The 112,929-nt window shown below is 64.3% G+C and carries 109 protein-coding genes, 2 pseudogenes and 1 riboswitch; of the genes and pseudogenes, 57 read left to right on the forward strand and 54 right to left on the reverse strand.

From position 1 onward, the window contains the following. Positions 1–238 precede the first annotated feature (238 nt). Both rarD and P9273_RS23335 read left to right on the forward strand, forming a co-directional pair. Complete coding sequence (gene rarD / locus P9273_RS23330; protein WP_278050869.1) at positions 239–1,168, forward strand: EamA family transporter RarD; 930 nt, start codon at positions 239–241, stop codon at positions 1,166–1,168. A 56-nt stretch (positions 1,169–1,224) separates the two neighbouring features. Further along, positions 1,225–1,911, forward strand: coding sequence for a glutathione S-transferase (locus P9273_RS23335; protein ID WP_278050870.1), 687 nt, complete (start codon positions 1,225–1,227; stop codon positions 1,909–1,911). A 3-nt stretch (positions 1,912–1,914) separates the two neighbouring features. On the opposite strand, the gene P9273_RS23340 is transcribed toward P9273_RS23335, so the two are convergent. Continuing rightward, the gene (locus P9273_RS23340; RefSeq protein ID WP_278050871.1) at positions 1,915–2,910 is read right to left on the reverse strand and encodes a transporter; all 996 of its coding nucleotides are present in this window, start codon (positions 2,908–2,910) and stop codon (positions 1,915–1,917) included. Positions 2,911–3,046: 136 nt separating this feature from the next. After that, on the reverse strand, positions 3,047–5,680 hold the full coding sequence (locus P9273_RS23345; protein WP_442920252.1) for a bifunctional diguanylate cyclase/phosphodiesterase: 2,634 nt from the start codon (positions 5,678–5,680) through the stop codon (positions 3,047–3,049). 338 nt (positions 5,681–6,018) lie between these two features. Here P9273_RS23345 and P9273_RS23350 point away from each other — a divergent pair, with 338 nt between their 5' ends. The 3 genes from P9273_RS23350 to P9273_RS23360 all read left to right on the forward strand — a co-directional run bounded on the left by P9273_RS23350 (position 6,019) and on the right by P9273_RS23360 (position 8,175). Beyond that, a complete protein-coding gene (locus tag P9273_RS23350) occupies positions 6,019–6,990 on the forward strand; it encodes an MBL fold metallo-hydrolase (protein ID WP_278050872.1) in 972 nt (323 codons plus the stop codon). A gap of 37 nt (positions 6,991–7,027) precedes the next feature. Further along, positions 7,028–7,489 carry a tetratricopeptide repeat protein gene (locus tag P9273_RS23355; protein WP_278050873.1) on the forward strand — a complete coding sequence of 154 codons (462 nt, stop codon included), beginning with the start codon at positions 7,028–7,030 and terminating at the stop codon, positions 7,487–7,489. Positions 7,490–7,692: 203 nt separating this feature from the next. Then, complete coding sequence (locus tag P9273_RS23360) at positions 7,693–8,175, forward strand: DoxX family protein (protein ID WP_278050874.1); 483 nt, start codon at positions 7,693–7,695, stop codon at positions 8,173–8,175. Positions 8,176–8,203: 28 nt separating this feature from the next. Here P9273_RS23360 and P9273_RS23365 read toward each other — a convergent pair whose 3' ends face one another. From P9273_RS23365 to P9273_RS23375, 3 genes are all read right to left on the reverse strand, one after another. Then, entirely contained in the window at positions 8,204–8,986 is a 783-nt protein-coding gene (locus P9273_RS23365) for a glucose 1-dehydrogenase (protein WP_278050875.1), read from the reverse strand. A gap of 185 nt (positions 8,987–9,171) precedes the next feature. Continuing rightward, positions 9,172–10,200 (reverse strand): isopenicillin N synthase family dioxygenase, encoded by a 1,029-nt coding sequence (locus tag P9273_RS23370; protein ID WP_278050876.1) that lies wholly within the window; start codon positions 10,198–10,200, stop codon positions 9,172–9,174. A 115-nt stretch (positions 10,201–10,315) separates the two neighbouring features. Beyond that, a complete protein-coding gene (locus P9273_RS23375) occupies positions 10,316–11,662 on the reverse strand; it encodes a hypothetical protein (protein WP_278050877.1) in 1,347 nt (448 codons plus the stop codon). A gap of 483 nt (positions 11,663–12,145) precedes the next feature. Here P9273_RS23375 and P9273_RS23380 point away from each other — a divergent pair, with 483 nt between their 5' ends. From P9273_RS23380 to P9273_RS23390, 3 genes are read left to right on the forward strand one after another with little or no spacing between them, the layout of a single operon-like run. Further along, on the forward strand, positions 12,146–13,726 hold the full coding sequence (locus P9273_RS23380) for an efflux RND transporter periplasmic adaptor subunit (RefSeq protein ID WP_278050878.1): 1,581 nt from the start codon (positions 12,146–12,148) through the stop codon (positions 13,724–13,726). A 29-nt stretch (positions 13,727–13,755) separates the two neighbouring features. Beyond that, entirely contained in the window at positions 13,756–16,857 is a 3,102-nt protein-coding gene (locus P9273_RS23385) for a multidrug efflux RND transporter permease subunit (RefSeq protein WP_278051018.1), read from the forward strand. Continuing rightward, positions 16,854–20,072, forward strand: coding sequence for an efflux RND transporter permease subunit (locus P9273_RS23390; protein WP_278050879.1), 3,219 nt, complete (start codon positions 16,854–16,856; stop codon positions 20,070–20,072). Before P9273_RS23385 ends, P9273_RS23390 begins: the two co-directional genes overlap by 4 nt. A 1-nt stretch (position 20,073) precedes the next feature. Here the strand turns inward: P9273_RS23390 and P9273_RS23395 are convergent, their stop codons facing one another. Then, positions 20,074–20,844, reverse strand: coding sequence for a pyrroline-5-carboxylate reductase (locus P9273_RS23395; protein WP_278050880.1), 771 nt, complete (start codon positions 20,842–20,844; stop codon positions 20,074–20,076). 137 nt (positions 20,845–20,981) lie between these two features. Then, positions 20,982–21,272 carry a hypothetical protein gene (locus P9273_RS23400; protein ID WP_278050881.1) on the reverse strand — a complete coding sequence of 97 codons (291 nt, stop codon included), beginning with the start codon at positions 21,270–21,272 and terminating at the stop codon, positions 20,982–20,984. A gap of 111 nt (positions 21,273–21,383) precedes the next feature. Between P9273_RS23400 and P9273_RS23405 the strand changes: the two genes are divergently transcribed. Beyond that, positions 21,384–22,274, forward strand: a complete 891-nt coding sequence (locus P9273_RS23405; protein ID WP_278050882.1) for a LysR substrate-binding domain-containing protein — start codon at positions 21,384–21,386, stop codon at positions 22,272–22,274. Between the two features lie 82 nt (positions 22,275–22,356). On the opposite strand, the gene P9273_RS23410 is transcribed toward P9273_RS23405, so the two are convergent. Beyond that, a complete protein-coding gene (locus P9273_RS23410; protein WP_278050883.1) occupies positions 22,357–22,968 on the reverse strand; it encodes a TIGR00730 family Rossman fold protein in 612 nt (203 codons plus the stop codon). Positions 22,969–23,088: 120 nt separating this feature from the next. Here P9273_RS23410 and P9273_RS23415 point away from each other — a divergent pair, with 120 nt between their 5' ends. From P9273_RS23415 to P9273_RS23430, 4 genes are all read left to right on the forward strand, one after another. Next, positions 23,089–24,579, forward strand: a complete 1,491-nt coding sequence (locus P9273_RS23415; protein ID WP_278050884.1) for a LysM peptidoglycan-binding domain-containing protein — start codon at positions 23,089–23,091, stop codon at positions 24,577–24,579. Between the two features lie 101 nt (positions 24,580–24,680). Further along, the gene (locus P9273_RS23420; RefSeq protein WP_278050885.1) at positions 24,681–25,016 is read left to right on the forward strand and encodes an ArsR/SmtB family transcription factor; all 336 of its coding nucleotides are present in this window, start codon (positions 24,681–24,683) and stop codon (positions 25,014–25,016) included. After that, a complete protein-coding gene (locus tag P9273_RS23425) occupies positions 25,016–26,899 on the forward strand; it encodes an ABCB family ABC transporter ATP-binding protein/permease (RefSeq protein WP_278050886.1) in 1,884 nt (627 codons plus the stop codon). Before P9273_RS23420 ends, P9273_RS23425 begins: the two co-directional genes overlap by 1 nt. Positions 26,900–27,030: 131 nt before the next feature. Next, a complete protein-coding gene (locus P9273_RS23430) occupies positions 27,031–27,372 on the forward strand; it encodes an antibiotic biosynthesis monooxygenase (protein WP_278050887.1) in 342 nt (113 codons plus the stop codon). Here P9273_RS23430 and P9273_RS23435 read toward each other — a convergent pair. Next, the gene (locus tag P9273_RS23435; RefSeq protein WP_278050888.1) at positions 27,348–28,241 is read right to left on the reverse strand and encodes an SMP-30/gluconolactonase/LRE family protein; all 894 of its coding nucleotides are present in this window, start codon (positions 28,239–28,241) and stop codon (positions 27,348–27,350) included. The genes P9273_RS23430 and P9273_RS23435 overlap by 25 nt on opposite strands. Positions 28,242–28,425: 184 nt before the next feature. On the opposite strand from P9273_RS23435, the pseudogene P9273_RS23440 reads away from it, so the two are divergent. Together P9273_RS23440 and P9273_RS23445 are read left to right on the forward strand one after the other, a co-directional pair. Further along, positions 28,426–29,127 (forward strand): annotated as a pseudogene (locus P9273_RS23440) (phosphatidylserine decarboxylase); the annotation flags it as partial. Positions 29,128–29,130: 3 nt separating this feature from the next. Continuing rightward, positions 29,131–29,946, forward strand: coding sequence for a CDP-alcohol phosphatidyltransferase family protein (locus P9273_RS23445; RefSeq protein WP_041001984.1), 816 nt, complete (start codon positions 29,131–29,133; stop codon positions 29,944–29,946). 13 nt (positions 29,947–29,959) lie between these two features. On the opposite strand, the gene P9273_RS23450 is transcribed toward P9273_RS23445, so the two are convergent. Together P9273_RS23450 and P9273_RS23455 are read right to left on the reverse strand one after the other, a co-directional pair. Then, positions 29,960–32,182, reverse strand: a complete 2,223-nt coding sequence (locus P9273_RS23450; RefSeq protein WP_278050889.1) for an AMP-binding protein — start codon at positions 32,180–32,182, stop codon at positions 29,960–29,962. A 177-nt stretch (positions 32,183–32,359) separates the two neighbouring features. Further along, the gene (locus P9273_RS23455) at positions 32,360–32,767 is read right to left on the reverse strand and encodes a tautomerase family protein (protein ID WP_278050890.1); all 408 of its coding nucleotides are present in this window, start codon (positions 32,765–32,767) and stop codon (positions 32,360–32,362) included. Positions 32,768–32,879: 112 nt separating this feature from the next. Between P9273_RS23455 and P9273_RS23460 the strand changes: the two genes are divergently transcribed. After that, positions 32,880–33,734, forward strand: a complete 855-nt coding sequence (locus tag P9273_RS23460) for a LysR substrate-binding domain-containing protein (protein ID WP_278051020.1) — start codon at positions 32,880–32,882, stop codon at positions 33,732–33,734. A 181-nt stretch (positions 33,735–33,915) separates the two neighbouring features. On the opposite strand, the gene P9273_RS23465 is transcribed toward P9273_RS23460, so the two are convergent. The 3 genes from P9273_RS23465 to P9273_RS23475 form a co-directional block, all read right to left on the reverse strand. Then, positions 33,916–34,833, reverse strand: a complete 918-nt coding sequence (locus P9273_RS23465) for a DMT family transporter (RefSeq protein WP_278050891.1) — start codon at positions 34,831–34,833, stop codon at positions 33,916–33,918. Positions 34,834–34,870: 37 nt separating this feature from the next. Then, entirely contained in the window at positions 34,871–35,767 is an 897-nt protein-coding gene (locus P9273_RS23470) for a DMT family transporter (RefSeq protein ID WP_278050892.1), read from the reverse strand. A gap of 140 nt (positions 35,768–35,907) precedes the next feature. Further along, complete coding sequence (locus tag P9273_RS23475; protein WP_278050893.1) at positions 35,908–37,404, reverse strand: S10 family peptidase; 1,497 nt, start codon at positions 37,402–37,404, stop codon at positions 35,908–35,910. A gap of 246 nt (positions 37,405–37,650) precedes the next feature. Between P9273_RS23475 and P9273_RS23480 the strand changes: the two genes are divergently transcribed. Then, positions 37,651–38,154, forward strand: coding sequence for an OsmC family protein (locus P9273_RS23480; protein ID WP_278050894.1), 504 nt, complete (start codon positions 37,651–37,653; stop codon positions 38,152–38,154). A 29-nt stretch (positions 38,155–38,183) separates the two neighbouring features. Here the strand turns inward: P9273_RS23480 and P9273_RS23485 are convergent, their stop codons facing one another. From P9273_RS23485 to rpsF, 14 genes are all read right to left on the reverse strand, one after another. Next, positions 38,184–38,408 (reverse strand): hypothetical protein, encoded by a 225-nt coding sequence (locus P9273_RS23485; protein WP_041001972.1) that lies wholly within the window; start codon positions 38,406–38,408, stop codon positions 38,184–38,186. A gap of 137 nt (positions 38,409–38,545) precedes the next feature. Next, positions 38,546–39,187 (reverse strand): hypothetical protein, encoded by a 642-nt coding sequence (locus tag P9273_RS23490; RefSeq protein WP_278050895.1) that lies wholly within the window; start codon positions 39,185–39,187, stop codon positions 38,546–38,548. Between the two features lie 76 nt (positions 39,188–39,263). After that, positions 39,264–40,007 (reverse strand): SDR family NAD(P)-dependent oxidoreductase, encoded by a 744-nt coding sequence (locus tag P9273_RS23495; RefSeq protein WP_278050896.1) that lies wholly within the window; start codon positions 40,005–40,007, stop codon positions 39,264–39,266. An 86-nt stretch (positions 40,008–40,093) separates the two neighbouring features. Beyond that, entirely contained in the window at positions 40,094–41,575 is a 1,482-nt protein-coding gene (gene purF / locus P9273_RS23500) for an amidophosphoribosyltransferase (protein WP_278050897.1), read from the reverse strand. 114 nt (positions 41,576–41,689) lie between these two features. After that, a complete protein-coding gene (locus P9273_RS23505) occupies positions 41,690–42,367 on the reverse strand; it encodes a CvpA family protein (protein ID WP_278050898.1) in 678 nt (225 codons plus the stop codon). Positions 42,368–42,409: 42 nt separating this feature from the next. Next, entirely contained in the window at positions 42,410–43,813 is a 1,404-nt protein-coding gene (gene radA, locus P9273_RS23510) for a DNA repair protein RadA (protein WP_278050899.1), read from the reverse strand. Further along, a complete protein-coding gene (locus P9273_RS23515) occupies positions 43,813–44,418 on the reverse strand; it encodes a hypothetical protein (protein WP_278050900.1) in 606 nt (201 codons plus the stop codon). Before P9273_RS23515 ends, radA begins: the two co-directional genes overlap by 1 nt. A gap of 23 nt (positions 44,419–44,441) precedes the next feature. Next, a complete protein-coding gene (locus P9273_RS23520; RefSeq protein ID WP_041001960.1) occupies positions 44,442–45,932 on the reverse strand; it encodes a replicative DNA helicase in 1,491 nt (496 codons plus the stop codon). Positions 45,933–46,129: 197 nt separating this feature from the next. Next, on the reverse strand, positions 46,130–47,095 hold the full coding sequence (locus P9273_RS23525) for a small ribosomal subunit Rsm22 family protein (protein WP_278050901.1): 966 nt from the start codon (positions 47,093–47,095) through the stop codon (positions 46,130–46,132). Positions 47,096–47,164: 69 nt separating this feature from the next. Continuing rightward, complete coding sequence (locus tag P9273_RS23530) at positions 47,165–47,485, reverse strand: YnfA family protein (RefSeq protein ID WP_041001955.1); 321 nt, start codon at positions 47,483–47,485, stop codon at positions 47,165–47,167. A gap of 67 nt (positions 47,486–47,552) precedes the next feature. Further along, positions 47,553–48,842, reverse strand: coding sequence for an SAM-dependent methyltransferase (locus P9273_RS23535; protein ID WP_278050902.1), 1,290 nt, complete (start codon positions 48,840–48,842; stop codon positions 47,553–47,555). Between the two features lie 269 nt (positions 48,843–49,111). Beyond that, complete coding sequence (gene rplI / locus P9273_RS23540) at positions 49,112–49,696, reverse strand: 50S ribosomal protein L9 (RefSeq protein WP_041001951.1); 585 nt, start codon at positions 49,694–49,696, stop codon at positions 49,112–49,114. A gap of 221 nt (positions 49,697–49,917) precedes the next feature. Next, on the reverse strand, positions 49,918–50,166 hold the full coding sequence (rpsR, locus tag P9273_RS23545) for a 30S ribosomal protein S18 (protein WP_006203718.1): 249 nt from the start codon (positions 50,164–50,166) through the stop codon (positions 49,918–49,920). Next, positions 50,166–50,660 carry a 30S ribosomal protein S6 gene (gene rpsF / locus P9273_RS23550; protein ID WP_041001949.1) on the reverse strand — a complete coding sequence of 165 codons (495 nt, stop codon included), beginning with the start codon at positions 50,658–50,660 and terminating at the stop codon, positions 50,166–50,168. Before rpsF ends, rpsR begins: the two co-directional genes overlap by 1 nt. 476 nt (positions 50,661–51,136) lie before the next feature. On the opposite strand from rpsF, the gene P9273_RS23555 reads away from it, so the two are divergent. Beyond that, entirely contained in the window at positions 51,137–51,895 is a 759-nt protein-coding gene (locus P9273_RS23555) for a TadE/TadG family type IV pilus assembly protein (RefSeq protein ID WP_278050903.1), read from the forward strand. Next, entirely contained in the window at positions 51,808–52,764 is a 957-nt protein-coding gene (locus tag P9273_RS23560) for a hypothetical protein (RefSeq protein WP_278050904.1), read from the forward strand. Before P9273_RS23555 ends, P9273_RS23560 begins: the two co-directional genes overlap by 88 nt. A 101-nt stretch (positions 52,765–52,865) precedes the next feature. Here the strand turns inward: P9273_RS23560 and P9273_RS23565 are convergent, their stop codons facing one another. From P9273_RS23565 to P9273_RS23585, 5 genes and pseudogenes are all read right to left on the reverse strand, one after another. Next, positions 52,866–53,318: a response regulator gene (locus P9273_RS23565; RefSeq protein ID WP_278050905.1), complete on the reverse strand. Its 453-nt coding sequence runs from the start codon at positions 53,316–53,318 to the stop codon at positions 52,866–52,868. Next, entirely contained in the window at positions 53,315–56,032 is a 2,718-nt protein-coding gene (locus P9273_RS23570; protein WP_278050906.1) for a PAS domain S-box protein, read from the reverse strand. Before P9273_RS23570 ends, P9273_RS23565 begins: the two co-directional genes overlap by 4 nt. Further along, positions 56,033–56,269, reverse strand: coding sequence for a hypothetical protein (locus P9273_RS23575; protein ID WP_278050907.1), 237 nt, complete (start codon positions 56,267–56,269; stop codon positions 56,033–56,035). It abuts the gene before it with no gap. A gap of 257 nt (positions 56,270–56,526) precedes the next feature. Beyond that, positions 56,527–59,643: an efflux RND transporter permease subunit gene (locus tag P9273_RS23580; protein WP_278050908.1), complete on the reverse strand. Its 3,117-nt coding sequence runs from the start codon at positions 59,641–59,643 to the stop codon at positions 56,527–56,529. Between the two features lie 2 nt (positions 59,644–59,645). After that, positions 59,646–60,772, reverse strand: a pseudogene (locus P9273_RS23585) (efflux RND transporter periplasmic adaptor subunit). Between the two features lie 85 nt (positions 60,773–60,857). On the opposite strand from P9273_RS23585, the gene P9273_RS23590 reads away from it, so the two are divergent. The 4 genes from P9273_RS23590 to P9273_RS23605 all read left to right on the forward strand — a co-directional run bounded on the left by P9273_RS23590 (position 60,858) and on the right by P9273_RS23605 (position 64,216). Next, positions 60,858–61,463, forward strand: coding sequence for a TetR/AcrR family transcriptional regulator (locus P9273_RS23590; protein WP_278050909.1), 606 nt, complete (start codon positions 60,858–60,860; stop codon positions 61,461–61,463). Next, complete coding sequence (locus P9273_RS23595) at positions 61,460–61,951, forward strand: PaaI family thioesterase (RefSeq protein ID WP_278050910.1); 492 nt, start codon at positions 61,460–61,462, stop codon at positions 61,949–61,951. Before P9273_RS23590 ends, P9273_RS23595 begins: the two co-directional genes overlap by 4 nt. A gap of 106 nt (positions 61,952–62,057) precedes the next feature. Continuing rightward, positions 62,058–63,356 carry a beta-ketoacyl-ACP synthase II gene (fabF, locus tag P9273_RS23600; protein ID WP_278050911.1) on the forward strand — a complete coding sequence of 433 codons (1,299 nt, stop codon included), beginning with the start codon at positions 62,058–62,060 and terminating at the stop codon, positions 63,354–63,356. A gap of 44 nt (positions 63,357–63,400) precedes the next feature. Continuing rightward, on the forward strand, positions 63,401–64,216 hold the full coding sequence (locus tag P9273_RS23605; protein WP_278050912.1) for an oxidoreductase: 816 nt from the start codon (positions 63,401–63,403) through the stop codon (positions 64,214–64,216). Between the two features lie 228 nt (positions 64,217–64,444). On the opposite strand, the gene P9273_RS23610 is transcribed toward P9273_RS23605, so the two are convergent. Then, a complete protein-coding gene (locus P9273_RS23610; RefSeq protein WP_278050913.1) occupies positions 64,445–66,373 on the reverse strand; it encodes an LTA synthase family protein in 1,929 nt (642 codons plus the stop codon). Between the two features lie 277 nt (positions 66,374–66,650). On the opposite strand from P9273_RS23610, the gene fabD reads away from it, so the two are divergent. The 7 genes from fabD (at position 66,651) to gmk (ending at position 73,437) form a co-directional block, all read left to right on the forward strand. Beyond that, positions 66,651–67,592: an ACP S-malonyltransferase gene (gene fabD, locus P9273_RS23615; RefSeq protein WP_278050914.1), complete on the forward strand. Its 942-nt coding sequence runs from the start codon at positions 66,651–66,653 to the stop codon at positions 67,590–67,592. 136 nt (positions 67,593–67,728) lie between these two features. Continuing rightward, positions 67,729–68,466, forward strand: a complete 738-nt coding sequence (fabG, locus tag P9273_RS23620) for a 3-oxoacyl-[acyl-carrier-protein] reductase (protein ID WP_278050915.1) — start codon at positions 67,729–67,731, stop codon at positions 68,464–68,466. Between the two features lie 221 nt (positions 68,467–68,687). Further along, positions 68,688–68,924, forward strand: a complete 237-nt coding sequence (locus P9273_RS23625) for an acyl carrier protein (protein ID WP_006203723.1) — start codon at positions 68,688–68,690, stop codon at positions 68,922–68,924. Positions 68,925–68,958: 34 nt separating this feature from the next. Beyond that, on the forward strand, positions 68,959–70,221 hold the full coding sequence (fabF, locus tag P9273_RS23630; protein WP_278050916.1) for a beta-ketoacyl-ACP synthase II: 1,263 nt from the start codon (positions 68,959–68,961) through the stop codon (positions 70,219–70,221). Between the two features lie 156 nt (positions 70,222–70,377). Beyond that, positions 70,378–71,622: an endolytic transglycosylase MltG gene (mltG, locus tag P9273_RS23635; RefSeq protein WP_278050917.1), complete on the forward strand. Its 1,245-nt coding sequence runs from the start codon at positions 70,378–70,380 to the stop codon at positions 71,620–71,622. 244 nt (positions 71,623–71,866) lie between these two features. After that, complete coding sequence (locus P9273_RS23640; RefSeq protein ID WP_278050918.1) at positions 71,867–72,757, forward strand: YicC/YloC family endoribonuclease; 891 nt, start codon at positions 71,867–71,869, stop codon at positions 72,755–72,757. Positions 72,758–72,762: 5 nt separating this feature from the next. Then, a complete protein-coding gene (gmk, locus tag P9273_RS23645; RefSeq protein WP_278050919.1) occupies positions 72,763–73,437 on the forward strand; it encodes a guanylate kinase in 675 nt (224 codons plus the stop codon). A gap of 160 nt (positions 73,438–73,597) precedes the next feature. Here the strand turns inward: gmk and rsmA are convergent, their stop codons facing one another. The 6 genes from rsmA to lptF all read right to left on the reverse strand — a co-directional run bounded on the left by rsmA (position 73,598) and on the right by lptF (position 81,380). Further along, complete coding sequence (rsmA, locus tag P9273_RS23650) at positions 73,598–74,443, reverse strand: 16S rRNA (adenine(1518)-N(6)/adenine(1519)-N(6))-dimethyltransferase RsmA (RefSeq protein WP_278050921.1); 846 nt, start codon at positions 74,441–74,443, stop codon at positions 73,598–73,600. 7 nt (positions 74,444–74,450) lie between these two features. Beyond that, the gene (pdxA, locus tag P9273_RS23655) at positions 74,451–75,479 is read right to left on the reverse strand and encodes a 4-hydroxythreonine-4-phosphate dehydrogenase PdxA (RefSeq protein WP_278051021.1); all 1,029 of its coding nucleotides are present in this window, start codon (positions 75,477–75,479) and stop codon (positions 74,451–74,453) included. A 75-nt stretch (positions 75,480–75,554) separates the two neighbouring features. Further along, entirely contained in the window at positions 75,555–76,478 is a 924-nt protein-coding gene (locus P9273_RS23660; RefSeq protein ID WP_278050922.1) for a peptidylprolyl isomerase, read from the reverse strand. 209 nt (positions 76,479–76,687) lie between these two features. Beyond that, a complete protein-coding gene (locus P9273_RS23665) occupies positions 76,688–79,099 on the reverse strand; it encodes an LPS-assembly protein LptD (protein ID WP_278050923.1) in 2,412 nt (803 codons plus the stop codon). Beyond that, the gene (gene lptG, locus P9273_RS23670) at positions 79,099–80,181 is read right to left on the reverse strand and encodes an LPS export ABC transporter permease LptG (RefSeq protein ID WP_041001921.1); all 1,083 of its coding nucleotides are present in this window, start codon (positions 80,179–80,181) and stop codon (positions 79,099–79,101) included. Before lptG ends, P9273_RS23665 begins: the two co-directional genes overlap by 1 nt. A 2-nt stretch (positions 80,182–80,183) precedes the next feature. Continuing rightward, complete coding sequence (gene lptF / locus P9273_RS23675; RefSeq protein ID WP_278050924.1) at positions 80,184–81,380, reverse strand: LPS export ABC transporter permease LptF; 1,197 nt, start codon at positions 81,378–81,380, stop codon at positions 80,184–80,186. A gap of 355 nt (positions 81,381–81,735) precedes the next feature. On the opposite strand from lptF, the gene P9273_RS23680 reads away from it, so the two are divergent. Next, positions 81,736–83,262 carry a leucyl aminopeptidase gene (locus P9273_RS23680; RefSeq protein ID WP_278050925.1) on the forward strand — a complete coding sequence of 509 codons (1,527 nt, stop codon included), beginning with the start codon at positions 81,736–81,738 and terminating at the stop codon, positions 83,260–83,262. Between the two features lie 3 nt (positions 83,263–83,265). Beyond that, positions 83,266–83,715 (forward strand): DNA polymerase III subunit chi, encoded by a 450-nt coding sequence (locus P9273_RS23685; protein WP_041008379.1) that lies wholly within the window; start codon positions 83,266–83,268, stop codon positions 83,713–83,715. Between the two features lie 68 nt (positions 83,716–83,783). Here P9273_RS23685 and P9273_RS23690 read toward each other — a convergent pair whose 3' ends face one another. Then, a complete protein-coding gene (locus P9273_RS23690; protein WP_278050926.1) occupies positions 83,784–84,374 on the reverse strand; it encodes a YybH family protein in 591 nt (196 codons plus the stop codon). Positions 84,375–84,485: 111 nt separating this feature from the next. On the opposite strand from P9273_RS23690, the gene P9273_RS23695 reads away from it, so the two are divergent. Next, positions 84,486–85,457, forward strand: coding sequence for a LysR family transcriptional regulator (locus tag P9273_RS23695; RefSeq protein ID WP_278050927.1), 972 nt, complete (start codon positions 84,486–84,488; stop codon positions 85,455–85,457). Positions 85,458–85,622: 165 nt separating this feature from the next. Here P9273_RS23695 and P9273_RS23700 read toward each other — a convergent pair whose 3' ends face one another. From P9273_RS23700 to P9273_RS23710, 3 genes are all read right to left on the reverse strand, one after another. Further along, positions 85,623–86,699, reverse strand: coding sequence for a glycosyltransferase family 2 protein (locus tag P9273_RS23700; RefSeq protein ID WP_278050928.1), 1,077 nt, complete (start codon positions 86,697–86,699; stop codon positions 85,623–85,625). A 5-nt stretch (positions 86,700–86,704) separates the two neighbouring features. Beyond that, on the reverse strand, positions 86,705–87,622 hold the full coding sequence (locus P9273_RS23705; RefSeq protein ID WP_278050929.1) for a lysylphosphatidylglycerol synthase domain-containing protein: 918 nt from the start codon (positions 87,620–87,622) through the stop codon (positions 86,705–86,707). Between the two features lie 342 nt (positions 87,623–87,964). Then, positions 87,965–88,438 (reverse strand): carboxymuconolactone decarboxylase family protein, encoded by a 474-nt coding sequence (locus tag P9273_RS23710; RefSeq protein WP_278050930.1) that lies wholly within the window; start codon positions 88,436–88,438, stop codon positions 87,965–87,967. Positions 88,439–88,570: 132 nt separating this feature from the next. On the opposite strand from P9273_RS23710, the gene P9273_RS23715 reads away from it, so the two are divergent. From P9273_RS23715 to P9273_RS23725, 3 genes are read left to right on the forward strand one after another with little or no spacing between them, the layout of a single operon-like run. Beyond that, positions 88,571–89,185: a TetR/AcrR family transcriptional regulator gene (locus P9273_RS23715; protein WP_278050931.1), complete on the forward strand. Its 615-nt coding sequence runs from the start codon at positions 88,571–88,573 to the stop codon at positions 89,183–89,185. A 39-nt stretch (positions 89,186–89,224) separates the two neighbouring features. Beyond that, complete coding sequence (locus tag P9273_RS23720) at positions 89,225–89,854, forward strand: hypothetical protein (protein WP_278050932.1); 630 nt, start codon at positions 89,225–89,227, stop codon at positions 89,852–89,854. A 58-nt stretch (positions 89,855–89,912) separates the two neighbouring features. Next, on the forward strand, positions 89,913–90,761 hold the full coding sequence (locus P9273_RS23725) for a 23S rRNA (adenine(2030)-N(6))-methyltransferase RlmJ (RefSeq protein ID WP_278050933.1): 849 nt from the start codon (positions 89,913–89,915) through the stop codon (positions 90,759–90,761). Between the two features lie 15 nt (positions 90,762–90,776). On the opposite strand, the gene P9273_RS23730 is transcribed toward P9273_RS23725, so the two are convergent. Further along, positions 90,777–91,532, reverse strand: coding sequence for an AraC family transcriptional regulator (locus P9273_RS23730; RefSeq protein WP_278050934.1), 756 nt, complete (start codon positions 91,530–91,532; stop codon positions 90,777–90,779). Between the two features lie 182 nt (positions 91,533–91,714). Between P9273_RS23730 and P9273_RS23735 the strand changes: the two genes are divergently transcribed. The 3 genes from P9273_RS23735 to P9273_RS23745 all read left to right on the forward strand — a co-directional run bounded on the left by P9273_RS23735 (position 91,715) and on the right by P9273_RS23745 (position 93,152). Then, positions 91,715–92,137 carry a VOC family protein gene (locus P9273_RS23735; protein WP_278050935.1) on the forward strand — a complete coding sequence of 141 codons (423 nt, stop codon included), beginning with the start codon at positions 91,715–91,717 and terminating at the stop codon, positions 92,135–92,137. 34 nt (positions 92,138–92,171) lie between these two features. Further along, positions 92,172–92,534: a DoxX family protein gene (locus P9273_RS23740; RefSeq protein WP_278050936.1), complete on the forward strand. Its 363-nt coding sequence runs from the start codon at positions 92,172–92,174 to the stop codon at positions 92,532–92,534. Between the two features lie 165 nt (positions 92,535–92,699). Next, positions 92,700–93,152, forward strand: a complete 453-nt coding sequence (locus tag P9273_RS23745; RefSeq protein ID WP_278050938.1) for a hypothetical protein — start codon at positions 92,700–92,702, stop codon at positions 93,150–93,152. A gap of 198 nt (positions 93,153–93,350) precedes the next feature. Here the strand turns inward: P9273_RS23745 and P9273_RS23750 are convergent, their stop codons facing one another. Next, the gene (locus tag P9273_RS23750) at positions 93,351–93,941 is read right to left on the reverse strand and encodes a TetR/AcrR family transcriptional regulator (protein WP_278051022.1); all 591 of its coding nucleotides are present in this window, start codon (positions 93,939–93,941) and stop codon (positions 93,351–93,353) included. A gap of 103 nt (positions 93,942–94,044) precedes the next feature. Here P9273_RS23750 and P9273_RS23755 point away from each other — a divergent pair, with 103 nt between their 5' ends. The 4 genes from P9273_RS23755 to P9273_RS23770 all read left to right on the forward strand — a co-directional run bounded on the left by P9273_RS23755 (position 94,045) and on the right by P9273_RS23770 (position 96,833). Next, positions 94,045–94,560, forward strand: a complete 516-nt coding sequence (locus P9273_RS23755) for a DinB family protein (protein WP_278050939.1) — start codon at positions 94,045–94,047, stop codon at positions 94,558–94,560. Positions 94,561–94,976: 416 nt separating this feature from the next. Continuing rightward, the gene (locus tag P9273_RS23760) at positions 94,977–95,330 is read left to right on the forward strand and encodes a hypothetical protein (protein WP_201414473.1); all 354 of its coding nucleotides are present in this window, start codon (positions 94,977–94,979) and stop codon (positions 95,328–95,330) included. A 268-nt stretch (positions 95,331–95,598) separates the two neighbouring features. Next, a complete protein-coding gene (locus tag P9273_RS23765) occupies positions 95,599–96,195 on the forward strand; it encodes a glutathione S-transferase (protein WP_278050940.1) in 597 nt (198 codons plus the stop codon). Positions 96,196–96,458: 263 nt separating this feature from the next. Next, positions 96,459–96,833: a TfoX/Sxy family protein gene (locus tag P9273_RS23770; RefSeq protein WP_278050941.1), complete on the forward strand. Its 375-nt coding sequence runs from the start codon at positions 96,459–96,461 to the stop codon at positions 96,831–96,833. A 95-nt stretch (positions 96,834–96,928) separates the two neighbouring features. Here P9273_RS23770 and P9273_RS23775 read toward each other — a convergent pair whose 3' ends face one another. Then, positions 96,929–97,582, reverse strand: a complete 654-nt coding sequence (locus P9273_RS23775; RefSeq protein ID WP_041001885.1) for an outer membrane protein — start codon at positions 97,580–97,582, stop codon at positions 96,929–96,931. Between the two features lie 411 nt (positions 97,583–97,993). Here P9273_RS23775 and P9273_RS23780 point away from each other — a divergent pair, with 411 nt between their 5' ends. From P9273_RS23780 to P9273_RS23825, 10 genes are all read left to right on the forward strand, one after another. Continuing rightward, the gene (locus P9273_RS23780) at positions 97,994–98,758 is read left to right on the forward strand and encodes an SDR family oxidoreductase (protein WP_278050942.1); all 765 of its coding nucleotides are present in this window, start codon (positions 97,994–97,996) and stop codon (positions 98,756–98,758) included. Further along, positions 98,755–100,836, forward strand: coding sequence for an excinuclease ABC subunit UvrC (gene uvrC, locus P9273_RS23785; RefSeq protein WP_278050943.1), 2,082 nt, complete (start codon positions 98,755–98,757; stop codon positions 100,834–100,836). The genes P9273_RS23780 and uvrC overlap by 4 nt, the downstream gene beginning before the upstream one ends. 164 nt (positions 100,837–101,000) lie before the next feature. Then, positions 101,001–101,597, forward strand: a complete 597-nt coding sequence (pgsA, locus tag P9273_RS23790; RefSeq protein WP_041001879.1) for a CDP-diacylglycerol--glycerol-3-phosphate 3-phosphatidyltransferase — start codon at positions 101,001–101,003, stop codon at positions 101,595–101,597. Between the two features lie 5 nt (positions 101,598–101,602). Continuing rightward, a complete protein-coding gene (gene moaD, locus P9273_RS23795; protein ID WP_041001878.1) occupies positions 101,603–101,860 on the forward strand; it encodes a molybdopterin converting factor subunit 1 in 258 nt (85 codons plus the stop codon). A gap of 1 nt (position 101,861) precedes the next feature. Then, positions 101,862–102,341 carry a molybdenum cofactor biosynthesis protein MoaE gene (locus tag P9273_RS23800; RefSeq protein WP_278050946.1) on the forward strand — a complete coding sequence of 160 codons (480 nt, stop codon included), beginning with the start codon at positions 101,862–101,864 and terminating at the stop codon, positions 102,339–102,341. Between the two features lie 128 nt (positions 102,342–102,469). Then, a complete protein-coding gene (locus P9273_RS23805) occupies positions 102,470–102,883 on the forward strand; it encodes a YbaY family lipoprotein (protein WP_278050947.1) in 414 nt (137 codons plus the stop codon). 178 nt (positions 102,884–103,061) lie between these two features. Continuing rightward, positions 103,062–103,331, forward strand: a complete 270-nt coding sequence (locus P9273_RS23810) for a hypothetical protein (protein ID WP_278050948.1) — start codon at positions 103,062–103,064, stop codon at positions 103,329–103,331. A 191-nt stretch (positions 103,332–103,522) separates the two neighbouring features. After that, positions 103,523–103,584, forward strand: a riboswitch (Fluoride riboswitch). A 96-nt stretch (positions 103,585–103,680) separates the two neighbouring features. After that, positions 103,681–104,115 carry a fluoride efflux transporter CrcB gene (gene crcB, locus P9273_RS23815; RefSeq protein WP_052458904.1) on the forward strand — a complete coding sequence of 145 codons (435 nt, stop codon included), beginning with the start codon at positions 103,681–103,683 and terminating at the stop codon, positions 104,113–104,115. Positions 104,116–104,118: 3 nt separating this feature from the next. Next, the gene (crcB, locus tag P9273_RS23820) at positions 104,119–104,541 is read left to right on the forward strand and encodes a fluoride efflux transporter CrcB (protein WP_041001872.1); all 423 of its coding nucleotides are present in this window, start codon (positions 104,119–104,121) and stop codon (positions 104,539–104,541) included. Between the two features lie 14 nt (positions 104,542–104,555). Next, a complete protein-coding gene (locus tag P9273_RS23825) occupies positions 104,556–104,900 on the forward strand; it encodes a DUF190 domain-containing protein (RefSeq protein WP_278050949.1) in 345 nt (114 codons plus the stop codon). An 18-nt stretch (positions 104,901–104,918) separates the two neighbouring features. On the opposite strand, the gene P9273_RS23830 is transcribed toward P9273_RS23825, so the two are convergent. Then, positions 104,919–105,125: a hypothetical protein gene (locus P9273_RS23830; RefSeq protein ID WP_278050950.1), complete on the reverse strand. Its 207-nt coding sequence runs from the start codon at positions 105,123–105,125 to the stop codon at positions 104,919–104,921. A gap of 186 nt (positions 105,126–105,311) precedes the next feature. Beyond that, positions 105,312–105,734 (reverse strand): nucleoside-diphosphate kinase, encoded by a 423-nt coding sequence (gene ndk / locus P9273_RS23835; protein WP_278050951.1) that lies wholly within the window; start codon positions 105,732–105,734, stop codon positions 105,312–105,314. A gap of 178 nt (positions 105,735–105,912) precedes the next feature. On the opposite strand from ndk, the gene P9273_RS23840 reads away from it, so the two are divergent. Next, positions 105,913–106,143, forward strand: coding sequence for a hypothetical protein (locus P9273_RS23840; protein ID WP_041001864.1), 231 nt, complete (start codon positions 105,913–105,915; stop codon positions 106,141–106,143). A 3-nt stretch (positions 106,144–106,146) separates the two neighbouring features. On the opposite strand, the gene P9273_RS23845 is transcribed toward P9273_RS23840, so the two are convergent. Next, complete coding sequence (locus tag P9273_RS23845) at positions 106,147–106,437, reverse strand: DUF1905 domain-containing protein (RefSeq protein WP_278050952.1); 291 nt, start codon at positions 106,435–106,437, stop codon at positions 106,147–106,149. A gap of 21 nt (positions 106,438–106,458) precedes the next feature. Then, complete coding sequence (locus P9273_RS23850; RefSeq protein ID WP_278050953.1) at positions 106,459–107,151, reverse strand: glutathione S-transferase family protein; 693 nt, start codon at positions 107,149–107,151, stop codon at positions 106,459–106,461. A 54-nt stretch (positions 107,152–107,205) separates the two neighbouring features. Between P9273_RS23850 and P9273_RS23855 the strand changes: the two genes are divergently transcribed. Both P9273_RS23855 and P9273_RS23860 read left to right on the forward strand, forming a co-directional pair. Next, the gene (locus P9273_RS23855) at positions 107,206–107,715 is read left to right on the forward strand and encodes a DinB family protein (RefSeq protein WP_278050954.1); all 510 of its coding nucleotides are present in this window, start codon (positions 107,206–107,208) and stop codon (positions 107,713–107,715) included. 193 nt (positions 107,716–107,908) lie between these two features. Continuing rightward, complete coding sequence (locus P9273_RS23860; RefSeq protein WP_278050955.1) at positions 107,909–108,694, forward strand: GGDEF domain-containing protein; 786 nt, start codon at positions 107,909–107,911, stop codon at positions 108,692–108,694. Between the two features lie 37 nt (positions 108,695–108,731). Here the strand turns inward: P9273_RS23860 and P9273_RS23865 are convergent, their stop codons facing one another. Then, positions 108,732–109,151 (reverse strand): hypothetical protein, encoded by a 420-nt coding sequence (locus P9273_RS23865; protein ID WP_278050956.1) that lies wholly within the window; start codon positions 109,149–109,151, stop codon positions 108,732–108,734. A 243-nt stretch (positions 109,152–109,394) separates the two neighbouring features. Here P9273_RS23865 and P9273_RS23870 point away from each other — a divergent pair, with 243 nt between their 5' ends. Next, positions 109,395–110,210: a sterol desaturase family protein gene (locus P9273_RS23870; RefSeq protein WP_278050957.1), complete on the forward strand. Its 816-nt coding sequence runs from the start codon at positions 109,395–109,397 to the stop codon at positions 110,208–110,210. A gap of 7 nt (positions 110,211–110,217) precedes the next feature. Here P9273_RS23870 and P9273_RS23875 read toward each other — a convergent pair whose 3' ends face one another. Together P9273_RS23875 and P9273_RS23880 are read right to left on the reverse strand one after the other, a co-directional pair. Further along, complete coding sequence (locus P9273_RS23875) at positions 110,218–110,520, reverse strand: DUF982 domain-containing protein (protein ID WP_278050958.1); 303 nt, start codon at positions 110,518–110,520, stop codon at positions 110,218–110,220. A gap of 153 nt (positions 110,521–110,673) precedes the next feature. Then, on the reverse strand, positions 110,674–112,755 hold the full coding sequence (locus P9273_RS23880; RefSeq protein WP_278050959.1) for an ATP-dependent helicase: 2,082 nt from the start codon (positions 112,753–112,755) through the stop codon (positions 110,674–110,676). Positions 112,756–112,929: the final 174 nt, after the last annotated feature.

Genomic DNA, 112,929 nt, shown 5'->3' on the forward strand with positions numbered 1-112,929 from the left:
TTCCTTTCCCTCCGGAGGGGGGAAAGGTGGCGCTGCGAAGCAGCGACGGATTGGGGGAACCACGTGGCAATCAAGCCGAGGCTCGATCAGTCGCGCCAGCCACAGAAGATCTGTGCATAGCGTGGCCCACTGCGTGGGGCGAGGAGGCAGCGCCCGCTTGAACCATCATCAAAAGTCCGTTGATCCATCATAATTTTGTGATGGTTTTGGACGGTCCGCTGGGCCATAGCGTTAGGCCATGGTCACCGCTACAGCCGATCTCGATCAGGATGCCAGGGCCCGGCGCGGCTTCCTCCTGGCGCTTGGCGCCTATTTCCTTTGGGGATTGCTGCCCTTCTACATGAAGGCGGTGGCGCATCTACCGCTTGCAGAGGTGATCGCCAACCGCGTCGTCTGGTCGGTGCCGATCGCGGCGGCAGTGCTCATCTGGGCCGGCCGCACCGCCGACTTCAAGGCGGCGATCCGCTCGCCCAAAAGCCTTGCCATGGCCGCGCTCACGGCGGTGCTGATCTCGATCAACTGGGGCATCTATGTCTGGGCGATCTCGGTCGGCCGCACGGTCGAGACGGCGCTCGGCTATTACATCAATCCGCTGGTGGTCATCGTCGTCGGGGCAGTGCTGCTCGGCGAGCGGCTCGACCGCTTGCAGATCGTCGCGGTGGCGCTGGCCGCGATCGCGGTGACGGTGCTCACCGTCGAGGCGGGCAAGCTGCCTTGGGTGTCGCTGGCGCTGGCCTTCTCCTTCGCCGCCTATGGCTTTTTCCGCAAGACGCTGCCGATCGGCCCGAGCCAGGGTTTCCTGCTCGAAGTGCTTTTGCTTTCAGTGCCGGCGCTTTGCTACATTGTCTACCTGATCGCCACCGGCCAGGATCATTTCATCTCCAGCACCGGTGCCGACACGGCGCTGCTGACCGGCTGTGGCCCGATCACCGCGGTGCCGCTGCTACTGTTTGCTTTCGGCGCCAGGCTGCTGCGCCTGTCCACCATCGGCATCATGCAATATATCGCGCCGACCATGGTGTTCCTGATCGCGGTGCTCGTCTTCGACGAACCGTTCGGCGCTACGCAGGCGATCGCTTTCGCGCTGATCTGGACGGCCCTGGCGATGTATAGCTGGTCGATGTTCAGGGGCCGTGAGGTTCGCCCGCCGGCGCCCGCAACAAGATAGAGATGCGCGCAACGCTTTTGCGTCTGGAATTGCGTTGAACAGGAAAGAGGCGCCCGATGTACGTTCTGCATATCGGCAACAAGAACTATTCGTCCTGGTCGTTGCGGCCATGGCTGCTGATGCGCGTCCTCGACATTCCTTTCGAGGAGCGGCTGACGCCGTTTCCGAGCGGACCGAGTTTCGACCTCTACCGGTCGTTCTCGCCGAATGGCCGCGTCCCGTGCCTTGTGGATGACGGCTGGGCGGTGTGGGATTCGCTCTCGATCGTCGAATATCTGGCCGAGCGCCACGAGGGCGTGTGGCCGTCGGACGGCAAGGCGCGCGCCTGGGCGCGGTCGGCCGCCGCCGAGATGCATTCGAGCTTCACCGCGATGCGCAATCTCTGCCCGATGAGCTGCGGCGTGCGGGTCGAGCCGTTGCCGATGTGCGGTGCGCTGAAGCACGACATCTTCCGCATGGGGGACTTGTGGAACGATGGCCTTGCGCGTTTCGGCGGACCGTTCCTGGCCGGCGACCGTTTTGGTGCCGTCGATGCCTTCTTCGCCCCTATCGCATTCAGGGCGCAATCCTATGGCCTGACGTTCGAAGGCGAAGCGGCTGCCTATCCGCGGCGGCTGCTCGACCTGCAGGCCATGCGCGAGTGGTACGCGGCCGGACTTGCCGAGACGTGGCGCGAACCGGGCCACGAAGCCGAAGTCCAGGCCGCCGGCACGATCGTCAAGGATCTGCGGGCAACCGGGTAGGCCTCAGACCCGCCCCAGCCGTCGCACGACCATATAGACGATGGCGGCGATGACGACCGAGATCGCCGTCACCACCCAGAATCCGGACGGCATGTCGACCAGCGGCACTCCGCCGACATTCATGCCGAACAGGCCGGAGATGATCGTCATCGGCAACAGCACCGCCGTCATGACGGAGAGAATATAGAGCAGCTGGTTCGACTGCTCGGTGAGCTTCGCCATCAGCTCGTCCTGCAGCAGCCTTGTTCGGGCCTGCAATTGCTCGCCGTCGTGATGCAGCGTGTGGGCCCGGTGCGAAAGCCTCGTCGCCATGTCGTTGATCGGGTCCGGAAGCTCGTTGCGATGCGAATGGTCGAGGTGGCGGAAAAGATTGGTGAGCGTCGCCATCTGCCGGTGGATGAGCACCAGCTGCCGGCGCGCGTCGACCAGCGCCTGGCGCTCATTGTGCCATGCATCGCACACGATACGATCCTCGATGCCGTCGAGCGTGTCGCCCATCTTGTCGAGCTCGGCCGCCATGCCGTCGAGCGACTGGCCCATCACCGCCTCGATCAGCTCGGCCGGCGTGCGGAATTTCCGCGTGCCGCTCTCCACCAGCTTGCGGATCTTGTCGACCGACTCCAGCGGCTGCTTGCGGGCGCCGACCAGCATCCTGTCGTTAAAGGCGAAGCGGAAATGAGTGAGACCGCGTGCCTCGGCGAAATCGTGCCTGAGGTCGGGCAGGTCGCCATAGAGGAAGTCGTCCTCGAAATCGATCTGGCAGCCATGGCTGGGCGATAGGAAGGCATCGCGCACCGGCGTTGGCAGGGCCTGCTCGGCGCCGATCTCCTGGCGGGCGCGCATGTCGGTGATCTGGTAGCTGCGCCAGCTCCAATGCGCCTCGGCGGGGTCCTCGGTGCGGGAGCCGTCGGCCTTGAAATGGTAGATGAAGAACAGCCCGTGTTCGTCCGGCAAATAGGGCGAGAGGTCGGTGCCTTCGGCAGGGAGGGCGATGTTCATGGCGGGTTCGCCGGCTCTTGGGGCGCTCGGGGGCAAGCCATATTTCTAGCACGCGCCACCCGTTTGAGTGTGACAGTTCGATGACGTCGATCGCAGCGTTTCTTTGCGGCAGCAGCAGCTTGGAACGAGTCTTGCGTCAGCCCGCCGCCAGCCATTTGCGGGATTGGGCGAAGGCTCTGAAGGCCTCGCTATCCATCGGACGGCCGAAAGCGAAGCCCTGCAGTATGTCGCAACCGAGTTCCCTGAGGATGCGCGCATGCTCCATCGTTTCGACGCCTTCGGCCACAACCTCGATACCGAGCGACTTGCCGATCTCGATGATCGACGACACGAGCCGGCGCTGAGCCCTCGAGGCCGTGATAGGCGTGATGAGCTGGCGATCGATCTTAAGGCGGCGCGGCTGCAGCTTGAGCAGGCTGACGACCGACGCATGGCCTGTGCCGAAATCGTCGATCTCGATGTCGATGCCAAGTTCCTTGATCTGTTCGATGTTCCAGGAAACCAGGTCGTCGTTCTCGTCGAGGAAAATCGATTCCACCAGCTCGAACGACACGGTTCCTTCCTTGATAGCGAGCTGGCGCAGGCTATCGATCAGGTCCTTGTCCTCCAGGCGTCTTGCCGAGACGTTGACCGACACACGGGGAATATTGAGACCGTCGAGCGACCAGCGCCGGAAATTCTCCAGCGCCTGCCCGAGGACCGCCCGGTCGATAAGCGAGACGACGTTCAGTTCCTCCGCCACCCTTAGAAAGAGGTCTGGGGTGAGGGTGCCGCGTCGTGGATGCAGCCAGCGTGACAGAGCCTCGACGCCGACGATCTCCAGCGTGTTGGCGTCGAACTGCGGCTGATAAAAGGCAACGAACTCGTTGGCTTCGAGCCCGCTGAGGATCTCGTCGGCTGTCTGCTTGGTCTTCACGATCTCGCTTTGCAGCTCTTCGTTGAAGAACTCGTAGCGATTGCGGCCGCGGCTCTTTGCCCGGTAGAGGGCAAGGTCCGCATTGACCAGCAGCTGCCTTGCATCGACGCCCTTATTGGCCGCGATGCCGATGCTCACGCCGAACCGGCACTGGTGGCCCTGATAGTCGACCGGCTGGCGCATTTCCTCGATGATGCGATCGGCGAGCGAGGCGAGCTTCTCTTCGCCGCGCCCATGGCTCACCACAACGAATTCATCGCCGCCGATGCGCGCGACGAAATCGGATGCCCCGGCATTGGCTTTGATGACCTTCGAAGCATGCATTAGCATGGCGTCGCCCGCCGCGTGGCCCAGCGTGTCGTTGATGTGCTTGAAGCGGTCGAGGTCCAGATGCAATAGCGCGGCGTTGCCGTCGAGCGGGCTGCTTTCGGCCAGCATCTGGTCGAGATAGCGGCGGTTCGGCAAGCCGGTCAGCGAATCGTGCAGCGCCACGTGCTCGATCCGAGCATTGGCCATTTCCAGCTCGGCGTTCTTCGACTCGGAAAGCTGGCGTTCCCGCACCAGGGTTTCGTTGAGCAGCACGTCGCTGGTCACGTCCCATTCTGCGCCGATCATCTTCGGCGTGCCGTCGCTGTCCTGAAAATAGCTTGCACGCGCGCGGACGTGGCGCACGGTGCCGTCCGGGCGAAGTAGCCGGTACTGCGAGGAGTAGGGACCCTTTGCGGCCACGGCAAGGTCGAACTCGCGCTGCGCCCGTGCGATATCCTCGGGGTGGACCGCCAGTGCCCAGTCGTCGTAGCCGCGCGCTTTTCCGTCGGCAGGCTTGCTGTAGATCTCGTGGACGCGATCGTCCCACAGCAGCTCGTCAGTGACGAGGTCTTGCTCCCATACGCCGATGCCCGAAGCCTCCAGCGCCAGTTCCAGCCTTCCGGACAGGCGCCTCAGTTCCGCGTAGTTTTTCTGCCTTTCGCCGAACAGCCGCCCGGCCACCAGAATGGGCAGCACTACCAGCGCAGCGGCGAGCCCCATGAGAGCCTGCAAGACCCGCTCGTTCTTCGGCACGGTCGGCCAACCGCCCTTCGGGATTGCCGATATCTGCCAGGAACCGAACGGCAGCTGCACTTCTGCCTTCACCGGATTGTTCTTGACGATATCGGCGCCACCGAAGAAGCGCTGGCCGTCACCGCCAAGCGCATCCTTTCCGGTAAGTGCCACATCTATGTCGAGATCGGGATCGCTGAGGCCGCTTGCGGCGTAGAGCCGGTCGATATCGATAGCCGCGGAGACAAGGCCCCAGAAGCGATCGCCGCCGCCCGCTGTCGGCACGAAAACAGGGATCCGGCCGATGAAGGCGCGCCCGCCCTGTCTGAGGTCGACGGGGCCCGCAAGCACGGATATGCGTTGGTCACGCGCCCTAAGCGCCGCCACGCGTTGCGCCTCGTTCTTTCGGTAGTCGAGCCCGATCGCCTTCTCGTTGCCCTCCATCGGATACATCAGCGAAATGACAAGGTCGGGCGCGCCGCCAATGTTGCGCAGCTGCGATTTTTGCTTGAAGAGATTGGCGGCGAGGGAGGCAAACCTCTGCTGCCCCATATAGGGCTCGGTGACGATGGCCGAGACAAGGCCCTGAACCAGCTGGAGATTGCCGTTGATGTTGCCTTCCAGCTTGGCGCGGATGATGTTGACCTTGTAGAGGACGTCGGCGCGCGTGAGTTGGTCCGAGACCCTTTTGTTCTGCTGATCGACGAAGATCGCGCAGATCAGGAGCACGACGAAAGCAATCACCGCCGGCAAATTGGCGGAAGAAAAAACGGCCTCTCTGACGCGACCGAGACTGAAACCCGCTCTGATCAATTCGACCCGAATGCCTTTCCTGGACGGCGATCCATCGGCCGAACCTAGTAGAAAGTGCTTAAATCAACACTTCCGCGGCTGCCGAAAGTCTCAGCATCGCGGCCTCCATCCCGCATTCGATCCACAAATTGAAGCCATGCTTAACGCCGCCTAACTGACGGTTTCATTCTTCCGAACTTTTTCGCCGGCCCGGGAATAAAGGGCCAACCTTCCCGGTCTTGCTGTGTAGCGAGGCCGGCATCCCAGCCACGCGCGCCCGGAAGGAATGCTGCGATGACCAGGATCTCCCGGGAAAACAGGAAAATTGCCGTCCGCAAGCCATGAAGAGGAGACTTCCGATGTTCAATATGACACGCCGAATGGTGCTCGGTTCCGCCGCCGCCGCTGCCGCCTTCGGCATTGCCGGCAAGCTGGAATTCGTGCCCGCCGCTTACGCTGAAACCCCGGTCGAGCCGCTGGTTGGCTTTTACAAATACAAGGTCGGCTCGCTCGAGGTCACCGCCATCTATGACGGCATCTGGCGCAAGCCCCACGACCCGGCCTTCATCAAGGACGTGTCGGTCGACGACACCAAGGCGGCGCTCGCAAAAGCGGGGCTGATCACCGAGTTCATGCCGATCCCGCTCACCGTCGTGGTGCTTAAGATGAACGGCCGCACCATCATGATGGACGCCGGCTCCGGCGTCGGCCAGTGGCAGGCCAACGCCACGCATCTGCCGGCCAACATGAAAGCCGCCGGCATCGACTACAAGGCGATAGACACTATTCTGATCTCGCATTTCCATCCGGACCATGTCTGGGGCCTGATGGAGAAGGGCACCAACGCGCCGGTGTTCCCGAATGCCGAGTTGATCGTCAACGCCACCGAATATAATTGGTGGACCGATCCCGGCCGGCTCGCCAAGCTGCCCGAGGGCCGCAAGCCGGCGGGCAAACGCATCGCCGAGAACTTCCCAAAATGGAAGAACTGGAAGCTGGTCGAGGACGGCGCGGAAGTGGTGCCCGGCATCCGCATCATGGCGGCGCCCGGGCACACGCCTGGACACTCCGTCTATCATGTCGATGCCGGCTCCGAGCAGTTCCTCGTCTCGGCCGACACCATGTATGTCCCGGCGCTGCTCGCCCCACATCCCGACTGGCAGGGCAGCTACGACCAGGACGGGCCGATGGCGATCACCACGCGCCACAAGGTCATCGACCAGGTGATCGCCGACAAGGTTCGCATCTGCGGCTCGCACTTCCCGTTCCCCGGCACAGGCAGCTTCATCAAGGACGGCAACGCCTACGCCTTCACCCCAACTGAGATCTGATCTCAAATCGGATCCTGAACAGAAAGCGACAGCTCTCATGAAACACGCACTTTTTGCGGTGCTCGGCGCCATTGCCGTGCTGACCGCGGCCCCCATCGCCATCGCCATTCCGGCCTATGCCGTGGACGACATCGAAGGCGCCGACGCGCCGGACCTGACGGCCGTGGAGGCCAAGATCGAGGCCAAGGACTATAAGGGCGCGCTGGCCGACCTGCGCGACCTCGCGCAGGACACCCAGCAGGCCGACGTCTACAATCTGCTCGGCTTCACGCTGCGCAAGACCGGCGACTACCAGACCTCGCTCACCTACTACACCAAGGCGTTGGAGCTTAAGCCCGACCACAAGGCCGCGCATGAATATCTGGGCGAGCTTTATGTCGAGACCGGCGACATGGCAAAGGCGAACGAGCAGCTCGCCTCGCTGCAAAAACTCTGCCCGTCGGGATGCGAGGAGCTTTCCGACCTCAAGCAGGCCATCGATACGAAGGTGACGAAGTAAGGCGTCTATTTCCTCGCCCCGCAAAGGGGGGAGCGGTGGACGCGAAGCGGCCGGAGAGGGGGCCCGGCACTGACCTTGCCCCTACGAGTGAGCCGGCGTTCCTCTCCCTCGCGCCGGCTCTGACCTTTTCAACCCGAGCACGTGCGGCAGCGCGTCCATCAGCCTGGCGCGCGCACGCATCTTTGCAAAGATTGGAGCGGACGATGACACCGACCGAACTAGCCCAAAAGCTTCACGCCAGGGACGTGGTCCTGCTTGCCGGCCGTCTGCTTCTATCGCTAATCTTCGTGCATGAGGGTCTGCAGCTGGCGACGCATTTCGAGGGCGCCGAGAAGGCGATGGCCGCGCTCGGCGTCGGCACGCCGCTGCTTTTGGCCACCATTGCGCTGCAGCTCGGCGCGGGCCTTTCGGTCGCGCTCGGCATTCTGGCGCGATTGGGCGCGATTGGGCTCGGCCTGTTCTGCCTGATGACGGCCGGCCTCTTCCACACCAATTTCGCCAGCCAGAACGAATTGCTGCATTTCGAGAAGGATCTGGCGATTACCGGCGGCATGTTCATCTTGGCGCTCGCCGGTTCCGGCAGGCTGTCGGTGGACAGGGTGCTGGCTGGGTTCGCGAAAGGGCCCAAGATCGATCCGCCTGTCGAGCAGCATCTGTCGGCGGGGGAGAGGAGCCTGCCGGTCTGAAGCTGGGTCTGTGCGAGGTGAGGGACCTCTACAGCACGCTCGTGATCCCGCCATCCACCAGCAGCGTCTGTCCCGTCACAAAACTTGCCGCATCCGACGCCAGGAACACCGCCGCGCCCGCCAGCTCCTCGACGTCGCCCCAGCGCCGCATCGGCGTGCGGCCGGTGAGCCAGGTCGAGAATTTCTCGTCAGCGACTAAGGCGGCGTTGAGCTCCGTCTTGAAGTAACCGGGCGCAATCGCGTTGACACGCACGCCGTGCTGGCCCCATTCGCCGGCCATCGATTTGGTCAGCATGGTAATCGCGCCTTTGCTCGCCGCGTAGGGCGCGATCGAGGGGCGGGCGAGCGCGCTCTGCACCGAGGAGACGTTGATAATGACGCCCTTGCGGCGCGCGATCATGCCTTTGACCGCGGCGCGGCTCACCTTGAACACGCCATCGAGATTGGTCGCCATCAGCGCGTCCCAGTCGGCGTCGGAAAAAGTCTCGAGCGGCGCGCGGCGCTGGATGCCGGCATTGTTGACCAGAATGTCGATCGGCCCGGTGCCGCTTTCGCTTGCCGCGATCGCCGCGTCGACCGACTGCGTGTCGGTAACGTCGATTATCGCTTCCGCCACCGAATAGCCATCGGCGCGCAGACGGTCGCCGGCAGTCTTGAGTTCGTCTGCCTTGCGGCCGCCGATGGTGACGCGCGCCCCGGCAGCTGCAAGCGCTTGGGCGAAGGCAAGACCCAGCCCGCGGCTGGCACCGGTGATGAAGGCATGCCTGCCTTCGAGGCCGAAGAGACGGCCGAGATAATCAGTCGAACGCAATTTTGCACCTTCATCGATCTGTCGCCGGCAAGCCCGCCGGCTGGCACCAGCGTGCCGCGCAGTTTGATGAAGCGCAAGGCGGGAGCCATTGTTGCTTTGGAGGCAGTCTCGAAGTTGAGATCCTTCGCAGCGTATCCGGTGATCGTCTTTCCCACCGTGTCGCCGTCCGATGTGCGCGGAGGTCTCTAGGCGGCGGCCGGCCGCCTTGGCTTGCGCAGAGTCTTCACACCGGCCATCTCGACGAAATTGGTCGCCGACTCCCAGAGGTAGTCGCCATAGAGGAAGGGCGCGAAGTCGCCAGCGCCCTTGATCGGCAGCGGCGCGATCTCGGCGTCGGCGCGCGGCTCGTAGAAGAAGGGGATCGAATAGCGCACCGCCTTCGGCGCGATCACGCGGTGGCGTGTCGCCTGAACCACGCCGCCCGTCCAGCGTTCCAGCAACTGGCCGAAATTGACCGCCAGCGTGCCGTCGGCAGGCGGCACATCGATCCATTCGCCGGCATGGTTCCTGGCCTGCAGACCTTCCACGCCGTCCTGCGCCAAAAGCGTCACGAAGCCGGAATCGGCATGCTCGCGGCCGATCACCAGCCGCCGCTCGCCCTTGTGCACGACCGAATATTCAGGTTTCGATAGGTCGACCGCGCCGTCCTCGGTGCGCAGCGGATAGCGGATCAGCCTGAGCGTCGAGATGCCGTCCCGGAAATGGCCGTCGAAAATGTCGTCCTCGAGCCCGAGGCTGCGCGCGATCGAGGCCATCAGCGCCGCACCGACCTTTTCCATCGAGCGGTAGTAATGCGCGACTGCCGCCTTCCATCCTGGAACGTCGCCCTCGGCGGGCAGCGGCGTGCGCTCCAGCAGCGGATCGTCGGCGGCGAATTCGGCGTCGGTATGGGCGATATCCGGCCCCATGTCGATCCCTTCCTTGTAGGACACCGCGGTCGGCTGCAACGGGAACCAGCCGCGATAATAGTTCGATTTCGAAGGGTCGAAATTCCAGCGCAGCAGCTTCCGCTTTTCCGCGTCAGGCAGCTCGAAGATCTTCAGCAGTTCGCCGCGCCGTTCGCGCGTCAGAAGCTCCGCGCCGGGAAAACCGCGCGCGGTCATGAAGCCGATGCCGGAGGCGGTGGCGAAGATCCGGCGGTCTGCCTCGCCGCGAGCCCGCGAGGGCGGGCCGAAGAGCGGTGCGATGTCGATGGCGGGGATGGTGTCACTCATTTCTCGATCCTTGCGATCCTTGGATCCGGCGTGCCGCAATCGTGAAGAAGCGCATGCGCGATGACAACCCGTGACGCAGGAAGGGCTAGCAACCCGCCTGTCGCGCGGGTGACCGCTATCCGTGCCTCGCTACTGCCGCCTGGATGGCGGCCATCCCCGGATCGCGGCCTTTGAGCAGATCGTCGACCGACCACGGCGCCGCTATGTCGGGATCGAGCGTCTTCACAGAGATCGGCTTGCGGCTCTTGCCTTGGTCGATTGCCGCCGCGGTCGCTGACGGCGTTCCGGTAGCGGAGCCCGGCTGGGCGATACCGACGAAACAATCGCCATAGGTCCGGCAACCGTCCTGAAGATCGTAGCGCTGCGTTGCGTATTGCAGCGTCACGCCCGAATGCGGCAGCGATACCTGTTGCTGGTCGGCGAAGAACGTCAGCCGGTCGCCGGGCGTGTCACCGACCAGCGTCACGCGGTCGCCGCCGGCCTGCTTGACATAGGCGACATCGACCATTCCGGCCGAGAAAGTGAACGGACTTTCGAGCACGAACACGCGCCCTTGCGTCCCGATGCGTGCCGGCCAGGCGGTGAGAAAATCCCGCGTCAGCATGAAATTGCCGCCGGTGTTGAAGCGCATGTCGAGGACGAGATTCTTGCGGCCGAGGCGAGACCGGTCGGCCTCGACCTTGGCGAGGAAGTCGCCGATCCTGCCGGTCTTGTCGTCGAGGTTCCGTCTGATCTCGACGACGATCGCGTCGAGCTCCGGCGCGTCCCGCCAGCGGAATGCCCGTTGCTGATCCTGCAGCGGCCAGGGCACGCGGTCCTTGGGAAGCAGCTTCACCCAGTCTTTGCGCTGCGGCTCCGGCGCAAGCTTGCGCTCGATTACATGGCCGTCGCCGGCCTGGAAGCGATAGGTCGCATCGCCTGTGGCGCGGGCAAGTCCGAGTGCATGCAAAAGGTCCGGCCGCGCCAGCGCGTCCATCGCCTCGATGTCGCGCCAGGCCGCGACGCCGCCATGCAGGCTGCGCAGCGCCGAACCGACGGCCGCAGCCGGATGACCGTCGACTGCGATCAGCCTGCTGCCCAGAAGATCGCTGTTCCTGGGGCTCGCCGTAATGACGTAGAAGGCGCCGCCCACCGGCAGGAAAGACACCGGCGCCCCATCGGCATGTGGCAGTTTGCAGGTGGTGTGGCCATTGTCGGCCAGCGCCGCGATCTGGCAGAGATCGACGGCGAATGCCGCTGCCTCGGTCGAGCCGGCTTTCGCCTCCAAGGTCTGCAGCCGATGCTCGGCCTCCCTGCGGGCCGCGTCCGAATAGGACCGATCGGCGTCCAGAAAATCTCGCCGGAAGATATTCAGGTCCTCGGTCTGAGCCTCGCGCGATATGGCGCCGTCCGGCGCGGCGGCGCGGCCAAGCGCAGCCAGCAGGCAAAAGAATGTCAGGGCAAGCAACCGGCCAAACATCATCGGTTCCTCATCTTCGATGCCCGGCCCCATCGCCACAGGCCAGAACAATGAGGCAGCCCGGCGTTCGGGCGCGTTCACATCTTCGCGAGCGGGCCTTGCCCGCAGGCGGTCGTCGGCGACGCATCGCGTCGGCCGCTTTCGGCAACGCGCAAGGGTCGCTCCACGGCCGCTCATGGATTGGCGTAAGGCCTTGTCGACATTCGTCTAAAGATGGCGATCCGCTTTCGAACCGGCAGGCAGATTTTGCTGCGAATCCGGGTCGCCTCAGGCTGCGATCCGAATGTGAATGCCGGCCTAACTTGTTCAATTCCTTACAAGAATTTAATGTGCTCCGCAATTGCGTGTCAAAATCCGCACTCCTATGCTTCCGCTCAAGATCGCGGCCTTTGTACCTGCTTCGGCATGTCCGCCGGCGCGATCGGCGGCGGTTCGACGGCCTTGCCACGAACGTCATGGATGCGGCTCGAAGGACAGGTGGGAGACGTGGACGACGAAGTCGTCAGCCGGCGCAAGCCACGCAGCGAGCGCGTGCCCTCCAGCGAGCCTGTGCCCCCGAGCGAGCCCGTGACCCGCAGCGAGTCCTTGACCGAGGTCCGGCCGGTGGCCGTGCGTCGGTCGCGGCGCGGCTGGATCATTGCGCTGCTCCTCGTCCTGGCTGCGGCAGGCGCCGCGTTCTGGCTGCATCCCGTTCAACTCCAGCAGCAGGGCGGCCACCGTGGCGGCGGCCGTTTCCGCGGCGTCGGCGATCTCGCGCAGCCGGTTGCCGTGGCGCCGGTGACGCAGGCCGACATCCCGATCGTGCTCGAGGCGCTGGGCACCGTGACGCCGCTGTCGACCGTCACGGTGCGCGCGCAGGTCAGCGGCCAGATCACTCAGATCGGCTTCACCGAGGGCCAGAACGTGAAGAAGGGCGATTTCCTCGCCCAGATCGACGACCGCGCGCTGAACGCCTCGCTGCATCAATGGCAGGGACAACTGGAGCACGACCAGGCGCTGCTCGCCGATGCCAAGCTCGACCTCGACCGCGACCTGAAGCTTACCTCAAACGCGGTCACCCAGCAGGCGATCGACCTGCAGCGCGCGACGGTGCAGTCCGACGAAGGCACGGTGATGTCCGACCAGGCACAGATCGAGGCCGTGCAGGTCAACATCGCCAACAGCCATATCACCGCGCCCGCCGATGGCCGCATTGGCCTGCGTCTTGTCGACCAGGGCAACTATGTGACGCCCGGCGACAGCACCGGCATTGCAGTGATCGCCGAAATGCAGCCGATCTCGGTGCTGTTCTCGCTGCCCGAAGACAGCCTGGCGCAAGTGCTGGAACAGACGCATGGCAATGCCGGGCTCAAGGCGACCCTGTTTGACCGCAACGATACCAAAGAGATCGCCGAAGGCACGCTGCAGACGATCGACAACCAGATCGATCCGACCACCGGCACGGTGAAACTGCGCGCCGTTTTCCCCAACACCGACGGCGCGCTCTATCCCAACCAGTTCGTCAACGTGCATCTGCTTGTGCGCACGTTGGCCGGGGTCAACGTGCTGCCCAACGCCGCCATCCAGCACGGCGCGCCGGGCACCTTCGTCTACCAGCTCAATGATGACAACACCGTCTCGGTGAAGACCGTGTCGCTCGGGCCGGGCAACGCCACTGTCACGCAGCTCCTCTCCGGTCTCTCGCCCGGCGCAAAGGTCGTGGTCGACGGCGTCGACCGGCTGAAGGACGGCGCCAAGGTCACCGTGCCTGACAGTGGCGCCGTGCCGGCCTCTGGCGGAAATGGCGCCGCAACACAGTCGCAAGCTGCCGGCGGTGAGGTCAGCGGAACTCCAGCCGCCGGCACCGGCAACAATAAGCCGGCCGTCAATTCCGCCGGCGCACCGGCAATGTCGAATGGCGAGAGCAACGGCGCGGCAGGCAATGGTTCGGCAGGCGGGAGCGCGACTGCGGCGAGCGATGCGTCCGGCCGCAAGCAGGGTCATCACCGTCACCATGATGGCAACGGCCATCGCCGCGATGGCAGTGCCGGCGCCAATAATGGCGGCGACAGCGGCCAAGGCCAATGAACGCGCCCAGCGGTCTCGTTGCCGGCTGGCTGAACCCGTCGCGGCCTTTCATCCTGCGGCCGGTGGCGACCACGCTGATCATGGCCACCATCCTGATCGTCGGCTTGATCGCCTATCTGTTCCTGCCGCTCTCGGCTTTGCCCGAAGTCGACTATCCGACGATCCAGGTTCAGACCTTCTATCCCGGCGCCAGTCCCGAGGTGATGACGACGTCGGTGACCGCGCCGCTCGAGCGCCAGTTCGGCCAGATGCCGGGGCTGGAGCAGATGTCGTCCGGCTCCTCGGCCGGCGCCTCGGCCATCACGCTGCGCTTCAGCCTCGATCTCAGCCTCGACATAGCCGAGCAGGAAGTGCAGGCGGCGATCAACGCATCGGGCAATCTCCTGCCCGCCGACCTGCCGGCGCCGCCGATCTACGCCAAGGTCAATCCCGCCGACGCGCCGATTCTGACCTTGGCGGTCACCTCCAAGACGCTGCCGTTGACGCAGGTCGAGAACTATGCCGAGACGCGGCTGGCGCAGAAGATCTCGCAGCTTCCCGGCGTCGGCCTGGTCTCGATCTCCGGCGGCGAGCGCCCGGCCGTGCGCGTGCAGGTCAAGCTCAAGGCGCTAGCCGCCATGGGCCTCAACATCGACGACCTGCGCACCACCATCGGCACGCTCAACGTCAACACGCCGAAGGGCAGCTTCGACGGCCCGGCGCGCTCCTACACCATCAACGCCAACGATCAGGTCGCCGATCCCAAGACCTATGCCGACATGGTGATCGCCTATCGCAACGGCGCGCCGGTGCGGCTGGGCGAGGTGGCCGACATCATCGAAGGGCCGGAAAACTCCAGGCTGGGCGCTTGGGAAAACCGCACGCCGGCGATCATCCTCAACATCCAGCGCCAGCCGGGCGCCAACGTCATCCGCGTTGTCGACGGCGTGAAGGCGCTGTTGCCGCAACTGCGCGCCGGCCTGCCGGCGGCGCTCAGCGTCGAGCCGCTCACCGACCGCACCACGACGATCCGCGCCTCGGTCGACGACGTCGAGTTCGAGCTGGCGATGGCGGCGCTCCTGGTCGTGCTCGTCACCTTCCTGTTCCTGCGCAACATCCCGGCGACGATCATCCCGAGTCTGTCGGTGCCGCTCTCCCTGGTCGGCACGTTCGCGGTCATGTATCTGTGGGGCTTCAGTCTCGACAACCTGTCGCTAATGGCGCTGACGATCGCTTCCGGTTTCGTCATCGACGACGCCATCGTCATGATCGAGAACATATCGCGCTTCATCGAGCATGGCGATGATCCGGTGACCGCCGCGCTCGAAGGCTCGGCCCAGATCGGCTTCACCATCATCTCGCTCACCGTTTCGCTGATCGCGGTGCTGATCCCGCTTCTGTTCATGGGCGATGTCGTCGGCCGCCTGTTCCACGAATTCGCCGTCACTCTGGCCATCGCCATCGTCATCTCGGCCATCGTCTCGCTGACTTTGGTGCCGATGCTGTGCGCCAGGCTGTTGAAGCCGCCGGCCGCGCGCAGGCCGGGCGCGCTGGCGCCCTGGAGCGAAGGCGCCTTCGAGGCGATCGCGCACGGCTATGCCGCGGCGCTGCGCTGGGTGCTCGACCGCCAGGCGCTGACCTTGCTGGTGGCGCTCGCGACCCTGGCGCTTACCATCTACTTCTACGACGTCATCCCGAAGGGTTTCTTCCCGGTGCAGGACACCGGCGCCATCTCGGCCATCACCGAGGCCGCGGGCTCGGCGTCCTATGCCGACATGGCGGCGCATCAGCAGGCGCTGGCCGACGCGATCCTGAAGGATCCCGACGTCTCCAGCCTGTCGTCCTTCATCGGCGTCGACGGCCAGAACATGACCGCCAACAGCGGCCACATGCTGATCAATCTGAAGCCGCGTGACCAACGCCAGGCGGACGCCAGCGCCATCATCAGGCGGCTGACGCAGGAGACGTCCGGGGTCACCGGCATAGCCCTGCACATGCAGCCGGTGCAGGACCTGACGGTCGATTCCACCATCAGCGCTTCGCAATACCAATATGTGCTGCAGGATTCCGATCCAGTCGAGCTTGCGGCATGGACGACCAAGCTCACCGACAGGCTCTCGGCGCTGCCCGAGCTTGCCGATGTCGCGAGCGACAGCCAGCAGAGCGGCCTTGCCGTCGACGTAACCATCGACCGCGCTACCGCCGCGCGCTTCGGCATCACGCCGGCCACCGTCGACAACGCGCTTTACGACGCCTTTGGCCAGCGCATCATCTCGACCATCTTAACCCAGTCCAACGAATACCGCGTTATCCTCGAGGCCGATCCGTCGGTCGGCCAGACGCCGGCCTCGCTGGGCTCGATCTATCTGCCGTCCTCCGGCTCCGGCCAGGTGCCGCTGTCGGCGATCGCCAGCATCAATATCCGCCAGGCGCCGTTGCTGGTGAACCACCTCGCGCAGTTTCCGGCCGCGACCATTTCCTTCAACCTTGCTTCCGGCGTCTCGCTCGGGGATGCCACCGCGGCAGTCACCGCCGCCAAGCGGGACATGCAGCCGCCCGCCGGCCTGACGACCGGCTTCCAGGGCGCCGCCCTTGCGCTGCAGAGCTCGCTCTCCAACGAGTTGCTGCTGGTGCTGGCGGCCGTCGCCACCGTCTATGTCGTGCTCGGCGTTCTCTACGAGAGCTTCATCCACCCGCTGACCATCCTGTCGACGCTGCCCTCGGCAACCGTCGGCGCATTGGTCGCGCTGATGCTCGCGGGTCATGACCTCGATGTCATCGGCATCATCGGCATCGTGCTCTTGGTCGGCATCGTCAAGAAGAACGCCATCATGATGATCGACTTCGCGCTGCAGGCCGAGCGGCTGCAGGGGCTCGACCCGCGCGAGGCGATCTACGAGGCGTGCCTGCTCAGGCTCCGCCCGATCCTGATGACCACTTTTGCGGCACTCTTCGGCGCGCTGCCGCTTCTGGTCGGCGGCCTGGCCGGCTCCGAGCTGCACCAGCCGCTCGGCATCACCATCGTCGGCGGGCTGATCGTCAGCCAGGTGCTGACGCTGTTCACCACGCCGGTCATCTATCTTGCCTTCGACCGGCTGACGCGGCGCGGCTCCGGCATTGCCGAAGCTCCTGCTGGCGGGTCCTCGCCGTGAACCTCTCTGCGCCGTTCATCGCTCGGCCGGTCGCCACCACGCTGCTCGCGATCGGCTTGGCCGCTGCCGGCCTGATCGCCTATTTCAATTTGCCGGTGGCGCCGCTGCCCAAGGTCGATTTCCCCACCATCTCGGTGCAGGCCTCGATGGCGGGCGCCAGCCCGGACACGATGGCGACCGATGTCGCAGCACCGCTGGAGCGCCACCTCGGCCAGATCGCCGGCGTCTCCGAGATGACCTCGCGTTCGGGCACCGGCTCGACCAATGTCGTGCTGCAATTCGGCCTCGACCGCGACATCAACGGCGCGGCGCGTGACGTTCAGGCCGCGATCAACGCCGCGCGCGCCGACCTGCCGTCGGATCTGCACAGCAATCCGACCTATCGCAAATACAACCCCGCCGATTCGCCGGTGATGATCCTGGCGCTGACCTCGCGCACGCTCACCCCCGGCCAGCTCTACGACGCGGCCGCGACCGTGCTGCAGCAGCGCCTGTCACAGGTCGAGGGCGTCGGCAATGTCGACCTCGGCGGCTCGTCGCTGCCGGCGGTGCGCGTCGAGCTCAATCCCGGCGCGCTATTCCATTACGGCATCGGCCTGGAGGATGTGCGCGCGGCCCTTGCTTCCGCCAACGCGCGCAGTCCGAAAGGTTTCGAGGAAGACGGCGCGTTGCGCTACCAGCTCTACACCAACGACCAGGCGAGCCACGCCGCCGACTTTCGCGATCTGGTCATCGCCTGGCGCAACAACGCGGCGGTCAGACTTCGCGACATCGCCGATGTCGAGGATTCCGTCGAGGATGTGCGCAATCTCGGCCTCGCCAATGGCGAGCCGGCGGTGCTTCTGGTGCTCTACCGCGAGCCCAACGCCAACATCATCGAGACCGTCGACCGCGTCCGCGCGCTGATCCCGACACTGCAGGCCTCGGTGCCGGCCGATGCGCGGCTCAGCATCGCGACCGACGGTTCGACCACGATACGCGGCTCGCTGCACGACACCGAACTCACGCTGGTGCTGGCGGTGCTGCTCGTCATCCTCGTCGTGTTCTCATTCTTGCGCGACTGGCGCGCGGCACTGATCCCGAGCGTCGCGCTGGTCGTCTCGATCCTCGGCACCTTCGGTGCGATGTATCTGCTCGGCTTTACGCTCGACAATCTATCGCTGATGGCGCTCACCATCGCCACCGGCTTCGTGGTCGACGATGCCATCGTGGTGCTCGAAAACATCACGCGCCACATCGAGGACGGCATGCCGCGCGGCAAGGCGGCGCTCGTCGGCGCCGGGGAAGTCGGCTTCACCGTGCTGTCGATGAGCGCCTCGCTGGTCGCCGTCTTTCTGCCGATCCTCTTGATGGGCGGCATACTTGGCCGCCTGTTCCAGGAATTTGCCCTGACGCTCTCGCTGTCGATCGCCATTTCGCTGGTGCTGTCGCTGACGGTGACGCCGATGATGTGCGCGCATTTCCCGCGCCCGGCTGCGAGCTCATCAGTCAGGCGCTCGTTCCTGGCGCGCTTCGGCGAAGGCGTGTTCGAACGCGTCCGCGCCGGTTACGGACGTTCGCTCGCCTGGTCGCTCGACAATGCGGAAATCATGCTGGTGGTGCTTCTCGCGGCCATCGTCTTCAACGTCTATCTCTACACGGCGGTGCCGAAAGGCTTCTTCCCGCAGCAGGACACCGGTGAGTTGATGGGCGGTCTGCGCGCCGACCAGGCCATTTCCTTCCAGCTGATGCGGCAGAAATTCGAGCAGCTGGAGCAGATCCTCAAAAGCGACTCGGCGGTCGAGAATGTGGTCGGCTATATCGGCGGCCGGCAGACCAATTCCGGCTTCGTCCAGGTCGCCCTGAAACCGAAGGGCGAGCGGGCGCCGCTGCAAGTCGTGCTGGCGCGGCTGCGCACGCAGCTCGGACAATTGCCCGGCGCGCAGCTCTTCCTCAATCCGCGCCAGGAGATCAGGGTCGGCGGCCGCCAAAGCCTGGCGACCTATCAGTACACACTGCAGGCCGACACCACCGCCGACCTCGACGAGTGGACGCCGAAGCTGGTCGATCTCCTGAAAAAGGCGCCTGAGCTCACCGACGTCAATTCCGACCGCGACGAAGCCGGGCTCGAAACCAACATCACTGTCGATCGCGAGAGCGCTGCCAGACTCGGCCTGACACCTCAAAGCATCGACGCCACGCTTTACGACGCCTTCGGCCAACGTCAGGTGTCGACGATCTTCAACGCCCGCAACCAGTATCATGTCGTCATGGAGGTGGCGCCGCACTATTTGCAGGACCCAAGCGCATTGAACGGCATCTATGTCAGCACCTCAGGCGCTGCGGCGAGCGGCACGCAGCAGACCAATGCGCTGGCCGGCAGCTTGACGGGCTCGCTGCGCAACCAGGCGACCAACGCCATCGCCGTCACCGGCCATGGCAGCGCCTCGAGTGGTGCTGCGGTCAGCACTTCGGCCGAGAAGATGGTGCCCTTGGCCGCCTTCAGCACCTACGGTCCGGCGACCATGCCGCTCTCGGTCAACCACCAGGGCCATTTCGTCGCCACGACCATTTCCTTCAACCTTGCCGATGGCGCGACGCTTGGCGATGCTTCGGCAGCGATCGACCGCGCCATGGCCGAGCTCAAAATGCCGGTCACGATCCATGGCTCCTTGGCCGGCACAGCGCTCGCCTTCCGCGCCAACCTGCTCAACGAACTGCTTTTGATCGCCGCAGCACTTGCCACGATCTATGTCGTGCTCGGCGTGCTTTACGAAAGCTATGTGCACCCGATCACCATCCTGTCGACGCTACCCTCGGCGGGCATCGGCGCGCTGCTCGCGCTCATCGTCACCGGCATGGAGTTCGATGTGATCTCGCTGATCGGCATCATCCTGCTGATCGGCATCGTCAAGAAGAACGCCATCATGATGATCGACATGGCTTTGCAGGCCGAACGCCAGGAAGGGCTCTCGTCCCGCGCGGCGATCCACAAGGCGAGCGTCCAGCGCTTCCGGCCGATCATGATGACGACCTTTGCCGCGCTGCTCGGTGCGCTGCCGCTGGCGATCGAGACCGGCACAGGCGCGGAACTGCGCCAGCCGCTCGGCGCGGCGATCGTCGGCGGCCTCATCGTCTCGCAGCTCCTGACGCTCTACACCACGCCGGTCGTCTATCTCTATCTCGATAGGCTGAGCGCGCGCAGACGCTCAGCGCGGCTTGCGCCGGCCGAGTGAGCTATTTGCCGGCAATGCGCCGGTGCACGCGGTCAAGACTCTCGGCGAAGGCCTCGAACGTGCCCCGTTCCGTCAGCTCGCGCAGCACTTGCTCGTTGATGCCGCCGCGCGTCGCATAATCCTGCGCAAGATGCATGAAATCTTCGTCCGGCGCCGTATCCGGCGCGTTGGCCAGCGCCTTGTAGATGCTGGTGATGTAGTCGCGGGCCTTGTCGCCCGGAACGCCTTGGCCGCGCACCCAGGCGTGGATCGTGTCGAGATATTTGAAATAGCTGGCATAGGTCGCGGTGACGACGCTGAGCGCATCGAACTCGCCCTGATCCTCGACCTCGATCACCCGGCCAAGCTTGCCGAAGAACGCCGCGACGATCGGGTCCGGCGGGCAGATGAGTGTCGCGCCCTGCAGGCGGGCGATCATCGGCATGGGCAGGGCCTTGCCGACATGCGCGGCCGGCGCCACGAGGCCGGCGATCTCCTCGCGCGATATCGTCGCGATCAGGCTGACGACGTGATGGTCCTTGCGGAACCGCAGCTCCTTCAGCACCTCGTGCGCGATCTGCGGCCGCACCGCCAGCATCACCGTGTCGCACTGGTCGAGCACGGCCTGGTTGTCGGCGGCGATGCGAACATCCGCAAAGCGCTGGGCAAGCGCCGCGGCGATCGCCTCGTTGCGCGGCGAGACCACGACCGGCGTCGTCTCGCCCGGCAGCGATTTCAGCCCGGTGACGATGGCCGAGCTCAAGGCGCCCGTGCCGACAAAGCCAAGTTTCATGGATATTCCGCCCTGTTTCGGATCGCGGCCGACAATAGCGCCGGCTTCGTCTGCGGCAAGGGGAGCGGGTGGCCGCGGTTACGGCCCCGAGGCGGTGAGGGTGCTGCGCGGGATAACAGCCTCACCTGAAGCCTCACTCAGCGCTTCGGCCCGAAACCGGGATAAGGGTCCAGCGGCACGATCGCCGCGATGTCCATCATTCCGGCTTCGATCAGCGGCAGCGTGGCGAGGTGGCCGCGCACTTCCTTCTCGTTGGCCGCCTCGAACATTATGCCGGTGCCGGGAACGTCGCCGCGGTTCCAGATCTGGCGCACCGCGCCTTGCACGTAGAGCGTCTTGCGCTGCTCGGATTCAGGCGGGAGCAGGGGAGCGAAATCGGCGTCGCTGAACTTCTGGGTGTTGCGGGTAAGCAGGGCAAAGAACTGCATGGCGGTCTCCTTCGTGGCTGGTTAATGCGGGAGATATTGCGCCGGCTGGTCAGACTGTCCAAGACTGATTAGGTTATGGTTGAGACATTTGAGGACTGAGTTGGAGGCAAAATGCTCGACCTGCGCCAGATCAGATATTTCGTCGCCGTCGCCGAGGCCGGCAATGTCGGCCGCGCCGCCGAGCAGTTGCACATTTCGCAATCGCCTCTGAGCCGGCAGATCATCCAGCTCGAGGAGCAGCTCGGCGTCCCCTTGTTCGAGCGCGTGAAGCAGCGCGTCCATCTCAATGCCGAGGGCAAGGCCTTCCTTGCCGAAGCCCGCGCGCTGCTCGCCAATGCGGCGCGGCTGGAAGAACTCGGGCGCAATCTCGCCAGCGGCGCCGCCGGCAGCCTGGCCATCGGCTATGTCGAGGGCGCCGTGCATTCCGGGCTGGTTGCCGCGATGCTGAAGGACTTTCGCCGGGCGCGGCCGGATTTCCACCTGCAACTCAGGAGCCGGCGAACCGCGGCGCAGTTCGACGATCTAAGGCAGCGGATCCTTGACCTCGGTTTCGTCTATTCTCCGGCGCCCGAGGGCGATCCCGATCTTGAAAGCATGCTGGTGCGGCGCGAGCCGCTGGTGCTGGCAATGCCGGAAAGCGATCCGCTCGCCAGTGTCGCCGACATCGCACCCGGCCATCTCGATGGCCGGGTCTGGATCACCGTCGTGCGCCAGCCCGGCGACACCAACCGCGCGCAGTTCCTGGCGGCCTGCGTCGAATCCGGCTTCATGCCCGATATCGCCTATGAGACGAACGACCCCTTGACCTCGCTCGGCCTGGTCAGCGCCGGCCTCGGCCTCGCCACGGTCCAGGAAAGCCTGCGAAGCGCCGCACCGCCTGGCGTGATCTTCCGCGACCTGCCCTGGTTCAAGCGCAGCGTGTCGATCCATCTGGCATGGCGCAGGAATGATCGGCGGGCGGTGATTGGGGATTTGAGGAGGGCGGTAGGGGTTAGGCAGTAAGCAGTAGGCAGTAGGCAGTAGGCAGTAGGCAGTAGGCAGTAGGGCCTGTCTTCCCTATTGCCTACTGCCTAATCCCCACTGCCTACATTTTGTCTATCACCGACTGCACCCCTTCCGTCGGGGCGTCGACCGACGAGCCCGCCACCATGATGGCGGCGACGATCGCTTCCGGGTCGTTGACCACCAGCGGCTTCACCCTATGCGCGGTGTGGATGAAGCCCTCCTCCGACATGTGCTCGATCAGCGCCAGCATCGGGTCCCAGAAACCCTTGACGTTGGCGAAGACGATGGGCTTGCGGTGATGGCCGAGCTGCGCCCAGGTCATGATCTCGACGATCTCCTCCACCGTGCCGATGCCGCCCGGTAGCGCCACAAAGGCGTCGGATTTTTCGAACATGCTATGCTTGCGCTCATGCATATTGTCGGTGATCAAGAGTTCATCGAGCTTGTCGAGCGCACTTTCGGTCGCTTCCTTGTTGATCAGGAAGCGTGGGATGATGCCGGTGACTTTGCCGCCGGCCTTGAGAGCGCCATCGGCGACGGCGCCCATGATTCCCTTGGTGCCGCCGCCATAGATCAGGCGCAACCCGGATTTGGCAAGCGAGCGGCCGAGCGTGTGGCCGGCCTTGATATAGGCCTCGTCGCGGCCCGGAGACGAGCCGCAATAGACGCAGACGGATCGAATCGTGTTCATGGCGATGATTGGTGATGGGGACGGTTGGCCGGGTCAAGCCCGCCGACGGGCTTTTTCTTGTGAGCGTGGAGAAAACACGCTAGACCGGGCGTTAGGTGGCTAAGGGGGCACTAAGGAATTATGGCTATCAATCCTTCCAAGGCGTTTTTGTTTGCGGCGGGCGGCGTTGTCGCCGTCGCGGCGGTCGCCTACGGCTCGGGCGCGCTCGACCCTTATATCAACAACCAGAAGCCGGCGCAGGTCGCGGCGCTGCCGCAGGGCGATGCGAAACCCGCTGAATCCTCGAGCACGGGCACGGAGGCGCGCGTGCCCCAGGCTCCTTCAAACACAATGGCTCCGGCGAATACGATGGCGCCTGCCAATAAGATGGCGCCGGCCACCACAACGCCCGCCCAGGCGCCAGCCGCCGCTACAGGCCCGACTCTGCCGACCTTCGATGTCGTGCGCGTCGAAGGCAATGGCTCGGTCGTCGTCGCCGGCAGCGCCGCGCCCAACGCCAAGGTCGAGATCCTGAGTGGCGGCACCGTGCTCGGCTCGACCGATTCCGGCCCGGACGGCGCCTTCGCCATCGTGCTGGACGATCCGCTGAAGCCGGGCGACTATACGATCACGCTGCGCCAGACGGTCGGCGGCACTACCGTCGCCTCGGCCCAGACCGCCGTCGTCTCGGTGCCGCAGAGCCCGACGGGTCAGGTGCTGGCCATGGTCGAGGAGCCGGGCAAGGCCTCGCAACTGATCACCGTGCCGCAGGCCAAGACCAAGCAGGCGGCGCCGGGCGCAACCGGTGAGGCGGCGGCGCCTGCGGCCCAGGCTCCGGCTGCGACCGCGCCGACTGCATCCGACACGGCCTCGGCGCCGGCTGCGACCGCGCCGGCCGCCACCGACCAGGCGACCGCGCCGGCTGCGGGTGCCGCGGCGGAGCCCAAGATCGCCGTCGAAGCGGTCGAGATCGACGGCGGCAAGATCTTCGTCGCCGGCACGGCCGATCCCGGCCGCAAGGTGCGTGCCTATGCCGGGGACATGCTGCTCGGCGATGCAAAGACTTCGCCCGACGGCCATTTCCTGATCGAGGCGAAGCGGGACATCCCGGTCGGCAGCTACACCATACATGTCGACGGGCTGGATGATGACGGCGTCAAGGTCGTCGCCCGCGCCGCCGTACCGTTCGAGCGCGAGCCCGGCGAGTCGATGGCCGCCGTCGCCCCCAGCGAGATGAAGACGGGCGAGGCCAAGCAGGCCAAGGCGCCCGCGACCGCTGAAACCAAGCCGGCCGCAACGGCCGAAGCGGCCAAGCCCGCCGAGGCTCCAGCCAAAGTCGCTGAAGCGACGCCCACGACCGATGTGCCCGAGACGGTCGCGCCCAAGCTCGAACATGCCGACAGCGCGGTCATCATCCGCCGCAACGACACGCTCTGGCGCATCTCGCGCCGCGTCTACGGCCATGGCACTCGCTTCTCGACCATCTATCTGGCCAACCAGGACCAGATCCGCGATCCCGATCGCATCTGGCCGGGCCAGGTGTTCAAGGTGCCATCCAAGTCGAAGGAAGGCGAGGATGCCGACATGAAGGCTTTGGGCGAGCAGATGACCACTCCGACGAAGACGGAGTGAAGGTGGCGATTGGCTGATCTCCCCCACGAGCGGGGAGATTAGCTCTCTATCCATCCGCCTAGCTTGCCCTCCCATCCTTCATCGTCTATCGCCGATGGACGATGACCGAATCCCCCGAAATCCGCTGCAGCGACAGTCACGCCATGGCGCTCCGCCTGGCGGCGCTTTCGCATCCGGCACGCATCGAGATCCTGAAGCGCCTCTCGGCCAGCTCCTGCTGCTCCTGCCGTGAGGTGGTCGATCATCTCGACCTCGCCCAGTCGACCGTCTCGCAGCATCTGAAGGTGCTGGTCGAGGCGGGGCTGGTCCGCTTCGAGGCCGACCGGCAGCGCTCGCGCTATGCCGTCGACCACGCCGCGCTGGCCGGTGTGTCGGCCTCGCTCACCGAGCTCGTCAACTCCTGCTGCCCCAGCCTCTCACCCAAAAGGCAAGACTAGTGGCCGAAAAAACCGTATCCGCCGAAGCCGGCACCCTCACGACCCTGCGCAACCTCTGGCCCTATATGTGGCCGGCCGAACGCGCCGATCTTAGAGCCCGCGTCACCTGGGCGACGCTGCTTCTGGTCGTCGCCAAGGTCACCTTGGTCGCCGGCCCGTATTTCTTCAAATGGGCGACCGATGCTCTGGCTCACGCCTCGAAGGCGCCGCCGCCGCTGCCAGCTTTCCTGCTCGCGCCGATTATGCTGGTCATCGCCTACAACCTGTTGCGCCTGGTCCAGCTCGGCTTCAACCAGCTGCGCGACGCGCTGTTTGCCCGGGTCGGCCAGTATGCGGTGCGCCAGCTCGCCTACCGCACCTTCGTCCACATGCACCAGCTGTCGCTGCGCTTCCATCTTGAGCGCCGCACCGGCGGCCTGTCGCGCATCATCGAGCGCGGTACCAAGGGCATCGAGACGATCGTGCGCTTCATCATGCTGAATACGGCGCCGACCATCCTCGAATTCGCGCTGACGGCCGGCATTTTCGCCTTCACCTATGGCTGGAAATACGTCGTCGTGGTCGCCGTGACCGTCTGGCTCTATGTCTGGTTCACGGTCAAGGCGAGCGACTGGCGCATCTCGATCCGCCGCGACATGAACGACAGCGACACCGACGCCAACACCAAGGCGATCGACTCTTTGCTCAACTTCGAGACGGTCAAATATTTCACCAACGAGCGCATGGAGGCCGAGCGCTTCGACCGCTCGATGGCGCGCTACGAGATCGCCGCGACCAAGACCTGGACCTCGCTGGGCTGGCTGAACTTCGGCCAGGGCCTCATCTTCGGCCTGGGCACCGTCATCGTCATGTGCATGTCGGCGCTGGAGGTGCAGGCCGGCACGCAGAGCGTCGGCGACTTCGTCTTCATCAACGCCATGCTGATCCAGCTCTCGGTACCGCTCAATTTCATCGGCTTCATCTACCGCGAGATCCGGCAGGGCCTGACCGACATCGAGCATATGTTCGACCTGCTCGACGTGCCCCAGGAGATCGTCGACAAGCCGGATGCCAAGCCTTTGAAGGTCGGTCCCGGCAAGGTCGAATTCCGCGACGTGCATTTCTCCTATGATCCTAACCGCAAGATCCTGAAGGGGGTCTCCTTCGAGGTGCCGGCCGGCAAGACGGTGGCGATCGTCGGACCGTCCGGCGCCGGCAAGTCGACCATTTCCAGGCTTCTGTTCCGCTTTTACGACGTGCAGCGCGGCCAGGTGCTGATCGACGGCCAGGACATCCGCGATGTCACGCAGGAGAGCCTGCGCGCGGTTCTCGGCATGGTGCCGCAGGACACGGTGCTCTTCAACGACACCATCGCCTATAACATCCGCTACGGCCGCGTCAGCGCCAGCGAGGAGGAGGTGCGCAAGGCCGCCGAGCTGGCCCAGATCGGGCCGTTCATCGACAAGCTGCCGGAGGGTTACAAGTCGATGGTCGGCGAGCGCGGGCTGAAACTGTCGGGCGGCGAGAAGCAGCGCGTGGCGATCGCCCGCACCATCCTCAAGGCGCCGCCGATTCTGATGCTGGACGAGGCGACCTCGGCGCTCGACACCCAGACCGAGCAGGAAATCCAGGCCGCGCTCGACCTCGTCAGCAAGGGCCGCACCACCATCGTGATCGCGCACCGCTTGTCGACGGTGATCTCGGCCGACGAGATCATCGTGCTCAAGGACGGCCAGATCGCCGAACGCGGCACGCATGCGGCGTTGCTCGCCAAACACGGCCTCTACGCCTCGATGTGGGACCGCCAGCGCGAAGCGACCGAAGCCGAGGAGCGCCTGCGCATCGCCCGCGAGAGCGACGAGCTGGGGGTTGTTGTGCGGCGCAGGACGTCGGAGGTGAGCTAGCGCCGACTTCACCTTCTTCCCAAGGGGAGAAGGGAAGGGCGAAATCCCCCTTGACCTCAACTTAACTTGAGCTTGCAAACCGTCTCCGAGCCCCTGCGAAGCAACTCGTCCAAGAACGGAGACAGATCGAAATGAGCATCAAGAACCACCGCACCGGCAGCGTGTTCCGGGTCGATAAATTCGTCGTGCCGGCGCAAGCGCGCGACGAAATCCTCGGCAAGGTCATCATGACGCACGAATTGCTGCGCCAGCAGGAAGGCTTCGTGCAGGATTTCCTGCTGGAACAGTTCTCCGGCCCGGGCGAGTTCAACATCGTCACCCTGGTCGAATGGGAAAGCCAGGACGCCGTCGACAAGGTGGTGCCGATCGTCAAGGCAGCGCATGAGCGCATCGCCTTCAGCGCGCAGGAAACCATCGCGCGCCTCGGCGTCAAGGCCGACATCGCCAACTACCAGCGCGTGCCGGAGGTGTAGGAGGGCCATCCGGCGCCAGGCGCGGTTACGGTGATGCTCAGCACCTGACCGGTGCGAGAGTCGCTCACCATGTTTTCGAAGCCGCGCCATTCGGCGGCGAGGATGAAAAGCGTCTTGCCGTCGGCTCCGCCCAGCACGCAGGCAAAGCAGCCGCGATCGACCTCGACCTTGTCGACTTTCTCGCCGCCCTCGCGCACCCTGACGCAGTGCCGGTTCGGTACATCGGCATACCAGACACAGCCTTCGGCATCGATGCAGATGCCGTCGGGATAGTCGTTGCCGAGGTCAGCCCAGACGCGCCGCTTGGAAAGGCTGCCGTCTTCGCCAATATCGAAGGCGGTCAGCCGCCTGGCGTGAGATTCGGCGACGATCAGCGTCCGGTTGTCCGGTGTCACCGCCATGCCGTTGGCGAAGGCGATATCCTCGGCAACCTGTCGCAGCGTGCCGTCCGGCGCGACCAGCACGATGGTGCCCGGCCCGAAATGCTCGCCCGGTGCCGGTGCTGGTCCGCCGCCATTGACGTAGACGTGGTTGCGGCCATCGACGACAATTTCGTTCCACGAGTTCTTCGACAGTCCCGTGAGGTCGGCATGTGCGACGAGCCCGCCATTTGCCTCCTGCCGGAGCAGAAGGCCATCCCGACCCGAAACGACGAGCAGTCGTCCATCAGACAGCCAGTCGATCGAATAGGGCAGGACAGCCGGCACGGTCAGCATGACCTCGCTCTTGCCCTCTTCGTCCACGGCGACAATCTTGCCGGTGCCCCAGTTGCAAAGCCAGAGCCGCCCCTCATGCCAGCGCGGAGATTCGCCGAAGGCGAGGCCTTCCATGATGATATTGGCTTTCCTGACGCTGCTCGATGACGACATTGGCCGGCTCCCTGGGCGCGTTGTCCAGCCTAGGACGGATGAGATGGCCGGGTTCCTACAGTCGTGTTGAAAGTCGCGGCTATCATCGCCGTACCCGCCGCTCACTCTTTCCCATTGTTGCGTTGCGGGGAGGGGGGCTTTCGGCTATTGAGGCGCAACCTGAAACAGGGACCGCCCCCAAAGTCCTATGACGCTTCTCGACTCCGTCAAGAACACGTTCGTCCCGATCCATCGCGAAGGCTATCCCTTCATCGCCGCCTTCGCCGCGGCAACGCTGTTTCTCGGCTATTTCTCCTCGATCCTGTTCTGGATCGGGCTGATCCTCACCGCATGGTGCATCTATTTCTACCGCGATCCCGAGCGCGTCACGCCGGTCGACGACCGGCTGGTGGTGAGCCCGGCCGACGGCGTGATCTCGGCGGTCGGGCCTGCCGTGCCGCCGAGCGAGCTTGGCCTGGGCTCGGGCGAGATGACCCGGATATCGGTGTTCATGAACGTGTTTTCCTGCCACATCAACCGCGCGCCGGTGCGCGGCCGGATCACGCGCATCGAGCACAAGCCCGGCAAATTCCTCAATGCCGAGCTCGACAAGGCGAGCGCCGAGAACGAGCGCAACGGCCTGGTCATCGACAGCCCGAACGGCACGATCGCCGCCGTGCAGATCGCCGGGCTGGTGGCGCGCCGCATCGTCTGCTGGGCCGAGGCCGGCGGTACGATCGCCATCGGCGAGCGTTTCGGCCTGATCCGCTTCGGCTCGCGCGTCGATGTTTTCCTGCCCTCGGGCGCCGTGCCGCGCGTCGCGGTCGGCCAGACGGCGGTCGGCGGCGAGACGGTGCTTGCCGAATTTGGCGGCACGGCGGTCACGCCCTTGGTCAGGATTTCCTGAGCATTGGGCGCGCCGTTCAAGAAATTCGAGGCCCACGCCAGCGGCGGACCGCGCATCCGCGAGATCCCGATGCGCATGGTGCTGCCCAACCTGGTCACGGTGCTTGCCATCTGCGCCGGCCTTTCGGGCATCCGCTTCGCCTTCGAGAACCGCTTCGAGATCGCAGTGGTCATGGTGCTGCTCGCCGCCTTCCTGGACGGCATCGACGGGCGGCTGGCGCGCATGCTGAAGGCCACCTCGAAATTCGGCGCGCAGATGGATTCGCTGGCCGACATCGTCAATTTCGGCGTTGCGCCGGCCCTGGTGCTCTACGCCTTCCTGCTCGATCGCGCCGGCTCGCCGGGCTGGATCGCGGCACTTCTCTTCACCATCGCCTGCGGCATGCGGCTTGCCCGCTTCAACGTGCTGGCCGACGACACCGACCAGCCGGCATGGCAGACCGAATATTTCGTCGGCGTGCCGGCTCCGGCCGGCGCCGTTCTGGTCATGCTGCCGCTCTATCTCTATTTCCTGCGGCTCGGGCTCGAGCCCAGCCGGCCGGCCGCCTTCATCGCCACCGGCTTCACCGTGCTCATCGCCTTCCTTCTTGTCAGCCGTCTGCCGGTCTATTCGGGCAAGAGCGTCAAGGTTCCGGGCGACAGGGTGCTGCCGGTCATCCTCGGCGTGGTGCTCTACATCCTCTTGCTGATGACCTATCCCTGGTACACGCTGACCGCTTCGGTCGCAGGGTATCTGCTGTTCCTGCCGCTCTCCGTGCGCGCCTATTCGAAGCGGGCCATGCGCGAAGGCGAAAAGGTGCCGCCCTCGGATATCGGTTAAAGCCGGCGCCTATCTAAGCCGCCGCGCTCAGCCCCAGCCGGTCGATCGCCAGTTTGCGCGCCGAGATGTAATCCGTCTTGCCCGAACCCAGCACCGGAATCTCGTCGACCTTGATGATGTCGTTGGGCACCATCAATTCGGCGGCACCCGCCTTCTTGCCGAACTGGCGCAGTTCCTCGGCATTGGCGTCGTCGGCGGTAGTGACCAGCACGATGCGCTCGCCGCGCCTCTTGTCGGGCACGGCCACCGCCGCGTGGCGCTCTTCCGGCCACAGCGACTGCACCAGCATCTCGACGGCGCCCAGCGACACCATCTCGCCGGCAATCTTGGCGAAGCGTTTGGCCCGGCCGCGTATGGTGATGAAACCCTCGCGGTCGATCGAGACGATGTCGCCGGTGTCGTGCCAGCCTTCCAGTAGCTGCAATTCACCGGGACGGTCGGCGGTCATATAGCCCATCATCATGTTCGGCCCGTCGAGCCACAGCCGGCCGCCCTCGGCGATACCCTCGACCGGCTCCAGCTTCATGCGGATGGCCGGCAGCGGCCGCCCGACCGTGCCGTCGCGGCCATGGATGGCGGTGTTCACCGCCACGACGGGCGCGGCTTCGGTCAGCCCGAAGCCTTCGACGATCGAGGCCTGGAAGCGGTCGCGATAGGTGCGCCGTGTTTCCGGCTTCACCGCTTCCGCGCCGGCCACGACGAAGCGCAGGCTGGAGAAGTCGCCGTCCTTGGCGGTGCGGGCATAATTGGCAAGGAAGGTGTCGGTGCCGAACATCACCGTCGGCTTCACCTTGCGGGCGATCTCGGGGATGATCTTGTAGTGCAGCGGCGAGGGGTAAAGGAACAGCTTTATGCCGAGCACCAGCGGCAGGACGGTGCCGCCGGTCAGGCCGAAGGAATGGAACACCGGCAGCACATTGAGCAGGATGTCCGCCGGCGAGACGGAGACGCGCGCTTCCGCCTGCATCACATTGGCGAGCAGGTTACGGCTCGACAGCACCACCGCCTTCGGCGTGCCTTCAGAGCCCGAGGTGAACAGGATGACGGCTGGCTTCGAGGCTTGCTGGCGCTGCAAAGGCAGGCGCCACAAAAGCGCGGCCGCGACTTTGTCGAGGGTCGTCACGCTGGCCCGCACATCCTCCAGCCAGAGCATCTTCGCGCCGCCCGCCTCAACCGCGGCGACGATGTCGTCGATGCCGGCTTTTTCGATGAAGGTGCGGGACGAGATCACGGTGCGGATCACGGCGGTGCGGACCGCCGCGGTCACGCTCGCCGGGCCGGCGGTGTAGTTGACCATTGCGGCGACGCGGCCCGCCGAGATCAGGCCGACGAAGGTGAGCACCACGCCATTGGCGTTGGGCAAGAGCACGCCGACCGCTTCGCCGGGCGCCGTCACCGCCTCGAAATGGCGGCCGAGCACGCGAGCGCCGATGAACAGCTTGCGGTAGCTGAGCGAACCGGAAATCACATCCTCGATGATCGGGCGCGAAGGGCCAACGCGATCGGCGGCGTCGCGCATGGCGAGGAACAGCCCTCGGTCGAGATTGGTGCCGTAGAGCCGCGCTTCGGCGAAACGGTCGAACAGCGCGTTGGTGTTGGAGGCCATGTCGGGATTGCGCGCCGTAAGCTCGGCGATGGTCATCGGCTCCAGCGCGCTCACCGACAGCCGCGGGAACCAATGGCGTGGCGCTTTCTCCTTCGGCGTCAGCGACACCGGCAGGTCGCGCGTGCCGGCAACGAAGATCGGCACAATGCGGGCGTCGGCCTGCATGGCCATGCGGGTGATGGCGCGAAACAGCCGGAAGGATTTGACATCCGGCTCGACATTATCCGGCAGGTAGACGGCAAGCCGCCCCTTGCCCTTCAGCACGCGCACCAGCCGTCGGCTGACGAAGACATGCTCGGCGTTGAAGGCGATGGTGCGGGCAAGCTCGCGCCACGGCTCCAGCCAGGGCGAGCGCGCCGAGGCGTCGTCCAGGATATGCAGCGTATCGTCGGGAAGCAGCGACAGCATCAGCGCCGGCTCGAAGCGCGACTGGTGCGAGACGACATAGATCACCGGCGTCTTGGCGCTGCGGGCAATGCGGATGCGGTTGTCCACGATGCGATAGGCGAGCTTGAACGGCACATAGAGCAGCGCCTGGGTGAAGCGCAGGTCGAGCCGGAACCGTTCGATCACCGCGATCAGCAGCCAGGCAAGAACAAGGCCCGCCAGCAGCGCTAGGGTCAGGATCATGCCGCTCTCTCCCAGTCTCCTCCAGCGCGGCTCTTGAGCGGCCGCTTCGGCGGCAGAAGGTAGCGGAAGTGGGGGCAAGGTCAATGTGGGGGGAAGGCCGGGCTCCCCCTTCTCCCCTTGTGGGCCTGTTCTCGCTGACTGCGCAACAGGCCCACAAGGGGAGAAGGGGACAGGCGCCTACGCCGTCTTCAGCCTTCCGCTGATGAAGCGGAACTCCTGGCTCTTGCCGCCAAAGCCGTAGGCCGCGGCCGGCACCTCGTGCACCAAAGCATAGCTTTCCTCATGCACCCCTTGGAGCAGCCGGCCGAAAGCCTCGAAGATCGCCTTGAGATAGGCTTCGAGCTCAAGCTTGGTGTTGGTGCCGTCGACGACCTTGATGTCCAGCCAGAACGTGTTGGTCCCGAGCTCGGCCAGCGACTTGCCGCCGGCGAACCAGTGCTGCGGATCGATATAGTTTACTGCCACGGCGGTGACCGTCGGATCCTTGCGTAACTCCCTTGCGGTGATCTCAGTGATCTCCCTGGCAATCGCGGCGGACAGCTTGGCGTCGGGCCTGCCGGTGACGCTGACATTGATGATCGGCATTTTTCTCTCCTTCGGTTCGAGGTCTTGTGCCTTCGAATGGAAGGAGCGTGCCATCATCATACCATCAAAAAAATCGAATTGTTTTTGATAAATGCTTCGATATCGTCGAAGTGTGGAAACGCTCGATCCCGATCTGCTGAAAACCTTTCTCGCCTTCGTCGACGGCGGCTCGCTCGCCAAGGCCGCGTCCGCCGTCGGCCGCACGCCGTCGGCGGTGACCGCGCAGATGCAGCGGCTGGAAGAGATCGTCGGCGAGCCGCTACTCACCCCGCAGGGCAGGGGACGCGGGTTGACGCCGGCAGGCGAAGACCTTGTCGGCCATGCACGGCGAATTCTTGCCGTCCACACCGAAGCCTGGCTGGCGCTGAAAGGCGCGCGCGCCGGCGGCCGCATAGCCATCGGCACGACGCAGGATTTCGCCGACCACGGCCTGCCGGACCTGTTGCGCGCCTTCGCGATCAGCCATCCGCGCGTCAGGATCGAGCTGCGCGTCGGCCGTTCCATGGAACTCGGGTCGGCGCTGCAGGCGGGCCAGCTCGACCTCGCGATCACCATGCGCCATTCCCCATCGCCGGATGAAGCCGCTGTGATCAGCGAGTCGATGCTGTGGCTGTGCTCGGAAAAAGGGCTGGCGGCGCGGCAGGAGGTGGTGCCGCTGGCGCTGCTCGATCCCTATTGCGGCTTCCGCGAGGCCGCGCTCAACGCGCTGGACGCTGCCGGCCGCCGCTACCGTATCGCCGCCGGAAGCGCCAGCCTTGCCGGTCTGCGCAGCGCGGTCAATGCCGGCATCGCACTGACGCCGCGCACCCGGCGTTTTGCCCATTCCGGCATCGTCGAGGCATCTGCCGATTTCAACCTGCCGCCGCTGCCGATGGCCGATTTCGCCATCCGGCTCGGCCGCGAAGCGGCCCGCCCGGCGCGGGATCTTGCGGAGCTTCTCGGCGGCGGGCTGGCCTTGTCGTCCTGATAAAAATCGCGGTGCGACATCCCGCGAATTCCCGAACAAACAATTCCCAAAGAAAAAGCCGACCTTTTTGCGGGTCGGCTTCTAGTCGGACGGGTCGAGGGGTTTGGGGGGACTTGGGGGGTGACCCGTCGATCTAACAATGCCTGAGCCGGATGATGGTTCCGTGAGTGGCGAAATATTTTTACGCCGTCGCGGACTTCGCCTTCAGCCAGTCGCGCCCGGCATGGGCAAAGACCGCGCAAAGCACGATGGCGCCGCCGATGACGCTGGCCATCGGCGGAACCTCGCCGAGGAACAGCAGGGCAAACAGGATGGCGAAGGGCACCTCGGCCGAGCCGAGCAGCCCGGCTTCGGCCGACGGGATCAGCCGCGAGCCTTCCGTCCACAGGATCGAGGCCAGCGCGAAGGAGCAGCCGAAGGTGGCAAGCAGCACCACGTCGCGCGTCGAGACGGCCAGCGGATCGGTGACGAACCAGCCGAGCACGAAAAGCAGGAAGGCCGAGACGGCGCCCGCCCATACGACCGGCGAGTCGCGGAAAGCGCGCACCATGATCATGTAGAGCGCGCTGCCGGTGGTCATCAAAAGCGCCAGCCCGTCGCCGAACAGGTGTCCGCTGCCGAGGCCGGCACCCACCATGATGGCGACGCCGCACAGCGATACGGCGGCCGCGACCATGGTCTGCAGCCGGAACTTTTCCCGCACCAGCAGGAAGGCAAGCAGCGCCGCGATGAAGGGCGAGGTCGCGTAAATGACGGCAACATTAGCGACATAGGTGAATTTGAAGGCAGAGATGAAGGCGATACTGGCGGCAGCACCTTCAATCGCGAGCAGCCAGCCCCGCCAGCCCAATCTCAGGCTCTCGCGTCCGCCCGAGCGGCGCCGGCGCCACAGCACATAGAGCGTGATCAGGATCGAGCCGAAAAAGCCGCGCCAGCAGGTGATGGTCAGCGGGTCCGCATGGATCGACTTGGTCAGCACGCCGGTGAGCGCGAAGGCGACAGCCGATGCCGACACCAGGATGATGCCGAGCGTGCGCTCGGCCGCCACGTCGGCGGCGGCAGGCGCAAGCTTTTCGGGCATGTCAAGCGTCTCCGTCATGGCGCCAGCCTAACCAGTTGCTCCTGACAGCCTTCTGTCATGAGGCGTGTTCCCGTCTGCGGAAATGCTCGTTGCCGACGATGAGCAGGCCGGCGCCAATGATCAGCGCCGCGCCCATGAACACTTCCGTGCGCGGCACGTCGCCCCAGATGGCGTAGCCCAGCGCGAAGGCCCAGACCAGCGAAGTGTATTCGAACGGCGCGATAATCGACACCGGCGCGCGCTTCATGCCTTCGAACAGTACATATTGAGCCACCCCGCCGAGCGCCCCGACGCTGACCAGCAAAAGAAGCTGCCGCCAATCGGGCATGCGCCACCAGAGCAGCGCCGGCACGGCCGAGAAGAGCAGGAAATAGAAATTGTTGAGCACCAACTGGATCGTCGTGCGCTCCTGCAGCGCCGTCTTGCGCAAGAGCACCACGGCGATGCCCCACAAAACCGCGGCGGCCAGCACCAGAAGCACCGGCACGGAGAGGCCGAGCCGGGTCGGATCGCAGGCGATGAAGACGCCGACGAAGCCGATGACCACTGCGATCCAGCGCAGCAGCGGCACCGTCTCGCTCAAGATCAGCACCGACAGCACGGTGACGATGATCGGCGCGGCGTAGTAGATGGTGGTGAGCTCGGCAAGCTGCAGCGAGCGGGCGGCATTGTAGTAGCAAAGCCAGGCGGCGAGCGTGAAAGCGCTGCGCACCAGCATCGGCCTGACGATCGGTGAAGCGATCGTGTCGGCAAACAGCCGCTTCCCTCCGATCGCGCCGCAGGCGAGGAGCACGGTGATCGAGCGCACGAACATGATCTGCCAGACCGTCATGCCGGCGACCAGAAGCTTGATCGAGGCATCCTGCGCCGAAAACAGGAAATAGGCGGCGGCCGTGAACAGGATGCCGGCCAGCACCCTTTCGCGGCTTTCGAGGATGACGACATCGGCCATGCGGTTTCAGCGTGCTTGCGTGAAGCGGTTCCGCCCCAGTCGGGACCGTTGCTCCAGCTATACGGGCGAAAGCTTGCACGGCGCTGCTCCACCGCGGCGCTTGCGTTGGCGCAGGCCTTTTGCCGCGTGCCTGCCGGAGCCTATTGCGTCGCCTGGTAGAGTTCCGATGCCGCATCCTTCAGCGCGCGCCGCCCGTCCGGCCGCAGATACATCATATGGCCGCCATCGACGACGTCGAGGCGGATCGGCTTGGTGTCGCCGAGAGAGGGAAGCTGGTTCACCAGATAGCGCGAGGCGAGATAGGGCGTGACGAGGTCGGTATAGCCGTTGACGATAACGACGCCGAGGGCAGGGTTGAGCGAACGCGCCCGCTGCAGGTCGTTCATCACGCCGGCATAGCCTTGGCCCGATGTGCCGTAATCCCAGTTGCGGCTGACCTCGCCATTGAGCAGCCGGTAGCTGACATCGGTGCGGTAGTTGAGCTCGTCGCGGGCATAGGCGACGAAGGCGGAGGTAAGCACTGGAACGCTGCGGTCGAGCACCGGATCGGGTCCGGTGTCACGCGCGCTTTGCGGCGCGATGTCGGCAGTGCCGATGGTGGCGTCATAGGGACTGAGAACCTTGCCCGTGGCGCGCTGGAATTCCTTGGCGAAAAGTCCGATGGGGATGCGGGCGAAATTGCGTTGGACAAGCTCGAGCGGCAGGCCGGTGATCTCCGACACGCGCCCGCTGGCGAGCTTTCCGCCTTGCTCCAGCCCGCTGTTCAGCGCCGTCAGGTAATCGCCGAGCGCGTAACGCTCGACCTCTGCCAGCCTGTCGCGCAACGCGTCGCCGCTCACGCCGTCGCCCTTGAGCCGCGTCGCCGCCAGCGAAGGCAGCTCCAGCGCCCAGTGCAATTGGTCGAACTGGTCGGGCCGCACCAGCATAAACTCCAGCGCCGGCGAGATCAGCACGATGCCGCTGGGGCTCAGGCCCACATCTTCCTGCAGCGTACGGGCAAGCAGCGCGGCGCGGAAGCCGCCATAGCTTTCGCCGGCGAGGAACAGCGGCGATCCCGTGCGGCCGTTCTGCGCCAGATAGAGGCGGATGAAGGCGCTGACCGAGCTGGCGTCCGCGTCCACGCTCCAGAATTCTTTCGGCTCATGCCCCGGCGCTTCGCGGCTGTAGCCGGTGCCGACAGGATCGACGAAGACGAGATCGCTCATGTCGAGCCAGCTGTCGGGATTGTCGATGAGCTTTTGCGGCGGCCGCCGGAACTCGCCGTCGGCGGCGGTCTCGACGATGCGCGGTCCGATGGCGCCGAGATGCAGGTAAGCCGAAGCAGCACCGGGTCCGCCGTTGAAGACGAAGGTGATCGGCCGATCCTTGGCCGGGACGGGCGACTGCTGCGTGTAGGCGACATAGAATATCTCGGCCGTGACCTCACCCTTGCCGGACAAGAGCGACAGCGTGCCGGCCTTGGCCTGGTAATCCAGCTTGCGCCCGCCAAGCGTGATCGAATGCTCGGTCACCTGCGGCACCGGCAACAGCGACAGCACGCCGCCGGTCGGGGCCGGCCGTTGCGGTGTTTCTGCGAAGCTTGGCTGGGCGAAGGCGGCGAGCGCCAGGAAGGCGAGGGGGACGAGCTTGAATCGCATGGGAGCTCCGCTTGGATGGCATCCGCAAAAGTATGGCCGGGGCGAGGGAAGTCAAAGGGGCCGTCTCAAGACTTGGGTTCCTCGCCCCCGAGAGGTGTCCGCGAACCGGACGGAAAGGGGGCCTTCGTAGCGCGCTCCCTCTCCGTCTCGGCTTCGCCGAGCCACCTCTCTCCATTTCATGGGGCGAGGAACCCAAGCTCGAATTATGTGCTATCTACCGTCAAAGACGCATCGGAAGGACACCAAATGGATGCAACCGCACTCAAAGCCATGCAAGCTCCGCTGAAGGACGCTTATCGCGAGGACGCCGCCAAGGCGCTGATCACGTTGAGAGCCCGCGGCACGCTCGACGACCAGTCGATCGCCTGCAAGGTGGAGACGGGCAGGGCGCTTGCGGTTGCCGGGCTTCATCCGGCCACCGGCGGTTCGGGCCTGGAGCTCTGCTCGGGCGACATGCTGCTGGAAGCCCTGGTCGCTTGCGCCGGCGTGACGTTGAAAGCTGTGGCGACGGCGCTGGAGTTCAAGCTCGGCAATGCCACCGTCGAGGCCGAGGGCGACCTCGATTTTCGCGGCACGCTCGGCGTCGCCCGGGATGCGCCGGTCGGCTTTCGCGAGATAAGGCTGAAATTTGACCTCGACACCCACGAACCGCAAGAGCGCATCGATTCGCTCATGAAGCTCACCGAGCGCTACTGCGTGGTCTTCCAGACGATCAACAACAAGCCGGCGTTGAGTGTGAGCGCCAACTGATCTCCCCCTCAAGGAGGGAGACAGTGGCGCTACTGCGCAGAGGGCTCCTCAGCATCTCCTTCGTCGGTGAAGGGCGAGGCGCTCGGCACGCACTGCACGGCCCAGCCCTGCGGCGTCGGCTGCTTCTGATATTCGGTGATGGCGTTGGTGCACTGCTCGCGGGTGTCGAAGGTGCTGGGCAGCACCACCATGCCGCCTTGCGGGCCGGCGATCACCAGATACCAGACCAACGCTACGCTGGGAGAGGCGGCCATGGGAATTCCTCGCTTTGCTCGAATGTCGGAGTCGGATCGATCCTAGCAACTCCCTGGGGATCGCGAAAGCAGGGCGGCGGCACACGCTTTCGCCGCCCCGTTCACAGACCCGTGAATGGACCGATGGGGCTTCGGGCTCACTCGACCGCGAAGCAGTAGAACAGGCCGTCGCCGCCGGTGCCCTTGAGCGCCTCCTGGCTGCAGCCGCCGCGCGACGCATGCGAGGAATTCCAGGACTTCGCCGCTGCCGAATCGTCGAGCCCGGTGCGGTCGTGATGGCCCATCATGGCGGCACCTTCGGCGCCGCTCATCGTCCAGTCGCCGCAGGTCTGGTCGGCGATCCTGGTGCCGTCGGGCTTGGAGCCGGTCAGCACATCGTGCCGGTTCGGCGTATCGCCGCGGCCGTTGATCATCTCGCCCTTTTCGGTCAGCGCCGTCTGCTTGGTGATGCCGTTCGCATCGCTGTGCAGCGAGGCGACGTCGTCCGCGATCTTCTCGCCTTTGGCGTTGAACCAGGGACCCTTGCCGATGCGGTCGCGCGCATCTTCGGCGCTGGAGGAAAGATAGGCATGCCAGGTCTTGCCGGTGACGCCGGCCGCTTCCGCGAGCGACGCGCAGTGGGCATCGGCGCCTTTCAGGCCGCCAAGATCGGCGCCCTTGCCGGAGCCGACGCTGGTGACGAAGAAGCTCATGGTCTTGTCTTGCGAGAGGGCTACGCCAGCAGACGCGGCGAGTGCCGCGGCAATGGCGGTGGCGGCAACGAGAAGAAGTCTACGCATGTCGGTCCTCCAGTTTCGAATGCCTTGCATTCGAAGAACGTTGCCGGAGCCCGGTTTAATCCGGTCTGAGCTTCTTTTATTCCGGTTGCCGGTAGGCGACGAAGCGGTTGTGCTTGGCCTGGAAGATCAGGCCCGTCTCCTTCAACTCCGGGCTCGCCAGCGGCACGATGCGCCTGGCGATCTCGGAGGGATGCGGCAGCGTCTCCGGATCCTCGCCGGGCATTGCCTGCGCGCGCAGCGCGGTCCGAGTAGCGCCGGGGTCGGCGGCGTTCACCCTCAGCGGCAGGCTCTCGGTCTCATGCGCCCAGGACCGCATCATTGTTTCGACCGCCGCCTTGGAAGCGGCATAAGGCGCCCAGAAGGCGCGCGCCGAATGCGCCGCGTTGGAGGAGAGTATGATGGCGCGGCCGGCGTCGGAGAGCCTGAGCAGCGGGTCGACCGAACGGATCAGCCGCCAGGTCGAGGTGACGTTGACGGTCATCACCTTCTCGAAGGTCTTGGCCTCGACATGGCCTATCGGCGAGATAACGCCCAGCACGCCGGCATTGGCAACCAGGATATCAAGCTTGCCCCAGCGCTCATGGATTGCGCCGCCCAGCCGATCGATGCCGGCCATGTCGGTCAGGTCGAGCGGCACCAGCGTCGCCTGGCCGCGGCCATCGGCCTTGATCTGATCGTCGAGCTCCTCCAGCCCGCCCACCGTGCGCGCCACCGCGATGACATGCGCGCCGGCTGCCGCCAGTTCCCTGGCGATGAAATAGCCGATGCCGCGCGAGGCGCCGGTGACGACCGCCACGCGGCCGGAGAGGTCGAGGGTCATGCGAGAATGTCCGTGAGCTGGAGCAATTCGAGGAAAAGTGTCTAGCGGTTTTCCGTCCGGAATTGCGTCAAAACAAATATTGCGGCTTACGACCCGCCGCTCGCCAGCAGCGACAGCGTGCGGACGTTGTCGTGGCCTTCGAAGTCGAGCAAGCGGGTGGGGTACTGTCCGGTGAAGCAGGCGTCGCAGAATTGCGGCTGGTCGTTGTCGCGGCGCGCTTCGCCGACGGCGCGGTAGAGTCCGTCGATCGAGAGAAAACCGAGCGAATCGACGCGGATGAATTCCGCCATCTCCTCCACCGACATGCGCGAGGCCAGGAGCTTCGACTTCTCCGGCGTGTCGACGCCGTAGAAGCAGGACGCGCTGGTCGGCGGCGATGCGATGCGCATATGCACTTCCTTCGCGCCGGCGTCGCGCACCATCTGCACGATCTTCTGGCTGGTGGTGCCGCGCACGATCGAATCGTCGACCAGCACCACGCGCTTGCCCTCGATCATGCGACGGTTGGCGTTGTGCTTCAGCTTGACGCCCATGTGGCGAATGGAATCGCCCGGCTGGATGAAGGTGCGGCCGACATAGTGGTTGCGGATGATGCCGAGCTCGAAGGGAATGCCGGCGGCCTGTGAGAAGCCGATCGCGGCCGGCGTGCCGGAATCCGGCACCGGCACGACGATGTCGGCCTCGACCGGATTTTCCTGTGCGAGCTCGGCGCCGATACGCTTCCTCACATCATAGACATTGCGGCCTTCGACCGACGAATCCGGTCGCGCGAAATAGACATATTCGAAGATGCAGAAACGCGTCTTCTGCGGCTCGAACGGAAAGATGCTCTCGATGCCCTTGGAGGTGATCACCACCATTTCGCCGGGCTTGATGTCGCGCACGAAGCGGGCGCCGATGATGTCGAGCGCGCAGGTCTCGGAGGCGAGAATCCAGGCGCCGTCGAGATCGCCCAGCACCAGCGGTCGGATGCCGAGCGGATCGCGGCAGCCAATCATCTTCTTGGCCGTCATCGCCACCAGCGAGAAGGCGCCCTCCACCTGGCGCATCGCGTCGATGAAACGCGAATTCAAATCGCGCTCCTTGCTGGTCGCGACCAGGTGCAGCAGCGTCTCGGTGTCGGAGGTCGAGGAGAAGATAGAGCCCTGCTTCTGCAGCGTGCGCTGCACGGTGAGCGCGTTGGTGAGGTTGCCGTTATGGGCCACCGCCAGACCGCCCTCGGCGAGCTCGGCGAAGAAGGGCTGGATGTTGCGGATGCCGGCGCCGCCGGTGGTTGCATAGCGCGTATGGCCGATGGCGCGGTTGCCCGGCAAGCGGTCCAGCACGTGCTGCTTGGTGAAGGTGTCGCCGATCAGGCCGACATGGCGCTCGACATGGAACTGCGTGCCGTCATAGGAGACGATGCCGGCCGCTTCCTGGCCGCGATGCTGCAAGGCGTGAAGACCGAGTGTGACGATGGCCGCCGCGTCCTGCCGGCCGAAAATGCCGAACACACCGCATTCGTCATGGAAATGGTCGTCGGCCTCGGCGGAAAGGACTTTGCCTTCGTCTGCCGTTGAGTCTGCCATCTGGTGCTCAAGCTCCGCTAAAGCCGCCATATAAGGCGATCTCTCGCGGAACGCAACGCGCCTCGTCGGGCATTCACAAAATGCCTCAGGCCAGCGCTATGGCTGGCCTGGATTTCAATTTGCCGGCGCCGGAGCGGGAGCCGGGGCTGGCGCCGGAGCCGGCTCGTTGTCGGCAGGCGCCTCGCCCTCGCTGTCGTCGGGTGCCGGCGCGTTGTCGTCACCGGCGGCCGGCGGCTCGGCCGCGGGCTGATCGGTGGTGGCCGGCGCGCCGGCCTGCGGCCTGCCCTTATGCGTGTATTTGTTGACCAGTTCCTCGGTGTTTTCGGGCAGCACGCTTTCGAGCTTGGCGCCGATCGTCTCCAGCAGCGGCCGCGACTTGGCATTGGCGACCCAGGCGGGCGCCTTGGCACCGGCCAGCCAGTTGAAGAACAAAAGCGCCACCGCGACCACCAGGATGCCGCGCGCCGCGCCATAGAGGAAGCCGAGCGTCCGGTCGAGCGCGCCGATGCGCGAATCGATGATCCAGTCGGCGAGCTTCATGGTGATGACGGAGACGACGATCAGCGCGATGAGGAAGACGATGCCGGCGGAGGCCGCCATCGCGATCTTGTCGTTGTCGATATAGGGCTGAACGTAGGGCAGGACCGGCTTGTAGAAGAAGAACGCCGCCGCCGCCGCTGCTGCCCAGGAAACCACCGACAGCACTTCGCGGGAGAAGCCGCGCACCATGGCGAGCATCGCTGAGACCAGGGTGAAGCCGACGAGGATTCCGTCAAGCAGCGTAATCGGCATGGTTCTCGCCCCACTTCCTGTCTTACGGCTTGATGAGCCGCGTCACTCCTCGTCGTCGGCACGGCCGCGCCGTGAGCCGGCTATGCGCGCCACAAGGTCGGCAAGCTCGGTGGGCTGGAACGCGCCGGCCCCGATCCCCCCGGCAACTTCCTCGCTGCCGAGCGGCAGCACCGCACTTCCAAAACCCAGCTTTTCGGCTTCCTTGAGGCGCTGCTGCGCATGCGCGACCGGCCTCACGGCGCCCGATAGGCTGATTTCGCCGAAATAGACGCAATCGGCGGGAAGGGCAAGACCGGTGAGCGACGAAACCAGCGCCGCGGCGACCGCGACATCGGCCGCCGGCTCCGAGATGCGGTAGCCGCCGGCGACGTTGAGATAGACGTCATGCTGGCCGAAGCGCACGCCGCAATGCGCCTCGAGCACGGCGAGCACCATCGACAGCCGCGCGCCGTCCCAGCCGACCACGGCGCGCCGCGGCGTGCCGAGCGAGGAGGGCGCCACCAGCGCCTGGATCTCGACCAGCACCGGCCTTGTGCCTTCCATGCCCGCGAAAACCGCGGCGCCGGGCGATTTCGCGTGGCGTTCGCCGAGGAACAGTTCGGATGGATTGGAGACCTCGCGCAGGCCCTTGTCCGACATTTCGAAGACGCCGATCTCGTCGGTCGGGCCGAACCGGTTCTTCACCGTGCGCAGGATGCGGAAGTGATGGTTGCCTTCGCCCTCGAAATAGAGCACGCCGTCGACCATGTGCTCGACGACGCGGGGGCCCGCGATCTGGCCCTCCTTGGTGACATGGCCGACGAGCACGATCGCGGCGCCTGTGGATTTCGCGTAGCGGATCATCGCCTGGGCGGCGGCGCGCACCTGGGTGACGGTGCCCGGCGCCGAATCGGCAAGATCGGTCCACAGCGTCTGGATGGAATCGAGGATGACGAGGTCCGGCCGCCTGCCGTCGGCGATGGTGGCGAGGATGTCCTCGACATTGGTTTCGGCGGCAAGCTCGACCGGCGTCGAGGCGACGCCGAGGCGCTGCGCCCTCAGCCTGATCTGCGCGACAGCTTCCTCGCCCGAGACATAGACGATGCGGTGGCCTTTCGAGGCGAGCGCCGCGGCGGCTTGCGTCAACAGCGTCGACTTGCCGATGCCGGGATCGCCACCGACGAGAAGCGCGGAGCCGCGCACGAAACCGCCGCCGGTAGCGCGGTCGAGCTCGCCGATGCCCGAAACGATGCGCGGCGCGTCCTCGATGTCGCCGGCGAGACTGGTGAGCACCACGGCGCGGCCCTTGCGGGCGTTGCGCGTGTTGGCCGGCCCCGAGCCGATGCCGCCGGACGTGCCTTCCTCGACCAGCGTGTTCCACTCGCCGCAGGCATCGCACTTGCCGGCCCAGCGCTGATGCACCGAGCCGCAATTCTGGCAGATGAACTGAACGCGGGACTTGGCCATCAGTTTATTGGTTCCAAGAAATATCTCTGGCGATCCCAATAGATCGACAACGCCTCTTCAATCGTATCGAAATGGATGCGGCGCTGCAGGTTGCTTTGGGCCCAATTATCATACGCGGACCAACAGGCATGAATGAAGAGGCCGACTGCTAATTCGTTATCTTGTCTAAGTTCTTCATGCAGCGTCTCCAACAACTGCCTGAGTGCCAGCGAGAGACGACGGTCCTGAAGGCGATGCATGAGAAGGAATGCGCATCCGATCGCGGAAATAGAGGTGGAGTACCGAGAATCCTCTGGCCAAAGTGCTACAAGACCGAGCAGATTGTCGATATCGGAGGTCGTTCCCAGCTTCCAAATCCGATAAAGACCAGTCACCGCTGCGCTTCGTGTGTAGTCCTCAACATGTTTGGCAAGGAATTTCCTGACTAACTCTATGTTCTCGGACGCCGGCTCGCTCGAATAGCAGAAGACTAGCAAGCCGGCGTGGGATTTCGCGGTAGAAATTGACCCAGGAGATCTCAAATAACTGGTCAGTTGCGCTCGTTCGTCCTCGGAGATTTCATATGCTTCGAACTTCATCCGTTGATAGATGTCGCTGAAATCCAATCAGCTACTCCCAAAGCAAGCGCCTACTCAAACCTCTCCGGCAGATGATGCTCCTCGGCCAGGTCCGAGAACCGCGTGAACTCGCCGTGGAAGGCAAGGCTCACCGTGCCGGTCGGTCCGTGGCGCTGCTTGGCCACGATCACCTCGGCCTTGCCGCGCGCCTCGTTCATCTCGTTTTCCCACTTGACGTATTCCTCGGTGCCGAGCTTCGGCTCGCGGTTCTTGAGGTAATATTCCTCGCGATAGACGAACAGCACCACGTCGGCGTCCTGCTCGATGGAGCCGGATTCGCGAAGGTCCGAGAGCTGCGGGCGCTTGTCGTCGCGGCTTTCGACCTGGCGCGACAGCTGCGACAGCGCGATGATCGGCACGCCGAGCTCCTTGGCCAAGGCCTTGAGGCCTGTGGTGATCTCGGTGATTTCCTGCACGCGGTTCTGCGAGGCGCGCGCGGAGGAGCCCTGCATGAGCTGGATATAATCGATGACGATCAGGTCGAGGCCGCGCTGCCGCTTCAGACGTCGCGCGCGGGCGGAGAGCTGCGCGATCGAGATGCCGCCGGTCTGGTCGATGAACAGCGGGATCTTCTGCATCGTCTGCGAGCAGGCGACGAGTTTTTCGAAATCCATCTCGGTGATTTCGCCGCGGCGGATTTTCGACGACGAAATCTCGGTCTGCTCGGAGATGATGCGGGTGGCGAGCTGTTCCGACGACATTTCGAGCGAGAAGAAGCCGACGACACCGCCATTGGCGGCCTTGAACGTGCCGTCGGCCTGCTGCGCCGGCACATAGGCCTCGGCGATGTTGAAGGCGATGTTGGTGGCCAAAGAAGTCTTGCCCATGCCGGGGCGCCCGGCGAGCACGATCAGGTCGGAAGGCTGCAAGCCGCCCATACGACGGTCGAGGTCGCGCAGGCCGGTCGAGATGCCGGACAGGTGGCCATCGCGCATATAGGCTGCGTTGGCCATGTCGACGGCGGTCTTGACCGCATCGTTGAAGCTCTCGAAGCCGCCGTCGTAGCGGCCCGTTTCGGCGAGCTCGAACAGCCGCCGCTCGGCATCCTCGATCTGGTCGGCGGGCGACATGTCGACCGGCGCGTCATAGGCGATGTTGACCATGTCCTCACCGACGGTAATCAGCGCGCGGCGCGTGGCGAGGTCGTATATGGCACGGCCATAGTCGGTCGCATTGACGACGGTGACGGCTTCGACGGCAAGCCGCACCACATATTGCGCCACCGTCATGTCGCCGACCTTCTCGTCGGCCGGCAGGAAGGTCTTAAGCGTGATCGGCGTCGCGATCTTGCCCATGCGGATGAGCTCGGAAGCGACCTCGAAGATGCGGCGGTGCAGCGGCTCGTAGAAATGCGCCGGCTTGAGGAAATCCGAGACGCGATAGAAGGCGTCGTTGTTGACGAGGATGGCGCCGAGCAACGCCTGCTCGGCCTCGATGTTGTTCGGGGCCTCGCGATAAAGCGGCGTCTCCGCCGCGCCGAATTTCAGTGCCGCCTCTGCCATGATGTCCCCGATTTCGATCCCGCCTCCTCGATATCAGAACGAGACAAATGGGTGCTGACCTTTCTGCAACAGTAAGATTCTGACTGACTTTGATACTCGCGATTCACAGCAAAATTTTCTCGTGGAAAGAATCGTCATTGACTCGAATCGAAGAGACCGAAGATAGCGCTTCGAACCAGAACAAAACAAGAAAATTCCTATCCCAGCGTATCGCCCCAATCGGCCCGTCGTGCGACCTTGAAGACATTCCCGTCGCGCTTGCTGAGCAACTGCTCGCCGGCGCTGCCGTCCGGCTGGCAGAGTTTCAGCACCACATTGCCGGAACCGCCTTTCGGCGGCGCGAGCACCCGTGCCGGGCGAACCGGCGCCGGCTGCCGGGACGCGGCCAGATAGATGAATTTCTCGTCCTCCCACGGCACGTCGGCTTCCTTGACGAGACGATGCAGGCGCGAGCGGGCGACGCGGCGCGAAAAATGGCACCAGTCCTGCGGCTTGAGCGGGCAGGGCGCCTGGTGCGGGCAGGGCGCCAGGATATGTGCGCCGGCTTCGATCAGTTGCTGCCGTGCGGCAAGGATGCGTTGCCAGCCGGCGGGCGTGCCGGGCTCGGCAATAAGCAGCGTGTCGGCGGTCAGTTGCCAGAGGTGGTGGACGAGCTTCGGCAGCGAGGCCGGTGCGACCTCATCGAGCACATAGGCGATGCTGACGAGATCGGCGGGCTTGAGTCCGTCGAGATCAATGGTGGCGTCGCCGGCGATCCATTCGGCGCGGGCCGCGATCGTGCCCGACGCAAGCGCCTGCCCGACCTTGCGCACCGCGGCGCTTGCTTCGACCAGGATCGCCTGCTCCAGCTCCGGCCAGGCATCCACCGTGGCCCAAAGCATGGTGCCAGGCCCGGCGCCGATGTCGAGCAAGGTCTTCGGATGGAAATCCGGTCGCGCATCGGCCAGCGCAATGAGGCTGGCGCGGACCGCGGCATAGGTGGCGGGCAGCCGCGTCGCCAGATAGGCCTTGACCGCCATGTCCTCGCCCATATGCAGGCGGCCGTCGCGCAGCTCCGCGCGATAGCGCTCCGAGAGTGTCCTGGCGGCCTGCTTCAGCACCGGCAGCGTCACTTTCTCAAGCAGGCTGTCGACGCCTTGCCGGAGTGGGGCGGGCAATTCCACCTCAGGCTCCCTTAGGATTGAAGAGATAGAGCATGATGTTGTCCGAAAACCGCTTCACACTTTTCGGCATCATGCTCTAGGCGCCAGCAGAATGACGGAGGCGCCGGCAATGCAGAGCGCGGCGCCGGCCAGATCCCAGCGGTCGGGGCGCGTGCCCTCGACCAGCCACAGCCAACCGAGCGAGGCTGCGATGTAGATGCCGCCATAGGCGGCATAGGCGCGGCCCGCCGCGTCCGTTTCGACCAGCGACAAAAGCAAGGCGAACAGCGCCAGCGAGGCGAGGCCGGGCAGAAGCCAGAGCGGTGACTTATCCAGCCGCCACCATGCCCAGAAGGAAAAGCAGCCGGCGATCTCGGCAAGGGCGGCTGCGGTATAGATGAGATAGGTCATGAAAAAGGTCTCGCGAACGAGACCTTTTTCGGGGCGTCAGGCCGCGATGGCAAGCGGCAATGCGCGTCTATTCCACCGCCTTGCGGCGACGCGTCGGCTTGGCTGGCGCAGGCGCCGCCGGCTCCTTGTGGCCGATATCGCGCAGCTCCAGCGCCTTCTCGCATTTGGCCATATAGTCGCGCGTCATTGGCAGCGTGTCGTTCTTCTTGGTGATCTGGAACTGGAAGATCACCAGGTCCTGCCAGCGGAAGGCGGCCTCCGAGGCGGCGAGATAGAACTCCCACATCCTGCAGAAGCGCTCGTCATAGATCGCTTTCGCCTTGTCGCGGTTGACGGCGAAGCGCGCGCCCCAATGCTTGAGCGTGTCGGCGTAGTGCAGCCGCAGGATCTCGATGTCGGTGACGATCAGGCCCGACTTCTCGATCGCCGGCAGCACTTCCGACATCGCCGGGATGTAGCCGCCGGGGAAGATGTATTTGCGGATGAAGGCGCTGGTCGCCCACGGCACGCCGGAGCGGCCGATGGTGTGGAGCAGCATTACGCCGTCCGGCTTCAGAAGCGTCGCGGCCTTGTCGAAGAAGGTGCGGTAATGGTTGACGCCGACATGCTCGAACATGCCGACCGAGACGATGCGGTCGAAGCGCTCGTTGATATGACGGTAATCCTTGAGGTCGAAATGCACCCGGTCCTGCAAGCCTTGCGCATGCGCGCGGTCGGTGGAGACGCCGTGCTGCTCCGTCGACAGCGTCACGCCCTGCACGTCGACGTCGAAGGCCTTGGCGAGATAGAGGCCCAGCCCACCCCAGCCGGAGCCGATGTCGAGCACGGTCTGGCCGGCCTTGAGCCTCAGCTTCGCGGCGATGTGGCGCTTCTTGGCAAGCTGCGCTTCGTCCAGTGTCATATCGGGCTGTTCGAAATAGGCGCAGGAATATTGCATGTCCTCGTCGAGGAAGAGCTTGTAGAGCTCGCCGGACAGGTCGTAGTGCCGCTCGACGTTGCGGCGCGAGCGTGAGGCGGTGTTGATCTGCTGCAGCCGGCGGAAGGCGTGGCGCAGGCCCTCGATCGCCTTCGACCAGGTGACGTCGATGCCGCTCGAGCCCATGTTTTGAAATGCGATGCGCATCAGCCCGAGAACGCCGCCCTCGAGCACGTCCAATTCTCCGTCCATATAGGCTTCGGGCACCGCCAGCATCGGGTCGAAGGTGATGGCGCGTTCGGCATGCGAGGTCTTGATATGGATATGCACCGGCTCGCCGCTGCCGTCGCCGAACTTGTGCGTGGTGCCCTTCGGGCCGGTCACCTTGAGGTCGCCGACGCGCACCAGGCGTTCGAGAACGTGTTTCAACAGGATGTTCATGACCAAATGTCCCCTCAGTCGGATCACCCGGTAATCGGACTGGAATATGCCGGATCAAAAGTGCAGCGCGTCACCCCGCGTCCAATCGACGCGCCACGCTGTAATGTGCACAAGATATAGGGTGTCGAAAAGTTCCATTTGGCACAAAAAAGCCCGGGTCTGAGACCCGGGCGTTGGTCCAGAAATCCTGGACGTGTGCGAGCCGAAGCGATGCCTCGGAAACTGTGCCGGTCAGGCCCGGCGATTAGGCCCAGAGATCGGACCTGAGATCAGGCGTTCTCTTCGCCGCCTTCGAATTCGGCGTTCGGGTCGAAGAAATTCTCCGGCCGGGCATTGTCGTTGATGTCCTCGCCATAGATGGCCTCTGCGGTGGTCAGCGTCTCGCCCTTGGCCTGGCGCTCCGCCTCGTCGGCCGAACGGGCGACGTTGAGCGTCACGGTGACCTCGACTTCCGGATGCAGCGCGATCGCCACATTGGAGAGGCCGATGGTCTTGATCGGCTGGTTGAGCTCGATCTGGTTGCGGCTGACGGTGAAGCCTTCGGCGGTGAGCAGCTCGGCGATGTCGCGGGTCGACACCGAGCCGTAGAGCTGGCCGGTCTCGCCGGCCGAGCGCACGACGATGAAGCTCTTGCCGTCGAGCGTCTCGGCGATCTTGGAGGCTTCCGACTTGCGCTCCAGGTTGCGGGCTTCGAGCTGTGCGCGCTGGCCTTCGAACTTCTTCTTGTTGGCTTCGTTGGCGCGCAGCGCCTTGCCCTGCGGCAGCAGGAAATTGCGGGCGAAGCCGTCCTTGACCTTGACGGTGTCGCCCATCTGGCCAAGGCGGGAAATGCGCTCGAGGAGAATGACTTCCATGGTTTCGTTCCTTCGTCTGTGCGCCGACCGTTCGATCGGCGCTGAATGAATTGGAACAGGTCAGGAAGCTTGGCGCGGCCTCGCCGCTCTTGTCGCTGTCCTGCCTGTCTGGGCAGTTAGAGGCTATCGGCCCCAACTCGGGATTTGACCTTCAAACCTTCGTGGCGCCCGCCGCCGGAGATGGAAGCGGGCGGCCAGCCGCCCGCTTCGGATTCCAGAGCTTAGCGGACCACGTAGGGCAGCAGGCCGAGGAAGCGGGCGCGCTTGATCGCCTTGGCGAGCTCGCGCTGCTTCTTCTGGCTAACGGCGGTGATGCGCGAGGGCACGATCTTGCCGCGCTCGGAAATATAGCGCTGCAGGAGACGCACGTCCTTGTAGTCGATCTTCGGCGCGTTGGCGCCGGAGAACGGGCAGGTCTTGCGGCGGCGGTGGAACGGACGCCGGGTCGGGATCTGGTTGATGTCGACCATTATTCTGCACCCCCTTCAAAGCCTTCGCGCGGACGGCGCGGGCCACGGTCGCCGCCTTCGCGGTCGCCGAACGAACGCGGACCACGGTCGCCGCGGTCGCGGTCGCCGAAGGAACGCGGGCCACGATCGCCACGCTCGCGGTCGCCGAAGCCGCCGCGCTCGGAGCGCTCTTCGCGCTTCTGCATCATCGCCGAAGGACCTTCCTCATGCGCTTCGACCTTGACGGTGAGGAAGCGAAGGACGTCTTCCGACAGGCCCATCTGGCGCTCCATTTCGTTGAGCGCGGCCGGCGGGCAGGTGATGTCCATCAGCGTGTAGTAAGCCTTCCGGTTCTTCTTGACCCGGTAGGTGAGGGACTTCAGTCCCCAGTTCTCGATCCGGCCGACCGAGCCGCCATTCGCCGTGATGACGCCCTTGTACTGTTCGACAAGCGCGTCAACCTGCTGCTGCGACAGGTCCTGCCGGGCAAGAAACACATGTTCGTAAAGAGCCATTATGTTTTTCTGCCTTTCTTCGTTTCTCTCACCGGCCCTCGCGGCTAAGCCTCTGCAACTTGTCTGACCCGGTCGCCAAGGCGCGGGGAAGAAAGGAGCATCACGAGACGGTCGAGAGCGGAGACACGGGAGGCGGGAAGCGCTTCTGGCTTCGTGTCGCGGCTTCGAAAAGCCACGGCCCTCCGTTCAGCCCCCAGCAAGGACCGGCAGATTGAGCGCGTCTATATAGCAATTCGCCAGGAAGGCAAGGCCGGCAAGGCGCCGGGCGAGTCCCCAATGTGTCGCAGCTTCAAAAAAAACGCCAAGCGCCAGCCGATGCTCGACCTATCGATTTTCCGGTAATTGGCCTTTAACCACCATATAAGGTTGCATCTGGTTGTAACCACCTGTTTATCATGAAAGGCGCATGAGAGGCACGCGGGCCGCAAGGCGGCGAAGATCGGGCAATCCCATCGAGCAATTCCAGGGGGTAGGGAATGCTTCTCAGGCGGTTCTGGCGCTCAAGGCGAGGCAATTTCTCGTTGATGCTGGCGGTGGGCGTGCCTGCCATGCTGGGCGCAGTGGCGTTTGCGACCGACGTCTCGACGTTGATGCGGGCCAAAAGCGATCTGCAGAACGCGTTGGACGCGGCGAACCTCGCTTCCTCGCATCTGGGCGACGCCGAGACGACGCGCACCGGCGCCTTCAACAGTTATTTCCAGGCCAATATCGCCGGCCATGGTGAACTTTCCAACGCCAAGGCCACGCTGACGGTCGACAGGGGCGTCAACTTCGTCAAGACCAGGGCCACCGCCTCGGCGGACGTCAATCTCAATTTCGCGTTCCTGTTTGGCGCCGAAAAGCACATCAGCGTCAACGCTTCCGCGGTCGAATCCAACAATCAGCTCGAAGTGGTGCTGGTGCTGGACAACACCGGCTCGATGGCTGGCGCGCGCATCAGCGCGCTCCGGACCGCGACCAAGTCGCTGCTCGACTATCTCGAAGCGGTCAAGTCGCCGACCCGTCCCGTGCGCGCCTCGCTGGTGCCCTTCGTCACGGCCGTCAACGTCAACGGCCCCGAGTTCGACCCGTCCTGGATCGACATGGACGGCAAGTCGTCCACCAACGGCGTCAATTTCCGATCGTCGGCGGCAAGCGGCCGAACCATATGGCGCTGTTCAGGCAGCTTGGCCAGAAGGGCGGATGGAACAACACGGGCTGGAAGGGCTGCGTCGAGGCCCGGCCGGGCGCTTTGAACATCTCCGATACGCCGCCGGATCCGTCCAAGCCCGATACGCTGTTCGTGCCCTATTTCGCACCGGATGATCCTGACATCGCCAAGAAGCCGTCGGCCTCCTACGGCAATTCCTCGACCGGCTACAACAATTCCTATCTCGACGACACGATCGACAACAGCAAGCTCAACCAGAATATTCTGGGCATAGACCTCAGCGGCCTGGCTTCCGGCCTCGTCAATGCGCTGCTCAGCGCCGATCTGAAGATCATCGGAAAATATGTCGCCTCGACCACCAGGCTGATTACCGAAACAGGCAGCACGATCACCATCGGCCCCAACCGCGCCTGCCCGACGCCGATCATTCCCCTGACCGATGACTTCGACAAGCTGCGCCTGGCGGCAAGCCAGATGAGCGAATGGAACGGCTCAGGCACCAACGTGTCGGAAGGGCTCGCCTGGGGCCAGCGGGTGCTGTCGCCGCAGCCGCCCTACACCGATGCATCCCCTTACAAGACGGCAGGCGTCACCAAGGTTGTGATGCTTTTGACCGACGGCGAAAACGTCGTCTACGGCGCCAGCAACACGCCGCAGAAATCGGACTACACCTCTTACGGCTACCTCGCCAGCGGTCGTTTCGGCTCAAGCAATCAGACGACGGCCGCGCGCAACGTCGACGGCTGGACCAAGGATGTCTGCGCCCAGCTGAAGAACCAGGGTGTCCAGATCTATACCATGGTGCTGCAGTCCGACACGGCGGCCAACCGCTCGCTCTACAGCGCCTGCGCGTCCGATCCGACCGACTACTACGCCGTCGAGGACCCGGCCAAGCTCCCCAACGTGTTCCAGACGATCGCCAACAAGTTCTCCAGGCTGCAGCTCACCAACTGACGGGGAGTTAGGAGTGGTGGTGGCGGAATGGAACCGCCACGGCCCTTTGGAGATTGCAATCCGCGCCTCGGGACCAATCATCCTCACCCGCTGGGTTCGGTTCAATTGCCGTTGCCTCTTAGCGCGGCTTGGACGGCCGCCAGCAACGAAGCCGGAGAGTAAGGTTTAACCAGCCATCCCACGGGTTCCGCAGCCGCTGCGCGAGTGCGCACATGCTGGTCCGAATGAGCGGTAGCAAAGACCGAACGCAACCCGTAAGTCTTGAACAACTCAGTGGCGGCCTCCACGCCGTCCATCGCGCCGGCAAGCCGCATGTCCATAATGACCAAGTCCAGCCGGTCCGCCGCTGCAACGTTTAAGGCTTCCTCGCCCGAACCGACGACCACCACCTCGAAGCCGGCGCCGGCCAGGGTGCTTTCTATCTCGAGCGAGATGAGGAAATCGTCCTCGACCACCAATATACGGGGTGACGGAGCTGCACCGATCGGCTCGGCCGCGCGAACGGGGTTCGGGGGCGCCGGTGGGCGATTGGACGAGGTGGCAAATTCAGTCATCGAACATTATCCGGCAGCTTTGAGGGATGTCGACGCGGTGAAAAACGGACGCTGCACCGTGTCTTTGGTCTCGCAGTGACGGTGAACTCACCATGCAATTGCCGCGCTAGGCCTTGCACCAACTTCAAGCCCGACGAACGGTCGCGAACCGCTGCGATGTCGAAGCCCGGGCCGCCATCTTCTACAAAGGCTTCGAAGCCCTCGCCATCGCGCCTCAGGCCGGCCAGAATCAGGCCGGATCCATCCTGGTTCCCGTATTTGATTGCATTGGTCAGAAGCTCGTTGAGGATGAGCGCCAAGGGCATGGCGACGTCATTGGAAAGTTCCGCGTCGTCGGTCTCGTACTCGATGCGGACTTGGTTGGGAGATGTCTGTCGTATCGTGTCGCAAACGGCGCGGAAGAAATCCCGCGCGTTGAACTCGGTGGAATTGACCGTGCCGTATAGCACCTGTTGGGCGGCTGCCATTGCTGCCACCTTGGTGCTCGCCTCGCGAAGGATCTGCCGCGCTTCGACGTTGGCGGTCCTGTTGCCGGCCAGGTTAAGCAGCGATTGCAGCATGTGCATGTTGTTCTTCACGCGATGGTTCAGCTCGTTGAACAGCAGGCGCTGCTGGGTCTCAGCCTGCTTTCGTTCGCTGACATCGACGAGCATATTGATGCCGCCGACAACTTTGCCAGCCTCGTCGCGGAGCGGCGTCGGATATGGGATGAAAGGAACGCGCACGCCGTCTGGACGCTCGGCGACGGCCTCCACGTTCCGAATCTCGCGCCCCTCCTTCAGAGCTATCGCCATCGGACATTGATCATGCGGCAGAGGCGTGCCGTCTGGCCAAAACAACTTCCAGGTGACGCACCATTTGTCCTTGCCGATCTGCGGAACGCGCCCGGACAGTTCGACGGCAGCCTCGTTGAAGAAGGTTATCGTGCCCTCGGCATCCGTCGTGTAGATCGCCGCCGGAATGGCCGCCAGCAGATCCCTCAACTGCCGTTCGCTGGCACGCAGTTTGGCTTCGGCCGCCTTGCGGTCGGTGATATCGCGGGCGATTTTAGAAGCGCCAATTATCCTGCCTTGACTGTCACGTATCGGAGAAATGGTCAGCGAGATGTCGATAAGGCTACCATCCTTGCGGCGACGCAGGGTTTCGAAATGATCGACAAGCTCGCCACGGCGGATGCGGCCGATAATCTCCGGTTCTTCGCCAAGTCGGTCGTCCGGAATGATCATCGTTATATGCCTGCCGATCGCCTCTTCGGCGGTGTAGCCGAACAGGCGCTCCGCACTGGCGTTCCACGATTTGATGATGCCGTTCAGATCCTTGCTGACGATGGCGTCGTGGGAGGACTCCACGATGGCAACCAACTGGCTCGCGGCGCGCTCGGTCCTCTGCCGGGCAGTTTCGAGCCGGACCCGATCGACCGCGAAACCGAGCTGGCGCGCGACCGTCAGCCCGAACTGGATCTCGGAGTCCGAAAACGCGTGCGGGCGGTCGTAGTAGGTCATGAATTTGCCGAGCAACCGCATTCGCGCCGTGATGGGCATGAACGCAAGCGCCGCAATGCCTTCATTTTGCACGGTGGCCTTGAGAGTGGACGGTAATTCGCTTTGTGCGACATCCTCTATAGCGATCGGCTCAGGGTCCAACGCGTCTTGAGACCAGGGAGAATGTCCTTCCACCGCCTGCTTATAGGCGTCCGACAAACCCCGCGAGGCGGCAAATTTGATGACGCCGTGCTCATCGAAGAGAAGTATGGAGGCGCGATCGGCGTGCAGTGCCTGCACAATCGTGCTAAGCGCTATATCGTACACTTCCTCCAGATCCGCCGCTCGTTGGAGCCTGTCGGTGAACTCGTAGAGCGCTGCCTGCTGCTCCAAGTGCCGCACCAGGGCTGCCTCGGCTTCCTTCCGCGCCGTGATGTCTTGCTGCACCCGCACCGCATGCAGGAAGCGGCCGTTTGCGTCTCTCACACTCGATGACGTGACCGCGACCCAGATTCTTGCCCCATCCTTGCAGATGAAATGCTTCTCATGACGGTAGTTGTCGATCTCGCCTCGCACCTGGCGCTCGAATTGTCGCCGATCGGCATCGACATTTTCCGCCAGGGCCGGATCGAAAATCGATCTGCCGATCAGCTCGTCGGCTGAATAGCCGAGAAGACCGGCCAGATAGCCATTGACGCGCGCCAGTTCGCCTTTTTCATTGACTTCGGCGATGCCAATTCCGGCATGCTGATACGTAGCGGCGAGCCGCTGCTCTTGTTGTTTCATGATGTCGTCGGCTCGACGCCTGTCCGTGACGTCGTGAAAACAATTGATCGCCCCAACGACCCGCCCGTCATCGTCTTCAACCGGCTCGATGTGAACCATCGCCCAGATCGTCGAGCCGTCGGGCCGTTCCACTTCAGCTTCCACGCCTCTGATGGGAATGCCGGTTCGCAACACCGTAGCCATCGGGGTTTCATCGCGGCCGATCTCGCGACCGTCGAAATAGAGCTTGTGGGATCCGCAATAGAGTTCGCTATCAGACCCGACCAAGGGCGTCCTGCCCCACAGGTCAACAGCGCGCTTGTTGAACCACAAGACACGCCCCCGCGCGTCGCAAGCGTAAATCGCGATCGGCAGCTTTTCGATGATATCAGGAGCCGATTGAAGAACTGAGACCTCGTGCGGCAGAGGAATGAACCTCTCGGGGCCTCCGAAATTTCCGATACGCATTCACCCTTCCCGCTCAGCAGACCATCGGCCGCAACGCAGCCGAGCGTAGTTGGTTCCCAAGCGAGTTCGATTAAACATGCGATGCTCATTTTGCGGCGTCGGGCGATCGATCGAGCGAGAGCGATTGATTTCGCTTGCATGGATGGTCAGCCGAATAGTTAACGCGCGAAGCGGCGTCAGACCCGTGACCGATCCGTAGGACGTGGCCGGCTCATCCGTCTTCCAGACGATCGCCAACAAGTTCTCCAGGCTGCAGCTCACCAACTGACAGGGACGCGACGTCTTATGGTAGCCGATGCGGCGAAAGCGCTCCTCCGCCACCTCCAGAATGCGCGTGCGCACTTCATCGAGATCAGCTCGCGTTCCGATCTCTCCGCTGATCAGCCGGACATGCGGGCTTGGGGCCGGCGATCATCTGTGACGGGTAACACCGTCCCGCCCGCAAGACAGATCCTGCGGGCGGGAACCTGACCGTCTTCTTCGGCAACCGAGCGCTATTCCGCGGCCATTGCCAGTCGCAGTTCCCGTTTCGGCTCATGCGTCAAATCCTCAGGCGTCTCATCCGCCGTTGGCTTGATCCGGAACCAAGCGGTATAGAGAGCGGGGAGGAAGAGCAGGATCAGCACCGTGCCGACCGCCGTGCCGCCGATCAGCGTATAGGCCATCGATCCCCAGAAGACGGAGTGCGTGAGGGGGATGAAGGCCAGCACCGCGGCGAGCGCGGTCAGGATCACGGGCCTCGCGCGCTGCACGGTAGCCTCGATGACGGCGTGATAGTCATCCAGGCCGGCTGCCTGGTTTTCCTTGATCTGTTCGGTCAGGATCAGCGTGTTGCGCATCAGGATGCCGGCCAGTCCTATCAGGCCCAGAATGGCGTTGAAGCCAAAGGGCTGGTTGAAGGCAAGCAGCATGGGCACGACGCCGACGAGGCCAAGCGGCGCCGTCAGCACGACCATGAACATCGTCGAGAAGGATCGCACCTGCAGCATGATGACGATCAGCATGGCGGCGATCATGGCCGGGAAGATCTTGCCCAACGCGGTGTTGGCCTTCTCGGCCTCCTCGATCGATCCGCCCATTTCGATGCGATAGCCGGCGGGAAGGGATGCGATCAGCGGCTGAAGGGCTTTCATGACCTGTTTGGAGACCTCCGGCGGCTGAGTCGCTTCGTTGATGTCTGAGCGGATCGTGATGACGGGCGTCCGGTCACGCCGCTTCAGGATCGGCTCTTCCAGGCGGATTTCGGAATGGCCGATCTGGTCGAGCGGAATCTGCCGGCCGTCCCGGCTCATCAGCGAAAAATCCGCCAGGCGCGATGGATCCAGCCTTTCGCCGCCGGCGCTGCGCGCCACGATGGGGACATTGCGGATATCCTCGCGAACTTGCGTGACCGGAATACCGGTGAGGAGGAATTGCAACTGCTGGGCCGCCTCGGCCGACGACAGGCCGATGAGGTTCAGGCGATCCTGGTCCGCGACGAAGCGAAGCATGGGCGTGCGATTGCCCCAGTCGCGGTTGGCCTGCCGCACGTCCGGGACGCCCCGCATGATGTCGAGGGCCTTCTCGGAGATGCTGTAGAGCTGCGCGGGGTCGGGCCCCATGATCCGGAACTCGACCGGGAACGGTGTGTAGGGGCCGAACACGAGCTGCGTGACGCGGACATTGGCTTGCGGCGCGAGTCCCTGTGCCACCGCCTGCCGCAACCGATGCTTCAGCGCCTCGCGCGCCTCGGCGTTCGGGGTCAGCACGACGATCTTGGCGAAGGCCGGATCCGGCAACTCAGGCGCCATCGCGAAGAAGAAGCGCGGAGCGCCCTGACCGACATAGCTCGTGACGATCTTGGCTTCGGGCTGGCTGTCCAGCCAGCCCTCGAGCTTCTCGACCGTGGCGGTCGTCGTCTCGATGCTGGTGCCTTCCGGCAGGCGAAGCTCGACAAGCACTTCCGGGCGGTCGGATGTCGGGAAGAACTGCTGTTTGACGGCGCCCATGCCAACAACGGAAAGCGCGAAGGCGATGGCAACGATACCGGAGGTCACGAACTTGTGGCGCACGGCAAAGCTGATGAGCCGCCGCAGGCGCCGATAGTTCGGCGTGTCGTAGATCGCGTGGTGACCACCCTCGATTGGTTTGATCTCGGGCAGCATCTTGACGCCGAGATAGGGCGTGAAGACCACGGCGACGATCCAGGAGACGATGAGCGCGAATCCCACGACCCAGAAGATGTTGCCGGCATATTCGCCTGCCGTCGAGCGCGCGAAGCCTACCGGCAGGAAGCCGGCGATCGTCACCAGCGTTCCCGACAGCATCGGCGCCGCGGTGTGGCTCCAGGCATAGGCCGCCGCCCTGATGCGGTCCATGCCCTCTTCCATCTTCACCACCATCACCTCGATGGCGATGATGGCGTCGTCAACCAGAAGACCGAGCGCCAGGATGAGGGCGCCGAGCGTGATGCGGTCGAAGAACCGGCCGGTCTCCAGCATGATGAGAAACACGACGGCAAGCGTCAGGGGGACGGCGGCGGCCACGACGATGCCGACGCGCCAACCGAGGCTGACGAGGCTCACCAGCAGCACGACGCCCAGCGCCATCGCGAACTTCATCATGAACTCGTCGACTGCCGAGGTGATGTTGACGGCTTGGTCCGTCACCTTCTCGAGCGTCATCCCGAGCGGCAGCGTCTTTGCAATAGCCGCCGTCCTGTCCTCCAGCGCCTTGCCCAGCGCGAGACCATTCCAGCCCTCCTGCATAACGGCAGCGAGCATGATGGTGGGCTCGCTCTGGCGTCGGATGAGATAGGTGGGAGGATCCTCATAGCCGCGGCGGACCTCGGCGACATCGGAAAGCTTCAGCGTCCGCCCCGCGGCGGCGATCGGCGTATCGGCGATCGCCTGGACACTGTCATACGCACCATTGATCCTGACGAAAACCTGCGGCCCCTCAGTATCGATCGAGCCCGCCGGCGTGACGGTGTTTTGCCGCTGCAACGCTCCAACGATATCGCGTGCCGACACGCCGAGCGTTGCCAGCTTGGCGTAGGAGAACTCGACGAAAATCTGTTCTGGACGTTCGCCGAGTATGTTGATCTTCTTGACGCCGGGCACATGCAGGAGGTCCTGGCGGATCGCCTCGGCCTGCCTGGCCAGCTCGCGCATCGGCATGCCCTTGGCCTTGAGCGCATAGAGGGCGAAGCTCACATCCGAATATTCGTCGTTGACGAAGGGGCCGTAGACGCCGGACGGCAGGTTGCGCGCTTCATCCCCGAGCTTCTTGCGGGCTTGGTAGAACTCTTCCTGCACGGCGGATGGCGGCGTGCTGTCCTTCAGCGTGACCGTCATATACGCATAGCCCGGCCGCGTGGTCGTCTCCACCCGGTCGTACCAGGTCAGTTCCTGAAGGCGCTTCTCCAAGGGTTCAGCGACGAGGTCCTGCATCTCACGCGCCGTCGCGCCGGGCCAAGCCGTCGTGACCGTCAGGGTCTTGATGGTGAAGTTGGGGTCCTCAGCCCGTCCGAGCATGACGAAGGCGTAGGCGCCGGCGGCCACCAGCAGGAGGATGAAGAACAGGGTGACGGCGCGTTCGCGGACCGCGATCGCGGAAAGATTGAGGGTCATGGTCAGTTGTTCCCGCTCTCGGACGCAGTCCTGACCCGAGCGCCCTCCTGCAGGAGATGGGCGCCGAGCGAGACAACCCGATCGCTGGAGCTCAATCCGGAGATGACAGCGGATTCGCCGGTCACACGAACCAGCTTGACCGGTTGGAAATGCACGGTCGACGTGGCGTTGTCGAAGACCCAAACGCCGGTCTTCTTGCCGTCGTCGAGCACCGCTCCCAACGGCACCTGGACTTCCGGCTCGTTCGCCTGCGTTGTCAGCCGAATGGTTACCGTCGCGCCAAGCGGCGCTGCTGCCGCCTCGCCGTCAAGCACATAACGGGCCTCATAGGTGCGGGTCTGGGCATCGGCGGAGTCGGACAATTGCCGCAGATGTGCCGCATGGATCTGCTCATCACCCCCATATACGCTGGCGTCGGCCACCGAGCCGATCGCCGGCCGGATCGTTTCGGGAAGCGCGACCACCGCTTCGCGAGGGCCGGCCTGAGCGATCCGGACCACGGTCTGGCCGGCGGAGACCACCTGGCCCGGCTCGCCAAGCGTATCGACCACCGTTCCATCGGCGTCCGCCAGCAGGACGGCGTATGCCGCCTCATTCTCCGCGACCTTAGCTTCCGCCTCGGCGGCGGCGAGCTGGGCCGTGGCGGTGTCCAGCGCAGCCTTTGCCTGCTCGTAGCGCTGCCGGGGGACCCACCCATCTTTCAACAGATTGGCGTATCGCCGTTCATCCGGTTCCGTCTGAGCGACGATCGCACGCGCTGCAACGACGGATTGTGCTTTGCCGTGAGCGCGAGGCGAAGGTCGGTGTCGTCGATCCGCATCAGCGGCTGACCGGCTTTTACCTGCTGGCCGACATTGACAAGCCGTTCGAGGATCTTGCCGGGGACGCGGAAGCCGAGATTGCTCTCCACTCTGGCCCCTGTGATGCCCGTGAAGCTGCGTTCGGAACCGTTCACCCGCGCTGCCGTCGCTAGCCGGACGACGGGCTGTTCCTGCCTCGGGTCGCTTGCGGCGGAGGCCTCCTGCGCGGGATTGGCGAATGTGGCGAATGCCGTCACCCCTGACACCGCGATCGCCCCCGACCCTGCGATCAGGATCGCACCGACTATAATAACCGGTCTCTTTTTCATGCCCATCGCCTCACGTAAAAATAGATTGCGTTCGAACGCTATATCGGATATAGATTACGAATGCAATCTAAAAAAGGAGATAATGATGCGCGTGAGTCGCATTCAGGCCGCGGAGAACCGCGAAACGGTGATCAACGTGGCAAGCCGCCTTTTTCGAGAGCGCGGCTTCGACGGCATTGGCCTGAAGGATCTGATGCAGGGCGCCGGGCTGACCCAGGGCGCCTTTTATAAGCAATTCGCGTCGAAGGAGGATTTGGAGGCGCAGGCATCCAGGCGGGCGCTGGAGCACGCGTCCCGCCGGTGGTCGGCCGCGGCCGCGGCGAATCCCGAGGACCCGCTAGGCGCAGTGATCGACTTCTATCTCAGCACCGGACATCGCGAAGAACGGATGGACGGCTGCCCGGTCGTGGCGCTCGGCTCGGATGCCGCCAGGCAAGGCAGCGACGTCAAAGCGGCATTCGAAGCCGGGATCCGGCAATACCTCGAGCTGCTTGGCGGTTGGCTTGGCGATGCCCACGGCAAAGATGCGGGCGACAAGGCCATGGCCATTCTCTCGACCATGGTCGGCGCGGTCGTCCTTTCGCGCGCCGTCAATGACGAGCGGCTGTCGGAGCAGTTCCTGCAAGCGGCCGCCGAGACCGTGCGGATGGCATCGCGTACCGTGGATGTCCAGCCGGGGCCTCACCAATGACGCAGGTTTCTGTGACGGGCGCGCCAGGCGCGGCCGGTTCGATCGCCGAATTGGCGGGCTGGTCCGGGCTCGAACTCGTCGCGGGACTGGCGGACGGGAGCATCCGCCGGCCGCCGATGGCGGAGACGCTGCCTTTCACCTTGCTTGCCCCAGAGGAGGGCAAGGTCGAGCTTCTGGCCACGCCCGAACCGCGCTTTTGCAACCTGACGAATACCGTCCACGGCGGCTGGATCATGACGATGCTCGACACCGTTATGGCGCTTGCCGCCCAGACGACGCTTTCGCCGGGCGAAACCTGTCCCTCACATGAAACCACGGCCAAGTTCGTGCGTCCGATCTTCGTCGATTCCGGCGAAATGCGCGTCATCGGGCACGTCGTTTCGCGCGGCCGGACCATCATCACGTTAGAAGGCAGAATCGAGGACGCACAAGGCAAGCTCGACGCCCATGGGACGTCCACATGCTTGATCGTGCGTAGGCAGCCATAGGGCCGGCCCCCTCAGCGCGAACGGGCGAGCGGACATCCAATGTCCGTCCATGACCATGCAGCGCTTGGGGTCACCTCGCGGCAAAAGCAATTCGATAGGAGACTAAATGCGACGCATAGTCGTTACAGGCATGGGCGCGATCACGCCTCTGGCCGCAAATGTCGAAACATCGTGGTCGCGGCTTCTGGCCGGCCGCTCCGGCATCCGCAGGCTCACCGACGACGTGGTGGGAGATTTGCCCGCGAAGGTCGGCGGCGTGGTTCCTTCCCTGGAGGAAGACCCCGAAGCCGGCCTCGATGCGAATGCCTTCGTGGCCCCGAAGGATCAGCGCAGGATCGACCGCTTCATTCTCTTCGCGCTGGCCGCGGCAGAGGAGGCGCTCGCCCAGGCGCGATGGAAGCCTGCTTCGGAAAACGATCGGACCCGTACCGCGACGGTCATTGCCTCAGGCGTCGGCGGGTTCCCTGCCATCACCGAGGCGGTGCGAACCGTCGACCAGCGTGGCGTCCGGCGTCTTTCGCCGTTCACGGTGCCGTCTTTCCTGGTGAACCTCGCGGCCGGCCACATCTCGATCCGCTACGGCTTCAAGGGCCACATCGGCGCGCCGGTGACGGCGTGCGCCGCCGGCATCCAGGCGATCGGCGATGCGGCACGCATCATCCGCGCCGATGAAGCCGACATCGCCGTGTGCGGCGGCACTGAAGCCTGCATGAACACCGTCAGCCTGGGCGGCTTTGCGGCCGCACGCTCGCTTTCAACCTCCTTCAATCACCGGCCCGACCAGGCCTCGCGTCCGTTCGACGTCTCGCGCGACGGCTTCGTCATGGGCGAAGGCGCCGGCATCCTGGTCGTCGAGGAATTGACCCACGCGCTTCAGCGCGGCGCCAAACCGCTCGCCGAGATCGTCGGCTACGGCACGACGGCGGATGCGCATCATGTCACCTCCGGTCCCGAGGACGGAGATGGCGCTCGCCGCGCGATGGAGATCGCGATCGCCCAGGCCGGCATCTCACCACGCGAGATCCGCCATCTCAACGCCCACGCGACCTCCACGCCGGTGGGCGATCTGGGAGAAATCGAGGCGATCAAGACGGTCTTCGGCACGGATTTCTCGATCGCCGTCAGCGGAACGAAGTCGGCGACCGGACACCTGCTCGGCGCCGCCGGCGGGCTTGGCGCGATCTTCACGATCCTGGCGCTCAGGGATCAGGTGGCGCCGCCGACCCTTAATCTCAGCGCCCCCGATCCGGCAGGTGACGGGATCGACTTCGTGGCGAACCGGGCCCGACCCATGGAGATGGATTATGCGATCTGCAACGGCTTCGGCTTCGGAGGCGTCAACGCCAGCGCGCTGTTCCGGCGCTGGGACGGGCGCGGCACGAACGGTCGAGCCGCTGGTGACTAGCGCATCTCCTGCCTTTCCAATCCAACCCAAAGAAAGTGACCTCCATGAATAAGACCAGTCCTGGCGTCGCCATCGTCACAGGGGCATCCTCGGGTATCGGCTATGTGACAGCCAAGGCCCTGCAGAAGGCGGGCTTTCGCGTGTTCGGAACCAGCCGTCGCGCAGTCTCCAAGAAAACCGACGGCATCACCATGCTGACTTGCGACGTGACCGACGAGGCGTCCGTGGCGAAGCTGGTCGACCAAGTGCTGGCCGACGCCGGGCGCATCGACCTGCTCGTCAACAATGCCGGCATGGGCTTGCTCGGCGGCGCGGAGGAATCCTCGATTGAGCAGGCCCAGGCTCTGTTCGACGTGAACGTCTTCGGTGTCATCCGGATGGTCAATGCAGTGCTGCCGACGATGCGCCGTCAAGGAAAGGGCAGGATCGTGAATCTGAGCTCGGTGCAGGGGTTCATCCCGGCTCCCTATTTCGCGCTTTATTCGGCGACCAAACATGCCGTTGAAGGCTATTCGGAATCGCTCGACCACGAATTGCGACCGTTCGGAATTCGCGTCGCATTGGTCGAGCCGGCCTATACCCGCACATCGTTCGAAGACAATCTCGCCAGGCCGGACCAGTTGCTCGATATTTATGACGCGGCGCGCGCCGGCATGACCATAGCCGTGCGGAAGGCGATGGAAAAAGGCGATACGCCTGAAGTGGTGGCCAACACCGTTCTGGCGGCCGCCACCGATCCGAACCCGAAGCGGCGCTACGCGGCGGGAAAGATGGCGCGCCAGGTCAGCTTCCTGCGCCGTTTCGTGCCCGCATCCGCATTCGACAAGAGCCTGCGACAGCAACTCGGCCTGCCGGTCTGAAGTCGAAATCAAAGGCATCCCGAGACCGGCGGCAAGTCGCACACGACGAAATCGACTCCGGCAACTGGACGGTCACTGCTACATCGAGCCTGATTTAGGTCCGATCTGTGAGGATACGCGTTCCGAAGCTGCAATTCCCGGCTACGGACCAAATATCTATTCCGCCGCCATGGCCGCTTTTCGATCAATTCGGCGCGACGTCGACACGCGGCTTCAACCACCGCCCGCTCAACTCGTATGCGCAACGAGCTTGTTCACCGTCTCGGGGAAGAAGTCCGGCGCCGAGTGGCGCTTGCCGAACATCATGTCGAACTGGATGAAGCGGAAATCGTTGATCTTCGGATCGATCTGCTTCTGCCTCGCCCAGTCCGGCGTCGCTTCGCCCGCGGGCGACAGGAGCAGGTTGCGGTCGACCACCCGGTAATGCTCGCGCAGCGCGCCGAGGAAACCGGTGTAGTAGGGGTGGGTGATGCCGGCCGTGGTCAGTATATGGTAGGGCAGGAAGGCTGGGCTAACCGAGCCCAGGTTCTTCACCGGGCCGGACCGGTTCGACCAGATGATCAGCGGCGTGTCGTGATGCTCGATCGCTGCGTCGGCGCTCGGTTCCTTGCGCGGCGCGACATTGTCCTTGAGGAATCCGGTCTCGACATAGACGGGACCGAGCGGGGGCAGATGATCGCCGAAGAAGGCGATGACCGTCGGCCGCTGGCGCGCCTTAGCCCAGTCGATCAGCCGCTGCAGGCCGCGGTCGGCGTCGGCCGAGCCCTCGGCGTAGGAAAGCAGCGATTCCCGCGCCCAGGAACTGATCGGCGCGTCAACCGAATGCGTCGGGTTGGAGTAGCGGTAGGGCTCGTAAGGGCCGTGGTTCTGCAGGCTGACGGCGAACAGGAAAACCGGATCGTCGCTGGCGTCCGCCTCGCGGATGATCTCGTCGGTCATCGCCGCGTCGGAAGCCAGCGGCCCGCGCTTCTCCATCGGCGGCAGCGTCTCTTCCGAGCGGAAGTCGTTGAAGCCGAAATCGGCATAGACGGCGCCCCGGTTCCAGAACCAGTTGGTGCCGGGATGGATGGCGCGCGCCCGGTAGCCCTCGCTCTTCAGGAAGGTCGCCAGCGAGGGCGTCGGGGTGCGCACATATTGCTGGTAGGGAATCGAGCCGGCCGGCAGGAAGGCGTTGGAAAAGCCGGTCAGCGCCTCGAATTCGATATTGGCGGTCATGCCGCCGAATTCGGGCGAGAACATCGAGCCCGAGCGCAAGGCGCGCACTGTCGGGATCGGATCGGGCTTGATGCTGACGCCGGGCAGCTGCGTCGGATCCCAGAAGGATTCGCTCATCACCACGACGATATCCGGCTTCTCGTCCGGCACGGAAACGGCGACGTCGGGCCGCTGGATCGCGGCCATCGCCTTTTGCGAATAGCCGGGCGGCGCCGAGACATGCGCCATCGGTACGTTCATAGCGAAGGCCAGCGCAAAGCCGTTGGAGGCGTAGTTCTCCTTCTGGTCCCACATGATCGGGATGATCTGCAGCCGGTCGCGCGTCCACGAGAAGGTGGCGTAGTCCATGATCGAGACGAAGAAGGCGAGCAGCGGTACGGCAAGCGCCAACCGCGCCAGGCGACCCTTGCGGCTGAGGATCGGCACACGCCGGCGCCAGGTCCGCCAGCAATAGACGAGCAGCGTCAGGCCGCCGATGATGGCCGCGGCGAGCATGACGGCCGTCCACGGCCGCTCGCGCACCAGAAGCGGCATCAGCGCCACGATCTGGCGCGCAAACAGGAAATCCGTCGGATAGAGCGGGTCGCCGAGATAATGCGACTTCTGGTGGCCGACAAAGGCAAGCGCCAGCGTTAGCGGCGCCACGATCATCAGGCTTTGATGGCTGCGGCCCAGTATGGCATCGAGCCCGACCAGCACCAGCGCGAAGACGATGATGGTGGTCCAGCCCGGCTTGAAAGGCTGCAGGAAGAAATCGACGGTGCCGAAGAAATCGCCGCGCACGATCCATTCGATCGCGAATACCAGCAGGGCGGAGGCAAGAAGCGTCGCCAGGCCGTAACGTACGGTCGGCCAGGTTCGTCCGGGCAGATAGCCCGTGGACGGATCGTCTTCCAAAAAACCTGGCACGGGCTTGGCCGCGCCTTTTCTGATCCTTGCCACTCTGTTTCCCCCAGGCCCCACGCAACACGCCTTCCACGCCGTCACGCTTCTGTCATCGAAATGTCACGCAAAGCTAGCGCCTGTGCCGGAAATAAGAAGAGCCAGCAACCCAAACGTGAGCGGTTTTCATCAGGTGTGATCGCCAAAAGGCCTTTCGGAACAGGGAGTCAGCTGCCTTTTCCGGCTGAAATGAGGGTCGAAGCGGCGCCCGCGGGCTTGACTTGGCCGCCCGCCTTGCGCCAGAGGCAGGGAAAAATCAGCCTCTGGAGAGACTTCAATGGCCGTCGCATTCACCTTTCCGGGACAGGGCAGCCAGGCCGTCGGCATGGGCAAGGACCTCGCCGATACTTTCCCGGAAGCGCGCCGCGTGTTCGAGGAGGTGGACGCCGCGCTTGGCGAAAAACTGTCGAAGCTGATCTGGGAAGGGCCGGAAGAGACGCTGACGCTGACCGCCAACGCCCAGCCGGCGCTGATGGCGGTGTCCCTGGCGGCGATGCGGGCGCTCGAAGCGCGCGGCTTCTCGCTGAAGGGCAGGGTGGCCTATGTGGCCGGTCATTCGCTCGGTGAATATTCCGCGCTTGCCGCGGCCGGCTTCGTTTCGGTCGGCGACGCGGCGCGGCTGCTTCGCACCCGCGGCAACGCCATGCAGGCGGCAGTACCTGCCGGCGAGGGCGCCATGGCCGCCATCATAGGTCTCGATCATGCCGATGTAGAAGCGGCATGCGCGGAAGCGGCCAAGGGCTCCGTCTGCCAGGTCGCCAACGACAATGGCGGTGGCCAGCTGGTGATTTCGGGCGCCAAGGCGGCGGTCGAGCTGGCCGCCAAGCTGTGCACCGAAAAGGGCGCCAAGCGGGCGTTGATGCTGCAGGTGTCAGCGCCCTTCCATTCGGCGCTGATGGCGCCGGCGGCCGAGATCATGCGGGAGGCGCTGGCTGGTGTGGCCAAATCCGCGCCGGCCGTACCGGTCGTCTCCAACGTGACGGTGACGCCCACAAGCGATCCGGACGAGATCGCGCGCCGCCTGGTCGCTCAAGTGACCGGCCGCGTGCGCTGGCGCGAGACAGTGGAGTGGTTCGGCGCCAATGGCGTGTCGACGCTTTACGAGGTCGGCGCCGGTAAGGTGCTGTCGGGCCTGGCGCGCCGCATCAACCGCGACACCGCCACCGGCGCCATCGGCACGGCGGCGGAAGTCGAGGCGGCGCTGGCGGCGTTGGGATGAGGCCCCGCTCCGCTCGTGGATGACGACACGAAGGAGGCCTTCGCTAATCTCCGACGCTTATCTAGCGTGACTTGGACGATATGACGTATACGCAAACGCGACTGCTTGCAGCCGTCTGGAAAATGAGGTTGGAAAAATGTTCGAACTGACCGGCCGCAAGGCGCTCGTCACCGGCGCATCGGGAGGCATCGGCGAAGCGATCGCCAGGGTGCTGCACAGCCAGGGCGCGATCGTCGGCCTGCACGGTACCCGTGTGGAGAAGCTGGAAGCCCTCGCGGGCGAATTGGGCGACCGCGTAAAGCTGTTTCCGGCGGATTTGACCGACCGCGACGCGGTCAGGACGCTCGGGCAGAAGGCGGAAGCGGAGCTCGAGGGCGTCGACATACTGGTCAACAATGCCGGCATCACCAAGGACGGCCTGTTCGTGCGCATGTCGGACGCCGACTGGGACACCGTGATCGAGGTCAACCTGACCGCCGTGTTCCGGCTGACCCGCGAGCTGACGCATCCGATGATGCGCCGCCGCCATGGCCGCATCATCAACATCACCTCGGTGGTCGGTGTCACCGGCAATCCCGGCCAGACCAATTACTGCGCGTCCAAGGCCGGCATGATCGGCTTCTCCAAATCGCTGGCGCAGGAGATCGCCACCCGCAACATCACCGTCAACTGCGTCGCCCCGGGCTTCATCGAATCGGCCATGACAGACAAGCTCAACGACAAGCAGAAAGAGACGATCATGGCCGCCATCCCGACAAGGCGCATGGGCACCAGCGCCGAGGTCGCGTCCGCCGTCGCCTATCTTGCTTCCAATGAGGCGGCTTACGTCACCGGCCAGACCATTCATGTGAATGGCGGCATGGCGATGATCTAGCGGGGTGCTGATCTAAGGCGAGGCCGGGGCCGGGCGCCTGTGAAAACAGCCATTTCGGCTTGGACGCCCGTCATTTTTCGTGTAATGCGGCCCGCAACCCGGCGGTTCGGGCAAAAACCGGTCCTGTGGCGTTGCGTTGCCCGCAAGACCATCTTTCAACTTGATTAGCGGCATTCCGCCCGCTAACGAAGGTAGACAACTTAAGACGAGGATTGCCCCAAATGAGTGACACCGCAGAGCGCGTCAAGAAGATCGTCATCGAGCATCTCGGTGTCGACGCCGACAAGGTGACGGAACAGGCGAGCTTCATCGACGATCTGGGCGCGGACAGCCTCGACACGGTCGAACTCGTCATGGCGTTCGAAGAAGAATTCGGCGTCGAGATTCCGGACGATGCCGCCGAGACCATCCTGACCGTCGGCGACGCCGTAAAGTACATCGACAAGGCCTCGGCCTGAGGTCTTTCGCAGGCATTATCGGGGAGGACCTGCGATGAGGCGTGTCGTCGTCACGGGCCTTGGCCTGCTTTCGCCATTTGGCATGGGTGTCGAGCACAGCTGGCGGGAATTGCTTTCCGGCCGCAGCGCCTGCCGCCGCGTCACCGAATTCGAGGTGGACGATCTTGCCTGCAAGATCGCCCACATCATCCCGCGTGGCGACGGCTCGAACGGCACCTTCAATCCGGAGGCCGTGCTCGAGCCGAAGGAACTGCGCAAGATCGGCGACTTCATCCTTTACGGCATCGCGGCCGCCGACGAGGCGCTGACCGATTCCGGCTGGAAGCCCGAAACGCATGAGGACCAGTGCGCCACCGGCGTGCTGATCGGCTCCGGCATCGGCGGCATCGACGGCATCGCCGAAAACGCGATGATCCTCAAGGAGCGCGGCCCGCGCCGCATCAGCCCCTTCTTCATCCCCGGACAGATCATCAACCTGGTATCCGGCCAGGTCTCCATCCGCCACGGCCTGAAAGGCCCGAACCATGCGGTGGTCACCGCCTGCTCGACCGGCGCGCATGCCATCGGCGACGCCGCTCGGCTGATCATGTGGGGCGACGCCGACGTCATGGTGGCGGGCGGCGCCGAAGCGCCGATCACCCGGCTGTCGATTGCCGGCTTTGCCGCTTGTCGCGCGCTTTCAACCGAACGCAACGACAGTCCCGAAACAGCGTCGCGTCCCTATGACCGCGACCGCGACGGCTTCGTGATGGGCGAGGGCGCCGGCGTCGTCGTCCTGGAAGAGCTCGAGCACGCCAAGGCGCGCGGCGCCAAGATTTATGCGGAAGTCACCGGCTATGGACTCACCGGCGACGCCTACCACATCACCGCCCCCGCCGAGGACGGCGACGGCGCCTTCCGCTGCATGACCGCGGCGCTGAACCGGGCAAAGCTTTCGCCGGCCGATGTCGATTACATCAATGCCCACGGCACCTCGACCATGGCCGACACGATCGAGCTCGGCGCGGTCGAGCGGCTGGTCGGCAATGCCGCCTCGAAGATTTCGATGTCGTCGACAAAGTCGTCCATCGGCCATCTCCTGGGCGCCGCGGGTGCCGCGGAAGCGATCTTCTCGATCCTCGCCATCCGCGACAACGTCGCGCCCGCCACCATCAATCTCGACAATCCGGAACGCGAGACTGCGATCGACCTCGTGCCGAACAAGCCGCGTCAGCGCCAGATCGACGTCGCGCTGTCGAACTCCTTCGGCTTCGGCGGCACCAACGCCTCGCTCGTATTCCAGCGTTACAATGGCTGAGTAGCAACCGGAGCATCCCCCCGGAGCGTGCGGTTTCCCCTCCGGATTTGCTCAGAGACAGACCAATCGGCAGTCCGCCAACTGCCGTCATTTTTGCCAAATTTGCCCCTAGCTTTTCGCCGGGGGATTCGTTGCAAGATCAGACGGCAGGGCGTCATGAACACTAATCCGAGCGACGGGGAATTCGGACGGCAAGGCACGAAGGGCCCGATCGTGCCGAAGACCGCGGCCGAGGCGTTGCGCCCGGAAGCCGGCACACCGCCGCCGTCGAAGCGTTCGCGCGCCTCGCGCAGCCAGGTCGTCGTGTTCCTGAATTTCTTCCTCTCCTTGGTGATCCTGGTGGTGCTCGCCTCGGGTGCGGCGCTCTATTTCGGCATGCAGGCTTTCGTCGAGCCCGGTCCGTCCGCCAATGGCGACACTTTCATGGTCAAGCCGAACACCGGCGTGCAGGAGATCGCCGACCAGCTCGAGCGCCGAAACCTGATCAGCGATGCCCGCATCTTCCGGCTCGGCGTGCGCGCCACCGGCAATGAATCGGCGTTGAAGGCCGGCGAATACGCTATCAAGCCGCGTGCCTCGATGCGCGACATCATGGAGCTTTTCAAGAGCGGCAAGTCGGTGATGTACTCGCTCACCATTCCCGAAGGGCTGACGGTCGAGCAGGCGCTGCAGCGCGTCGCCGATCAGGAGGCGCTCACCGGCGACATGCCGGCGACCTTGCCGCCGGAAGGCAGCATCGCCACCGACACGCTGCGCTTCACCCGCGGCGCGACAAGGCAGCAGATGATCGACAAGCTGATCGCCGACCAGAAGAAACTGGTCGAAGACGTCTGGTCGCACCGCGCTCCCGATCTGCCGATCGCCAACATCGACGACTTCGTCACGCTCGCCTCGATCGTCGAGAAGGAGACGGGCAGGAGCGATGAACGCTCGCGCGTCGCCGCGGTGTTCCTCAACCGCCTGGCTAAGGGCATGCGGCTGCAGTCGGACCCGACCATCATCTACGGTTTGTTCGGCGGCAAGGGAAAGCCCGCCGACCGGCCGATCTATCAGTCGGACCTCGATAAGCAGACGCCTTACAACACCTACATGATCAAGGGCCTGCCGCCGACGCCGATCGCCAATCCGGGCCGTGCGGCGCTCGAAGCGGTCGCCAATCCTTCGAAGACCGACGACCTCTATTTCGTCGCCGACGGCAATGGCGGCCATGTCTTCGCGGCGACGCTGGAAGAGCATAACCAGAACGTCGCCCGCTACCGGGCGCTGCAGAAGAAGCAGGCGGATGCCGCCGCCAAGGCTTCCGGCCAAACGACGGCGCCGGCCGCTCCCGATGGCAACGCCGACGGCGACGCCGGAGACAATGGCGAGAACGGGGATGCTGGCGGCGACGCAGCGCAGTAGGCGCAATGCATGTCGCCCAAAAGTGCGTAGCGGTTTTGGGTAGCGACTTGCATCAACAGAAGCATGTCGCCCAAAAGTGCGTAGCGGCTTTGGGGAAACGACCTGCATCCAACGGAAGCACGCGTCCTTTGACGCGAGGCCGTATTCATGTTTTTAGGGGGCGCCGGCCGATCGTCCGGCGATTTCTGGGGCGCGCAGCGCTGGGCCACGCTTGCCTTGGCCGCGACAGGGGGACGACAGGGCAATGAGCCTGCAAAGCATGACCGGTTTTGCGCGGGCCGCCGCCGAAAGCGAAGGCACCTCGATCGCCTGGGAGGTGAAGTCCGTGAATGGCAAGAGCGCCGAGGTGAGGCTGAGATTGCCGCAGGGATTCGACCGGCTGGAGACGGTCGTCCGGCAGACCGTTCAGAAGCGTTTCGCGCGCGGCAATTTTCAGGCGACGTTGACCGTCGGCCGCGCCGCCGCAAGGCAAACCCAGCCGGTGGTCAACGAGGCCTTCCTCAAGGACCTCGCGGGGCTGGCGAAGCGCCTGCAGGAGCAGTTCGGCACCCAGCCCGCCACCGCCGACGGCCTGCTCTCCCTGCGCGGCGTGCTCGACATTCCCGAAGCCGTCGAAACCGAAGAGGAGCGCGCCATTCTCGATGCTGCGATCCTCTCGGCGCTCGAGGCGGCGCTTGGCGGGCTGGAGCAAGCGCGCCGCAGCGAGGGCGCGGCACTTGGGGCGCTGCTTGCCGGCCATATCGACGCCATCGAGGCGCTGACGTTGAAGGCCGAGGCCGATCCCTCGCGGGAGCCCGCGGCGATCCGCGAGCGTATCACCGAGCAACTGCGTCTGCTGATGGATGCCTCGGCCAATCTCGACGCCGTCCGGCTGCACCAGGAGGCGGCCTTTCTTGCCACCAAGGCCGACATCCGCGAGGAAATCGACCGGCTGAAGACTCATGTCGCTTCGGCGCGGGCGCTGCTCAAAAGCGGCGCCGCCGTTGGCCGCAAGCTCGATTTTCTCGCGCAGGAATTCAACCGCGAATCGAATACCTTATGCTCCAAGTCGAATGCCGCGGCGGTCACCGCGATCGGGCTGGAACTCAAGGCGGTGGTCGACCAGTTTCGCGAGCAGGTCCAGAATCTGGAGTGACGGGAATGGTTGCCAAGGAGCCGACGTCTGCCAGGGATCTGGGATCCCGCATCCGCCGCCGCGGATTGATGCTGGTGCTGTCGTCGCCGTCGGGCGCCGGCAAGTCGACGATCGCGCGCAATCTTCTGGAAAGCGATTCGAGCCTCGAGCTTTCGGTCTCCGTCACCACAAGGCCGCGCCGCGGCTCGGAGATCGAGGGCGTCCACTATCATTTCCGCACCATGCGTGAGTTCGAACGGCTGCGCGATTCCGACGCGCTGCTCGAATGGGCGGAGGTTCACGGCAATTGCTACGCGACGCCGCGCGAGCCGGCGGAGGTGGCGCTCGCCGAAGGTCGCGACATGCTCTTCGACATCGACTGGCAGGGCGCCCAGCAGCTCAAGGAGAAGATGCGCGCCGACATCGTCTCGATCTTTATCCTGCCGCCGTCGATGAAGGAATTGAAGGCGCGCCTGAAGCGCCGCGCCGAGGACCAGGAATCCGTCATCGAGACCAGGCTGAAGAACGCCCGCCTCGAGATCGAGCATTGGAAGGAATACGACTTCGTCATCGTCAACGACGATCTCGACCGCGCCTTCGCCGAAGTCCGCGCCATCGTCACGGCGGAGCGGCTTCGCCGCGACCGGCGGCCGGGGCTGTTCGATTTCATTTCCGGCTTGCTGGACGAGAAAACGGGGTGACCTTTCCTTCTCCCCTTGCGGGAGAAGGTGGATCGGCGCGCAGCGCCGAGACGGATGAGGGGTGTTCCAGCGGAGTGAGACGTTGGCATTCCCTGGAGCACCCCTCATCCGTCGCCTTCGGCGACACCTTCTCCCACAAGGGGAGAAGGGAAAGGCGCGGCTACACCGCGTTCGTCAGCCTCACAAACTCCTCCACGCTCAGCGTCTCCGCCCGCCGCGTAGGCTCGATGCCGGAGCGCAGCAGCAGGGCCTCGCCACCCAGGCTCTTCACGCTTTGCCTCAGCATCTTGCGGCGCTGGCCGAAGGCGGCTTCGGTGACGCGGCCAAGCTTTTTTGCGTCGGCGGGCAGGGGAGACGAGCGCGGCACCAGATGCACGACGGAGGAGGTGACCTTGGGCGGTGGAATGAAAGCCTGCGGCGGCACGTCGAAGGCGATCCTCGCCTCCGTGCGCCAGCCGGCCAGGACGCCGAGCCGGCCATAGGCGTCGCGGCCGGGACCTGCGGTGATGCGCTCGGCCACCTCGCGTTGGAACATCAGCGTCATCGATTGGTAGAAGGGCGGCCAATCGGCCACGGTCAGCCAGCGGATCAGAAGCTCCGTGCCGATATTGTAGGGCAGGTTGGCGACGATCTTCACAGGCCCGCCATTCGCCGCGCCGGCAAGCGCCCCAAAATCCGTATTCAACGCATCGCCGGGAATGACCTCGAGCCGGCCGGGATAATGCCTGGAGACCTCCGCCAGCGCCTCCAGGCAGCGCTCGTCGCGCTCGATGGCGATCACGCGCCGCGCGCCGTTGAAGAGCAGCGCCCGCGTCAGTCCGCCTGGACCCGGACCGACCTCGATCACCGTCGCCTCGCCGAGATCTCCGGCCGCGCGCGCGATCTTGCTTGTCAGGTTGAGGTCGAGCAGAAAATTCTGCCCGAGCGCTTTCTTGGCTTGCAGCCCATGCCGCTCGATCACCTCGCGCAGCGGCGGCAACCCGTCGATCGTGGTGCGTCCGTTCAATGGAGCCTCATGCGGTGGCGGCCCGCCGTCCGCTGTCGGCCAGCCGGCGCGCCAACCTCAGCGCGGCGATCAGGCTGTCGGGGCGCGCTATGCCCTTGCCGGCGATGTCGAAAGCGGTGCCGTGATCGGGCGAGGTTCGGATGAAGGGCAGACCCAGCGTCACGTTCACCGCCTCGTCGAAGGCTAAAGTCTTGGCCGGGATCAGCGCCTGGTCGTGATACATGCAGAGCGCCGCGTCATAGGAGGCGCGCGCACGCGGATGAAACATCGTGTCCGCCGGCAGCGGCCCGATCGCATCGATGCCTTCCGCCTTCAACATCTCAACCGCCGGGGCGACGATTGCGGCATCCTCGGAGCCCATGGCGCCGCCTTCCCCGGCATGCGGGTTGAGCCCGGCGATCGCAAGCTTCGGCCGCTTGATGCCGAACCGGCTCTTGAGATCGGCGGCGGTGATGCGCGCGGTCGCGACGATCAGCTCCGTCGTGAGCACCTTTGCCACCTCGGCCAATGCGATGTGGATGGTGACCGGAACGGTGCGCAGTTCAGGTCCTGCCAGCAGCATCACCGGCCTCACGTCCGTGCCGGTGTGGCGCGAGGCCAGATGCGCCAGATATTCGGTGTGGCCGGGAAAGCCGAAACCGGCATCATAGAGCGGCTTCTTGGCGATTGGGCAGGTGACGATCGCGGCGGCGCGGCCGGCGAGGCAGTCCGCGACGGCGCGCTCGATGGCTTCGACGGTGCCCGCGGCGTTGGCCGGGTCCGGTTCTCCCGGGCTGTCGAAATGGCGCGCATCGAGCGGTACGACGGGCAGGGCCCGGGCAAAGTGATGCGCTGCCTGTCCCGGCAGCGTCTCGGCAATCGTGACATTCGCGCCGACGAGGCGGGCACGGGCTTCGATCAAGGCGGGGTCGGCGATGAGATAGAAGGGCGGTACGCCGGCGCTGTCGCCCGCCTGCCAGGCGGCGATGGCGATCTCGGGTCCGATGCCCGAGGGGTCACCGACGCTGAGCGCAAGCGGGGCATCGGTTTTCTGCATACTCATGCCGGCGCGCGGACCGGGCCGCTCATGGTTTGGGCGAACTCGCTGCTCTGTCGAGACACGCTTGTCGCTCTAGCGTTCGACTATCTTGGCCTTCTGGCGCAGTTCGGCGACGTATTTCTTGCTGAGCTCTTCGGCGTCCTTGTCGTTGCTGCCCTCGGCCTGGAACACCATCTGCGCAGCCTTGTCGTCGGAGACCTCGCGCGAGGAGCAGATGCCGATGAACTCGACGCCGCGTTCGGTCTCGCGCGTCGGCGTCGCGCCGCCGACCTTGGTCGCCTTGATCTGCTCGGCCCAGTCGGACGGCAATTGCGGCGCCAGCACGCGACCGAGGTCGCGCACGGTGACGTCGAGCAGGCCCTTGGCGAATTCGCGCGTGGTGTTGCAGCCGCTGAAGCGGGCACGCATGGCGTCGGCCTCGCGCTTGCGTTTGGCAAGCGTGGCGGCGCGCTCCGATGCCGGCACCACGAAGATCACCTGTTGCAGCATGTATTCCGTCGCGGTCGGCTTGGCGCCGCCCTTGTCGAGCATGCGCCGCACGGCGTCCTGCTCGGTCACCGAGCCGCCTTCGCCGGAGCGGTAGCGCGCGCTGAGCGCCTGGTTCCAGGCCATCTGGGCGCGGATGAATTCCTTGAAATGCTCCTTGGTGACGCCCGATTGCGCCATGATCGCGTCGAGCTTCGCCAGCGGCATCTTGTTGCCCGATGCGAAGCGCTGGTAGGCGGCGTCGACCTGCTGGTCGGTGATGCGGATGCCGAGCCGCTTGGCCTCGGCCAACCGCAGCGTCTGGTCGATCATCTCCTCCTTCGCATCGCCTTTCTTATGCTGCAGCTTGAAGAAGGCGGCGCGGTGCGCGATGTCCCCGGTGGTGATCGGTATGCCGTTGACGATGTACTTGATCTCAGCGGCGAAAGCAGGCTGCACGACAGCCGTGACCGGAACCGTGGCCGCCGCCACCAGAAGCGCGAATCCCGCCGAAAAAAAGTATTTCCTCATCTTGCCTTCCCGATTTTTCCCCACCATGACGGCGCCGCGCGTCCTCCGAGCGCCTGCGCGATGCAGTCGACCCCATGCCCGTCCTATGCGGCGAAACGATGTCGCCGGCCCATGACGCCGAGAATTGAGCCTATACTCAAGGGATCACGCGTCAAATCAAGCCCAAGCACCATGAGCACACGGCTCCGAGCCCATGCGCCGCGCCGTGCTCACTGGATGGTATCGACTGCGCTTGTTGACGACCCGAAATCGCCGAGCGTGCGGAACGACAGGTTGAAACCGATGTTCTGCGACACTTCCCTGGTGACGGTGTCGCGCGTCTGCGAATACGTCATGATGTAGGTGAAGCAGGAATCGTTATAGGCGAAGCCGACACCGTCCTTGACCAGCACATTTGTCTGGAGGTCGTAGGTGCCGGTGCCGAACAGCCGCCAATTCTGCGCCAGATGCGTGGAAGCGCCCAGGGTGAGCTCGTGGCGGTCGGTGGTGAAGCCATAGAGCGGCTGTGCCTCGATGAAGGCATATTTGGCGCTGAGCGATATCGGCAGGCTGGAATAGGCGGCCTTCACTTCGGCGCGTCTGACCTCCCAGGTCTGCTCGTCGAAACGCCCGCTCAGCGATCCGGAGAAACCGCTCGGGCTATTGAAGCCGACAAGGCCGACATAGTCCGAGGTCCGCTTGTCCAGGCCGGACTCGGCCCCGACATTGACGAGATCGGGCGCGGCAAAGGAGTTTTCGCCGGCGAGCTGGTAGGACTGGCCGAAGATGGCGTTCGTGGCCCAGCCATTGTCATAGGCGCCCGAGTACCGGAAGCCGACATTGGCGCGCGTGCCGCCTTCGATGCGGTCATAGCCGGAAAATTTATCGCGCTCGAACAGCGTCGTGGCGTCGAAGACGAAACTCTGCGCGTCTTCGTTGGGGACGGCCAGTCCGCCGACATATTGCTCGTTCGGACGCACGAAGACCTGCGCCGTCGGCTCCAGGATATGGCTGGAGCTAGACATCGAGAACAGCAGTGGCCAGCGCGCCTCGAGGCCGAGGGTGGCCATGTAGCGGGCAAGCGAGGAGCGCATGTCGACGTTTTCGCCGAGATTCGTCGCCATCTGGTTGACGGCATCGAGCGAAGCCTGATTGGCGTTGACATAGCCGGCGTCGCCGCGGAAGGCGAGCAACGGGGTCAGTTGCAGACCGCCATCCGTCGTGAAGGTGCGCTTCCACTCGGCTTCCGCGCTCAGCCGGCTCGATTCGCCTTCGATGCCGCGCACATTGTTGATGGAAGTGTCGTCGATCGGATTGGCCAGCACGGCGTCCAGCCGGTTGCGGCTGATCACGCGCGTGTTGACGTTGAACGACAACTGGCCACCGGCCACGGACGTGTCGGGGATATAGGCATAATCGAGCGACGGCAGCACCCAGGGCTGCTTGGCGGAGCGCGAGGTCGGATCGCTGGAGAGCGTGTCTTCCTGCACCTCGAAGCGCATGGCGCGGACGTCGAAATAATTGCGGTCGCTCAAGCCTGTCAGATAGATCGACGACTGGTGCACGAGGTCGCTGTAGCCCTCGATATTGTAGGTGCGCGAGAATTCCTTGTCGGTCTGCAGCAGCACGTCCCAGCCGAAATTCCAGCGCTCGTTGATGGCGAACTGGCCCTTGGTGCCCATCATGCCGCGGAACTTGTTCGGATCGTCGGCAGGCCCCGAGTTCACATTATGGCCGGCGGAATCGATGAACGCGTCGGGATCCTGCTGATTGATGCCGGCGATCTTCAGCGTGTATTGGCCGTTGTTGAAGCGCTGGCGCCACTCGGCCTCACCGAGGAAACCCTGCTTGGTATAGCCGCTGCCGGTGACGGTCAGGTCATAGGTCGGAGACAGGGCGAAATAATAGGGGACTTTGACGCCGACGCCGAGATGGTTGTTGTAGACGATGCCGGGGATCAGGAAGCCGCTCTTGCGCTTCACCGTGGGGTCGGCGATCTCGAAGGCCGGCAGGTAGGCGAGCGGGAAGCCGAAGAACTCGAAATTCGAGTTCTCGAAGCGGACCGTTTTTTTCTCGCCGTTCCAGATGATCTTTCGCGCCTTGACCCGCCAGGTCGGGGCTTTGTCCGGCTTGTCCTCGCAAGGTTCGCAGGCGGTGTAGACGCCGTTGTGGAAGGTGGTGAGCACGCCGCCCATGCGCTCGGCGCTCTCGGCGGCGAAATAAGCCTTGTCGATCGTCTCGACGCGCAGCGCGTTGAGAAAACCGTCGGCGAAATCGTCGGTGATGTCGATATGGTCGGAATTGACCTTGGTGCCGTCGCTATTGATCAACTCGACGGCGCCGCTGGCGACCAGCCGCTTGGTGTCGCGATTATACACCACGCGCTGGGCGACCAGCTTGTTGCCGCCATAGTCGATCTGCACGCCGCCGACGGCCGTCACCGTATGCTTGTCATTGTCATAGACAAGCGTGTCGGCGGCCAGCAGCATCTGCGAACCGGACGGGACGGGCTTGGCAGTAATCTGCTGCGCCAGCGCGGGTGCCGTCGGCACCGCACAGGCGAACAGACATGCCAAAGCGGTCGCCCCATAGAGGCGTGCCAAACCGGCCTGCCTATGGTTGCGCAAGACCGCCTCCCTCACTAGCCGTCTTCCTTGTATAGCAGAAACGTCACCCCAAAGAACATAGCCACGACAACCGGAACCCATGCAGCCACCACCGTAGGCACGAATCCGGCTACACCGAATGCCTTGACCAGTACCGAAACGACATAAAGCAGAAAGCCGGCCACGACGCCACCCAGAATCATCGTTGCCGACTGCCCCATTCGCGCAAATCGCATTGAAACCGTTGCAGCAATCAGCGTCATGGCCACGAGAAGGAACGGCAACGCCACCAGCGAATCAAACTGCATGGCGAAGGCGTTTGCCTTGAGCCCGAAGGAACGGGCGATCTCGATCTTGCGCGGCAGCTCGTAGAAAGGGATGGTTTCCGGGCGCGCCAGGCGCTCCTGCACGAATTCCGGCTTGAGATTGGTCGGCACCTTGTCGGAGGCCAGCGCCTGGATGTTGCCGCCCTTGAAGACCTTGACGTCCTGCAATTCCCAGTAGCCATCGCGCAGGAAAGCCTTGGCGGCATCCTTTCGCTCGGCGATGTTGCCCTGCGGGTCGAGGACGAAAAACACCGCATCCGCCATCTCCAGCCCCTGGTTGAGGATGGCGCGGGCGCCGATGATGGTGTCGCCCGATTCGGTCTTTTGCCTTAGCCACGGCGTGACGTTGGTGGTGACGGCATTCGACTTGCCGGCCCTTAGATCGTTCTCCATCTGCTCGGACCAGGAAAAGCCATGCGCGGCGATCGGGTTGATGATGGCGACCGACAGCACGCCGAACATCAGCGCGCCGACGCAGCAGGGGAACAGGAACTGCCAGGCCGACACGCCTGCCGAACGCGCGATGACCAGCTCATAGCGGCGGTTGAGCGACACCAGCGTCGCCATCGCCGAGAACAGCCCGACGAACGGCACCGTCTGCAGCATGATCATCGGCATCCTCAGCGCCGAAATGGCGAAGGCTATGCCGTAGGTGAAGCCGGGCAGCCCGGTCGTGCGGCCGGAAAGCTCGGTAAAGTCAATCAGGAACACCAGCGCCAGCAGGCCCAGGAAGAACCAGAAGGTGATCGAGACGTAGCGGAAGAAGAAATAGCGACCCAGCGTCCAGCCCATGGTCAGGCTCCCTGGCCCGAAGTGCGCCGGGCGAGCCAGAGCTTGAACGTCGTCCAGTTTTCGCCGGCGCGCTTGGCAAGGCCCGTCAGCCAGTCGGCCCAGCTGACCGGCAATTCCATGGTGCGGGACGAGACGATGAACCAGACCGAAACCGCGGAGGCGATGAGCGGTATGCCGTAGAGCAGATAGACATAGTACCAGACCTTGTCGGCTTTACCGGCGGCGAAGAAGCCCAGCCACCGCACGAAAAGCGCGATCGCGATCGCCGTGATCAGCGGATTGATGCGCGCTTCGCGATGCGAGCGCGCATCGCCCGCCACCGCAAGCGCGATGAGCGCGAACACCAGCGAATAGGACCATTCGGCGAAGCGCTGGTTGAGCTCGGCACGGTAGCTGCCCGGTTCGCGCTGGAACATCTTGTCGTTTGGATCTGGGTTGAGCAGATACGCGGTCGTGCGGTCCTTGGGCAAAAGCGTGATGTCGTTCGCCGCCGACATGAAGGCCGACATGTCGAAGGCGTAAGAGGTGAAGCGGATGACGGAGAGATCGCCGGTCACCGATTTGCGGTTGATGACGCCGTCATTCATCATCAGCACCTTCTCGTCGCCCTTTTCGACGATGCTGCCCGTCTTGGCATAGTAGGTGAGGCTGGCGCCTTCCTCGCGCGAATCGGCGACGAAGATGCCGCCCAGCCGGTTGCCAGGAAGGCGTTCGCCGACCTGCAGGTAGAGGCCGTCATCGATCTTGCGGAACGTGCCTTCCTGGATGATCAGCGACACGAGGTCGGCGCGCGAAGCGGCTACCAGTTGTCGGTTCTTCTGCCTGGCATAGGGGTCTATCGCATTGTCGACGATGAAGGAAAAGGCGCAGGCGAAAGCCGCCAGCAGCAGGATCGGCCGCGCGATCGTCCAGCGCGAGGCGCCCGCGGCGCTGAGCACGGCCAGCTCCGAATCGGTGTTCATGGCGCTCAGCGTCTGCGCCACCGCCACCACCAGCGCGAACGGCACCACGATTGGGATGATGGAGGGGATGATGAGGGCCGCGACCTCGAAGAAGGTCAGCGCCGATTGGCCGTTGTCGGTAACGAGGTCGATCTTGGCCAGCACCTGCGTCGTCCACACGATCGCCAGCGTCCAGGCCAGCGCGGCGAGGAACATCGTCAGCGCCCGGCGCATGATGTAGCGTTCAACGACCTTCATGAAGGCTTTTCTCGATTTTGCCGAACGGCATCATGCCCGTCGACAAAGTAGTGATCCGGCGACGCGTGCACAACTGGGTCATAGGCGGCTCGCTCCGGATTGTCGCCCCACGCCGTCTGCCCCGGCGTGACGGAGTCTCCGCGCCAATGGATAAGAAATGCGAAACATTGATGGTTAACAGCAGGTTACGGCTAAAAGCTGACGCCGTGCCGAGGCGAATCCTTTGTCTATTGTGGCGCTGATATAGACAGCGATTTCGGCCAAAGTCTTGCCAAATGGCTCAAAACGACCAAATGTCGCGCACGCTTGCCAAACCTTTGCCGACATGCGCGGCCATCCCCGAAAGCAGGACCTGATGACGTCGAGACCCTCCATTTCTTTCGCCAAATTCGCTGCGCCGAAAAAGGGCAGCGTCTTCGTATTCGCGGCAGATGGCGGCGGGCTTGGCGAGGCGGCGAAGGCCTGCGATCCGGCCGGCGCGCTTGCACGCGCGTTTCCGGTCGCGGATTTTTCCGGCAAGTTCGCAAGCTCGGCCGAGGTGCTGGCGCCGGAAGGAACGTCTGTCGACCGGCTTGTGGCGATCGGCGCCGGCAAGGTCTCGAGTCTTGACGACAATGCCTGGCTGAAGCTCGGCGGCGCCGTTGCCGCTTCGCTGCGCAAGGCGGCCGAGGTGGCCGTCGTCCTCGATCTGCCCGATCTGCAGCCGGATGGCCGCCAGGCGGCCAGCCTTGCCGCCGGCATCCTGCTGCGCAGCTATTCCTTCGACAAATACAAGACCAGGAAGGACAAGGAAGACGGGCAATCCGATTCAAAGTCGCCTGAGACCAAGAAGGCCGAGGCGGCCAAGCCAGCCAAGATAACCATCCATTGCGCCGACCCTGCGGCCGCGAAGAAGGCCTTCGCCGGCGAGGAAGCGGTGGTGGACGGCGTCCTGCTTGCGCGCGACCTCGTCAACGAACCGGCCAATGCGCTTGGCCCGGTCGAATTCGCTGAACGCGTCAAGCTGCTGGAGCAGCTCGGTGTAGAGGTCGAGGTCCTCACCGAAAAAGAGATGAAGAAGCTCGGCATGGGCTCGCTGCTTGGCGTTGCGCAAGGCTCGCCGCGCGGCGCCCGCCTTGCGGTGATGCGCTGGAACGGCGGCAAGGCCAAGGACGCGCCGCTTGCCTTCATCGGCAAGGGCGTCACCTTCGACACCGGCGGCAATTCGATGAAGCCGGCCTCGGGCATGGAAGACATGAAGGGCGACATGGGCGGAGCGGCCGCCGTCACCGGGCTGATCCATGCGCTCGCCGCGCGCAAGGCGAAGGCCAACGTGGTCGGCATCATCGGCCTCGTCGAGAATGCCGTCGACGGCTATGCCCAGCGGCCCGGCGACATCGTCACCTCGATGTCGGGCCAGACGATCGAAGTGTTGAACACCGACGCCGAAGGCCGCCTCGTGCTGGCCGATGCGCTCTGGTACGCCAACGACCGTTTCAAGCCGAAATTCATGATCAACCTGGCGACGCTGACCGGCGCCATCATGGTGGCGCTCGGCCAGCACTATGCCGGCCTGTTCTCCAACAATGACGAGCTCGCCGGCCGGCTGTTCGGCGCCGGCCAGGCCAGCCAGGAGCGGGTCTGGCGCATGCCGCTCGGGCCTGAATACGACAAGCTGATCGATTCCAAGAACGCCGACATGAAGAACATCGGCGGCCGCTATGGCGGCGCCATCATCGCCGCGCAGTTCCTGCAGCGCTTCGTCAAGGACACGCCATGGGCGCATCTCGATATCGCGGGCACCGCGATGGGCGCGCCGTCGAGCGAGATCAACCAGTCCTGGGGCTCGGGCTTCGGCGTGAGGCTGCTCGACAGGCTGGTGCGCGATCATTACGAAGGGTAGGGGATGGCCGACATCCTCTTCTACCATCTGACCGAATCGACGCTGGAGGAGGCGCTGCCGGGCCTGCTCGAGCGCAGCGTCGAGCGCGGCTGGCGCGCTGTGGTGCAGACCGGCACGGAAGAGCGGCGCGACGCGCTCGACCAGCATCTGTGGACGTTCCGCGACGATTCCTTCCTGGCTCATGCCACCGACCGCGAAGCCTATCCGGCCGAGCAGCCGGTCCTGCTCACCACGGGTGAGGGCAACCAGAACGCCGCGCAGATCCGTTTCCTGGTCGATGGCGCCAGCCCGCCCGAGCTATCGGGATACGAGCGCGCCGTCTTCCTCTTCGACGGCCATGACGCCGCACAGCTCGAAGCCGCCCGCGGCCATTGGAAGACGATGAAGGAAGCCGGCCACGCCGTGACCTACTGGCAGCAGACCCCGGACCGGCGCTGGGAACGCAAGGCTTAGCATCACTTCACCATCGGTCCGGCGCTCAGACTTCCGCTGCCCGCCGAACCGAAGCGTCTTTACGATCTTCAGCCCTTTGCCAGTACTGACAGCTGCTCAAGGCTGATCTTATGGACGAGCGGGTCGGCGTGCCGGTGCGCCAGCAGCCATTTGCCGTTTTCGCGGCGAAAAACCAGCGTCACCCTGAGCGGCCATTCCTGCTCCAGGCCACCAACCTTGCCATGCCCCCACTCGATGACGGCGAGCACCGCCATGTCGCCCGATGCGTAAGCCTGCACCAGTTCCATTCTTACCGTGCCGTCCTGAAAGTAGCTGGCGAGTTCGGCCAGATGTTTGGGGCTTCTGTCGAAACCTCTTGAGAACGGACCGCCGAAGGGCTGCATCAAAGTGAAGTCGGGCGCGATCTCGATCAGGTCGAGATAGGCTTTCATGTCGCCACGCACGAAGGCCGAACTGGCCGCCTCCGCCCTTGCCAGAAGCTCCTTCAGAGCCGCGTCGTCCATGGCCGCCTGCGGCGCGGCTTTACTTGCGGCAGCTTGCATTGCCAGCGGCAGGGCGAGCGGCGCCGCCAGCGCCAGCCGCCTGGAAATTGCGTTGCTTCGGGCTTTCCGCTCGAGCGGTGCGCCGGCCTTGCCGGTCGTGTTTGTGGATTTGGACATAGAGAATCTCCTGGAAAGATCGGGAACCAAGCCAGACGACTTTCGCCGTCCGACCGATGCGGGACGATCTCACTTCAATCGAGATGAATCCAGTGATATGATTTCAGCAACATGCTGCAAGAAATTGATCTATCTCGCGTCGACCTCAACCTGCTGGTCCTGTTCGAGACCGTTATGGAGGAGCGCCATGTCAGCCGCTCGGCGTCGCGGCTGAACCTGTCGCCGTCGGCGGTCAGCCATGGCCTCGGCCGGCTGCGCGGGTTGCTCGGTGATCCGCTTTTTCTGCGCACGCCGAGGGGCGTTGTGCCGACCGACCGCGCGCTGGAGCTCGCCGCGCCTGTCGCCGAAATCCTGGCGCGCGTGAGAAGTGTCGTCGCCAGCGCCGAGCCCTTCGATCCAACCCGCTCCGGCCGCCGCTTCGTCATCGGTGCGCCCGACGGCGCCTCCGCGGTCTTCCTGCCGCCGCTGCTCGAAGTCCTGCGTCGAAGCGCGCCGGGCATCGACATCGGCATCCGCCAGCTGCTGCCGAGGCAAGGCGAGACCTCGCCATTGCCCGCCTGGAGCGATGCCATCGCCGAGCTTGAGGCAAGGGTCATGGATGTGGCGGTCGTCCCGATCGACGATGCGCCCGAGCGCTTTCTTCGACGCACGCTCTATGAAGAGGATTTCGTCATCGCCATGCGCGCCGGACACCGGTTCTCGCAGAACACTGGCATCGAGGCATACTGCGCCATGGAACACCTCGTGGTGTCGCAGACAGGCGATGCGCTGGGCTTCGTCGATACCGCGCTTGCCGCGCAAGGCCGGTCGCGGCGCATCGCGCTCACTGTCCCCAATTTCATGTTCGCGCTTGCTGTGCTGGCCGAAACGGACTTCGTCTCGGCGCTGCCGCGTCGTTTCGTGGGCATGCATGGGCGCCGCTTCGGCGTCATCGCCGTCGACGCCCCTGTGCCGTTGCCGCGCTTTCAGATCACCGCCTTGGTGCCGAAGGTCGCGATGATGGACGCAGGTATTGCCTGGCTCGTCGAACGGTTGGAGCAGGCGGGACTGGCAGTTCGGCCGGCCAGCCCTGCCGCCGGTTGATCGACTCCGGAGTCGCAGGTACCGCGCTTTTTGCGCCAGACAGGGCCAAGCTCATGCGGCGGGGGAGAATGCGGATCAAGATTGTCGAACCGGCAGGGCGGTACCGGCTGAGCAGGTTACGGACGTGATTGGCACGCGGCTGCTATCGACGGCCGGCTGGCCGGATCATTTCCGGCGCGGGTTTGGCTTTGAGGCCGCCGGCTTGTTCGGCCAGTGCCAGCCGTCGCCCTCGCCATGCGCGGGCTGCGGCCGCGCCACATAGGCGAGCGCGCCGTTGGCCTCCAGATAGACGCGCGACAGCATCTCGGCGAGCACGCCCGATGTCACCGCCTGCAGCCCGGCGATCACCAGGAAGAAGCCGGTGATCAGCATCGGCCTTGTGCCGATATCCTGCCCCCAGAAAACCTTGATCGCGAAGAGATAGGCCAGGATCAGCGAGCCGAGCACGCCGAGCACTATGCCGATGCCGCCGAAGAAATGGCCGGGCCGCGTGCGGTAGCGCAGGAAGAAGAACATGAAGACGAGGTCCAGCACCACGCGGAAGGTGCGCGAGATGCCGTATTTCGACTGGCCGTGGATGCGGGCGTGATGCGTCACCACTTCTTGCGCGATGCGGCGTGGTGTCGTCACGGTCGCGAGCCACGCCGGGATGAAGCGGTGCATTTCGCCATAGAGCCGGACGCTGCGGATGACGCTGCCGCGGAACACCTTCAGGCTGCAGCCATAATCCTTGAGCTTGACGCCGGTGACGCGCGCGATCAGCCTGTTGGCGATGCGGGACGGCAGGCGGCGCAACCAGAACCCTTCTTTGCGGTCCTTGCGCCAGCCGGCGACGAGGTCGAGATCCTCGGTCAGCAGGCGATAGACCATGCGCGAAATGTCGAACGGGTCGTTCTGCAGGTCGCCGTCGAGTGTCGCGATGACGTCGCCGCGCGCTGCGTCGAGGCCGGCTTGCATGGCGGCGGTCTGCTTGTAGTTGCGCACCAGCTCCACGCCGTGCACATGCGGCCCGTAGACTGCCGCAAGGCGCCGGATTTCGGCGGGCGTGGCGTCGGTGCTGCCGTCGTCGACCAGCACCACTTCCCAGGGCTGGCTGTAGTTCTCCATCGCCTGATGGATGCGGACCAGCAACGGCTCGACATTGTCGGCTTCGTTGTACATCGGAATGACGATTGAGAGCTTGTGCTCGGGCATGACGGCGCCCTCGGGCAATCCCGATGCGGGGATGGGAAGCACGTTCATGGCGGTCATTTCCTTGCCGGTCCCGCCGCCGGCGTCTCCGGCAGCGTCGATTTCGAGGGAAACAGCCAGGCGATCGCACCGGTTGCAACCGCTGAGCAGAGGATGAAGAGATGCAGCGCAAGCGCCGCCTGCAGGCCGTCCTTCATGGCGATTCCGGAATAAAGCAGCGCCGCGGCGGCGCCCGCCTCATAGGTGCCGAAGCCGGCGACGCCTTGCACCGGCAGGATGGCGGCGGCTTCCGCGCCGACGGCACCCGGAAAGGCGGTCTGGAACGAGGTGTTGAGCAGCATGGCGAGCAGCCAGCCCTGCACGCCGAGCTTCAGCGCCCAGTTGGCGATCGTCCACCACCAGCCATAGCGCGAGCGCCCCGTCGCTTCGGTGAAGATGTCGCGCAATTTGCCGAGCTTCGAGACGATCTTGCCGCCCGCCGTCCAGTTGTGCGGCGCGCGCGCCCAGCGCGGCAGGTACCATGCGGCGGCGATCAGCGCCGCGATGCCGGCGGCCCTGAGCGCCGGATGGAGGCCCGGCCAGACCAGGCAGGCCAGCACGCCGACGACGAAAGCGTCCTGCAGCCTGAACCAGAGAAGGGAGGCGCTGGCGCGCACGACCGACACGCCGAACACCTGGCGCAAAAGGATCGGGAAGGCCGTCTCGCCGCCGCGGAACGGCACGATGTTGATCATCGCATTATGGATCAGGATGACGCGCAGCGTGGCGCCGAAGCGGCCGTTCACATCGTCGCGGAACTCGTCGCACACGCGCAGCGCCCTGAGCACATAGGTGACGAACAGTGCCGCCGCCACCGCCACGAAAGCGCCCGGCGTGATGCTGGCGAAGGCATCGCCGACCATCTTCCAGCGCTGGTCGCTGGCAAGCCATGCCAGCAGCGCCAGAGTGACGATTATCGATATCGCTCGCTTCAAACAGGTCTCCAACGGGCCGCCAATTTCGGGACGGAGCGCTATCCGAGGGCCTGCGGAGAGGCAACTCTCGAATGCCGGCCCGATCGGCGCCGGTCCGATATCGGATCCGTGCCGGCTTCTAACAAGGCGCTGTTCCTATAGAGCAATTCCAGGAAAAGTGTGAGCGGTTTTCCGTCCGGAATTGCGTCAAAACAAAGAGATAGAGCGGTTCGCCGTTTCCGTGAAACGGCGGCAGCAGCGGCGGCGAATCCACAAGCTTGGTTGGAGCCTCGATCGGGGCGGCGAAAAGCGGGCGGGGTTCGCGCCCGCCCGCTTTGCCGGACAAGTTATGCCGAGTAAGTCCTATTCTCCGCCCATCTCTTTCTTGAACTGGTCGAAATCGACCTGCATGCCGTTGAAGATGGTGCTCCAGTGGCGCGTCAGCGCCGCCATGGCGACGGCCTCCTGGATCTCCTCGCCGGTGGCGCCGGCGCGTTTAGCATCCTGCGTGTCCGACCAGATGCAGTATTGGCAGGGGATCTGTGCTGCGACCGCCAGCGAGATCAGCGACTTCTCCTTCGGCGTCAGCGCCGTCTTGTCGCTGAGCTCGATGGCCTTGACCTCGGCCCACGCGCCGGGCAGACCGGCTTTCGGGAACTGTTTGAGGAAGCTCGGCACGCCGCCCATCGTCGACTGGATGTCCTTGAGGGCGGCGTCATAATCATCGGCCCGGGCAGGCGTGGACGTCAGCACGGCGGTAAACACACCCGCGGCTGCGATGAGCGAGGCGGAACGAAGGCAGGAATGCACGGCTGAGGCGATGCGAATGACTGACATAATGTTCTCCTCTGGTTTTTGTTAGCCTTACGATGTAAGGTATACGGAAGATGAACCTTACAGTGTAAGTTGTCAAGCGCCATGGATGCATCGAGCAAAAAAAAGCGAACCCGCGGAAAACTCTCCCGCGAGATGATCGAGGATGCCGCCTTCGAGGTGATCGAGCGGGAAGGGCTGTCCGGCTTTTCGATGCGCAAGCTCGCCGCCAGGCTCGGCTGCGAGGCGATGAGCATCTACCATCACTTCCCCTCGCAGGCGCATCTCTACGAGGCGCTGGTCGACCGCCAGATGAGCGGGCTCGTGATCCCAGACGACAGCCTGCCCTGGCGCGAGCGGGCCCGCATCGGCTTGCAGGAATTCCGGCGCGTCGCGACCGAGCATCCGGCCTTCGCGCCGTTCATCGTCGTCTACCGCATGAACTCGCCGCCCTGCCTCGCCAAGCTCAACGCCATCATCGGCCTGTTCGAGGATGGCGGCTTCGGACCTGAGCTCAGCGCCCGCCTGTTCCGCGCCGCCGGCTATTATCTGATGGGCGCGATCCTCGACGAGACGGCCGGCTACGCCAAGGGACCTTCGGCGGTCACCACCGTCAGCGACCAGGAACTGGCGCGCGACTATCCGAGCGTCGCGAAGGCCGGCGCCTATTTCGGCACCGCCGGCTTCGACAAGACTTTCAGGCTTGGCCTGGAAATGTTTCTGGACGAGATGGAGCGGGTCCGCGAAGCTGCCCGCGACCAAAACCGCTAGCAGGAAATGGCGGCTAGCCGAAAACAGCCAAGGCTCTGAATGCGCTTCCTCTCCGTCCTTGTCCTCATCGCCGGTGCCGCCATCGGCATCTTCTATCCTTGGGCGATGAGCAATTTTTCCGGCCATGCTATCGGCACTTACCGCGTCTATGAGGGCGGCCGCTTCCGGCCCGTCACCGTGCAGCTCGCCGCAGGCGACGCGCCGGTGCGGGTACTGGTCGACTTGACCGCGCGGGCCGAACGGGTCGCCGGCCAGCAGCGCACGGTGCTGACGCTGACCGCGGCGAGCGGCGGCCGCACGGCACTGGCCTCGGCGCTCTCCTTCAACCACACCGACAATCCGCGCCAGGCCAGCCCGCAGCTGCCCGACAAGATCTTTCGCGACGAGGCCGGCGTCATCAAAACCGTCACGCCCGGACCTTACGTCTTCACCGTCGGCCCCGGCGATGCCGACGACATCGATATGCGCTCGGCCGATCTCATCCTGCGCGCCGACGCTGGCTCGATCGACGAGCGTGCGCAGCCGGCCGGCTATACGCTGATGGGCATCGGCCTTGCCGGACTGGTGCTGTCGCTGGTCTTCGGCCGCCGCGGCGGAGGCCATCCGCAAAATCCCAATTCGCAGCCGCCACCGCCGCGTTGGGGCCGCAACGGTTCGCCACGAGCATGATGCCAAAAAATGTGAAGCGGTTTTCGGTCGACATCATGCTCCTTGGAGTGAGCCGCGCATGAACTATCGCCACGCCTACCACGCCGGCAATTTCGCCGATGTCGTCAAGCATGCCGCGCTCGCGCGCCTCGTCGAATATCTCAAGCAGAAGGACAAGGCCTTTCGCGTCATCGACACCCATGCCGGCATCGGCCGCTACGATCTCGCCTCGGTGGAGGCCGGCAAGACGGGAGAATGGCAGGGTGGCATCGGTCGGCTGGCCAAGATTGCGCTCGAGCCGCAGGCAGCAGCGCTGCTTCAGCCCTATCTGGAAGCGGTGCGCGCGCAAAATCCCGACGGCGGCCTCAAGCACTATCCCGGCTCGCCGCTGATCGTGCGCCATCTCCTGCGCAACCAGGACCGGCTGACGGCGATCGAACTGCACCCGGAGGATGCCGCGCGGCTGAAATCCGTCTTCGCCGGCGATTTCCAGACAAGGGTGATCGAGCTCGACGGCTGGCTGGCGCTCGGCGCGCAACTGCCGCCGAAGGAAAAGCGCGGCCTCGTCCTCATTGACCCGCCCTTCGAGGAGGAGGGCGAGTTCTCCCGGCTCGTCGAAGGACTTCGCAAAGCGCACCGGCGCTGGCCGGGCGGCATCTACGCACTCTGGTATCCGATCAAGGACCGCAAGGCGGTGACGGCCTTCCGCGCGGCGCTGAAGGAAGCCGGCATTCCGAAGCTGCTCGACATCGCCTTCGAGATCCGGCCCGCCTCGGACGAGCCCAGCCTCGATGGCAGCGGGCTGGTGGTGGTCAATCCGCCCTACACGCTGGAAGGCGAGTTGAAGGTCCTATTGCCCGCCCTTCACAAGGCGCTCGCCCTTCGGCAACCGTCGCGCTGGTCGCTCGAGTGGCTGGCGGGCGAATAGAGCGACCATGTCACCTTAAGTCAGCGCCGTAGGCGTCACGCCCGTCAGCCGCCGGCTTTCGCGGATCAGATGCGCCTGGTCGGCGTAGCCGGCCTCGATGGCGAGCAGCGCGGTCGAGGCATCGCCTTGCTGCCGCTGCAGGCGCCGGTACCGATGGAAGCGCAGGATGCGGTCGAGCGTCTTCGGGCCATAGCCGAAGGCGTCCTCGAAACGCCGGCGCAGCGTCCGCTCGCTCATATGCAGCTGGCGTTGCAGGAACGGAACCAGCGGCGTTTCCGGCGGCAGACCCTCGTCCAGGACGCCAAAGGCCCGGCCCATCTGTGGGTCGAGCGCCTCGCGGCCTTCGGTATGCATGCCGATCGTTTCTTCCAACTGTCGCAGCAAGGCCGGCAGGTCGGTCGCGGCCTTGATGCGGTCCGACAGTTGGCGAGCCCGGGTACCCCACAATTCGCCGAGGTCCAGCCGTTCGCCGACGATTTCGCCGGCCGGCACGCCGAGCCAGCCGGCAGCCGCGCCCGGCCGGAAGCGGAAGCCGACGATAATCGCGCCGGCCGGCGGCGTCTCGATCTGCGGCTCCTTGTCCGGCCCGGCCACGCGGAAGCGGCCGTCGATCCATTGCAGATCGATCGTTGCGTCCGGCATGATGACGATCGGAGGAACGGCGCGCTCGTCCATGCGGTGAACCCAGACCGCACAGAAGGCGGCGGCGAGGCCGCCAGCGACAGGCCGCTCGCGAAAGAAGCCGGTGGTCTGCGCCAGGACCGGTTCCATTCTTTCTCCGATCTGCTCCAGCCGGGTTGCCGGATCGGTGCGACGGTCATTTTGGCCGAAATATTCAATGCCGGCCACGTCATCCATGGCAAAACGGACGCAACTTCATGGTGCTTCACGCGCTCGCATCAGACCGCGTCCGTTTGCGACTGTGGTCACGAATATAGAAAGGAGTGAAAGAAATGAAAGCTCGCATCTCCGTATTGACGCTCGGCGTCGACGATCTGGAAACCTCCCTCAAATTCTATCGCGACGGCCTCGGCCTGCCGACCGAGGGCATCATCGGCCGCGAATTCGAGCATGGCGCCGTCGCCTTCTTCGAGCTCGCCGGCGGCCTGAAATTCGCCATCTACGAGCGCGCCAACATCGCCTGGGATGCCACGGTGCCGCAAACCGGCCGCAGCCCGACCGAATTGACCATCGGCCACAATGTCGGCAGCGAGGCCGAGGTCGACGCCGTGATGGCCGAAGCCGTCAAGGCCGGCGCGCGTGTGGTCAAGCCGGCGCAAAAGACCTTCTGGGGCGGCTATGCCGGCTACTTCCAGGATCCCGACGATCACCTGTGGGAGGTCGTCTACAATCCGGCCTTCGTCCCCGAGGACTGAGCGGAGCAAGACACGCCGTCGGCGGGAGGCCGCCATGCCTGTTCAAACCATTCAAGCGCTTGGCGCTCTCCTCATCGGCGGCGTGTTCGTGTTCGCCGGCATCGAGCATGTCCTGAAATTCGGGGCGATGCGCGACTATCTGGCCGCGCAGAAGTTTCCGGCCCCGGCCTTGATGCTGGCCGCCGGTTCGACGGTCGAGATCGTTGCGGGTTTCCTGCTTGCCATTGGCATGGCCCGGCCCTTCGCGGCCGGCGCGCTGGTCGTCTTCACGCTGGCGACGAACCTCATGCTGCTGCGTTTCTGGGTGAGCCAGGAGCCGGAGCGCCAAGTGCTGCGCAATGCTTTCCTGATCAACATTGCCGTCATCGGCGGGCTGCTGCTGGCCGGCACGTTTTAGGTTGTATGGGTATTCAGGCGATGCCGGCATGACCTGAATCTCTACACAACCGAACTAGCTGGTGAAGTCTGGAACGAAGGTTTGCGGAAACCATTGTTTTCGCGACCGCTTGACCGCCGCCAAGCGAATCCGCACAGTGCGCGGAACCGACCTTGAGAGGCTGTCATGACTCGCTTCGCCCATTCCGCTCTTGCCGCGCTGGTTGCGCTCTCCACTCCCTTTGCCGCTCCGCTGGGCTTCGGCCAGGCGGCGCAGGCCGCCGACCTGTCCGTCTACACTGAAGATGACGGCAGCGTCTGCAGCGAGGCATGGGTGCTGAACAAGATCACCGACCGCTTCTCCTATCAGGTACATCACGTGCCGCATCTGCCGCAGGTCGCGATCACCGACTTCCGCAACATCCGCCAGCATCGCTATGAGCCGGCGAGCGACGAATGGCCGATCGGCCGCCATTACTGCCGTGCCACCGTCAACCTGTCGGACGGCCGCGACCGCTCGATCTTCTACCTGATCGAGGAAGGCCAGGGCTTTGCCTCGATCGGCGACAATGTCGAATTCTGCGTCTTGGGCTTCGATCGCTGGCTGGTCTATAACGGCCGCTGCCGCGTTCTAAGATAATTGGCGCTGGCCGACAAACATTGAAGGCGCGCTCTACGGGGCGTCCCTCTAGCCGCCAGGCATCTCCCCACGAGGGAAATTAGCGGCAGGGGCAGGGTCGCTGTCCCACCGACCTATCCTGAATGGCTTCTGGCTTTCAGGTCTCGTCGGCGGGCCGCGGAAGCAGGTCCGCTCGTAGCCTGCTCCGCTTCTGCTGACTCAGGCTACCTTGCCACCCGATATGTAAACCTGGATCAGCTCGACAAGCTGCTTCTGCAGCTCTGGAGCGTCGAGCATGTTGCGCCGTGCCGCGTTGTGGATCACGCCCTCGACCGCCGAGGAGAGCACGCGCGCCATCGTCTCGGTATCCTTGCGGCGCTTGCGGTACTGCGCGACGGCCGCCGCGTAATGTTCGAGATAGCGCGCCTGGAACGAGGCATGCGCGGCGCGTGAGCCGCGGTCGCCGGGCGCCTCGTCGAGCAGCACCTGGTGCAGCGTCGGATGGATCGAGTGCGCGCCGATCATGCCGCGTACCAGCTCGCGCGCGAATTGCTTGAGCGGCTTCTCCTCCGCCGCCGCCTCGCGAATCACCGACAGCACATGATCGAAGTGACGGCGCCGGATCGCTTCGACCAGAGCCAGCTTGTCGGGAAAATATTGATAGAGCGAGCCGATGCTGACGCCTGCGGCTTCCGCCACCTTGTTGGTGGAGAAGCCCGCCCAGCCGAGCTCGCTCAGAACGTGAGCACCGGCTTCGATGATCGCCTCGACGGTTGCGATCGAACGCGCCTGGCGCGGCTGCTTGCGCATGCGTGCGGCCGGCTTTGCAATGCGAGTAGACATGCTGGCCTGTCTCCCGAGAATATAAACAGGATACTCACATTCATTTCACCAAAGCAAATGGGGCCGCAAGATGAGTGCCAAGACCTTGCTGAAGGGCATGCTCGCCTATCAGGCCTGGGCAAACGATGAGCTCGTGGAGAAGCTTGCCGGGATGGATCCGTCTCGGGACGCCGGACAACGCCACATCGCGCTCCGTCTGATGAACCATATCCATGTCGTGTCGCGGATTTTTGCCGCGCATCTGAAAGGCGCCGCGCATGAATATGCGAGCGACAATACGCCAGGCACGCCCGAACCGCGCGAGCTGCGCGTCGCCTTGGCCGAGGTCGATCGGTGGTATCTCGACTATCTGGAAACTGTTTCGAAGCAAGGGCTTGCCGAACCCGTCGCCTTCACCTTCACCGATGGCGACAAGGGCTGCATGACGAGGCAGGAGATGCTGACCCATGTTGTCCTGCACGGCAGCTACCATCGCGGCGAGATCGGCCGCATGCTGGCCGGGATCGCGGTCGCCCCGCCTTGGGATACCTACGCCGTCCATCTGCACCGCTCCGAGCCGGCGCGCCGCCTGAGGGGTGAACGCTAGCCGGCGGAGATTTACGGCAGCACTGGAATATGAGCTTTAAGCTCACTTTCGAATACGCAAGCTTTGATCGTCTTGCCTGGCTGGTTCATCTGTAAATGTTTTCGCTGGACAAGATGAAGCGGGCGTTCGGTGGCGTGTTCTCTATTGTGAGCACTCCGCTCACATTGTGATATAAGCTTATGCCGCGGGCAGATGGATGATCGGACCATAGAAGCAGGGCGAAAGTCTGCGGGCCGGGCCGTCACTTGGAAAGTGACAGATTCGCTCGCAATTTTTCCATGAGATGCATCTTGGTGTAACCAAAATTCAATAACTGAAAATCATTGTGTTGCTTCGCTGGCTAGACAGTCGCGAGTCAGATATGCATAGACACGCCGGGTCACTCACGACCATCGGCAAAACGCAAGGGGCATCGCATGGCAAAGACGACAACCAAGGCGCCGGCAGCGAAAGCGCCGGCAAAGAAGCCGGCAGCTAAGGCTGCCGCGAAACCTGCAGCAGTGAAGAAGGCAGCGGCACCGAAGGCAGCCGCCAAGGCTCCGGCCAAGGCAGCAGCGAAGCCTGCGGCCAAGGCTGCGGCAAAGCCCGCCGCCAAGGCAGCGGCCAAGCCGGCTGCCAAGGCAGCAGCCAAGCCTGCCGCCGCCAAGAAACCGGCAGCGAAGGCCGCGGCCAAGCCCGCCGCCAAGGCTCCGATGAAGGCCGCCGCCGCCAAAGCGCCGGCAGCCGTGAAGAAGGCAGCTCCGGCGAAGAAGCCGGCCGCCAAGAAGTAATCACGTAGCTTCGCTTGGCTGGCGCAAGCAGGTGAGGGCGGGGCCACTCAGGCGCCCCTCTCGCCAGTTCGGTGTCAAAGCGAGCGAAGTCGGAGCGAACGCTCCTCCTAAAGCTCTCGGAAATTTTGCTGCCAGCAAAACTTCCGGGAGCTTTTTTGTTGGCGTCTGCGCCGGCAAAGAAGCATTGGCTAATCCGGTTCGGCCCGCTGGCCGTTGCCCTTCGGACCCTGCTCGGTCAACAGTGCCGCAAACAACTGGGAACCCGATCATGCCGAAACTGCTCTATGCTTCCACATCCCCTTATAGCTCGAAGGTCCGCATGGCGGCCGCCTATGCCGGCATTGCCGTCGACCTCGTGCCGGTCAAGACGGAGGACAAGCCCGCCGAACTGATCTCGGCTAATCCGCTCGGCAAGATCCCGGTGCTGATGCTGGAGGACGGCCGCTCGATTTATGACAGCCGCGCCATCACCCAGCATCTCAACCGTCTGTCGAAGAATGCGCTGTTCCCGCGCAATCCGGACAAGCGGCTCGAGGCGGAAGTTCTGGAGGCGCTTGCCGACGGCATCTGCGACTGCGCGCTGTCGATGGTTTATGAGCGGCGCACGCGGCCGGAAGCAGTGGTCTATCAGCCCTGGCTCGACCGGCAATGGACGAAGATCACCACTGCGCTCGACCTCATCAACGCCAACCCGCCGAAGCTGCCGAAGAAGATCACCGCCGGCCACATGGCGCTGCGTGCAACGCTTGGCTATCTCGCGCTGCGCTTTTCCGGCCAATGGGAGAAGGGCCGCGGCCGCTTGGTCCGCTGGGCCGCAAGGTTCGATGAGAAGTTTCCGGACCTGAAGGGCAGCGTGCCGGGCTGAGGCGCGCTCCTTCTCCCCTGTGGGAGAAGGTGGATCGGCGCGATCGCACCGAGACGGATGAGGGGTGTTGGACGAGCGAGGTGCTGGTGAACTTGGCGCCGTCCGAGGCTGACCAAGGTGTGCGTCAAGCTGGAGCACCCCTCATCCGTCCGAGCTTCGCTCGGCCACCTTCTCCCGCAAGGGGAGAAGGGGAAGATCGCGCACCATCTTGAGTCCCGCCTGCTTCCATGCTTGCCTGACATCACCCAAATTGGAGCGGTGACATGGCAAAGCCCTCGACCGGCGTCGCACCCGACCCGATGGTCGCGCGCCTGCGCGCCGCCCTCGGCGGGCGCATCTTCACCGAGCAGAAGATGTTCGGCGGCACCTGCTTTATGATCAACGGCAACATGCTGATCGGCACCTCGAAGCGCGGGCTTCTGGTGCGTGTCGGCAAGGACGCGCATGCGGCTGCCGCAGCACGTCCTCATGCGAGCACGATGGAGATGGGCGGGCGCTCGATGGAAGGCTATATCCGTGTCGCGCCGGAAGGTACGACGACCGATGCCGATCTTGCCGGTTGGCTCCATCGCGCCTTGGCTTTCGTCGAGACGCTGCCGCCGAAAGCAAAGGCCAAACCGGCGAAGGGGTCGAAATGAGGGCTGGCTGAAGGACTAGCGACCTTGCTGGTTTCGCAGGCACAAAAAAAGCCGGGCGCAAGGCCCGGCTTTTCCGTGTCGTGGCTTCTAACGACTTAGAACTTCATACCGACGCCGAACGTGACGCGGTTGTCTTTCGACTTGACGTTGCCGAGGGCGCCGAAGTCCTTGTCGCCGTAGTCGGTGTAGCGGTACTCGACCCGGCCGAACACATTGTCGGTGATCTTGATGTCGGAGCCGACGCCGGCCGTCCAGCCGAGCATTCCTTTGCTCTCGTCGGTGCCGGTGACGCTATCCGTGATCTTCTGGTTCTTGGCGGCGAGACCGCCGGTGCCATAGAGCAGGATTTCCGGGGTCACGGCATAGCCGAGGCGAGCCCGCAGCGAGCCGTCGAGACCGCCCTTGGCATTGATGCCAGCGCTGTCGCCCTTGACGCCGTTGTAGCCGAGATCGGCTTCGGCGCCATAGACGAAGTTATCCTGCTGCCAGTTGTAGCCGCCGAAGACGCCGCCGATGAAGCCCTTGGTCTTCACATTGACGCCCGCGTCACGAGCATCGGCATGGCCGCCGAAGCCGTAGCCCAGGCTGATACCGGCATAGGGGCCGGCCCAGGAAGCAACCGGAAGCTCGGCAACCGGAGCGGGAGCCGGCGGCTCTTCGGAAACGACGTCGGCCGCAAAGGCGGTGCCACCAAAGGCGAACAGCCCGAGAGCAGCGGCGAGCGGCGCGAATTTGAGATTGGTCTTCATTATATACTCCTTAAGCCACAAGACACTTAGGCTTGTTTGTCCATGAAACGCCCCGGGCCCGTCCGGGGGGATAAACGGGCTTGGCGCTCAACGGTTCCAAATCTCGTGTTGAAATGCGGCTGAAGCGAACCTGAACTTGGGTCATTCCCCGGCGCAAATGAGGCCGAAAGGTGACGTTGCATCTTCGCAACAGCGAATGTCAGCACGCTAACCATGTTGCGCCGCACACCGCTTGGTTCAACGGATCCAGCGACATATATTGCCCTGAACGATGCCCCAAAATCCGGCGGGGCGCAAGCGCATCCGGGTCCTTCGCCACATTCCTGCCTCAGGTGGAAATGGCATTTAACGCTTGGCCCGTCATATTGTGCCGGCTTCCCGGAATCGTGAAGCTGATTAAGGATTGACACCATGAAACAAGCCACGGCCGTCGCGCTGGTGACGGGTGGAGCAAGACGGATCGGCAAGGCGATCGTCGAGGACCTTGCCGCCAATGGCTTCGCCGTCGCCATCCATGCCCACCGGTCAAGCGCCGAGGCCGAGGCGCTGGCGGGCAAGATCGCGGGTAAGGGCGGCCGTGCCGCCGTGGTCGCCGCCGACCTCACCGACATGGATGCCGTCGGCGATCTTGTCGGCAGGTCCGAGGCCGCGCTCGGCCCTGTCACGCTGCTGGTCAACAACGCATCCTTGTTCGTCGACGACCGGGTGGAGGATTTTGACTGGAAGGCGTGGGACCGTCATTTCGCCATCCATGTGAAGGCGCCGGCGTTGCTGGCGCAGAATTTTGCCCGTGCTTTGCCCGAAGGCGAGGAGGGGTTGATCGTCAACATGATCGATCAACGCGTCTGGCGGCCGACGCCGCGCTATTTCTCCTATGCGCTGTCGAAATCGGCGCTCTGGACGCAAACGCAGATGCTGGCGCAGGCGCTCGGGCCGCGCATTCGGGTCAATGCCATAGGCCCCGGCCCAACACTGAAGAACAAGCGCCAGGATGACGAAGATTTCGGCAAACAGGTCGAGGGCCTGATCCTGAGGCGCGGCCCACAACTGCCCGAATTCGGCGCCACGATCCGCTATCTCTGGCAGGTGCGCTCGGTGACAGGCCAGATGATCGCGCTCGACGGCGGTCAGCATCTTGCGTGGCAGACGCCTGATGTGACAGGCATGGTGGAATGAGTCCCGCCCAAAAACATAAGCGAAACGGCGCCGCCGACGATCTGCCGCCCGATGTCGAACTCGATATCGAGGACGAGGCGGCGGAGGAGATCGTCGAGCCGGAGTCAATTCCCGCCGGACCCGATGTCGCCTTCACCGCGATAGACTGGACGCCGCATGCCGGCGACGCCGACGGCATGGTCGGCGCCGAGGTGATCCAGACCTTCGTCAAGCGGCTGCCCAACCAGCCCGGCGTCTATCGCATGATGAACGCCGCCGGCGATGTGCTCTATGTCGGCAAGGCGCGCAGCCTGAAGAAGCGCGTCACTAACTATGCGCAGGGGCGTTTCCACACCGCCCGCATCGGCCGCATGGTGCGCGAGACGGCGACGATGGAATTCGTCGTCACCCGCACCGAGATCGAGGCGCTGCTGCTCGAGGCCAACCTCATCAAGCGGCTGAGACCCCGCTTCAACGTGCTGATGCGGGACGACAAGTCGTTCCCCTACATCTTGCTCACCGGCGACCATGTCTCGCCCGGCATCTACAAGCATCGCGGCGCGCGCTCGCGCAAGGGCGACTATTTCGGTCCCTTCGCCTCGGCCGGCGCGGTCGGGCGCACCATCAATTCGCTGCAGCGCGCCTTTCTGCTCAGAAGCTGCACGGACTCCTTCTACGAGAACCGCACGCGGCCCTGCCTGCTCTACCAGATCAAGCGCTGCGCCGGTCCCTGCACCGGCGAGATATCGCATCAGGGCTATGCCGAGCTGGTCGCCGAGGCCAAGGATTTCCTCTCCGGCCGCAGCCAGAAGGTAAAGACGGAGATCTCGGCCGCCATGCAGCAGGCGGCGGAAGAACTCGATTTCGAGCGCGCCGCCATTTATCGCGACCGGCTTGCCGCACTTTCGCATGTGCAGGCGCATCAGGGCATCAATCCGCAGACGATTGAAGAGGCGGACGTCTTCGCCATCCATCAGGAAGGCGGCCAGACCTGCATCCAGGTGTTCTTCTTCCGCACCGGCCAGAATTGGGGCAACCGCGCCTATTTCCCCAAGGCCGATCCGGCGCTGGAGCCGGCCGAGGTGCTGGGCTCGTTCCTGGCGCAATTCTATGACGACAAGCTGCCGGCGCGCACGCTGCTTCTGTCACAGGCCGCGCAGGAACAGGAGCTGCTCGCCGAGGCGCTCTCCACCCATGCCGGCCGCAAGATCACGATTTCGGTGCCGCAGCGCGGCGAGAAGAAGGATCTGACTGATCACGCGCTGCAGAATGCGCGCGAGGCGCTCGGCCGCAGGCTGGCCGAGACCTCGACCCAGGCCCGTCTGCTCAAGGGTTTTGCGGAGACCTTCGGCCTGGAAAAGCCGCCGGTGCGCATCGAGGTCTACGACAACTCGCACATAATGGGCACTAACGCGGTCGGCGCCATGGTCGTGGCCGGCCCGGAAGGTTTCGTGAAGAACCAGTACCGCAAATTCAACATCCGCTCGACCGAGATCACGCCCGGCGATGATTTCGGCATGATGCGCGAGGTGATGCAGCGGCGCTTTTCGCGGCTGCTCAAAGAGCATGGCGACGAGCAGCCTGGCGCCACCGCGGAAGACGAAACCGGCGACGAAGATATGGTCACCGGCAATGGCGGCTTCCCGGCCTGGCCGGACGTCATCCTGATCGACGGCGGCCAGGGCCAGATGACGGCGGTGCGCAAGATACTGGCCGATCTCGGCATCGAGGACCGCGTCGTCGCTATCGGCATCGCCAAAGGCCAGGACCGCGACGCCGGCCGCGAGCGCTTCTTCGTCAAGGGCAGGGACTCCTTCATGCTGCCGGTGCGCGATCCGGTGCTCTATTTCGTCCAGCGACTGCGCGACGAGGTGCACCGTTTCGCCATCGGCTCGCATCGCGCGCGGCGCAAAAAGGAGATGGTGAAAAGCCCGCTCGACGAGATCGCCGGCATCGGCCCTGGCCGCAAGCGCGCCCTGCTGCTCGCCTTCGGCACCGCAAAGGCGGTCAGCCGCGCCGCGGTCGAGGACCTGGTTAAGGTCGACGGCATTTCCGAGCATGTGGCGAAGCTGGTCTACAATCACTTCCACGAGAGCTGAGGACTGACCGCTAGCACGGAAGGTTGACGGATCGGACGATGGGCCGCAGGGTCTTCGGCAGACACAAATGCTATTTTTGCCTGGTCAATCGAATCTCGCCTGTTGACCCCCTACATTGGCTTCTGATTTGAGTACGTCTGGCGGAGGAGATTTCCCGAGACGACATGGTACAGCGCGCGTTCAATCTGCCGAACATCCTAACCTATGCCCGCATCGTCGCGGTGCCATTGGTCGTGCTGTGCTTTTTTCTTGAAGGACATCTGAAGTCGTCCGACTTCGCCCGCTGGTCGGCGCTGGTCATTTTCCTCCTCGCCTCCATCACCGATTACTTCGACGGCTATTTTGCGCGCGCCTGGCAGCAGACCTCCAACATCGGCAAGATGCTCGATCCGATCGCCGACAAATTGCTGGTCGCCACCTGCCTGCTTTTGCTCGCCGCCGATACCGACCGCCATGGCGGCATCGCCGGATGGTCGCTGTGGGCGGCCATCATCATCCTGTGCCGTGAGATCTTGGTCTCGGGCCTGCGCGAATATCTGGCTGCCTTGAAAGTATCGGTGCCGGTGACGCAACTCGCCAAGTGGAAGACCACCATCCAGATGGTCGCCATCGCCTTCCTGCTGGTCGGCCCGGCCGGCGACAAGATCTTTCCGCTGACCACCCAGATCGGCCTGGTGCTTTTGTGGGTCGCGGCCCTCGTCACGCTCTACACCGGCTACGATTATTTCCGCGCCGGCCTCAAGCACATCATGGACGAGTGAAAGCAATGTCCACGAAGCTCATCTATTTCGCCTGGGTACGCGAGCGGATCGGCAAGCCGGAAGAGGACGTCGAATTGCCTTCCGGCATCGAGACGGTCGCCGATCTGCTGCGCTGGCTGAAGTCGCGCGGTGAGGAATATGAGAACGCGCTGCAATACCCCGACGTCATCCGCGTCGCCATCAATCAGGAACATGTCGGCCACCGCGAGAAGATAGCCGGCGCGCGCGAGATCGCGCTGTTTCCGCCGATGACCGGGGGCTGAGATGACCGGCGCCGTCGTGCCCGCCATCCGCATCCAGCGCGAGGATTTCGACGTCGCCGCCGAGATCGCCGGCCTGACCAAGGGGCGTGCCGATATCGGCGCCGTGGTCACCTTCTCCGGCCTTTGTCGCGACGAGCAGGGCGCGCTGTCGGCGCTCGAGCTGGAGCACTATCCCGGCATGGCCGAGGCCGAGATCGGCCGCATCGCCGCCGAGGCGACAGAGCGCTGGCCGCTGCAGGGGCTCACCGTCATCCATCGCCATGGAAAGATAGTGCCGGGCGAGAACATCGTGCTGGTGGTCGCGGCCTCGTCGCACCGGCAGGCGGCGTTCGAGGCGGCGAATTTCCTGATGGATTATCTGAAGTCGCGCGCCCCCTTCTGGAAGAAAGAACACCGCGCCGACGGCACCGAGGGCGGCTGGGTCGAGGCCAAGGAAGCCGACGATCGCGCCGCAGACCGCTGGAAGAAACAAAGCGAATAATGCATGTCGCCCAGAAGTGTGCAGCGGTTCTGGGCAACGACATGCATCAGAAAAAACTCCCGTTCGGCCATCGAACGACCGCAATCCCTCCCAAGCCTGCCGTTTAATTTGCTGGGCGGAGCAGGGTTATGCTGGACCGCATCGCGGAGTTCTTCATCTTCGGGCTGGTGCCGCTGGTCGTCGGCGTGCTCGCGGTGCCGGAACTGAGCAAGGCCGGCGAAAAGACGATTGCCGGCGAGGTGACCTACCGCGAGCGCATCGCCTTGCCGTCCGACGCCGTGCTCATGATCGAACTCGCCGACGTCTCGCTGGCCGATGCACCGGCGACCGTGATCGCCAAGCGTAGTATAGCGCCCACCGGCCAGGTGCCGATCAAGTTCGACATCGCTTTCGATCCCAAGGCGATACAGAAGGGCCGGACCTACGCGCTGCAGGCGCGCATCACGGTCGGCGAACGGCTGATGTTCATCACCGATACAAGCCACCAGCTCGACCCGCTGGATGCCAAGCCGCAGACGCTGCTGCTGAAAATGGCGCGCTGACATCGGGCGCCCCGCTGGGCGGGCGCGACTTTTCAGCCTTGGAACCGTCTTCGCCGGAATAAACCGGCGGCGCCGAGCGTTGACTTATGCAGATGGCGGGCAGGCAAAGGGACAAACGCCCCTTCACACCGCCAGACCGAATGCGCGGGATCGATCTGGCACTCAATGGAGACCAGATATGAACAAGCACACGCTCATACTCGCAGTCACAAGCATATCGCTGATAGCCTTCGCCGACTTTGCCAGGGCGGACGATCATCTGTTCAATGCCACGCACCATGGCCTCAGCCCCGACAGCCAGCCCTTCCAGACCAACAAGGCCGGTCATAGCGGCGACTTTGCACCTGGGCAGGGCAGCCCGTTCACCGGCGAGGAGACGAAGACGCCGTCTACCGACACCGAGGCGGCGAACGCCCACGCGAATGTGAAAGACCGTCAAGCCAAATGATTCCTGTGCCCGCCGGAGGGCGGCAATTCCAGGAAAAGTGGGGCGCGCTTCCGTCCCGGAATTGCGGAAAAAGGCCGCTAGAGCGGGATCTCCGCTTCCGCGTTGAACCCGCTCCGGGGGCTGTGTCGACTGTCCTGTTTCTCATCCGAGAGCAGGGCAATTGACCGCGTCGCTACAACCCCCTAGGTTCCCTCAAAAATGGGGATGGGGTTCCCCCGAAACCGCCCTTGTGGCTGATGACTCCTGCCAGGCGTGCTGTTGCGCGGCAGGATTCGTTTTCCCGCTCGTATCATGCCTGATTTCGTGAAGTGATTCCGGTGCGGAATCGCGTTGGAAAGGCATTGAAGCGATGACCCTTGCGGCTTGCGCCCTGGTCTTGATCGGCGGTTTCCTCGGCGGCATTTCCCGCTTTTTCCTGTCTGGCGTGGTAGGCCGTGGCGTCGGCGAGACCTTTCCCTGGGGCACGCTGGCGGTCAACGTCTCAGGCGCGCTGGCCATCGGCGCCTTTGCCGGCGCGGCGCGCTCGGTCGGCGGCATCTTCGCCAGCGATCTCGTGCGCGATCTGATCGTCGTTGGCCTGTTCGGCGGCTACACCACGGTATCGTCCTTCTGCCTGCAGACGCTGAACCTGGCGCTCGACGGCGAGGGGCGGCTCGCCGTCTTCAACGTCGTCGCTTCGGCGGCGCTGTGCGTGCTGTTCGTCGCCCTCGGCTTTTGGGCGGTCGTCTGGGTGGTTGGTTCAACCACCTGGGTGGTTGGTTCAACCACCGGTGTGGGGGGCTGAGCGATGACCGACAGGCAGATGGCTACGCGGCTTTATCTGGCGGTCGGTTGCGGCGCGGCGATCGGCTCTCTGACCCGCTTCCTGTCGGGCTATGTCATCGTCTCGCTGCTCGGCCTGAACGCGCTTTGGTCGACCGCTTTCGTCAATGTCGTCGGCTCCTGGGTCATAATGGCCTTCGCCACGCTGACCGGGCCGGACGGCCGCCTGATGATTGGTCCCGCCAGCCGCAATTTTATCATGGCCGGCTTCTGCGGCGGCCTCACCACGTTTTCGGCGATGAGCCTCGATATCTTCCTCCTGCTGTTCGAGGGCGACTGGCCGCTGGCCGCGACCTATCTCATCAGTGTGGTCGGGCTGTCGCTGGCCGCCGCATGGCTGGGCTATCTCATGGCGTCCAGGCTCAACCGTCTGCCGGTCGATGGGTAACAAGGGAGGAGAACATGGAACTTCCCGCGCAATGCGCGCTGCTCAGGATCTTCTTCGGCGAGGACGACAGGGCCGCCGACGGCAAGCCGCTGCACGAGGCGATCATCATCAAGGCGCGCGAGGCCGGCATGGCCGGCGCCACGGTGCTGAGGGGTCCGCTTGGCTTCGGCCGTTCCAGCGTGCTGCACACAGCCAAGATCCTGCGCCTGTCGCAGGATCTGCCGATCGTCGTCGAGATCGTCGACGCCCCGGAGAAGATCGATGCGCTGATCCCCGGGATCAAGGCGCTTACCAAGACAAAGAGCTGCCTGATCACCAGGGAGAAAGTCGAAGTCATCCGCTACGGCGACGGGGAATGAAACCGGCCAACCGCGCGATCAGCGGTGGCGTAGGCGACGGCCGATCGTGTCTTCGTCGAAAATGCCGGCCGAAAAGAGTCTCATGGCTTCGATGGCCAATTCGGAGGCCTCAGGGCTGCCGCGGGCGATGCCCCGCTCCTCGCAGACCTGGTCATAGATACGCTTAAGCAGAACGAGATCGTCCGGATATGCAACACCGCTTGTGGAAACATGAGGGTCGATCATGCTTCCCTCCCTATCTCCGGGCGGAAGTGCGACAGGCGCTCGCAGCCGGCGAAGCCCTTATCACTTGATGCCCCTATCACTTGTCGCCGAAGACGCCAATTTAGGGCGAGCGTCCTGCTTGCCCACCCCGGTGCGACAAAAAAGCGACCGTTAGGCCGCCTTCATTGCTTGACTGGAGCTTGCCGCTCAGCCGACGATCTCGGTGTCGGAGAACCAGTAGCGGATCTCCTGCGCGGCGGTCTCCGGCGCATCCGAGCCGTGCACCGAATTCTCGCCGATCGACAGCGCATGCACCTTGCGGATGGTGCCTTCGGCGGCGTTGGCCGGGTTGGTGGCGCCCATCACTTCTCGGTTCTTGGCGATGGCGTTCTCGCCCTCCAGCACCTGCACGATGGTCGGGCCGGAAGACATGAACTCGACCAGTTCGCCGAAGAACGGACGGTCCTTGTGCACGGCGTAGAAGCCTTCGGCCTCGCGGCGGCTCATCCATACGCGGCGCGACGCCACGACGCGTAGACCCGCGTCCTCCAGCATCTTGGTGATGGCGCCGGTCAGATTGCGCTTGGTCGCATCCGGCTTGATCATGGAGAAGGTGCGTTCGATCGCCATAGGGTCGTCCTTGTTCTGGGAGTGGAAATTGGAGTGGCGGGCTCTATACAAGCCGCTTGGCGGCTTGCCAAGAGGAGGCGGCTTCTGGTCAAGGCCGGCTCTTTGCGGGATAGTTAGATGGCTGCGAATGCGTTTTTCGCTTGGAGACCTGGAGCATCGGGCCAGGGAGTTGAAAGCGATGAACTGGCCTTACCTCAGACGCGGCGACGTCGCCGGCATTCTCTTCATGGCCTTAGTTCTTGCCGTGCTCGTCCTTCTGCTGCTGTTCTTTCCGCTGCGCGACCGGAATTTCGGCTTCGGCCCGGAATGGCAGTGTGCACGGATGGAGCAGGGCGACCCGATCTGCGTCAGGTTGGTCGACAAGAACGCGCCGGACAAGGGCGCGCTGAACAGGGACGCGCCGGACTAGACGCTAAAGCTCGATCTCAATGATCACCGCCGGCACGTCGCCGGCCTTCAGTCCTTCGCGCTGCCGCACCAAGGCCTTGACGGGCAAAAGCAGGCGTTCCGATGCCTTGTCGGGGAAAAGCGACGTGCTCCATCTTGTCTTGCCGATCACGGCCGTGACGCCGAGCGAGCCCCAGGGGCGCGCCAGTCCCGCCGCCTTGATCCGCGCCGCGACGTCCGTGGGCAACGTGATGAAATGCCACCCGCCCTTGCCGGGGTAGACCCAGATCTCGGCCTGCATCTCATACCGCAACATGACAGTCGACGCTCGCGGCGTTCACGCCGCGGCCGCGACTTGCCGGCCGAGCCCGCCATGCAGGTCGAGGCAGCGCTCGAACCAACTGGCGATGCTGTCGCTGTCGTCAAGCAACTGGAAGGGCGAGGCGATGCGCGCCCATTGCAGCGCGCCGAAGACAATATAGTCGGCAAACAGCGGCGAGGCTCCGCCGATAAAGGGCTGGTAGGTGAGCATCGAGCGCAGCGGCTCCAGCGAGGCGCGGAAGCCGGCGAGCCCTGCATCGCGTCCGGCCACCACCTCTTCCAGCCGCTTGCCGTAGCGCCGTTCGCGATCCTCGCGGAAATAGCGGCCGTTCGTCTCATCCTGCATCCCATGCAGGTCGGTAAGGGCCACCGTTGCAATGTAAGGATGGATGGTGAGCTGCGACCAGCGCTCGATGAAGCGTGCCGTCGCCTTGCCGCCTTCACCGGCAAACAGCGTCGGCCGATCCGGATAAGCTTCGTCGAGATAGAGAGCGATGGCGAAGGAATCGGCCACCACCCGCTCGCCGTCGCGGATCACCGGCACCGTCTTCGACACGCCGCCTTCCACCTTGGGCACTTCGAGGAAGCGTGTCGGCATCTTGGTCGCGGCGAGCCCTTTATGGGCCAGCGCCATCTTCGTCTTCCAGCAGTGCGGGCTGAACGGGCGTTCGGTGTCGTGGCCGACGAGGTCATAGAACAGAATGGTCATTACGGTTCCTGCGGGTTACGAAGAGCCTGGATTCGTTGTGAGCCGGATGGAAGAATGAAACAGCATTTCATGATGTTTGCGGCTTACAATCAATGGGCCAATACGCGCATCTATGATGCCGCCGCCGATCTCGACGAAGAGGAACTCGGCCGCGACGTCGGCGCCTTCTTCGGCTCGATGCTTGGCACGCTCAACCATCTGCTCGTCACCGACCGCGTCTGGATGAAGCGCTTTACGGGCGAGGGTGACGCGCCCTCGAATCTTGCGGCGATCCTCTATCGCGCCTTTCCGGGCTTGCGCGTGGCACGCGAGGCCGAGGACAGGAGGATCGTCGATTGGGTGGGCGGCACGACCGACAGGGCGTTCACCGGACGTTTTTCCTATATGACGACCGACATGCGCACCGTCTCGCAACGGCTGGCGCCGGCGCTCAGCCATCTTTTCAACCATCAGACCCATCATCGCGGCCAGGCGCATATGTGCCTTACCGTGCTCGGCCGGCCCTCGGTGCCGCTCGACCTGATGCTGTTCCAGCGCTCGGAGGAAGGCCGCGCCTACGCTTGAGCGCGGCCATCGCCACGGCTTTCCGACCACCGATTGTTGATCGAACTTAAAGGAAAAACTTGTATATCCCTTTGGAACAACGAATTTTTCCCTGGAAAATTGAACCCTGCCGGACTTGCATTGAATGTAATGAATTAGGACTTCGTTTGCGCTCCCGCTGCACAATAGGCCCAATTGCAGTGGGAGCAATGCCATGCGCATCGATTTGTCCCCTACGAGTTGGGGCAGGGTCGTGGTGGTCACCGCCGCGGGCACCGCCTTCTTCATTGCGGCAGCCTTCTTCGTCGATTCCTTCAATTTCCCGTCGCTGTCGCCGCAGGCGCTGCTGTGGGCGAAACTTACCGACCTGTTCCTGCCGCTTCTCCTTGGCGGCTCCTTCCTGTTCTTCCTGATGTGGAAGATGCGCCAGCTTGCGATCGCCCAGAAGGAGCTCAGCATCGTCGCTGCGACCGACAGCCTGACGGCCGTCTTCAATCGCGGCGCCTTCTCGATGCTGGTCGAAGCCTATCTCGAGCAGGCACGCAGCCATAACGTCGCCGATTCCGGTGCGCTGCTGATCGTCGACGCCGACCATTTCAAATCGATCAACGACCGTCTCGGCCATGACTGCGGCGACCAGGCGCTGAAGCTGATCGCCAGCACGATCCAGGGGCAGCTGCGCGGCGCCGACATTGTCGGCCGCATCGGCGGCGAGGAATTCGCGGTCTTCCTACCGGGCGCCGACGCGACGCGCTCCTTCCTGGTCGCGGAATCGATCCGGCTGCGTATCCGCGAGGCTGAGTTCGCGCCCGGCGGTCAGCCATGGCCGCTCTCGGTCAGCATCGGCGGCATCGCCTTCAGCGGTCCAACCACCTATCACGACATGTTCCAGGTCGCCGACAGGCATCTCTACAAGGCCAAGTCCAACGGTCGTGACCAGGTGAGCTTCGAGAGCCCGCGCGGTGTGCCGTCGGGCGAAGTCGCCGGCACGGTCCACTGAACGGCTCTTGGCGGCGCGAGCTTGGGCTGAACCGCTCTCAACGGCGGCTGCGGTTGAGCAACGGCCTGTGCTGGCGGATCAACTGGCGCTCGATATCGAGATAGGGCCTGACCAGGCCCGCCGCGGTCGGGGTCGGTTCCGGCTGATGCACCACTGCCGTCAGCATGCCGTGTTCGGCGAGTAGGTTCAGCCATTTCAGCGCTTCCCATTTGGGCGTCGTGCCGCCTCGACCCGTGAGGCTGCGGTTGATATAGCCAGGATAGGTAAGCAGGCGTTTGCCCGCCGAGGCGCCGCAAGTGCCGATCCTGACCGGCTTGCCCCCGGCGGTGATCCAGGCATAGACGGCTTCGCCGAGCTCGCACGCCTCGGGGTCGGTGATCGTCACCCGGATCGACGACCTGTCCCGGCTGAGCCGCATTTCTGCCGCCGGCTTGAAACGATCGCGATCGAGAAACATCCGCCCTCCTAATGCATGTCGCCCGGAAGTGTGCAGCGGTTCCGGGACACGACATGCATCAAAACAAAGACTTGAAGCGCGCCCGCAACTGACATGGTGAATGCGAACGGTCCGTGCGGTGTTTCACGCAGCGGTCGAAAAGTTTCACGGGATCTCGCAGCGCCGCGCTGGGCGGCAGCAACGGTCCGTTCATCCTTTGGCGGCTAGTGTGGGACGCTGGCTTCAGCCGATCCGCGAGCGACCGTGTTCGATCTCATCGACTACAAGGCGGTGCTGGTCATCGCCCTCATCTTCATCCCGCTCGAGCAGCTCCTGCCGCTGCATGCCGGGCAATCGGTGACGCGCCGGCATTGGCTGAACGACGTCTTCTATCTGCTCTTCAACGGCATCGTCATCAAGTTCGGCATGCTCTTGGTGATCGGCGCCGCGATGCTGGTGCTCCGGCATGCCGTTCCCGGCGCGCTTCCCGCCGCCGTCCAGTCACAGCCTTTATGGCTGCAGGTGATCGAGGCCCTGCTCGTCGCCGACATAGGCTTCTATCTTGCCCATCGCGCCTTTCACGCGGTGCCGTTCCTGTGGCGCTTTCACGCCATTCATCATTCGATCGAGGAGATGGACTGGCTGGCCGCCCACCGCGTGCACCCGGTGGACCAGATCCTGACCAAATCGGCTTCGTTCCTGCCGCTCTTCGCGCTGGGTTTTTCAGGCGAGGCGGTTCTCATCTATGTGCTGATCTATCATTGGCAGTCGGTGTTCATCCATTCCAACACCCGCATAAAGTTCGGGCCGCTGAGATGGCTGATAGCCTCGCCGCAGTTTCATCACTGGCATCATGCCAATGAACGTCAGGCCTATGACAAGAACTTCGCCGCCCAGTTGCCCATCATCGACCTGATCGGCGGCACCCTATTCATGCCGCAACATATGCCGGAGAAATACGGTGTCGACGAGCCGGTGCCGCAGCTCTATCACCAGCAACTCGTCTATCCCTTCGTGACCACGGCCGAGCCAGCCGCGCCGATCGCCGAAGCTTCGCCGTCGGCCGCCAAGCCGGAATGACCTGTCGTCAGGCGGCGAAGCCGCCATGGCCGCGCGCCACCGGCTTGACCGAGGCGATCGGCTGCTCCGAAGGCCAGAGCACGCCGGCTGTCACCGCGAAGGTGATCAGCGCATCGCGCGCGGCCTCGGTCGAGATTTCTCCGCTCCGCGCGTCTTCGCAGGCCTTCACCGCGGCGCCGTAGCTGAGGCGCCGGCGCGACGGCGGGAACTCGGTCAGGAAGTCGTGCATGTCGAACAGCGAGGCTATCATGCGCTTATGGCCGGCGCCGACGCTGAGGGCGACCGGGGTGAAGAACGTCCTGTCGTGCATTCGGGACCTCGTCTGTTGGCTGTGGAGGCGGCGGGCCTCCGGTCTGGGGGAAGGAAGCCACACAACGTGGCTTGCGGCGGGAGGTTCCGCGCATGCCGATTTTTCCTTCTCGGACTTGATCCGTCTTGAATCGGCAGGAGAGGGACAGGCGGCCTATTTCCACATGCCGCGCATGCGGGCGCCGAGATCGACCTTGACGCCCGGCCGCTGGCGCGGGTCGTCCTTGAGCGCGGCACTTGCCCAGGATGATTGCTCGAAGGCCGAAAGCATCGAGGCCGGGATGAAGCGGGTCCGCGAAGCATAAACGTGGCGGTCGCCGCGTGCCGCCTGATTGTGCGGATAAAAACGCTGCGGCACCACCAGATGCAGGCTGTCCTTGGCCCTGGTCATCGCGACATAGAGCAGGCGCCGCTCCTCCTCGATGTCCTCCTTGGTGCCGACGCCGAGATCGGCCGGGATGCAGCCGTCGACCGTGTTGAGCACGAAGACGTTCTTCCATTCCTGGCCCTTGGCCGAGTGGATGGTCGACAGGATGAGGTAATCCTCGTCGCGATGCGGCGGCCCGGCCTGGTCGCTTGTGGCGTCGGGCGGATCGAGGGTGAGCTCGGTCAGGAAGCGCTCGCGCGACGGATAGGTCGATGCGATCTGTTCGAGCTGGATGAGATCGGCGCGTCGCGTGATCGCGTCCTCATGGATGCGCTCCATATGCGGCTCGTACCAGAGCCTGATCCGTTCCAGATCCGCCGGCCATTTGGCGCCGGCGCGCAGCCCGCTATAGATGTCGAGGAACACCGGCCAGTCCTGCGCGGCGCGCTGCGGCGGCCGGAACCGGGCAAGGCCCAGCGTCTCGTCCAGCGATGTCGCCATGGCATCTACGATCTGCGAGGCGGCGGACGGGCCGATCCCCGGCATGAGCTGCAGCACGCGGAAACCGGCGACGCGGTCGCGCGGGTTCTCGGCGAAACGCAGCATTGCCAGCATGTCCTTCACATGCGCGGCGTCGAGGAATTTCAAGCCGCCGAACTTGACGAAGGGGATGTTGCGGCGCGTCAGTTCCACCTCCAGCGGTCCGCTGTGGCTCGAGGTCCGAAACAGCACCGCCTGTGCCTTCAGCGCCGTGCCGGCCTCGCGTTCGGCCAGGATCGCTTGGCAGACATAATTGGCCTGCTCGGCCTCGTCGCGCACGCTGACCAACTGCGGCTTGTGCGAGGACCGGCGCTCGGTCCAGAGGTTCTTGGTGAAGCGCTCGCTGGCCTCGCCGATCACCCTGTTGGCGGCGGCCAGGATCGTCTCGGTCGAGCGGTAATTGCGCTCCAGCATGACGATCTCGGCGCCTTGCACGAACTGCTTGGGGAAATCGAGGATGTTGCGCACTTCCGCCGCGCGGAAGGAATAGATCGACTGCGCGTCGTCGCCCACCACGGTGAGCCCGGCGCCGTCGGGCTTCAGCGCGAGCAGGATCGAGGCCTGCAGCCGGTTGGTGTCCTGGTATTCGTCGACCAGCACATGGTCGAAGCGGGAACCAAGATGCGCGGCGATCTCCGGCTCGGCCGCCATCTGCGCCCAGTAGAGCAGGAGATCGTCGTAATCGAGCACGTTCTGCGCCTGCTTGGCCTCGACGTAGGCCGCAAAGAGTTCCTTCAACTGGTCCGCCCATGCCGCGCACCAGGGGAAGGCGGAGCCCAACACTTCGCCGAGAGGGGACTGCGCGTTCACGGCCCGCGAATAGATCTGCAGGCAGGTGCCTTTGGTCGGAAAGCGGCCTTCGGTCTTGGAGAAACCCAGCTCGTGCCGGGCAAGGTTCATCAGGTCGGCCGAATCCTCGCGATCGTGGATGGTGAAGGCGGGATCGAGCCCGATCTGCTCGGCATAATCGCGCAAAAGCCTTGCGCCGATGCCGTGAAACGTGCCGGCCCAGGCCAGCGCGTCGGCGATGATCGCCGCGTCGCGCCCCAGCACCTCGCCGGCGATGCGCTCCACCCGCTTGGCCATCTCGGCCGCGGCGCGGCGCGAGAAGGTCATCAGCAGGATGCGGCGCGGATCGGCGCCCTTGACGATGAGATGCGCGACGCGATGCGCCAGCGTGTTTGTCTTGCCGGAGCCCGCGCCCGCGATCACCAGCAGCGGCGTCGCCACCTTGCCGTCACCATGCACCACCGCCAGCCGCTGCTCGTCGTTCAGCCGGGCAAGATAGGCGGGTGTCTCGAAGGACGAATCACGGGCGGCGATGTTCATCGCCCATCAAGCATCGTTTCCGCTTTGTTCGCAATAATTTCCTCGCTCCGCAAGCGGGAGAGGTGGCCGGAGAGGGGGCTGCGCCCGCATTCAAGAAATGCGTTCACTGGAAGGGATATTCCCAGCCGAAAGAGCGTATTCCCCAATCCGTCTTCGGCTTCGCCCGGCCGCCTT

Source organism: Mesorhizobium sp. WSM4935, from assembly GCF_029625735.1.
Classification (GTDB): Bacteria; Pseudomonadota; Alphaproteobacteria; order Rhizobiales; family Rhizobiaceae; genus Mesorhizobium.

Coding starts and splice junctions, on each gene's coding strand:
- rarD (WP_278050869.1), top strand. CDS start 239: ATGGTCACCGCTACAGCCGATCTCGATCAGGATGCCAGGGCCCGGCGC.
- P9273_RS23335 (WP_278050870.1), top strand. CDS start 1,225: ATGTACGTTCTGCATATCGGCAACAAGAACTATTCGTCCTGGTCGTTG.
- P9273_RS23340 (WP_278050871.1), bottom strand. CDS start 2,910: ATGAACATCGCCCTCCCTGCCGAAGGCACCGACCTCTCGCCCTATTTG.
- P9273_RS23350 (WP_278050872.1), top strand. CDS start 6,019: ATGTTCAATATGACACGCCGAATGGTGCTCGGTTCCGCCGCCGCCGCT.
- P9273_RS23355 (WP_278050873.1), top strand. CDS start 7,028: ATGAAACACGCACTTTTTGCGGTGCTCGGCGCCATTGCCGTGCTGACC.
- P9273_RS23360 (WP_278050874.1), top strand. CDS start 7,693: ATGACACCGACCGAACTAGCCCAAAAGCTTCACGCCAGGGACGTGGTC.
- P9273_RS23370 (WP_278050876.1), bottom strand. CDS start 10,200: ATGAGTGACACCATCCCCGCCATCGACATCGCACCGCTCTTCGGCCCG.
- P9273_RS23375 (WP_278050877.1), bottom strand. CDS start 11,662: ATGATGTTTGGCCGGTTGCTTGCCCTGACATTCTTTTGCCTGCTGGCT.
- P9273_RS23395 (WP_278050880.1), bottom strand. CDS start 20,844: ATGAAACTTGGCTTTGTCGGCACGGGCGCCTTGAGCTCGGCCATCGTC.
- P9273_RS23400 (WP_278050881.1), bottom strand. CDS start 21,272: ATGCAGTTCTTTGCCCTGCTTACCCGCAACACCCAGAAGTTCAGCGAC.
- P9273_RS23405 (WP_278050882.1), top strand. CDS start 21,384: ATGCTCGACCTGCGCCAGATCAGATATTTCGTCGCCGTCGCCGAGGCC.
- P9273_RS23410 (WP_278050883.1), bottom strand. CDS start 22,968: ATGAACACGATTCGATCCGTCTGCGTCTATTGCGGCTCGTCTCCGGGC.
- P9273_RS23415 (WP_278050884.1), top strand. CDS start 23,089: ATGGCTATCAATCCTTCCAAGGCGTTTTTGTTTGCGGCGGGCGGCGTT.
- P9273_RS23420 (WP_278050885.1), top strand. CDS start 24,681: ATGACCGAATCCCCCGAAATCCGCTGCAGCGACAGTCACGCCATGGCG.
- P9273_RS23430 (WP_278050887.1), top strand. CDS start 27,031: ATGAGCATCAAGAACCACCGCACCGGCAGCGTGTTCCGGGTCGATAAA.
- P9273_RS23435 (WP_278050888.1), bottom strand. CDS start 28,241: ATGTCGTCATCGAGCAGCGTCAGGAAAGCCAATATCATCATGGAAGGC.
- P9273_RS23450 (WP_278050889.1), bottom strand. CDS start 32,182: ATGATCCTGACCCTAGCGCTGCTGGCGGGCCTTGTTCTTGCCTGGCTG.
- P9273_RS23455 (WP_278050890.1), bottom strand. CDS start 32,767: ATGCCGATCATCAATGTCAGCGTCACCGGCAGGCCCGACGCCAAGCTG.
- P9273_RS23465 (WP_278050891.1), bottom strand. CDS start 34,833: ATGACGGAGACGCTTGACATGCCCGAAAAGCTTGCGCCTGCCGCCGCC.
- P9273_RS23470 (WP_278050892.1), bottom strand. CDS start 35,767: ATGGCCGATGTCGTCATCCTCGAAAGCCGCGAAAGGGTGCTGGCCGGC.
- P9273_RS23475 (WP_278050893.1), bottom strand. CDS start 37,404: ATGCGATTCAAGCTCGTCCCCCTCGCCTTCCTGGCGCTCGCCGCCTTC.
- P9273_RS23480 (WP_278050894.1), top strand. CDS start 37,651: ATGGATGCAACCGCACTCAAAGCCATGCAAGCTCCGCTGAAGGACGCT.
- P9273_RS23485 (WP_041001972.1), bottom strand. CDS start 38,408: ATGGCCGCCTCTCCCAGCGTAGCGTTGGTCTGGTATCTGGTGATCGCC.
- P9273_RS23490 (WP_278050895.1), bottom strand. CDS start 39,187: ATGCGTAGACTTCTTCTCGTTGCCGCCACCGCCATTGCCGCGGCACTC.
- P9273_RS23495 (WP_278050896.1), bottom strand. CDS start 40,007: ATGACCCTCGACCTCTCCGGCCGCGTGGCGGTCGTCACCGGCGCCTCG.
- purF (WP_278050897.1), bottom strand. CDS start 41,575: ATGGCAGACTCAACGGCAGACGAAGGCAAAGTCCTTTCCGCCGAGGCC.
- P9273_RS23505 (WP_278050898.1), bottom strand. CDS start 42,367: ATGCCGATTACGCTGCTTGACGGAATCCTCGTCGGCTTCACCCTGGTC.
- radA (WP_278050899.1), bottom strand. CDS start 43,813: ATGGCCAAGTCCCGCGTTCAGTTCATCTGCCAGAATTGCGGCTCGGTG.
- P9273_RS23520 (WP_041001960.1), bottom strand. CDS start 45,932: ATGGCAGAGGCGGCACTGAAATTCGGCGCGGCGGAGACGCCGCTTTAT.
- P9273_RS23530 (WP_041001955.1), bottom strand. CDS start 47,485: ATGACCTATCTCATCTATACCGCAGCCGCCCTTGCCGAGATCGCCGGC.
- P9273_RS23535 (WP_278050902.1), bottom strand. CDS start 48,842: ATGAACATCCTGTTGAAACACGTTCTCGAACGCCTGGTGCGCGTCGGC.
- rplI (WP_041001951.1), bottom strand. CDS start 49,696: ATGGAAGTCATTCTCCTCGAGCGCATTTCCCGCCTTGGCCAGATGGGC.
- rpsR (WP_006203718.1), bottom strand. CDS start 50,166: ATGGTCGACATCAACCAGATCCCGACCCGGCGTCCGTTCCACCGCCGC.
- rpsF (WP_041001949.1), bottom strand. CDS start 50,660: ATGGCTCTTTACGAACATGTGTTTCTTGCCCGGCAGGACCTGTCGCAG.
- P9273_RS23555 (WP_278050903.1), top strand. CDS start 51,137: ATGCTTCTCAGGCGGTTCTGGCGCTCAAGGCGAGGCAATTTCTCGTTG.
- P9273_RS23560 (WP_278050904.1), top strand. CDS start 51,808: ATGGCGCTGTTCAGGCAGCTTGGCCAGAAGGGCGGATGGAACAACACG.
- P9273_RS23565 (WP_278050905.1), bottom strand. CDS start 53,318: ATGACTGAATTTGCCACCTCGTCCAATCGCCCACCGGCGCCCCCGAAC.
- P9273_RS23570 (WP_278050906.1), bottom strand. CDS start 56,032: ATGCGTATCGGAAATTTCGGAGGCCCCGAGAGGTTCATTCCTCTGCCG.
- P9273_RS23580 (WP_278050908.1), bottom strand. CDS start 59,643: ATGACCCTCAATCTTTCCGCGATCGCGGTCCGCGAACGCGCCGTCACC.
- P9273_RS23590 (WP_278050909.1), top strand. CDS start 60,858: ATGCGCGTGAGTCGCATTCAGGCCGCGGAGAACCGCGAAACGGTGATC.
- P9273_RS23595 (WP_278050910.1), top strand. CDS start 61,460: ATGACGCAGGTTTCTGTGACGGGCGCGCCAGGCGCGGCCGGTTCGATC.
- fabF (WP_278050911.1), top strand. CDS start 62,058: ATGCGACGCATAGTCGTTACAGGCATGGGCGCGATCACGCCTCTGGCC.
- P9273_RS23605 (WP_278050912.1), top strand. CDS start 63,401: ATGAATAAGACCAGTCCTGGCGTCGCCATCGTCACAGGGGCATCCTCG.
- fabD (WP_278050914.1), top strand. CDS start 66,651: ATGGCCGTCGCATTCACCTTTCCGGGACAGGGCAGCCAGGCCGTCGGC.
- fabG (WP_278050915.1), top strand. CDS start 67,729: ATGTTCGAACTGACCGGCCGCAAGGCGCTCGTCACCGGCGCATCGGGA.
- P9273_RS23625 (WP_006203723.1), top strand. CDS start 68,688: ATGAGTGACACCGCAGAGCGCGTCAAGAAGATCGTCATCGAGCATCTC.
- fabF (WP_278050916.1), top strand. CDS start 68,959: ATGAGGCGTGTCGTCGTCACGGGCCTTGGCCTGCTTTCGCCATTTGGC.
- mltG (WP_278050917.1), top strand. CDS start 70,378: ATGAACACTAATCCGAGCGACGGGGAATTCGGACGGCAAGGCACGAAG.
- P9273_RS23640 (WP_278050918.1), top strand. CDS start 71,867: ATGAGCCTGCAAAGCATGACCGGTTTTGCGCGGGCCGCCGCCGAAAGC.
- gmk (WP_278050919.1), top strand. CDS start 72,763: ATGGTTGCCAAGGAGCCGACGTCTGCCAGGGATCTGGGATCCCGCATC.
- pdxA (WP_278051021.1), bottom strand. CDS start 75,479: ATGCAGAAAACCGATGCCCCGCTTGCGCTCAGCGTCGGTGACCCCTCG.
- P9273_RS23660 (WP_278050922.1), bottom strand. CDS start 76,478: ATGAGGAAATACTTTTTTTCGGCGGGATTCGCGCTTCTGGTGGCGGCG.
- lptG (WP_041001921.1), bottom strand. CDS start 80,181: ATGGGCTGGACGCTGGGTCGCTATTTCTTCTTCCGCTACGTCTCGATC.
- lptF (WP_278050924.1), bottom strand. CDS start 81,380: ATGAAGGTCGTTGAACGCTACATCATGCGCCGGGCGCTGACGATGTTC.
- P9273_RS23680 (WP_278050925.1), top strand. CDS start 81,736: ATGACGTCGAGACCCTCCATTTCTTTCGCCAAATTCGCTGCGCCGAAA.
- P9273_RS23685 (WP_041008379.1), top strand. CDS start 83,266: ATGGCCGACATCCTCTTCTACCATCTGACCGAATCGACGCTGGAGGAG.
- P9273_RS23690 (WP_278050926.1), bottom strand. CDS start 84,374: ATGTCCAAATCCACAAACACGACCGGCAAGGCCGGCGCACCGCTCGAG.
- P9273_RS23695 (WP_278050927.1), top strand. CDS start 84,486: ATGCTGCAAGAAATTGATCTATCTCGCGTCGACCTCAACCTGCTGGTC.
- P9273_RS23700 (WP_278050928.1), bottom strand. CDS start 86,699: ATGAACGTGCTTCCCATCCCCGCATCGGGATTGCCCGAGGGCGCCGTC.
- P9273_RS23710 (WP_278050930.1), bottom strand. CDS start 88,438: ATGTCAGTCATTCGCATCGCCTCAGCCGTGCATTCCTGCCTTCGTTCC.
- P9273_RS23715 (WP_278050931.1), top strand. CDS start 88,571: ATGATCGAGGATGCCGCCTTCGAGGTGATCGAGCGGGAAGGGCTGTCC.
- P9273_RS23720 (WP_278050932.1), top strand. CDS start 89,225: ATGCGCTTCCTCTCCGTCCTTGTCCTCATCGCCGGTGCCGCCATCGGC.
- P9273_RS23725 (WP_278050933.1), top strand. CDS start 89,913: ATGAACTATCGCCACGCCTACCACGCCGGCAATTTCGCCGATGTCGTC.
- P9273_RS23730 (WP_278050934.1), bottom strand. CDS start 91,532: ATGGAACCGGTCCTGGCGCAGACCACCGGCTTCTTTCGCGAGCGGCCT.
- P9273_RS23735 (WP_278050935.1), top strand. CDS start 91,715: ATGAAAGCTCGCATCTCCGTATTGACGCTCGGCGTCGACGATCTGGAA.
- P9273_RS23740 (WP_278050936.1), top strand. CDS start 92,172: ATGCCTGTTCAAACCATTCAAGCGCTTGGCGCTCTCCTCATCGGCGGC.
- P9273_RS23745 (WP_278050938.1), top strand. CDS start 92,700: ATGACTCGCTTCGCCCATTCCGCTCTTGCCGCGCTGGTTGCGCTCTCC.
- P9273_RS23750 (WP_278051022.1), bottom strand. CDS start 93,941: ATGCGCAAGCAGCCGCGCCAGGCGCGTTCGATCGCAACCGTCGAGGCG.
- P9273_RS23755 (WP_278050939.1), top strand. CDS start 94,045: ATGAGTGCCAAGACCTTGCTGAAGGGCATGCTCGCCTATCAGGCCTGG.
- P9273_RS23760 (WP_201414473.1), top strand. CDS start 94,977: ATGGCAAAGACGACAACCAAGGCGCCGGCAGCGAAAGCGCCGGCAAAG.
- P9273_RS23765 (WP_278050940.1), top strand. CDS start 95,599: ATGCCGAAACTGCTCTATGCTTCCACATCCCCTTATAGCTCGAAGGTC.
- P9273_RS23770 (WP_278050941.1), top strand. CDS start 96,459: ATGGCAAAGCCCTCGACCGGCGTCGCACCCGACCCGATGGTCGCGCGC.
- P9273_RS23775 (WP_041001885.1), bottom strand. CDS start 97,582: ATGAAGACCAATCTCAAATTCGCGCCGCTCGCCGCTGCTCTCGGGCTG.
- P9273_RS23780 (WP_278050942.1), top strand. CDS start 97,994: ATGAAACAAGCCACGGCCGTCGCGCTGGTGACGGGTGGAGCAAGACGG.
- uvrC (WP_278050943.1), top strand. CDS start 98,755: ATGAGTCCCGCCCAAAAACATAAGCGAAACGGCGCCGCCGACGATCTG.
- pgsA (WP_041001879.1), top strand. CDS start 101,001: ATGGTACAGCGCGCGTTCAATCTGCCGAACATCCTAACCTATGCCCGC.
- moaD (WP_041001878.1), top strand. CDS start 101,603: ATGTCCACGAAGCTCATCTATTTCGCCTGGGTACGCGAGCGGATCGGC.
- P9273_RS23800 (WP_278050946.1), top strand. CDS start 101,862: ATGACCGGCGCCGTCGTGCCCGCCATCCGCATCCAGCGCGAGGATTTC.
- P9273_RS23805 (WP_278050947.1), top strand. CDS start 102,470: ATGCTGGACCGCATCGCGGAGTTCTTCATCTTCGGGCTGGTGCCGCTG.
- P9273_RS23810 (WP_278050948.1), top strand. CDS start 103,062: ATGAACAAGCACACGCTCATACTCGCAGTCACAAGCATATCGCTGATA.
- crcB (WP_052458904.1), top strand. CDS start 103,681: ATGACCCTTGCGGCTTGCGCCCTGGTCTTGATCGGCGGTTTCCTCGGC.
- crcB (WP_041001872.1), top strand. CDS start 104,119: ATGACCGACAGGCAGATGGCTACGCGGCTTTATCTGGCGGTCGGTTGC.
- P9273_RS23825 (WP_278050949.1), top strand. CDS start 104,556: ATGGAACTTCCCGCGCAATGCGCGCTGCTCAGGATCTTCTTCGGCGAG.
- P9273_RS23830 (WP_278050950.1), bottom strand. CDS start 105,125: ATGATCGACCCTCATGTTTCCACAAGCGGTGTTGCATATCCGGACGAT.
- ndk (WP_278050951.1), bottom strand. CDS start 105,734: ATGGCGATCGAACGCACCTTCTCCATGATCAAGCCGGATGCGACCAAG.
- P9273_RS23840 (WP_041001864.1), top strand. CDS start 105,913: ATGAACTGGCCTTACCTCAGACGCGGCGACGTCGCCGGCATTCTCTTC.
- P9273_RS23845 (WP_278050952.1), bottom strand. CDS start 106,437: ATGTTGCGGTATGAGATGCAGGCCGAGATCTGGGTCTACCCCGGCAAG.
- P9273_RS23850 (WP_278050953.1), bottom strand. CDS start 107,151: ATGACCATTCTGTTCTATGACCTCGTCGGCCACGACACCGAACGCCCG.
- P9273_RS23855 (WP_278050954.1), top strand. CDS start 107,206: ATGAAACAGCATTTCATGATGTTTGCGGCTTACAATCAATGGGCCAAT.
- P9273_RS23860 (WP_278050955.1), top strand. CDS start 107,909: ATGCGCATCGATTTGTCCCCTACGAGTTGGGGCAGGGTCGTGGTGGTC.
- P9273_RS23865 (WP_278050956.1), bottom strand. CDS start 109,151: ATGTTTCTCGATCGCGATCGTTTCAAGCCGGCGGCAGAAATGCGGCTC.
- P9273_RS23875 (WP_278050958.1), bottom strand. CDS start 110,520: ATGCACGACAGGACGTTCTTCACCCCGGTCGCCCTCAGCGTCGGCGCC.
- P9273_RS23880 (WP_278050959.1), bottom strand. CDS start 112,755: ATGAACATCGCCGCCCGTGATTCGTCCTTCGAGACACCCGCCTATCTT.